Genomic DNA, 113,142 nt, shown 5'->3' with positions numbered 1-113,142 from the left:
GCCGGCCATGAGCGTGACGGGGGCGGTGACGGCCAGACCGGCGATCGTGGCGGTGGCCAGGCCGAGCAGGGTGCGCTTCATGACAGTCTCCTGTGCTGCTGCGGGACGAGGGTGCTGATCGGCGGTCCCGGTCCGGCCGTCGCCGCCGGGTCCGTGCACCTCAGTGATAGGCCCGCTCGCCTGCACGCCCCTTGCCGCAGGCTTTCCGCAACCGCTGCAAGCCGCCCGCAAGGCACGTGCAGGCAAAAATCATCCTCCAAGCCTCTTGTCGACTTGTTGAACGATTTTTACTTTGGAGGAAACCCCTCTCCTAAGGAGCGATCTCCATGGGACCGATGCGGGCACTCGGTGTCACCGGCCTCGCCGTCGCCGTCGTGGCGGCGCTCGTCACGCTCTTCGGCGCGGTCACGGGCTTCGAACGCACCGACGGCGGCGAGGTCGCGGTGATCCGCGACGGCGGGCCGTTCGACGACAGCGGAATCCGGCAGATCGTCGATCCCGCATCGGGCCTGACGTGGACCGGCCTGTGGTCGTCGGCCCACCGCTACCCCGCCCAGCAGCGCTTCTACACCATCACGGCCGACGCCAAGCGGGCCACGACCCTCGGCGTGGACGTCGTGACGGTGCCGAGCAGCGACGGGGTGGACCTCGGCATCGAGGGCACGCTGTATTTCACGCTGAACCTCGACCACGCGACGCTCAAGCGGTTCGACGACAAGTTCGGCACCCGCACCTTCCGAGGACAGGACGGGGAGCAGCGTCACGCCTGGGACGGCGACGAGGGCTGGGCCGCCTTCTTCGGCCAGGCCGTACGCCCGGTGGTCGACAACGCGCTGCGCGCCCAGATCGGCGCGATGCGGTGCGCGGACCTCGTCCCCACCTGCGCCTTGGTCGACAAGGCCCGGCAGGGGGTCAGGCTGGAGCCGCACGACGCGAACGGCGGCATCACCCGGGTGCAGGACGCGGTCAACACCACGCTGGAGCACGACCTCGCCCAGACGCTCGGCGACCGCTTCCTCACCGGCATGCGCTTCAACCTCGTCCGCGTCACGCTGCCCCAGGACGTGCAGCAGGCGGTCACCAGGGCGCTGGCCGCGAGCGCCCGGGTCGCCGAGGCGCTCGCGGAGGTCGACTCGGCCGAGGCGAGGGCCAAGGCCGACCGGGCCCGCCAGTCGGGATACGAGCGGTGCCCGGCCTGCGCCGACATCGACAAGCTCAAGTCGCTGCCCCAGGGCATCACCGTCTACGCCCCGGGCAACTCCGAGATCATCGTGCCCAGCAAGTGAACCGTCCCCGGACCGTCCGGCCGGTCACCGGCGCAGGCGGCGCCCCGCTCGCCCCGCATCCCCGCCCGCAAGAGCCCCCGCCTCCGGTGGCGTCGATCGTCAGGTCCGGACCCCGCGCGAGGCCGCCCGGGTGGCGAGTCCGTCCAGGATGACGGTGGTCAGCGCGTCGTCGGCCCGGGCGCCGGGACGGCACACGGCGACGCTGAGCAGCCCGACGACCTCGCGCGGTGTGATGTCGTCGCGCACGGCGCCCTCCCGCTGGGCTCCCGCGGCCAGATCTTCGAGCGTGGCGTCGAGGTCGCGTACGAGCGGGCCCAGCTCCGGATGGGCCTCGGCGCCGTCCGACAGCGACTTGGTCAGCGCCAGCGGCAGGTCGGCGCCGCACCGGACGCACGCCAGCAGCGCGTCCCACCGGCTCACCGGGCGGGCGGCGTGGTCCCGCGCGGCATCGAGCAGGGTCCGCAGCGCGCCGGCCGCGATCTCCTCCAGCAACGCCCGCCGGTCCGGGAAGTGGCGGTAGAGCGTGCCCACGCCGAGGCCGGCCGCCTGCGCGATCTCCTCCATCGAGGCCTCCGGGCCCCGGGCCGTGAACAGGTCGACGGCGGCGTCCACGATGAGCGCGCGGTTGCGCCGGGCGTCGGCTCGCACAGGTCTCCCCCAACCGGAATCCGAGATTCAGCTTATTGTAGGGTGCACAACCGGAAGCGGAATTTCCGATTCATATTGGAGGCGCGATGAAACTCGGAGTGCTCGCCGGAGGGAACGGCCTGGGCCTGGACGAGCTGATCGGGCAGGTGCGCGAGGCGGCCGAGGCCGGCCTCGACAGCGCCTACTTCAACCAGGTTCTGTCATGGGACGCCGTCCAGCTCGCGGCGCTCGCCGCCCGCGAGGTGCCCGGGATCGCCGTCGGCACGGCGGTGACCCAGACCTACCCGAGACATCCGCTGGCGCTCGCCGGACAGGCGCTCACCACCCAGGCGGCCAGCGGCAACCGCTTCACGCTCGGCATCGGGCCGAGCCACGGGCCGCTCATCGAGACGCACTTCGGCCTGTCGTACGACCGGCCGGCCCGGCACGTCCGCGAATATCTGTCCGCGCTCGTGCCGCTGCTGCGGGGCGAGCAGGTCGACTACCGCGGGGAGACGCTGACCGCGGCGGGGCGGGTCGAGGTGCCGGGCGCCGAGCCGCCGCCGGTCCTGCTGGCCGCCCTCGGGCCGGTCATGCTGCGGATGGCCGGCGAACTCGCCGACGGCGCGGTGACCGTCTGGACCGGCCCGGAGACGATCGCCGACCACGTGACGCCGGCGGTCACCCGCGCCGCCGCGGCCGCCGGACGGCCGCGGCCACGCGTCGTCGCCGGTGTGATCGTGAGCGTGACCGCCGACCCCGAGGGCGTACGGCGGCAGGTCGCGGAGTCCCTCGGACCCGTCGGCGACCTGCCCAGCTACCGGGCGATCCTGGACCGCCAGGGCAGGTCGGGGGTGGAGGAGACGGTCGTGGCCGGGGACGAGTCGGCGGTCGAGCGCGCCGTGCGGGCCTATGCCGAGGCGGGCGCGACCGAACTCGTGGTGAGCCCCTTCGGTGACGCGCGCGAGCGGGCGCGGACCCTCGGCCTCCTGGCCGCGCTGCGCGGGCGGCGCGGCGGCGATCAGTAAGACTGGAGCTCCAGCAGGTTGCCGTCGGGGTCGCGCAGGTGGGCGGTGCGGCAGGTCGGTCCCCATTCGGGCCGGGCGCTCGGCGGCGCCACGACCCGGCCTCCGTGAGCGGCAGCCACGGCCGCGGCCCGGTCCACGTCGTCCACGGTCAGGACCAGCATCGTCCCGTCGCCTCCGCCGCCGAGGTCCACGCCGGTGACCTTCGCCAGCATCTCGCGGTCGAGCAGGGCCAGCACCGCCTCCGTGTCCCGGTCCCAGTTGGCGTACGGCCCCGTCTCCGCGCCCTTCACGAGGTGCGCGCCCGCCACCGCGGTGAGCAGGCCGTCGTAGAAGCGGAAGCACTCGGCGAACCGGGAGGCGAGCACGCGGGGATACAGAGCGTCCATGGAAATCCTTGGTAAGAACCAACTATTGGGTGTGCCCTATCCTGCTCCCGTGAGCGACGTGCCGCAACTCCCCCCGTCCCTGCTCGGGATCACCGCGTTCCTGCTGTCGAAGGTGGGCATCGCCGGGCGGCGCCGCATGGGCGACCGGCTGCGCGGGCACGGCATCGGCCTGTGGGACATGGCCGTGCTGGCCGCGCTGCGCGACTTCGGCCCGGCGTCCCAGCGCGAGCTCGGCGCCCGGCTGGGCATCGACCCCAGCGACCTCGTGGAGGTGATGGACACGCTCGTGCCGCTCGGCCTCGTGGAGCGCGAGCGCGACCCCGAGGACCGGCGGCGATACCGGGTCGCCGTCAGCCCCGCGGGCCGGGCCACGCTGGAGGCGGCCCTGCGCGAGGCCGGCGAGGTGCGCGACGACCTGCTGGCCGCGCTGGACGAGGACGAGCGGGCGACCCTGCACGCGCTGCTCCGCAAGGCGTACGCCGGGCTGGAGCCGCGGGCACGGGCCTGAGACGCCTCCGGCCGCCCACCATGGAGCTGCCGCGGGCGGCGGAGCGGTCTCAGCCGCCGGCGAGCCAGACGTAACCGGCGAAGCGCCCGGTGCGCTGCTCACGACGGTAGGAGTAGAGATCGGCCGTCTCGATCGTGCAGCGCTCGTCGTGCCGCACGTCGGCCACGCCGGCCCGGGTGAGCTGGGCCGCGATCCCGGCCCGGATGTCGAGCGCGGGCGTGCCCCGCCGGGTCCGCGACCAGGTCTCGGGCACGCGGGCGGCGACGCGCTCGCGCAGGTCTTCCGGCACCTCGTAGCACAGCCCGCAGGCCGACGGCCCGATCACGGCCACCATCCGCTCCGGCCGTGCGCCCCGCGCCGCCATCGCCTCGACGAGGGCGGGGACCACGCCCGCCTCCGTACCCGGCCGCCCCGAGTGGGCGCCGCCGACCAGCCCGGCCACAGGATCGGCCACCAGCACGGGCGAGCAGTCGGCGACCAGGACCGCCAGGCCGAGCCCGGGACGGTCGGTGAACACCCCGTCCAGCGCGGGCGGGTCGTCCCCGAAGGGCTCCTCCGCGTAGGCGACGTCGGTCCCGTGGACCTGGCGCATGAAGACCACCCGGTCGAGCCCGAACTCCGCGGCCGTCTTCGCCCGGTTCTCGGCGACCGCCGCCGGGTCGTCCCCTACCGCCCCACCGAGGTTGCGCGTGCCGTACGGCCCGGCGCTCACGCCGCCGTGCCGGTCGGTGAAGGCCATCCGTACCCGGTCGATCGCAATCACCCGATTAGCGTACGGCCTGGGAAAGGAGCGTGACATGCGCGCGGTGGTGTACGAGGAGTTCGGCGGGCGGGCCGAGGTGCGCGAGGTGGCGGACCCGGTGGCGCCGCCGGACGGCGTCGTGATCAGGGTCGAGGCGACCGGGATGTGCCGCAGCGACTGGCACGGGTGGATGGGCCACGACGCGGACATCACGGCGCTGCCCCACGTGCCGGGGCACGAGCTGGCGGGCGTGGTGGACTCGGCCGGCCCGGGGGTGAGCCGCTGGCGGCCGGGCGACCGGGTGATGGTGCCGTTCATCTGCGCCTGCGGGAGCTGCCGCGAGTGCGCGGCCGGCGACCAGCAGGTGTGCGAGCGCCAGACCCAGCCCGGCTTCACCCACTGGGGGTCGTTCGCCGAACTGGTGGCGATCGACCACGCCGACGTGAACCTCGTGCGGCTGCCGGACGGCATGGCGTTCGCGACGGCGGCGAGCCTCGGCTGCCGCTTCGCCACCGCCTTCCGCGCCGTCGTCGAGCAGGGGCGGGTCCGGGCGGGCCAGTGGCTCGCCGTGCACGGCTGCGGCGGGGTCGGGCTGTCGGCCGTGATGATCGGCGCCGCCGTGGGGGCCAGGGTCGTCGCGGTGGACGTGTCCCCCGCCGCGCTCGACCTGGCCCGGCGGTTCGGCGCGGCCGAGTGCGTCCTGCTCGGCGAGGGCGACTCTCCCGAGGAGTCGGCCGCGCGGGTCAGGGCGGCGACCGGGGGCGGCGGCACCGACGTCTCCATCGACGCGCTGGGCGACGCCTCCACCTGCGCCGCGTCGATCGGCGGCCTGCGCAGGCGGGGCCGCCACGTGCAGGTGGGCCTGCTTCCCGGGGAGACGGCCCTGCCGATGGGCCGGGTGATCGCGCACGAGCTGGAGATCGTGGGCAGCCACGGGATGGCCGCCCACGCCTATCCCCCGATGCTGGAGCTGATCGCGGCGGGCGTGCTCCGCCCCGGCCTGCTGGTCACCCGCACCATCGGCCTGGACGACGCGCCGGACGCGCTGACCCGGCCGGGCGCGCATCCGGGCGTCACCATGATCATCCCTGGCCGGTGAGCGACGCGTAGAGCTCGTGGGTGCGCTCGGCGATCCGCCGCCAGGAGAAGTGGTCGATCGCGCGCACGCGCCCGGCCTCGCCCATCGCGGCGGCGAGGCGCGGGTCGCCGAGCACCGCGTTCACCCGCTCGGCCAGCGCCGCGGCGAACGCCTCCGGGTCGTGCGGCTCGCCGTCCCGGCCCTGGTCGATCGGGACGAGCAGGCCCGTCTCGCCGTCGGCGACGACCTCGGGGATGCCTCCGGTCGCGGTCGCCACGACGGCGGTCTCGCACGCCATCGCCTCCAGGTTCACGATGCCCATCGGCTCGTAGACCGAGGGGCACACGAACACGGTGGCGTGCGTGAGGATCTGGATCACCTCGGGCCTGGGCAGCATCTCGGAGATCCACACCACGCCCTTGCGGGAGGCCGACAGCTCGCGCACGAGCGCCGTGACCTCCTCGGCGATCTCCGGCGTGTCGGGCGCGCCCGCGCACAGCACGAGCTGTGCCGCCGGGTCGAACGACCGGGCCGCGTGGAGCAGGTGCACCAGGCCCTTCTGCCGGGTGATCCGCCCCACGAAGACGACGTACGGCACGGCCGGGTCGATGCCGTGCTTGACCAGGGCCTCGGTCCCCCGGGAGGGTGCGTACTCCTCGGTGTCGATGCCGTTGTGGATCACCTGTACGCGCTCGGCGGGGACCTCCGGGTAGGCCGTGAGCACGTCGCGCCGCATGCCCTCCGACACCGCGACGATCGCGTCGGCCGCGTGGAGCGCGGTCCGCTCCGCCCACGACGAGAGCGTGTAGCCGCCGCCGAGCTGCTCGGCCTTCCACGGGCGCAGCGGCTCCAGGCTGTGCGTGGTCATCACGTGGGGCACGCCGTACAGCATCTTCGCGACGTGGCCGGCGAAGTTGGCGTACCAGGTGTGGCTGTGCACGACGTCCGCGCCCTCGCAGCCGGCCGCCATCTCGACGTCGACGCCGAGCACCTGCAGGGCGGCGTTCGCGCCGGACAGCCCCCCGGGGACCGGGTAGGCCCGCACGCCGGGCTCCTCGCGCGGGGCGCCGAAGCAGCGAACCCGCACGTCGGCCAGCCCGCGAAGCTCCCGCGCGAGGTACTCGACATGGACTCCGGCCCCGCCGTACACCTCGGGCGGATACTCACGGCTCAGCAGATCGACACGCATACGAGTGAGCTTAGAGTCCTGATCCGCGCTGTTTGCCGGTGTCCCTGGTGTTTGTTAGCCATTTCGCGGGTTAAGGTCCTGCCTATGAAGGTCCTGGCGATCGTGCTCGCGGGTGGAGAGGGCAAGCGGCTGATGCCGCTGACCGCGGACCGGGCGAAGCCCGCCGTGCCCTTCGGCGGCATCTACCGGCTCATCGACTTCGTACTGTCCAACCTGGCGAACGCGCACTACTGGCAGATCGTGGTGCTGACGCAGTACAAGAACCACAGCCTGGACCGGCACATCTCCCGGACGTGGCGGCTGTCGTCGATGCTCGGCAACTACGTGACCCCGGTGCCCGCGCAGCAGCGGCTCGGGCCGCGCTGGTTCGCCGGATCGGCCGACGCGCTGTTCCAGAACCTCAACCTGATCTACGACGAGATGCCCGATCACGTGATCGTCTTCGGCGCGGACCACATCTACCGGATGGATCCCCGCCAGATGGTCGACCAGCACATCGACTCGGGCGCGGACGTGACCGTCGCCGCGATCCGCCAGCCCCTCGAACTGGCCGACCAGTTCGGGGTCATCGAGGCGGACCCCTCGGGCCGCCGGATCGTGGCGTTCCGCGAGAAGCCGAAGGACGCGGTGGGCCTGCCCGACGCGCCCGACCAGATCTTCGCCTCGATGGGCAACTACGTCTTCAAGACCCAGGCCCTCATCGAGGCCCTGCGCGAGGACGCCCTCGACCCCAGCAGCAAGCACGACCTCGGCGGCAACATCATCCCGATGTTCGTCAAGAGCGGCGGCGCCGAGGTGTACGACTTCGCGAACAACGTGGTGCCCGGCTCCACCGAGCGCGACCGCGGCTACTGGCGCGACGTGGGGACGCTCGACGCCTACTACGAGGCCAACATGGACCTCATCTCCGTGCAGCCGGTCTTCAATCTCTACAACGACCGCTGGCCGATCTACACCGGCAACGATCCGCTGCCGCCGGCCAAGTTCGTGCACAACGAGGGCGACCGGGTGGGGCACGCGCTGGAGTCGCTCGTGTCGCCCGGGGTCATCGTGTCGGGTGGCACCGCGCTGCGCTCGATCCTGTCCCCCGGCGTGGTGCTGCACTCCCACTCGCACGTCGAGGACTCGGTGCTGATGGGCTCGGTCAAGATCGGCAGGGGCGCGATCGTCCGCAGGGCCATCATCGACAAGAACGTGGTCATCCCCGACGGCGCCCGGATCGGCTTCGACCCGGAGTACGACCGCCAGCGTTTCGCGGTGACCCGCAGCGGTGTGGTCGTGATCGGGAAGAACGAGATCGTCGACCGCTGAGCCCGCCCGTCCGTGCGCGGCGAGCGGGTCAGCGGCCGTTGATCCGCCACATGGGCTCGACCACGGTCCACTGGGCCTCCCACACCCGGCGGGCCCTGCGCTGGTTGACCAGGCGGGTGCCTGTCACCAGCAGCGCGAGCATCGCGGCGGCGGCCAGCGGGACGCCCGTGCCGACGGTCAGCGCGGCGACCACCGTGGTCTCCCGGTCCTGCGGCCGGGGCGTGATCACGCCTTTGTCGTCGGTCCAGATGCGCACCGTCTCGCCCGCATGTCTGCTGGGCGAGACCTCGATGACACCGGTCCTCGCCGTGCCGTCGGGGGCCATCCAGGTGGCCTGGGCATGCCCGACCGCCGCTCCGGCCACCGACAGCCGGGGCGTCGTCACGTCGCCCGCCAGTGTGGCGACGACCTGATGCCGGGTGCGCGCCTGCTGAGCCTCGGTCCTCAGGCCGTTGCCGTACTCGCGGATGCCGAGCATCACACCGAACACGATCGCGGCCATGACCCCCAGCACCGCGGCAAGCCGTACCACCGCTTCGACCCGGTCGCACCGGCGCCGAAGCGGATTCCTATCAAGTCCCAGCCAGCGAGCGAACCTGGCGAATGGATTCTGCGACATCTCACACCTCACAGGGTCATTACCACTGCGAGTCCCGTTTATGCCTATTTTGCATCCCAAGAGAATCCAGGGGAACGCCCCTCCCGATATGCCCGGACACCTTCGGCCATTTCGCCGCTCTCCCTGGCCTCCCGCTGCCAGGCGCGCACCTCGGCCTCCCCGGCCCGGCCGTCGATGATCTGCTTGGCCGCCGCCAGCGTCAGCCGGGACCTGCCGGCCATCGTGGCCGCCAGGCCGTACACGCGCTCGCGCAACTCCTCCGGCGGGCAGACCTCGTCGACGAGACCGGTACGCAATGCGTGATCTGCGCTGATGAGCTCGGCGGAGAAGAGCAGGAGCTTCGCGGTGGCGGGCCCGGCGATCTCCGCCAGCCGCCGTGTGGAGCTGAGCGGGTAGACGATCCCGAGCTTGGCCGGGGTGACGCCGAAGCGGGCCCCGGCCGCCGCGACGCGCAGATCGCAGGCGAGCGCGAGCTGGCATCCGCCGCCGACGCAGTATCCCTCGATCATCGCGATCACGGGTTTGGGAAAGGTCACGAGTGCGTGCTCCGCGACAACGGTAAGACCGGTGTCATCGTCGTTATCGCCAAGCTCATGAATTTCCGAAATATCAGCACCGGAGCAGAAAGTTCCCCCGGCTCCGGTAAAGACGAGGACACGTACCTTCGGATCGGCGGCGAGGTCCGCGAGGATGCCCGGCAGCGCCCGCCACATGGCGGCGGTCACGGCGTTGCGCGTGGCGGGGCGGTTGAGGGTGAGGGTGGCGACGTGCTCGTCGAGGGCCAGCTCGAACCCGTCGGTAACTTCCATCAGAACCTCTGCAGGGGACCGTGGCCTTCAGGCGACGGGGGAAGGCCGCCCCTGGCTGGTTTTCTGTCTGGGCTCATCGCGGATGCCTTTCACCAGTGCGATTAGACGGACGGTGCTGTAATGATCGTGTGACTCCTCAGGTGCGCACCTCCCCGGTGCGGCGTATGACCTCGGGTACCACGTGGTGTGATGTCCGAAGTACCGCCGTCCCGTTCTGAGTGGCCGGATGAAGGCCCGCCTTGAGGAGCTCATCCGCGGCCTGCTTCGGCTGACCGCTGATTCCGCGCTTCCTCCCTCCCGGTTTTGTCGGCGCCTTCCAGTAGCGTGGTGATCTGATTACTGAACGTAGGAATGAACGGGGGTGGGCGTGCGCCGGTCGGTCAAGTTCCTGCTGCGCCCCACCATCAAGCAGGCCGCCTCGCTCGCCGCCTGCCTTGAGGATCACCGGCAGCTCTACAACGCCGCCCTTGAGCACCGGCGCACGGGCTACCGCAAGGCGGGTGTAACCGTTCGCTACGGTGACCAGTCCGCAGACTTGAAGGACATCCGCGCCGATGACCCCGCCGGTCAGGGCCGGTGGTCGTTCTCCTCCCAGCAGGCCACGCTCCGCCGGTTGGACAAGGCGTTCCGTGCGTTCTTCGCCCGCGTCCGTGAGGGGCGCACACCCGGGTTCCCCAGATTCAAGGGGCGCGGCTGGTTCGACACGGTGGAGTGGCCCAAGGACGGGGACGGCTGCCGGTGGGACTCCCAACCCGAGCACCCCACGGCGACGTTCGTCCGCCTTCAGGGCATCGGGCACGTTCGGGTGCATCAGCACCGCCCGGTGCGGGGCCGGGTGAAGACGATCAGTATCAAGCGGGAAGGCACCCGTTGGTATGTGATCCTGTCGTGCGACGACGTCCCCGCCGAGACCTTGCCCGCGACGGGCGCGGCCGTGGGCCTGGACATGGGCGTGGCATCGCTGGTCACCACCAGCGACGGTGACCCCCTGGCCAACCCGCGCCACCTGGCCTCCTCCGCCGGCCGTCTGGCGGCGGCCCAGCAGGCTCTGGCCCGCAAGAAGCGGGGGTCCAAGCGGCGCGGTAAGGCGGTGGCGCGGGTGGCGGCGCTGCACGCGAAGGTCCGTCGCCAACGCCTGGACGGCGCGCACAAGGCCGCGCTGACCCTGGTCCGCGGCTATGACGTGATCGTGCACGAGGACCTGCGGATCGCGAACATGACCCGGTCCGCGTCCGGCACGATCGAACGACCCGGGCGGAACGTCGCGGCCAAGTCGGGGCTGAACCGGAGCATCCTGGACGCGGGTTGGGGGGTGTTCCTGCATGTGCTCGCATACAAGGCTGAAAGTGCCGGTCGAGAGCTGATCGCAGTTGATCCCCGCAACACCTCCCGCACCTGCTCGCGGTGCGGGCATGTGGCAAGGGAGAACCGCGTCACCCAAGCCGAGTTCGCCTGTACGGCGTGCGGGCACACCGCGCACGCCGACGTGAACGCGGCGATCAACATCCTCAGGGCAGGGCTTGCCCTTCGCGACGCTGCGGAAGCGGCCTAGCGAGAAGCCGCTCCCTTCAGGGAGCGGAGGAGTCACCCCTCGATTGTCCAGGCTTCCCCCCGGTTGCTCCGGCAGGGGTCCCGGCCGCGATGGCATAATCGCCGCGCAACGGGACGATCCCGTACGCATGACCCCCCAAGGAGTCTCTGGGTGTTCGGGATCCTCCGGCCGTGTGCCCGCCACTCCTGCCCGTCCGTCCACGAGGCCTGGCGCGCGCACCTGTGCGGGCTCTGCCTGACGTTGCGGGACCGGCACGGGCACCTGGCCCGCATGGCGACCAACTACGACGGCCTCATCCTGTCCGTCCTGACCGAGGCCCAGTCGGGAGCCCGTTCAGGAGCGGGGGCCGCCGGGCCGAACCGGCGGACCGCCGGGCCCTGCGCGCTGCGCGGCTTCCGGTCGGCGGAGGTGGTTCGGTCGGACGATCGGGGCGCCCGCCTGGCCGCCGTGGTCTCGCTGGCCCTCGCCTCGGGCAAGATCCGCGACCACGCGTCCGACGGCGACGGGATCGCGGCCCGGCGCGTGGCCGGCGTCCCGATGCGCGCCACGGCCGCCGCCTGGGCCTCGGCCGCCCGGCGCGGCGCGGAGTCGATCGGCTTCGACACGGCCGTCCTGACCGAGGTCTCCGCCCGCCAGGCGCTGCTGGAGACATCCCCGGGGCGTGGGCTGCTCGAGATCACCGAGCCCACCGAGACCGCCGTGGCCGCAGCCTTCGCGCACACCGCCGTGCTCGCGGGCCGGCCGGGCAACGCCGAGAGCCTGCGCGAGGCCGGCCGCTTCTTCGGCCGGATCGCGCACCTGATCGACGCGGTCGAGGACCTCGCCGAGGACCGGGCCCGCGGGGCGTACAACCCGCTGGACGCGACCGGCACCTCCCCCGCCGAGGCCCGGCGGGTGTGCGAGGAGGCGCTGCACGGGCTGCGCCTGGCCGTACGCGATCTCGACCTGGAGGAGCGGCACCTGGTCGAGACGCTGCTGTGCGGCGAGACCCGCCGCGCCGTCGACCGGGCGTTCGGGCCGCGCGCCCACGGCGCCGCCTGTGCGACGCACCGTCTGCAAGCCGACCGTGTGCAAGGCGACCGTGGGCGAGCCGAGGGGACCTCGCCGGCGCCACCCGAGGGCCCGCCGGGACCCCTCGGGGAGCCGCCGGCCGGGCCTCCGGGGCTCGGGCTGGCCGCGGCGGCCGGGGTGGCGGTCTTCCTGACCTGCGGGCTCTACCGCCCGCCGTGGAGCGAGCACCGGAACTCGCCGTGGACCGAGCGCTGCTTCTGCGACGACTGTGACTGCTCGGGCTGCTGCGACTGTTGCGACTGCTGCTCGTCGTGCTCCGACTGCTGCTCCGGCGACGGCTGCTCCTGCGGGGACGGCTGCTGCTGCGACTGCGGCTCCTGACGCCTGGCACCTGGCACCCGGCGCTCACGGAAGCGCGGTCCGGCCGTCCGGTGCCGGGAGCCGGTCGTAGGGGACGGCGTGGCTCGTGCGACCGCGGAAGCCGGTGGTGGTCGTCGCGGTGAACAGGGAGTTGAGCAGCGCCTCCTCGACCGAGTCCATGACCGCGGCGAAGACGGGGTTCAGCGCCTCGTCGGGCAGGAGCGGGACCCCCGGCGGCGCCGTGGTGAAGGCGATCGCGTAGTCGCCGCTGCCGTGGGAGTACGACGCACCCACACGGCCCATCGCGAAGATCGCGCGGCGGGCGAGGCGGCCGAGTTGACGTGCGTCGACCGGCGCGTCGGTGGCCACCACGATCATGCAGGAGCCGGCGGGCTGCTCGTGACGACCGGCTCCCGGGATGAGTTCGCCGACAGGCATCGGGACACCGCGGACGGTCAGCACGCCGCCGAAGTTGGCCTGGACGAGCGCTCCGACCGTGACCGGAGCACCGTCCACCGCCTGCCGCCGGGAGGAGGTGCCGATGCCGGCCTTGTATCCCAGGGCCGTCGTCCCGGTCCCCGCCCCCACGCATCCCTCGGCGGGCAGCCCCCCGGACGCTCCCTCCAGCGCGTCGAGGACGTGCCGTTCGGTGACGGGGCGGCGCCGGATGTCGGAGAGGAAGCCGTCGTTGGTCTCGCCCACCAGGGGATTGAAGGAGATCCCGTCCGGGCGGCGGTCCATCAGGTAGGTGAGCAGCGCGTCGGCCGCCCGGAACACCGACAACGTGGCGGTCAGGACGACGGGCGACTCCAGCACGCCGAGTTCGTCGACCTGGGTCGAGCCGACCAGCTTGCCGTACCCGTTGCCGGCGTGGACGGCCGCGGGCAGCCCCCGCCGCCCGGCGATCAGCTGACGGGGAACGACGGCGGTGACCCCGGTGTGGAGATCGGCGCCGTCGTCGATCGTGGTGTGACCCACCAGGACCCCGTCGACATCGGTGATCGCGTTCAGCGGCCCGGTCGGCAACGCGCCGACGACGACGCCCAGCGAGCGCGCCCGTACGCGCCCGTTCAGATGGTTGTCCATGGCGTTCATCTTGTCGGTGTCACGCTCTCCGGCGGTGCGCGGGCCCTGGGAAGATCGGCGATATCGTCGGCCCATGCGAAGATCGCGGCCCCCTTTCCGCAGGCTCACCCCCGCCGAGCGACGGCTCTGGGACGCCTACCCCACCGGCGCCTGGGTCGACCTGCGACATGGCCGGGAGACGGGCTCCTCCTCCGGCGGCGGGTGGGGCTCAAGCGGGGACTCGATCGGCGTGTGGGGCCGCTCGCGGGTGGTCCGGGCGGAGGTGATCTCCGCGCTGGTGCTCGACCGGGGCACCGGCGGATCGGCCCGGGTGCCGGGCGTCCGGCTCGCCGGAGCCCGGATCGTCGGCGACCTCAACCTGTCCGACGCCACGATCGAGGCGAAGGTCCACCTGCTCGACTGCCACATCGCCGGAACGGTCTCGCTCAACGACGCCAGGACCAGGGGCGTACGGCTGCGGCGCTGCGACATCTTCCGCTTCCGGGCCAGCCGGGCCACGGTCGACGGACTCCTCGACCTCGACGGATCGGTCGTCCACGCGGAGGTGCGCCTGGACAACGCCCACGTGACCGGGCAGCTCCGGCTCTCCGGCACGCGGGTGGGCACCCCCGGCGAGGCGCAGAACCGGGGCATGCCGCCCGGGGCGTCGTCCCTGGAGCCGCCCATGGAGCAGACCCCGTGGAACGGACCCGAGGGATCGGAGGAGCCGCGGACCTGGGAGTCGGTCGCGCTGTGGGCCGGCGGGCTCGTCGTGGACGGCAGCGCCTTCTTACGCGACATGCGGACCACTGGCGGCCTGCGGCTGATCGGCGCCCGCTTCTCCAGCGGGCTCTACCTCCAGGGCGCCGTCGTCACGGCGGACGGCACCCCCGCCGTGCACGCCGACCACCTTCAGGCCGCCACGGCCGAACTCGGCGCGGGTTTCACCGCCGACGGGACCGTACGGCTGCGCGGCGCGCGCATCGACGGGGTCCTGTCGTTCCACGGCGCGGTACTGCGGGCGCCGGGCCGGGTGCTGCATCTGAGCCACATGCAGGCGGACGAGCTCATCCTGCTGCCCGAGTCGATCGAGGGCGAGGTCAACCTCGGCTACTCCCGCTTCGGCGTGCTGTTCGACCGTCCGGAGAGCTATCCGGGCGAGGTGCGGCTCAACGGGCTGACGTACGAGTCGCTGCGCGGGCCCGCGACCCTGGCCGACCGCCTCTCCTGGCTGCGGCGCGACCCCGGGGGCTACCGGCCCCAGCCGTACGAGCAGCTGGCCGCCTACTGCCGGCGCATCGGGCACGAGCCGGACGCGCGCCGGGTGCTGCTGGCCAGGCAGCGGGCGCGGCGGCGGACGCTGCGGCTGCCCGGGCGGCTGTGGGGCCGGCTGCTCGACGGGCTCGTCGGGTACGGCTACCGGCCCTGGCTCGCCGGCCTGTGGGCCGCGCTGCTCCTCGCGACGGGCACGGCGGTCTTCACCCAGTGGCCGCCGCACCAGATCGGGCTGGACGAGTCGCGCCACTTCAACGCCTTCGTCTACACCCTCGACCTGCTCGTGCCGGTGAGCGTGTTCGAGCAGCGGGGCGCCTGGGAGCCGGCCGGATGGACCCAGTGGCTGGCGAACGGCCTGGTCGCCGCGGGCTGGATCCTCGCCACCGCGCTCATCGCGGGCGCGAGCAGGCTCCTGCGGCCGTCCAACGCCCCCTGACGCCCGTCGCTCAGCGTGCGGAAGCCTCGACGCGCAGACGTGGGAGGCTCTCGGGGTACTTCTCGCGGATGAACCCGACCAGGTGCTCGCGGATGTCGCAGCGCAGGTCGAAGGCGCTCGCCGAGTCGGCCGCGCTCATCAGGGCGCGCAGCTCGACCAGCCCCTCCGGGGTGATGTCGGTGACCTGCAGCGTCCAGTCTTTCTGATCCCACAGCGGGTTCTCGCGCAGCGCCCGGTAGAGCTCGGTGCGCACCTCGTCGACCGGGATCGTCCAGTCCACCCGGAGGTACACGCTGCCGAGGATGCGGCTCTCGTGACGCGTCCAGTTCTCGAACGGGTTGGTGGTGAAGTAGGACACCGGCAGGATGAGCCGCCGCTCGTCCCACAGGCGCAGCGCCACGTACGTGAGGGTCAGCTCCTCGATGCGGCCCCACTCGTTCTCCACCACGACCACGTCGTCGAGCCGCAGCGCGTCGCTGAAGGCGAGCTGCAGCCCGGCCAGCATGTTGCCGAGCGTGGACTGGGCCGCGATGCCGCCCACCACGCCGGCGATGCCCGCGGAGGCGAGCAGCCCCGCGCCCAGCGCCCGCACCTGCGGGAAGGTGAACAGCATCGCCCCCAGCGCGAGCACCACGACGACCGCCGCCGACACCCGGCGCACCAGTGCGATCTGGGTGCGGATGCGCCGGGCCCTGCGGTTGCGCTCGCCCTCGACCCGGGTGAGCCGGTCGAGGACGACGTCGGTCACCGCGTACGCCGCCTGGATCATCAGCCAGGTCACGCAGGCGATCAGCAGCAGCGCGAGCACCCGCTGGAAGCCGTGGGAGTCCGACCCGGGCATGTCGGGGTCGTAGGCCGCCTTGACGGTGCCCACCACGGCCGAGGCGAAGCCCGGCCAGGTGCACCGGCGCACGAACGGCCCGGCGAGCGCCCACCGCTCCCCTATCAGGCGCGATTTCAGCACCCGCCGGACCAGCTCCACCGCGACGATCGCGGCGGCCACGGCGATCGCCAAGGTCACCCAGTTCCACGCTGCCGTTGTGACGGCGCCCCCTGTCGTCGTCATGGCGTTCCCTTTGCCCTTTACGGGTACGCCGAAAACCGGATGAGTTCAACGGAGTCCGAGATCGGTGAGGAGCAGGGCCGTACGACGCGCCTCGCCGGCGAGCCATTGGCGGAAGTCGTCGCCGTCGAGCCACATCGGCGTCCAGTCGTTGCGGTCGCACAGGCTCCGCCACCCCGGAGTGTCGGCGACGGCCCGGCACAGGTCGAGCAGGGCGTCAAGCTCGGGCGTGCCGTGCGGGGCGATCAGCCCCGTCCAGTCGGCGTACACGATCCGCACGCCCGACTCCGACAACGTCGGCGCGTCCACCCCGGGCAGCCGCTCGGCGGAGGAGACGGCGAGCGGCCGCAGGCGCCCGGCGCGCACGTGGGGGGCGACCTCGCGCCTGCTGCCGAATCCGAGCGCGAGCCGCCCGTCGAGGACCGCCGCGACGGCCTGCGCCCTGCTGTCGAACGCGACGTAGTCGAGCAGCCGGGGGTCGGCTCCCAGGCCCTGCGCGGTCATGCCGAGCAGCAGGTGCTCCGGGCCGCGGTCGGCGCCCCCCGCGACCCTGGGCCCCCGGGGGTCGCGCAGCAGCGCGGCGGCGAACTGCTCGAACGTGCGATAACCCGAGTCGGGCGAGGCGACCAGCACCTCCCACTCCCCCGCCAGCCGCGCGAGCGGGACCGCCCTGGTCACCAGGAGCGGGTCGCGGCCCCGCGCGCAGGCGGCGAGCAGCGCGGGATCGGCGATCACCAGGTCGGTCCGCGGCCCGCCCGGCCGGGCGAGAGCCGTCCCGCCGTCGCCGGCCTCCCGCCTGATCCGTACGGCGCGGGCCCAGCCGCGCCCCTCGACGAGCGCCTTGATCCCGGCGGCGACGCCGTCCCCGCATCCTCCGGGCGGGCCCGGGACGGCCAGGGAGAGCTCCCTGCGGCGCGGCGGCTCCTGGACGCCGCACGCGCCCGCGAGGGCCAGGACTCCCAGTGCGAGGACCGTACGGCGTCGCATGTCGGCACCCTCCTACCCGAAGAGTCCCTTACACGCACAGACTATGAGTAACTACACCATGTCACCACATAACGGACGTTACGGCTGCGGTGATTGATGAGGGTCGCCCGGACATGCCCGTACGGCCCGCGCCGGCTGGGCACGGGCCGTACGGGACGAACGGGTCCTACTCGACCGTCACGCTCTTGGCGAGGTTGCGCGGGCGGTCGACGTCGCGCTCCAGGGCGACGGCGGCGTGGTAGGCGAACAGCTGCAGCGGGATCGTGAGCAGGATGGGGTCGAGCTCGACCTCGTTCTTGGGCACCACGATGCAGTCGTCGGCCGCCTCGGAGGTGCGGTGGCCGACCATGAGGATGCGCCCGTGCCGGGCCCGGATCTCGCCCAGCGTGGTGAGGTTCTTGTCCAGCAGCTCGTCGTCGGGGACGATCGCGACCGTCGGCAGCTCGGGGCTGATCAGCGCGAGCGGGCCGTGCTTGAGCTCGCTCGCCGGGTACGCCTCGGCGTGGACGTAGGAGATCTCCTTGAGCTTCTGGGCGCCCTCGCGGGCCACCGGGTAGCCGCGCACCCGGCCGACGAACATCATGCCCGGCGAGTCGGCGTACTTCTTGGCCAGCTCCTTGATCCGGTCCTCCAGCGTGAGGATCTCCTTGATCTGCTCGGGCAGCCGGCGCAGGCCCTCGCAGATCCGTCGGCCGTCGGCCGGCGACAGGTCGCGTACGCGGCCGAGGTGCAGGGCGAGCAGCGCGAACGCCACGGCCGTGGAGGTGAACGCCTTGGTGGAGGCAACCGAGACCTCGGGACCCGCGTGCAGGTAGATGCCGCCGTCGGTCTCCCGGGCGATGGCGCTGCCGACCGTGTTGACAATGCCGAGCACGCGGCCGCCCTTGCGCTTGAGCTCCTGCACGGCGGCGAGCGTGTCGTAGGTCTCACCCGACTGGCTGATCGCGACGTACAGCGTGTCGGGCTCGACGACGGGGCTGCGGTAGCGGAACTCCGACGCGGGCTCGGCGTCGGCGGGGATGCGGGCCAGCTCCTCGATGAGCTGCGCGCCCATCTGGCCGGAGTAGTACGCGGACCCACAGCCGATGATCTTCACGCGGCGGAACGAACGGGTCTCGCGGGCGTCCATGTTGAGGCCGCCGAGATGGGCGATGTGGAACCGGTCATCGATGCGGCCGCGCAGCGTGCGGGCGACGGTGTCGGGCTGCTCGGAGATCTCCTTGAGCAGGTAGTGCTCGTAGCCGCCGTTGTCGTAGTGACCGGCGTCCCAGTCGACCGTGAAGGGCTCCTTGGCCGTCTCCCTGGCGTCGCTGGTGAACGTGTTGAACCCGTCGGCCTTGATGACCGCGAGCTCGCCGTCCTCCAGGTGGACGACCTGCCGGGTGTAGCGGATGAGCGCGGCGACGTCGGAGGCGGCGAACATCTCCTTCTCGCCGAGGCCGAGCACGATCGGGCTGCCGTTGCGGGCCACCACGATCTCGCCGGGGCGCTGCGCGTCGATGACGGCGATGCCGTACGTGCCGACCACGCCCTTGAGCGCCCGCAGGACGGCCTCCCGCAGCGAGTCGGTCTCCTTGACCATGCGCCCGATGAGCTGCGAGAGCACCTCGCTGTCGGTCTCGCTCTCGAACTTCACGCCCTCGCCCTCCAGGCGGCGGCGCAGCTCGTCGGCGTTCTCGATGATGCCGTTGTGCACAACGGCGATCCGCTGCTCCTGGTCGAGGTGCGGGTGCGCGTTCACGTCACTGGGCGCGCCGTGGGTGGCCCACCGGGTGTGGCCGATGCCGCTCGTGCCCTTGAACTTCGCGGGTACCGCCGCCGCCAGGTCGGCGACCCGGCCCTTGACCTTGCGCGTCTTGAGGCTCTTGGCGTTCACGACGGCGAGGCCGGCCGAGTCGTAGCCCCGGTACTCCAGCCGCTGGAGACCTTCGAGCAGGATGGGCGCCGCATCCTTCGGCCCGACATAAGCGACGATTCCGCACATAACCGCTCCTATCCGTAAACGATCCGCCGGAGCTGGCGCAGGGTCAGCTCCGGTGCCGCGACACGTCTTCCCGCGAGCTCGGCGGAGATTCTGGGAAAGATCTGGTCGTTGGTGAGCCCCCTCGACTTGAGTTCGCCGTGGCGGCGCCGCACGTACTCTTCCGCGGGCTCGCCGAAGTACGTCAGGACGTCGGCCACCACGCGGGCCGCCTCACCCGGCCCCAGTGAGGTGGTCCGGGTGAGGTGGCCGATCAGATCCTCGAAGGGATGCCGTGCCGTGGACACAGAGCAGGACCCTAACGCAGCACCGATGCCGACTAACAAGTTTCCTGCCCGTTTTCGGGCAGGATCAGTCCAGAGATCGTCCTGCAGCGGCGTCCCTGTGGCCTTCTCAGACGTCCACGGCGATGTCGGCCACACGAAGCGACATGACGCTGGGGTCGTCGGCGAGGGGCAACAGACCCGTGGGCCACCCGCTGAGGTTGGGATACGTCGCCGGCAAAAGGCTCCACCAGAGGGCCGGACGACGCGCCCTTCAACCAGCCGGGCCGGGGCACTGGTTCAGCTCGGGACGCGGTCGGTTCGCGGCACCATCTCGACGACGTGGACGACGCGCACGTCCGGCTTGCCGAACAGGCCCAAGAGGTCGTCCTTCGTCATCCAGTTGACGATGAAGCCGTAGACCCGGCCCTCCGAGGCGGCGGCGCGAAGAACGTCCAGATCAAGACCGACTCTGCGCAGGTTACGGCGATCGTCCTCGGTCAGCAGGCCGGCCGACTGCTGGAACTGCTTCGTCGCGGCGGGATCGTCGCACCCGGCCAACCCACGATCGGCACACCCGTCGAGGGCGGACCAGAAGACCGGCTTCGCCGCGGCCGGAACCGTCGGCGACAGGAAGAAATACTTGTCCCTGTCCTGAGGGCCGAACCCATACGGTTTCATCTCTTCGACCAGGTCCCGCTCGGCGAGAGGGCTCGCCAGTTCCACCAGGGCCGTCGCCCACTCCGACTGCCCCAGCCCCCTGATCTGCCGCTCCGCCGCCTTCTTCGCAGCCGGCTCATGACCCCGGCCACCGGCGAACGCCCGCAGATACCCGGTCAGGTCTGTGATGGGGGAACGAGGGGACGGTGGTGAGGTCGCCCAGCGCGTTCTCCACCACCTCCCGCCCACCGCCGGAGCTGCCGGAGGACTGCCGCTCGAAGGACAAGGGGAGAGTGAGAGAGAAAACTCCGTCTGGAGGTTCTAATCGCACAAATACTCCGGGTGGGCGACCTGCACCGCATTCCCGAGAACCGCCAGCATCCGGTGTGCACGACGAGCGGTTGTCGAAACGAACCAGGCAGCAACCCCGACCAGCACCAGGCATATCGCCAGGCCGATCGACCCGATCACCCGCATCCGCTTCGGTAGCTCAGCGCGCGGACCAGGCGTTGAATCAGCCTCAAGGCTACGAAACCATCCCAGGCCGACGTTTGGCACCAACGACCGCCACGACGAGCCGACGACGTTCTACTAGGGGCAGGACTCCTTCTTCGGACAGGGCCACATATCCGTGATCCACACTCCCAGCACGTTCTTGTCGCGGCTCATCTCACGCAGGCGCCTCGGCGACGATTCCGTGATGACTCCATAGATCAGCCCGTCCGAAGCCGCCTTTCTCAGCTCTCCCAGTGCCAGTCCGAACTTCCGCAGATTGGATTCGTCGGTACCGGCGAGCCGCGCGACCCAACTTCTGAATTGGTTCACGGACGACCACTCCACGCACCGAGAGCCTGGCGCGCACCCTTCGTCGCCATCCCAGTAGAGCGGCGAGCCGGCTTTGCGGGACCTCGACAGGAGTACACGCTCAGGAGGGCCGTTCTCCACGCCCAGGGCCTTCTCCGTCACCGGCTTCTTGAACTCGATTATCGCTTCCACGGTCAGGCCCGACGGGAGTCTCTTCAGTACCCAGGCGCTGCCGTCACCCTTCGCCGCCGTACCGAAGCCGGCTCCCGTTCCCAGCCCGAGGAGCACACGGGAAATCGGATCCGGCGACGGCTCAGGCACCTGGACCACTTTCCCTGCCGCGTCCAAGGTGACAGCGTAAGAGCTGGGGGAAATACGTACCGGCCCCCGGAAGCCCGACCACAACTCACCCGTCGCCCCTATCCGGTAGCCACTTCCCTGCGGCTCCCTGTACCAGTTGCGCAAATCCAGCCGTCGTCCCGGGTTCGTCGTCACAGCGGCGAGTTTCACGACCAGCTCCGCATGATCGGGAAACGGTGCCGACGGACGCGGAGCGCTCGCTGCCTCCGAATCACCACAGGCACTGATGGACAGCAGGGCGACGACGAGCGCGCCGAGTGAACGCATCCGCATACCGACACTCCTCATGATGCTCGGGCACCAAATTTCCTCGACGGCTCGGGGCGAGGCGCGGAGCAGCGCCTCGCCCCGAGGCCGGGGGGTAATGCCGCTGAGACAGGCTTTGACCTTGAACTTGAAGCTGTCGGGGCTGCCCAGCTTGAACTCGTTGCTCACCACCTGCCCTGAGGGGGACCCGGTGACCGGCGGGAAGAGCTGCGCCGACGTCCTGGCCGCCGCCTCGTTCGAGGGAGCACCAGCCTGTCCGGCGTTGTCCACCGCCACGATCCGGTAGTAGTACTGGCCCTGGACCATGCCGCTGTCGCTGTAGGTCAGGCCGTTCACCGTGGCGACGCGGGTAGCCGCCGTCGGGGTGAAGCCGGCGGTCGTCGAGCGGTGCACCTGGTAGGTGACCGTGCCATGGTCGTCGGTGGCCGCGCCCCAGGACAGGTCGACGGTGTCGGGCCCGGCGACCGCATTCAGCGTCCCCGGAGCGGACGGCGGATTGTCCACCGTCGTTGTGTTGCCGACGGCGGTGTTCATGTCGGACTGGATCTGCCCCTGCGTGAGGACGCCGTTGTAGATCCTCACCTCGTCGATGAGACCGCCGTAGTACTCACCCCAGATGCCGTTCCCGCCCATGTGCAGGGGCCCCGTGCTCGTGGCGAGGGTGCCGCTGACGTTGCTCTGTGCGACCACGCTGCCGTTCAGGTAGGTCTTGATGACGCTGCCGTCGTACGTGCTGGCGATATGGCTCCAGGTCCCGGTCGGCAGGGCGCTCGGGCCGCTGACGCTGGTGACGCTGCCGCCGATCTGCAGGTAGCTCGTCGGTCCGACGAAAGTGCGGCCGACGGTGGTGTTGGAGTAGATGCCGTAAGACGTACTGCTGGACGTCTCCTTCATGAGCACCGAGCGCCAGCTCGTGGCGATGGAGGGCTTGACCCACGCCTCGATCGTCATCTTGTTCGTCAGGCGCAAGGAGGGGGAGTCCGGCACGGTGACCATGCTGGAACTGCCGTTGAACGACAGCGCCTGGCCGAACTTGCCAGCCGCCCAGGTCGTGCCGCTCGTCGTGCCGGCGTTGCCGGTGCCCGACTGGTCGCCCACCGCTGTCCCGGTGCCCTCGTTCATCCCGTACGCCGCGACCAGGCCGGGGAACGGCGTGCTCGACGGGGACGGCGAGGGAGTAGGGGTCGGGCTGGGGCTGGGATCGGGTGACGGGCTCGTCGTGGGCACCGGGATGGGCGTGGTCGGGTCGGAGATCGACACGAGGTAGTCGATGTTCTTACCGTCGACCGAGGCCGACGCGTAGTTGACCTTTACGTCGCTGGTGCGCGAGATGGCGTCGTTGCCGGCGATCGAGTCGATCGACTCCCCTGTCACCGTGGGGATCTCCGGCGGCAGCAGGTAGTTGACGCTCAGCTTCGGCGGGTTCTGACCCGCCTCCGTGGAGTTGAACGACCAGTACTGGGCCGTGATCGGATTCGGGTCGTCGGGCCAGCTGCTGCGGGAGTCCTCCGCCGACTTCAGCTCCACGCCGTAGAACCCGCTCCCGGTCACCCAGTCCTTAACCATCTGAGTGACGTTGAAGCTGGTCACGGCGTTCGACCCGCAGCTCGGCGTGACCGTGACCGTACCCGTGGCCGAGGTGGACGGGCGCCGGAGGTACGACACCGACAGCCAGGAGGACGTGATCGGCGACGCGGTGATGGTACGGCCCACACACGGGCCGGTGTAGGAGCCGACCAGTTGCAGGGTGGCGGAGTCGACGTACTTGCCGGCCAGGGCGCCGGTGTCGCTGCCGAAGTCGATATAGGTCCGGAAGAAGTCCGGGTAGATCTTGTTGGTGGTGGTGCACACGCTGCCGCTGCAACGGCGCTCCGCCTGCAAGTAGGTGCCGCTGCCGACGTAGAGAGTCGATCCGGTCGCGTCCCCAGCACTCGAACTGGAGGACTGCACCGAGACGTCCCTCGCCAGCGTGAGGGAGACCGTGGGGTCCACGGTGACGGGGTAGGTGGTGTCCTTGTCCGCGAGGAACCCGGCATCCGGTTTGATCACGAGGGTCTGGGCGCCGTTCTTGCCGACCAGCGCGGCGTCGATCCGGCCGCGCGTGTTCAGTGCGGACTTCGCGTCCGTGCTCGGCGCCTCTGTCATGAACGGCTCGGCCGCGGAAGCGACGACCTTGCCCTTGGCGTCAGTGAGCTTCAGCCCGCCCGCCTCGGTCCTGCCCAGTTTGAGCCCCTCGGTCCGTACCGGAAGCCGGAACTCGACGGGGCCGGTGGGCCTCTCGCGCAACACCACGTCGTGCCGGAAGCCTGTGGCCAGGGCTGTTACGACCAGGTCGGCCTTCATGCCGGACGTGGAGATGTCGTAGATCGCCCTGTTGCCCTCGACACGGGGTTTGGGGAGCACGGTCGGCCAGTCGATCGCGAACGACTGCCCCTGTCGGCGCGTTCCAGCGACGCCAGGTGGGTGTCACCGCCGTCGCCTATCCGGACATCCGCCTTCGCCACTTTGGGCCGGAGTGCGCCGTCGCGCTCCTCAAGCGTCGTGTCGATCCAGCGGAACGTTCCATCCGGCTGCTTGACGCGAGCGGGTCCCGCCCAGGTCTCCGTGGTGAGATGAGAATCAGGATATGCCCAGGTCCAGCTCGTCTCGGTGTCCTTCGACGGCACCGGCACCGGCTTTCCTTGTTTTTCGCCTCCGCGATCGCCTCTTGTAAAGGGGCGTCCGGATCCTTGGGTTTCGGAAATTGCGTCAACAGTGGAGCCGCCGGTTGTGGAGCCGCAGTGGAACCGGGCTCGCTGTCCTCCGCAGCCGCTGGTAGGCCCCCCGCCGTGAGCGCCGCCACGGCCAGGGCGGCTACCAGCGCTTTGCTCCTCCCCGGCCATCGCGCGGAAACCCTCGGTAATTCGAGGAGAACCCTACGTGACTTTCTCACAAATACCCCGTTCGCAAACATGTGGGATGTCACGTGATCTTGTATCAGCAATGCACTGACACGCACAACACCTGGCGAGTAGCAGATTTGGAAAACAGACTAGACAGACCCTCGCATGGCGGCAAATGTCGGCGAATTTGGGAAATTTGGATTTCCCACATGCGTACGCCGTAACGGGGCGAGCACGGAGAAGAGCGCTTCGTACGCGGAACGGCAGGCCCGGCACGAACAGAGGCGGCGGGAGGGGTTCCTCCCGCCGCTCGGAAACGGCCCGTGTTCCTGGATGCGATCAGAGTCGTCGGATTGTCCCGCGCCAGGCAGTGGCGCGACCGTCGGCGGCAGGCAGTGCCACGACGGACCAGGGCCCGGGGTCAGTTCAGCGTCTTCAGCAGCGCGGCGGCCAGCGGGGCGGACGAAGCGGGGTTCTGCCCGGTGTGCAGGGTGCGGTCGACGACGACGTGCGGCGCCCACGGCTCGCCGGCGGAGAAACGCAGGCGCAGCGCCACCAGCCGGTCCTCCAGCACCCACTCCATCCGGTCGGCGAGGCCGGCCTGCTCCTCCTCCACTCGGGTGAAGCCGGTGACGCGGTAGCCGGCGAAGGGCGAGGTCCCGTCACCGTCCGCGGTGCCGACCAGGGCGGCCACACCATGGCAGACGAGGCCGAGTGGCGTGCCGGACCCGATCGCCGCGGTGAGCAACCGGGCCGAGTCGGCGTCGGACGCGAGGTCCTCCATCGGCCCGTGCCCGCCCGGGTAGAACACGGCCGCGTACTCGCCCGGGTCGGCCTTCTCCAGCGCGATCGGGCGGCGTAGCTCCACGGCGGTCTCCAGCGCCGCGGCAACGGCGTCCGCGCCCTCCTGTCCCCCGTTGAACTCCGGCGCCAAGCTGGCCGGGTCAACCGACGGCACGACGCCGCCCGGGGTCGCGACGACGACCTCGTACCCCGCCTCCGTGAACGCGCGGTACGGCGCGAGGAACTCCTCGGCCCAGTAGCCGGTGGGGTGCGAGGTGCCGTCGGCCAGTCTCAGGCGGTCGGCGCCGGTCATGACGAAAAGGATCTGTGCCATTGCGGTAACTCTCTCGACGGGCCTCGGCGCGTACGCGAGGCGCGATGAGCCGGCGGCCGTTGGCGGCTCGCCGGCGGCGACGATCAGACGGTAGTTCGCCATGCCATCGGCGGACCAATAGGTTTGCCGCTATGACCCATCAGGAATCCGATGGGCCGGTCCCCGATCGCGGCCCGCTGGACCTCACGCTGCTGCGGACGTTCCTCGCCGTCTACCGGGCCGGTTCCCTCACCGGCGGGGCGCAGTTCCTCGGGTTGTCCCAGCCGACCGTGACCGGCCAGATACGCAGCCTCGAACAGCAACTGGAGCGCCAGCTGTTCGAACGGCTGCCCCGAGGAGTGGCGCCCACCCCGGTGGCCGACGAACTGGCGGCACAGGTCGCCGGGCCTCTCGACGCTCTGGCCGCGGTCGCGGAACGGGGCCTGCCGGGAAGCGATTCATCCGAGCCGGTGCATCTGGGCGGTCCGGCCGAACTGTTGTGCGTGCGGGTGCTGCCCGCCCTGGCGCCTCTGGTGGATCGGGGCGTACGGCTGCGGGTGACCACCGGTCTCGCCGACGACCTGCTCGACGGACTGCGCGCCGGGCGCTTCGATCTGGTCCTTTCCGCCGTACGTCCGCGCGGGCGATCGGTCGTCGCCGAACCGCTCATGGACGAGGAGTTCGTACTGGTGGCCGCGCCGGGCTGGGCCGCGCGCATCGGTCCCGTCGGCTGCGACGATCCCGGCCCCCTGCGCGATGTCCCGCTGGTCGCCTACGCCGAGGACCTGCCCATCGTCCGCAGGTATTGGCGGCACGTGTTCCGCACGCGCCCGCCGATGTCACCGGCCGTGGTCGTGCCGGATCTTCGCGGTGTGCTGGCCGCGGTCGCCGCCGGTGCCGGGATCAGCGTCCTCCCCCGCTACCTGTGCCTTCGGGAGCTGCGCACGGGGGAGGTCGTGCCACTCCTCGACCCCGGCGACCCGCCCATCAATACCCCGTTTCTCGCCCGCCGCGCGGGGGCGCCGGAGCGCCCCCATGTCTCCCTCGTCCGGAAGGTGCTGCTCGCCTCGGCGCGCGAGTGGTAGCCAGGCCCGAGTTCGGCGACGGGCCCGGCGCCGACGGCCCGCACGGGCTCCGCGAACACGGCGAGCACCGCGCGGTCCGGCGGCAGGCGCGGCGCGGGCGATCAGTCCGCCGGGGCGGCGGCGCGCAGCACCTTCATGAACTCGCGCATCCACGCCGGGTGGTCGGGCCAGGCCCGCCCGGTCACGAGGTTCTGGTCGACGTGCGCCTCGCTGTCGACCCACGTGCCGCCGCCGCTCTCGACGTCGTGCGCGCAGGCGGGGTACGCGCTGCTCTCGCGGCCCTTCAGCACACCGGCGGCGGCGAGCACCAGCGGCCCGTGGCAAAGCGCGGCGATCGGCTTGCCGGCGTCCGCGAAGTGGCGGACGATCTCCTGGACGTCCCGGTCGCCGCGGATGTACTCGGGGGCACGACCGCCGGGGACCACCAGCGCGGCGTACTCGTCCGGGTTCACGTCGGAGAAGGCGACGTCGGCCGCCCAGGTGTGGCCCGGCTTCTCGGTGTAGGTGTCGAAGCCCTCGACGAAGTCGTGCACCACGAACTGCAGCTTCTTGGCGGACGGCGCCGCGATGTGCGCCTCGTAGCCCTCCTCGAGAAGCCGCTGGTACGGGTACATCACCTCCAGGTCCTCGGCCGCGTCGCCGGTGATGATGAGCACCTTCGCCATCGCGTAACCCCCTCCTGCGTACCGTTGCCGCCTCATCCTGCGCGCGGCCTCCCCCGCAGGTCAACGTCTCGCCCCGCTTCGGTCACCTGCCGCGTGGGCGCCTGGGGATCGAAGGCAGTTGGCACCGGCACCCTCCGGGATCCGCTAGAGTTGTTCACGCGTCGCCGGGAAAACCCCGAGCGATCGCTGCGGAAGTGGCTCAGTGGTAGAGCATCACCTTGCCAAGGTGAGGGTCGCGGGTTCGAATCCCGTCTTCCGCTCGGAGCCCGGACGAGATCCGGGCACGGACGATTAGCTCAGCGGGAGAGCGCTTCCCTGACACGGAAGAGGTCACTGGTTCAATCCCAGTATCGTCCACCAGCCACCGAAACCCCGGCCGCGGCCGGGGTTTCGTCGTTTCCCCACCTGGTCGCCTCCCGGCAGCGGACGCGAGTCCGGTGTGGGGACGGCGCCCCCGATCGTCATGGCGCCGGTCGCCTCACGGTCGCTCGACCGGATCATCGGCCGGCACGGCCCGCTCGCCGCCCCACGGGCCGCGTCCACCACGCGGGAACTCGTACGACTCCGGCAGCGCCCAGTTCCGCCATTCGCAAGCCGATATGAAGGAGAACCCGGGCGGCCGATACGGCCTGATCCGCCTCGAGGACCTGCCCGTCTCCGCGAGCGGCGCGTGACGCGCTCGGGCCTGTGCGGATTTCCGGCCGATCCGCGGCGGCGCCGGCCGCCGAATGCGGCCGGCTCCGCCGAGAAATCGCGGCACGGCGCTCGCCTTTTCCGGCGAGCCATTCCCGCCACCACCGGTACGCCCCCGCCGTGAGCACCGGTATAGCGATGGGCACGGCCGATCCCTGCCGGTCGCCGGCGCCGAGATAAACTTCTATCAATTACCCCCGCCCCGACACAATCCATTTCACCCGGAAATCATACGACGCTTGTCTAGATTTCCTCTTAATGGCGGACTTTGTCGGCCTTTTCCCGTACTACCAGGACGGGACGACGAGAACCTGCGGCGCGGCCTGGCGCATCCGTGTACGCAGCCAGAGCAGTTGGACGGCCGTCTCGGCGGCGCAGTGCCGGGCGAGGTCGAGCAGGTCGTCGTCCCTGAGCCCGCGGGCGGCCTGCGCGACCACGCTCCACGACAGGTCGCACTCGGTGGCGAGGAGGTACAGGCCGTGCAGGTCCCGCAGCAGCGCGAGGCCGCCGCCGTCCCCGCCGCCCCGTCCCGGCGTCACGCGGGGGCGCCGCGCCGCCCCGGCGTCCACGCCCTCGGCGACCGCCCGCTCCCGCTCCACGGCCCCGCGGACCACCCGCTGGAGGTCCGCCGGCTCAAGGCCCGTCGCGTCGAAACCCCCGCCGTCGATACTCGCGGCGTCGAAAGCCCCGCCGTCGAAACCGCCGGCATCGAAACCCCCGGCGCCGAAACCCCCGGCGCCGAAATCCGCAGTGTCGAATTCCCCGGTATCGAATCCCCCGGCGTCGAAGACTCGATCGCGGGAGCCCCCGGAGCGGTACCGCCGTTGGAAGGGCTCCAGCCGCTCGGCGTGATCGTCGCACTGCGCGGCCAGGCGCTCGCAGACGCCGCACAGGTCCGGCTCGCGGGGGTGGCCGCGCCGCAGCGCGCGGAACCCGGACGACAGCGTGTGCTGCGTGCGCGACAGCGTCTCCAGGTAGCGCGCCAGATGCTCGCTCACGCGTCGTCCCACCCGCGGGCGGCGTCCCCCCAACCTGCAAGGGCCATATGTCGTCGCTTCCTTCCGGTAGGCCGACCCCACCTCATCTCCGGCGATCGCGGACGTCAGACCTCCTCGTACCGTTCCGGCGCCTCCCCTCCTCCGGCCGCGGTCGTCACCTCGGGCCGCGCGGTCACGCCACGGCCGAGGCGCGTGGCGGCGGCCGAGTAGAGGCCCTCCCCCACGGGGGCGTCCCCCACGGGCGCGTCCCCGCACCGCCCGGCCTTCACCAGCCGGACCGCCGCCGCCGTGCGCAGCGGCCTGCGGGACACCGGGTCCCACGCGGTGAGCGTCAGATCCGCGGCCGCCCTCGTCACGGCCTCGTCCTGCCCGTCGAGCGGCAGGAGCACGACTCCCGGGCGTACGCCCGACAGGCGCGCGACGGCCTCCAGCACGCCGAGGGGCGACTCGACCCGGACGAGGTCGCCGTCCTCGACGCCGAGCGCCACGGCGTCCCCGGGGTGGAGCTCCAGGTGGGGCTGGCCCGGGAGCGGCTCGGGCGGGGCGTCGCCGAGACGGGCCGGCCGGGCCGGAAAGCGCCGCGGCGAAACCGTGAACACCAGGGGGTACTCGTCGTCGGCGACCTCGGGAGACGGCTCGAAGTCGGCCGCGTGGAGGAAGGCCCGTCCCCCGGGGTTCTCCGCGCGGTATCGCTCCTCACCGTACTCGGCCCCCGTGGCGAGGTCGGCTCCGAACGTCTGGCAGTGCCCCGGCCCGGTGGCGAAGCGTCCCCCGGCGTACAGACGCTCGACGCCGTGGGAACTGGACGGCATGCAGGGCCACTGGATCCCGCCGGCCCGCAACCGCTCGTAGGTGATCCCCGTGTGGTCGCACGGACGGCCTCTGGAACACGCCTTCCACGCCTCGAACGCCGACTCCGCGTCGGTCCAGCGCACGAGCGGCCGGCCGTCCCGGTCGCGCAGGTCCATCCGCCGCGCGTAGTCGAGCAGGATGTCGAGGTCCGTCTTGGCCTCCCCGGGCGGCTCGACCGCCTTCTCGCACAGGTGCACCGTGCGGTCGGCCCCGGTGACGGTGCCGGTCTTCTCGCCCCAGGCCGCCGCCGGGAGCACCACGTCGGCCAGCAGCGCGGTCTCGGTCAGGTACGGATCCTGGACGACGACGAACAGGTCCTCCCTCGCGAGGATCCGGTCGAGGCCAGGCACCGTGGCCGCCGGGTCGGACGCCGTGATCCACAACAACCCGACCGAGCCCTCCTCTGCGTACCTGAGGATCTGGGTCGCGTGCGTGGCGGGCCCCCAGTGCGGGATGACGGCGGGGTCGACGTTCCACAGGTCCGCCAGCTCGCGCACGTGCCCCGTGTCGGCCCAGTTGCGCAGTCCGGGCAGGTCTGCGGCCGAGCCCGCCTCCAGCGCGTCGCACCCCGGCCCGCCGAGCTGGAACAGCCCGGCCCCCGGACGACCGAGCATGCCGCGCAGCAGGTGGACGTTGTTGACCTGGCAGGCGGCGGCGGTCGCCTGGTTGGAGCCCAGGAAGGCCTGGCCCACGGTCGACACCAGCCGTTCGGCCGCGCCCAGGATCTCGGCGGCCTGCTCGATCTGCCCGACCGGCACCGCGCAGATCTCCGCCGCCCGTTTGGCGGGATAGGCCTCGACGACCCGCCACAGCCGTTCGAACCCCACGGTGTGCGCGGCGACGTAGGCCGCGTCGTGCCAGCCGCCCGCGATCAGCTCGTGCAGCAGCCCGTTGAGCAGGGCCACGTTGGTGCCGGGACGTACGGCGAGGTGGACGTCGGCCTCCCTGGCCGCCGCGGTCCCCTCCGGGCCCACCGCGATCATGGCGGGCGGCCTGGATCCGAGCCGGCGGTCGAGCATGCGCTCCCACAACACCGGATGGGTGGCGGCGCAGTCGTGTCCCCACAGCGCGAGCGCGTCACAGTGGTCCACGTCGGTGTACGAGCCGGGCTGGCCGTCGGTGCCGAAGCTCGCCGCGAGCGCGGCGGCGGCCGCCGCCGCGCCCCAGCGGGTGTCGCCGTCCATGTGCGGGGTGCCGATCCCCGCCTTGCCGATGACGGCGAGGGTGTAGTGCTCCTCGAGGAACAGCCGCGGGCCCGTGTAGAAGGCGAGGCGGCCCCAGCCGCCGGGACGGGCGAGCAGTTCCCGCGACCTCGCGACGACGCGGTCCATCGCGACGGCCCACGTCGTCTCGACCAGCCGCCCGCCCTCACGAACTCCGCCCTCACGCACCAGGGGGCGGGACAGCCGGCCCGCGCGCGGCTGCCAGGCCTGCCACTCCCGGGGGTCGAGCCTGCCGTGGTTGACGCGGTCGCCGGCCCGGCCGCGTACGCCCACGACCCGGCCGCCGCGCACCGCCAGGTCGAGGGCGTCGCCGTTGGAACCCGCCGCGGAGACGGCGGGAACCCAGCGCTCGGCGTCCGGCCCGGCGACGCCGTCCTCCGGGAACACGTCCACGCGCACCGGCCAGGGGCTGCCGAGGCGGATGACCGGGGGAAGCGCGTCGCGCATGTGGCTCGGCAGGGCCGCGGCGAGCCGTTCCACCGCGTCGGGAGGTCCGTACGGCGTGCGCCGCCCCCTGGGATCGGCACTCCGGTCCAGCACCTGGCACCTCCGCGGTGACGATGTGTGAACGAGGCGTCCCGTACCCGGTGCCATGCACCCCTGATCCCGGAATCGCCCGAACTGACCGGTTCCTTTTCGAATACTTTCCATAGGGTGTCAATGCCGGACCGGTCCCCTGCAAGGGTCCCGTGATCTGTAAAGTGCAGTTACTGGGTGTTGTCGGCGCGGCCGGCGGGGGCGGCCCGCGCGTTCGCGTGTGGGGTGCGGATGGATGGACGTACGGCCGGTCCGGTCGTCACGGGCACTTCCGCGCCACTCGTCGGACGGCAGGACGCGCTGACCGCGCTGCGGGGCGCGATGGCCGCGAGCCGCCGCGACGGGTTCCAGTTCCTCGCACTGGTCGGCGAGCCGGGCGCGGGCAAGACGCGGCTCCTCGGCGAGCTCGCGGCGATGGCCGGCGGGGACGGCTTCACCCCGCTGTGGGGACGCGCCGCCGAGTACGAGCAGATGCTCCCCTACAGCGCGCTGGTTGACGCGCTCGACGACCATCTCGACGCACGCCGCGAGGAGGTCGTCCGGGCCGTGGGGTCCGGGCAGGCCGCTCTGCTGTCCGGCGTCTTCCCCGGGCTCGCCGCCGACGGGGGCCCGGCCGGCGACGAGCCCACGCTGGCCGACGACCGCAGCGGCCTGGCCCGATATCGGCTCTACCGGGCCGTACGGCACCTGGTGGGCGCGCTGGCCGGGCCCACCGGCCTGCTGCTGGTCCTCGACGACGTCCACTGGGCCGACGACGGCACGCTCGAGTTCCTCGACCACGTCGTACGGCATCCGCCCGCGGGCCCGGTGCTGATGGCGGTGGCCTTCCGCCCGGCCCAGGCCGCCCCGCGCGTGGCGCGGCTGGCCGCGGCGGCCGGCCCGCGCGGGCACGAGGTCGTGGTCGGTCCCCTCAGCGCGACGGACGTCCGGCAGTTCCTCGGCCCCGACGTCAGCCGGGGACGCGGCATGGCGTTGTACGAGGCCAGCGGCGGAAACCCGTTCTACCTGGAGGCGCTGGCCCGGATGGGCGGCACGGACGTGGCCGAGCTGCCGCCGACCGTGCTCGCCGCGCTCCAGATCGAGCTGGGCGACCTGTCCCCCGGCGCGCTGCTGGTGGCCCAGGCCGCCGCCGTGGCCGCCGACGAGTTCGAACCGGCCGTCGCCGCCGTGGCCGCCGAGGTGCCGCCGGCCGCCACGCTGGCCGCGCTGGACGAGCTGGTCGAGCGCGACATCGTCCGCAGCGCGGGCGGGCGGTTCCGCTTCCGCCACCCCCTCGTGCGGCGCGCCGTCTACGAGTCGGCGGCGGCGGGCTGGCGCCTGGGCGCGCACGCCAGGATCGCGGCCCACCTGGCCGAGCTGGGCGCCCCGGCGACCGTACAGGCCCACCACGTCGAGCATTCCGGGTCGTTCGGCGACCAGCGGGCCGTGGAGGTGCTGGTGGCCGCGGCCCGCGCGGTGACCGCGCACGCGCCGGCCACCTCGGCGCACTGGCTGCAGGCGGCGCTGCGGCTCATGCCGGACGACGCCGCCAACCGGGAGGACCGGCTCGCCCTGATGCTGGAGCTGAGCTGGGCCCAGGGAATCAGCGGCAGGCTGGCCGAGGGCCGCGACACGGCCCGCGACCTGCTGCGCAGGCTGCCCGAGGACGACTACCCCCGCAGGGGCCGCGCGGCCCGCGTCTGCGCGCTGATGGAGCGCCAGCTCGACCGCCCGCAGGAGGCCAGGGCGCTGCTGCTGGACGAGCTGAGCCGCATGCCCAACCCGCGGGCGGCCGCCGCCGTGCCGATGCGGATGCGCCTGGTCGCCGAGAGCATGATGCGGGTGGACTTCCGGGCCGCCCAGGCCGTGCTCGACCTGATGCCCGACAGCGCCGACGACTGGGAGCCGGGGCTCGCGGTCGCGGTGGCGGCGCTGCGCCCGATGCCCGCCCTGGCCGCCCGCCGTACGGACGACGCGCTGCGCTACGCCGAGATCGCCGGCAAGCTGCTCGCGGACGCGCCGGACGAGCACCTGTCGGAGTGGCTGGACGCCATCGCCTGGCTGTGCTGGGCCGAGTCCTACCTCGGCCGGTACGGCGAGGCGCTGCGGCACTTCGACCGGGCGGCGGCCGTCGCGCGCTCGACCGGGCAGACCTACATCCTGACCAACCTGCTCGCGGGCCGGGCCAAGACGCTGGTGGCGACGGGCCGCCTGGCGGAGGCCAGGGCCACCGCGGAGGAGTCCGTCGAGGGGGCCAGGCTGCTCGACTCCGGGCAGCAGCTCGTCTTCGCGCTCACCCAGGTCTGCCTGGCCGAGTCGTGGAGCGGCGACGACGAGGCGGCCCTGCGCGCCGGCGAGGAGGCCGTGCGGTGCGGCGTCGGAGCGGGCGAGACCTGGGAGGCCACGGCCCGCTACGCGCGGGGACAGGCCCTGGTCAACGCGGGCCGGTTCGCCGAGGGCGTCGAGGCGGTGCTGGACGCGTGCAACCGGTTCGAATCGCCGCGGGTGGATCCGGGGACGCTGCTCCAGGCGTGCGAGACGCTCGCCTACGCGGACGCCGCCCGGGAGACGAGCACGCAGGCCGACACGGAGGGGGCCGACGCGGAGGGGCCCGCGCGGGCGGCGCAGTGGGCGGCGCTCGCCGTGCGGCTGGAGGAGCCGCGCCTGCCCGCCTACTGCGGCTTCGCCGCGCTCGCCCGCGCGCACGCGCTGTCCCGTCAGGACCCGGGTGCGGCGGCCGGGGCCGCGGAGGAGGCGGCCCGCCTGCTGAACGCGGGCGGGCGGCGGCTCGACGCGGGCCGGGCCCTGCTCACCGCCGGGCTCGCGCATCTCGCGACGCCGGGCGGCCGGAGCCGCGCCAGGGAGAATCTGCGCGCCGCGGCCGAGGTCTTCGACGCCTGCGGCGCCCGCGCGCTCAAGGCGCGCACCGAGCGAGAACTGCGCCGCCTCGGCGTACGGGTGGGCGGCGGCGCGACCACGGCCGCGGGCGGTGAGGCGGCCAGGTTCGGGCTGTCGCCGCGGGAGCTGGAGGTGGCGCTGCTGGTCGCCGAGGGGCTGACCAACCAGCAGGTCGCCGAGCGGCTCTTCCTCAGCGTCCGTACGGTGGAGACGCACCTGTCGCGGATCTTCGCCAAGCTGGAGGTCACCTCCCGGGTCGGCGTGGCGACCGCCCTCACGCGGTGAGTGCCGGTAAGTACGGGTTTTCCACGATGCCGCCGGTACGGGTGGTCCTGGGATCGTAAACCCGGCAGAAAGGCGATCGGATGGAACACCGCATACCCCGGTTCACGCTCGACGGCGTGCGGGAGGCCGAGGTCACGGTTCATCCGTTCGCCACCGAGGACGAGCTGGGGTTACAGCTCACCCGGTTCCGCCGCGACGACACGCCGGCGCAGGGGGCGCCGGACGACGTCGTGCTGCTCGTGCACGGACTGACCTCGTCGAGCGACATGTTCATCATGCCGGAGCACACGAACCTGGTCGGGTTCCTGCACGACAGCGGGTTCGGCGACGTGTGGACGCTGGACTTCCGGATGAGCAACAGGTTTCCGTACACGATGGAGACCCGCAGGCACACGCTGGACGACATCGCCCAGTACGACCACCCGGCAGCACTGCGCGAGATCCGCCGCCACGTGGGGGCGCGGCGGATCCACGTGGTGGCCCACTGCCTGGGGTCGGTGACCTTCCACATGAGCCTGTTCTCCGGAGCCGTGAGCGGGATCGCCAGCGTGGTCGCCAACAGCGTCGCGCTGACGCCCCGGGTGCACCCCTGGGCCCGCCTCAAGCTCGCCCTCGGCCCCGCGCTGCTGGAGTACGGCACGGGCCTGCCCTATCTGGACCCGCGGTTCAGGGACGCGCCCCCGCTGACGCGGCGGTGGCTGCTGGCCCGCGCCGTCTCCTTCTTCCATCCGGAGTGCCGGGAGGCGGCCTGCCACATGCAGAGCTTCATGTGGGGCAGCGGCAGGCCCGCGATGTACCGCCACCGCAACCTGACGCAGAGCACGCACCTCCACGAGCGGCTCGCCGACCTCAACGGCGCCTGCGACCTGCACTACTACCGGCACGTGCGGAAGATGGTGGCGGCCGGGCGGGCGGTGAAGTACGACACCGGCGACCCGCGGTACGCCGCGCTGCCGGACGACTACCTGGTCAACGCGGCCGACGTCGACACGCCGATCCTGTTCCTGACGGGCGACCACAACGACGTCTTCACCGACTCCAACATCGTCTGCCACCGCGTCCTGTCGAAGGCGGCGCCGGGGCGGCACGAGCTGCGGATCCTGCCCGGGTATGGGCACATCGACCCCCTCATCGGGGCGAACGCGCACCGGGACGTCTTCCCGCACATCCTTGACTTCCTGAAGCGACACAGCGGTCGCTGACGCGACACCGAGAGATCACTATGGAACACGTCGACGCGGTCGTGGTCGGTTCGGGTTTCGGCGGCGCGGTCGCCGCCTACCGCCTCGCCGAGGCGGGGTTGTCGGTGGTGGTGCTGGAGCGGGGCAGGGCGTACGCGCCGGGCGACTTCCCGCGCGGCCCGGCCCAGCTCGGCCGCGCCTTCTGGGACCCGGCCGAGGGCCTGTACGGGATGTTCGACATCTGGAGCTTCTCCGACTGCGACTCGGTGGTCGCCAGCGGTCTCGGCGGCGGCTCGCTCATCTACGCCAACATCATGCTGCGCAAGGACGAGGACTGGTTCGTCCACGAGCAGGCGCTGCCCGGCGGCGGTTACGAGTCGTGGCCGGTGACCAGGGCCGACCTCGATCCGCACTACGACGCGGTCGAGCGCATGATCGGCGTGTCGCCCTACCCGCTGAGCCACCCCGGCTACGACGACACGTTGAAGACGCTCGCCATGCGGGACGCGGCGGCCGAACTGGGGCTCGACTGGCGGCTTCCGCCGCTGGCCGTCAGCTTCGCGCCGTCGCCCGGGGCGAAGCCCTGCCAGGGCACCCCGATCGCCGGGGCGGCGTACGGCAACCTGCACGGCGTGCCGCGCCGTACGTGCCGGTTGTGCGGCGAGTGCGACCTCGGCTGCAACGACGGAGCGAAGAACAGCCTCGACCACACCTACCTGTCGGCCGCCCGGCACCACGGCGCCGACCTGCGGACCCTGCACGAGGTGCGGCGCATCAGGCCGCGCGTGGGCGGCGGCTACGACGTGCAGTACGTCGAGCACATGCCGCGCAGGGACGAGGCGGGCGAGGAGCCGGACGGGCTGCCGCGGTGGACCGGGCCGCACACGATCAGCTGCGACCGGCTCGTCCTGGCCGCCGGCACGTACGGCACGTCCTACCTGCTGCTGAAGAACCGGGCGGCCTTCCCCGGCCTGAGCGGGACGCTCGGCACCCGCTTCTGCGGCAACGGGGACATGCTGGCGTTCCTGCTGCGGGCGACCGACCGGAGCAGGACCCGGCCCATCCGGGCCAGCCGCGGACCGGTCATCACCAGCGCGATCCGGCTCGACGACGGCGCGGACGGGCGCGGCGCCTACATCGAGGACGGCGGCTATCCCGAGTTCGTCGACTACCTGGTCGAGGGTGCGGACCTGGGGCCCGGCCGGATCGCCCGGTTCCTGCTGCGGCGGCTGCGCAACGTCCTCACCCACGACACCAACCTGTCGGCGGAGTTCGCCGACCTGATCGGCCGGGGCGAGCTGTCGGGCACCTCGCTGCCGCTGCTGGGCATGGGCCGCGACGTCCCGGACGGGAGGCTGCGCCTGCGCGACGGCCGCCTCGACGTGGACTGGACGGCCGAGACCAGCGAGGACTACTACGAGCGGCTGCGCGCGATCATGCGCAGGATCGGCGACGTGCTCGGCGCGGAGTACGTGGACAGCCCGCCGTGGTGGCGCAGGCGGGTCATGACCGTGCATCCGCTGGGCGGGGCGCCGATGGGCCGCCATCCGGGCGAGGGGGTCTGCGACGCGTACGGGGAGGTCTTCGGCTTCCCCGGGCTGTACGTCGCGGACGGCGCGGCCCTGCCGGGGCCGGTCGGCGCCAACCCGTCGCTGACGATCGCCGCGCTCGCCGACCGCATGAGCACCCGGATCCTGGAGACCCGCGCGTCCCTGGCGGCATCCGCCGTGGAGTTGTCCGCCGTGCCGCCGATCGAGGTGGGGGCGCAGGCCGTGCCGGTGGGGACGGTGGCGCGGCCGGCGGCGCCGGAGGTTCAGGAGACGATGGGAACACCGGAAACACAGGCCGGTCCGGAGGCGCCGACGGCCGTCTCCGGCGGCCGTCCCTTCGCGGCCGGGCCCGCGGACGAGCCGAGCGTGTTCGAGGGCCGGACCTCGCTGTGGTTCGTGGAGGAGATGCGGGGGCTCCTGATACCCGGCCCGCCTGGCCCGCCCGGCTCGCCCGGCCGTACGGCCCGCGGGAGTGCGGCCGGAGGGTTCCCGTTCTCCTTCCGCCTCACGATCACGATCGACGACATCGACCGTTTCCTCACCGAGTCCGAGCACGAGGCCAGGGCGGAGGGCTGGATCGAGGCCGACCCGTGCGGCGGCAGGCGGCCGCTCGCCCGGGGTTCGTTCAACCTGTTCGTCCCCGGGGACACGGCCGGGCAGCGGCGCATGTGCTACCGGCTGCACTTCTGGGACGCCGACGGCCGCCCCCGCACGCTGGCCGGGCACAAGGAGATCCTGCCGGGCGCGCCGACCCGCCTGTGGCTGGACACCTCCACCCTGCACGCCCGCCTGCTGGAGGGGCACGTCGAGGAGGACGGGGACGAGGACGCCACCGTGGTCGCCGCGGGGACGCTGCGCATCCTGCCGTCCGATCTCGTGCGGATGCTCACGACCTTCCGTACGGCCGGGCCGGACGGCGCGGCGGCCGTCGCCCGCTTCTGTCGGTTCTTCCTCGGGGAGCTGTGGGACGTCTACGGCCCCGGCTGATCTCTGCCGTAGGGGTCGTAGTCGACCTCCAGCGTTTCCTGGCCGGGCCGATCGGGCTCGGGGACGTGCCGGAGGTTGACCCGGATCCTGGTCCAGGTCGAGCTGCGCCCGCGCATCGAGTCGACCAGGACGTCGGCCGGCTGCAGGAGGCGGGCCACCTCGGGGTGGCGGGCCTTCCACCGTTCGAGCCCGGCCATCGCCTCGTCCCGCGTGGCGGCCCTGGCGATCTCGACGAGCGGCATGACGGGCTGACGCCGCCCCTGCCTGGGCGGGGCGGCGGGCCTGTCCGGCCGCGGCCCCTGGGCCTCGGCCAGCTCCAGCAGAGCCTCCAGGGAACCCGCCCGCTCGTCCATCCCGGCCCACGGGTCGCCCGTCTCTGCGTACCGGTCGGGCATCGACGCGAGTGTGAAGTCCTCCGGCCGGCACCCGGGCACCTCGCTCCAGGCCAGCGGGGCCGAGACGAGGCCGGTCGGCCGTACGGAGTAGGCGGAGGCGACGGTGTGGTCGCGGGCGTTCTGGTTGTAGTCCACGAAGACGCCCTGCCGCTCCTCCTTCCACCACCGGCTGGTGGCGACGTCCGGCTCCCTGCGCTCGACCTCCCTGGCCACGGCCTCGGCGGCGCGCCGTACCTCGCGGAAGGTCCAGCGCGGCTCGATGCGGGCATAGACGTGGAAGCCGCGCGAACCAGACGTCTTGGGCCAGGCGGTCAGGCCGTGCTCCTCCAGCACGTCCCTGGCGACCAGGGCGACCCGGACGATCTGCTCCCAGCCGACGCCGGGCACGGGGTCGAGGTCGATCCGCAGCTCGTCCGGATGGTCGAGGTCATGGGCCCGCACGGGATGGGGGTTGAGGTCGACGCAGCCCAGGTTCACCGTCCACAGCAGGTGGGCGAGGTCCCGGATCACCACCTCCTCCGCCGTACGGCCTGAGGGGTAGCTCAGCTCGACGACCTCCACCCACTCGGGGCGCTTGGCGGGCGCGCGCTTCTGGAAGAACGCCTCCCTGTCGACGCCGTGCACGAAGCGTTTGAGTATCACCGGCCGGTCGGCCACGCCGCGCACCGCACCCTCGGCGACCACCCGGTAGTAGGAGATCAGGTCGAGCTTCGTGTGCCCGGACCGCGGGAAGACCACGCGGTCCGGATTCGTGATCTTCACGATCCTGCCGTCGAGCTCCAGCGTCATGCCGCCACACTACGTCGCAGCTCCGCGCCCATCCGGCAGCACACCTGGAGCCGGGGCGCTGACATTCGCGGGCGGACGCTCTAAGATCGCCGCCCGTACCCGACATGCGGCAGGAAGGCAGGCGCAGGCCCTTGATCTCGGAAAGATGGTCCTCGTCGGCCGTGGAAGGGCTCATCTCGTTACCCCTGGAGTCCCTGCTCACCGCTGACTACGAGGCCGATCCCGCGCCCGTCCACGAGCGCCTGCGCGCCAGGTATGGCCCGGTGGCCCCGATCGACCTCCTCGGCGTGCCTGTCTGGTTCGTGCTCGGCTACGACGAGGTGCTGCACGTCATGCAGAACGCGCGCGACGTGTGGAGCAAGCGCGTGAACAACTGGCGGGCGTACGCGGAGGGGCGCGTTCCCGCCGACTGGCCGCTGCTCGCCCTCCTGCAGGCCGACAACTCGGGTTTCCACGACGGGGAGAGACACCGGGGGCTGCGCGGCGCCTGGATCGCGGGGCTCCGGCCGTTCCAGGAACCCGGGAGCGAGCAGGCGCAGCGGCTGGAACGCGCCATGGTGAGGTACTGCGACGACCTCATCGACGCGATGGCGGAAGGCGGGCCCGCCGGGCAGGCCGACCTCGCCGCGCAGTACGGGCGGCCATTCCCGCTGCTCGTCGCCAACCACATGCTCGGCGTCACCATCGAGCGGGGCGAGGACATGGTGGAGGACCAGTGGCGCCTGCTGGACGGCCCCGACTCCGCCGGGGCGTACCAGCGGTTGTACGCCGCCCTCCTGGAACTGGCGACGCTCAAACGGCAGCGGCGCGGCGACGACCTGCCGTCGTACATGATCGAGGCGAAGCCGGACCTCACCGACGAGGAACTCGCCCGCGAGTTGATGATGCTGTCCGGCTTCCTGGACTTCACCGGCAGCCTGATCTGCAACGTCATCCACGAGGTGATCAGCGGCCCCCGGCTCAGGGAGACCGTGTCGGTCGGCGCGATCGATGAGACGGTCAACCGCGTCGCCCTGTCCAACCCCGCGCTGGCCAACCTGACTTTCCGCTACGCCAGGACGGACGTGAAGCTCGGCCGCTTCACGATCGCGGCCGGCGATCCGGTGATGCTGTCCATCTCGGGCGCGCACGCCGACCCGCGGTTCGCCGACGCGCTCACCCGCGGCACCGTCCGCAGCACCCGCGCTCACCTGGCGTGGGGGGCGGGCCCGCACAGGTGCCCGAGCCAGCGGCTGGCCATGCAGATGTCCACGATCGCGGTGCGCCGCCTGCTCGACCGGTTCTCGGCGCTGAAGCCGGCGCTCCCGGCCGGCCCGCTTCCCTGGCGTCCCTCCCCTTTCGTACGCACGCTGCGTTCCCTGCCCGTGCACTACGAGCTCAGCCGGAGCTTCCCCGGCACGCCCCGGCCCGAACCCGGCGGTGAGCCGTCGCCGCCGGCCCTGAAGGACGGCGCGCAGGACGGCGCGCAGGACGGCGGGGAGGACGGCGGCGACTGGCGCCCGAGGTCCGGTCTCCGGGCGTTCCTGCGCAGGCTGCGCCGCGCGCAGTGAGTCACGGACGGATCTGACGGACGATCGTGGGGTCGGTGATCCGGGTGTCGGCGGCGAGCAGGAAGGCCTTGGACACGATGACCGACAGCATGCCGCCGTCCTCCTCGAACGGCAGGAAGACCCGGTTGCCGGACCCGCGTGGGACGATGCACAGATAGGCGTCGTTGGGCTCCATCAGAATGTTTCCCGACCCGAGGTGGATCCTGTACGTACGCAGCTCACCCCGCACCACCAGGAAACGATCCGTCAGCGCGCACCGATCGGCGATCGCCAGCCGCGGCAGCAACCGGGCGAGCGCGTCACGGCGCACCCGGGCGTTCTCGGACAGATCTCCGAAGCCGTAGGACTGCCAGTAGTCCCGCAGCCCGTCCACTCCCCGGTCGAGCCACTCCGGATCGGCGCCGATCGACGCGACCGCGACGAACAGGTCCACATCGCGCATCGCCTCGCTGAACACCAGCGGCGGCACCTCGGCGAGCCGCGCCTCACGCCAGCCGTCCTCGGCCATCCGATGGAAGCGGACCTCGCCGGTGGTGGCGTATCCGTCCTCGTGCCAGAGGTAGTCGTGGAGGAACGTCGCCCACCAGCCCCCTCCGCCCAGCACCCGCCTGGCCTCCCCGTCGCCGCCGCCGTCCCACGGCCCGAGATAGCCGGCCTGCCACCCACGCTGCTTGAACAGCGCGTACAGCTTGTGGTAGCCGACCACATGCCCGGCGAACCGGTTGGAATAGGTCCCGGTCGCCTCCTCGGCGGGCGTCAGCAGGTACACCTCACGGAACGCCTGCTTGAACGGCTGGCGCAGCTCCTTGTCCTGCACGATCTCGCGCCAGGCCCGCACCTCGTCGGGCGTGGCGCGGGCGGGGTGCCACAGCCGCACGGGGACGTCCGGCACGGTCAGCCCGAGCTCGCTGCGCCACACCCCGGGCGACACCTCGAAGTCCCAGATCAACCGGTCCGCGACCGGGTGTCCCTCCAACTGCCGGTAGGGCGGCGCGACCTGGTGGGCGTACCCGGCCTCCAGCGCCCTGACCAGGGTCGCCTGCTGCCGCCGGGCCTGCTTGGCCAGCTCGCGCAGCCGCTTGACCTCCTCGGGGTGCTCCCGTTTCACCGCGGCGGGGACCGTCTTGAGCTTCCTGTCCCCGTGCCACCACGACAGCTCGACCTCGCCCTCGATGGAGATGACCGCGGTGTGCTCGCCCAGCGCCTGCCGTACGCGCCCGTCCGGCAGCCGGAAGGCGACCTCCACCCGGTCGGCCAGCGCGGGTTCGATGCGCTTGAGCATGCGGTCGAGCTGCTTGGGCACCCCCGCGTGCCGGGTCACCTCCCTGGCGGCGCGCAGGGCCGAGACGGCCTCGGGGGTCGGGTGGTCCTCGGCCGCGCGGGCGATCTCGAACAGCACTCCCTGTGAGGGCAGGGTCTTGGCCTTGGTGGGCGCCACCGCGACGCCGCGCACCAGCCGTTCCAGCGGCCCGGGCAGCCAGGGCTCGTCCCGGAGGAGCGCGATCCGCACGGCGCGGCCGATGGTCCCCTTCTCCCCCACGCCGAACGCCTTCTCCGCCCGATAGGGCAGCTCCCCGGCGTGGATCGCGGCGACGCGGGCCGCGGCCGCCTCCACGGTGCTGCGGACGAAGGCCACGTAGCCGGGAAATGCGCTCAGCCGCTCCCGGGCGTCGGGGAGCGGCGGCGGGACGTCCCTGTAGAGCGGGCCCGGGGAGATCTCCTCCACGAACTCGGCGAACAGCGCCCGCTGTGCCGCGTCCCAGCCGAGCAGCAGCTCCACCTCGGCCACGGCCAGCGGCCCGCGGCCGGCGGTGAGCCGCTCGGCCACCTCGGCGTCCAGCCCGGCGAGCCCGGCGGCCGCCAGCAGCGAGAAGGGCTCACTGAGCCGATCCTCCTGGAGCAGGCGCTCCACCACGGCGCGGGCCGGATCGGCCAGCCGGTCGAGCGGCGCGCCCGCGGGACACCGGAGCAGCGCGCCCACCCCGAGCCGGATGTCCGCCCGTCGCCCGGTCATGGCGTCGAACAGGGCGGCGCACGCCTCCGGCGTGAACAGCGGCTGACGCTCCCTCACCTCCTTTTCGACCTCCCACCGCACCAGAACGGCATCGGCGTTCTCCATGTCGACGCGATACACCGCGGGGAGCAGCGCTCCCAGCTCGTACGCGCTGAGCTGCGAGGCGTCGAGCCCCTGCGCGGCCCGCGTGGTGACGCCCGCCATCAGGTCCTCCAGGAGCCGCGCCCGCTGGGCAAGCCTCGCGGCTCCCGTCATCAGGTCGTGCAGATACCGCGCCCGCGGGGACAGGGGTGTGCCGTGGAGGTTCATGACCGGACCTGCCTGCTGATCGTCGAGTCGGGGACCGGCGTCCAACGTCAGCCTCCGGCCAGGGGGACGAGCTTGACGAACGACACCACCGGATCGGCCGTCAGGTCGATCTCCGTGTCGAGGTCCTCGATCTGGCGGTCGCCGACCAGCAGCAGGAAGCCGTTCCGGGCGAAGGCGGCCTCGGCGGCGTCGGCCTGCCTCTCCCAGTCGAGCGTTCGGGTGGTGCGCATGCGGTAGCCGTTCAGCTCCGCCTCGGCGTCCGTCGGCGTGATCAGACTGCGGAAGTACGGCGCGGGAGACGCGTTGTGCCGGGCCACCTCCTCGCGGACGCGCAGACGCACCAGCTCACGGGCCGTGATCCGGCCGGGCAGGTCCGGAAGGGAGAACTCGGCCAGAGCGCGGCCTGTCGCGGTCTCATCGCGAAACATCACTGACGCCATCGAACGACTCGTTTCCGTGAAGATCAGAAGATGGCGCCATTCATAGCAGTGACGGACGACAAACAAGCCGCGACCGGCGGCTGACGGGTGGATCAGGCGAAGCCGGCGGCGCGGAGTGCCTCGCCGAAGGCGGTGCGGTTGGCCCGCTGGTCGGCGACGGCCCGCGCCAGAGCCTCGGCGTCCGAGGCGCGGAAGGCCGGGACGTCCTGCTCGATCACGATCCAGCCTTCGTAGCCCGACCGCCGCAGCTCGGCCAGCACGGCGGGCAGGTCCAGGTCGCCCTGCCCGAGCGGCGGGAAGCCGCCCGCCGCGACCAGGTCCCACAGGTCGCCGCCGCTCGCGCGGATCCGGGCGAGGACGTCCCGGGAGGCGTCCTTGACGTGCACCTGGCGGATGCGCGAGGACCAGTCGCGGATCGCCGCCACCGGGTTGCCCCCGGCCAGCCACAGGTGCCCGGTGTCCAGGCACAGCGAGACGTCGGTCAGGTCGAGCAGCCGCTCGACCTCCTCCGGCGTCTCCACGTCGGTGCCCAGATGGTGGTGGAAGACGGGTTCCAGGCCGCGGTCGCGGCAGCGGGCCGCCGCCTCACCGATCCGCCCGGCGTACGCCGGCCAGTCGCCGTCGGGCAGGGAGAGCCGGGGGTCGGCGGGCATGCCGGGGCGGGCGAACCGCTCGGGCCGGTCCGGGCAGGCGAGCGTCGGCCGCGGCGCGAAACGCGAATCGGCCGCCCCGGCCACCCGTGCGTCTCCTCCGGCCTCCGAGCCGCCGGACGCGGCGCCGAGCGCGGCGTCGCGGGCGGCGGTGAACACGTCGAGAGCGGCGTCCAGCGCGGCCAGGTCCGCGCGGAAGCCGTCCGGGTCGTCGTAGCGGAGGTCCACCCAGCCGCCGGCGAGCCCGAGACCGTGCGCCGCGAGCCGCCCGGGCAGGGTCCGCGCGGTGCCCAGGTAGCCGATCGGCCCGGAGTCTGTGCCGTCGTACCCTGCCTCGCGCATCGTCGCGAGCAACTCCTGCGGCCCCAGCGGCGCCCCGTCGGGCCGGTAGACGCCGAAGTTGACGGGCGCGCTCGCCACCCGCACCGCCCAGGGAGCCGCGTGCGCCGTCACCCCGTCACCTCCGGGAAGCGCACGAGCCGGCCCTGCTCGCGGGCGGAGTGCGTGGCGCCGGTCGCGCCGCTCACGTGGACGAGGACACGGGTGCGGTCACCCCGGAAGACGTCCTGGGAGAACTCGAAGGCCCGGCCCTGCTCGTCGGAGGTCGTGCGGGTGATGGCCAGGACCGGCACGCCGGGCTCCACGCCGAGCACCGCCGCCTCCTCCTCCCCCGCCGCCACCGCCTCGATGCGTTCGAGCGCGTCGGCAGGGCGCACGCCGTACCGCTCGGCGAGCAGCTCGTATACCGACCCGCCGAGAGGCTGCTCCAGCAGTCCCGGGAAGCGCAGCGCGGGGAACCGGGCCTGCTCCAGCGAGAGCGGCACCCCATCGGCGAACCTGATGCGGACGATCTCGGTCACCAGGTCGCCCGGCTGCATGCCCAGGGCCGCGGCGGTCGCTTCGTCCGCGCCCGCGATCGTGGCCCTGACCACCCGCGACCCCGCGGTGAAGCCCTGCTCGCGCAGCAGCGCCGGCACGCCGACCACGCTCGACAGGTCGCGCTCCACCTTGCCGCCGCTGACGAACGTCCCGCCGCCCCTGCCGGGCACCCGGCGCACCGCGCCCGCCTGCTCCAGCAGCCCGAGCGCCTGGCGCAGCGTCGTACGGCTGACGCCCATGCGGGTGGACAGCTCGCGCTCCGAGCCGAGCCGCTGGCCCGGCCGGAGCTCGCCGCTCGTGATGAGCCGAAGGACCTCCCGCCGCACCGCCTCGACCGCGCTCTCGCCATCCAGGTCGCGGGACACCTGCTCACCCTTTCCGTCTCACAGGGACGAACCATGACAGAGCATGGGTGGCCCGATTAGATCACAACCCACTCATCGCATCCTGCGATTCGGGCAGGACCTGACCGCCGTCCACGACGAGCGAGTGCCCGGTGATGAACGCCGCCTCGTCGGTGGCGAGGAACAGGCAGGCGTTGCCGATGTCCTCGACCGAGCCGAGCCGGCGCATCGGGATCGCGGCCTCCATCCCGCGCAGGTAGTCGTCCCCCAGGTCGGCCAGTCCCTCGGTCAGGATGTTGCCGGGCAGGACGGCGTTGACCGTGACGCCCTTCGGCGCCAGCTCGATCGCGGCGGTGCGCATGAACCCGAGCTGCCCCGCCTTGCTGGCGCCGTAGTGCGACCAGCCCGGCAGGCCGGTGAAAGGACCGGTGATGGAGGAGGTGAGGATGATCCGCCCGTGGCCGGACGCCTCCAGCGCGGGCAGGCAGGCGCGGACGCAGAGCATGGCGCCCTTGAGGTTGACGCCGAAGACCTCGTCGATGTCGGCCTCGGTCATCTCGGCGAGCTTCTTGTCGGGGAAGATGCCGGCGTTGGCGCACAGCACGTCGACACCGCCGTGCCGCTCGGCCGCCGTCTCGGCGATGCGCTCGCAGTCCGCGGCCCTGGACACGTCCGCGACCACGTACGACGCGCCGATCTCGGCGGCCGCGGCCTTCAGCGCCTCCTCGTCCCGGCCCGCGATGAGGACGTTCGCACCGGCGCGGGCGAAGACCCGCGCGATGCCCTTGCCGATGCCCTTGCTGCCGCCGGTCACGACGACCGACCGCCCGGCCACTGGGGTGAACACATGGACTCCTTAGAGTGATCCACTGAGATAGCGCTCGGCCAGCTCGCAGCTGCCCTGGGTGTAGCCGGCGCCGAGTTCCTGGGCGACGTCGGCGGCCGAATGGGAGCCGATCCACGCCACGAGGAGGAGGCGGCGGAACATGATGAACGTCCAGATCTCGGCCTCGTCCTCCTTCGGGAGGTCGAGCACGGACCGGTAGCCGCGCACCCACGACTCCGCCATGTGCGGCACCTCGGGCCGGTGCTCGATGAAGCTGACGGCGGCGCCGAGGTCGTAGAGGTACCAGCCGAGGCCGCAGTCGTCGAAGTCGATGACGCTGGTCCCCGCCTGGCCGTCCACGAGCAGGTTGGCCAGGCGCAGGTCGGCGTGGATGAGCCCGTACCGGTCGGGGCCCTTGCCGAACCGCTCCAGCCTGCGGCGCAGCTCGGCCTCCAGCCGGGCGAGCACGACGTGCGCCTCCCGGTCCACGCCGACGCCGTCCTGCCACCTGCCCCAGCGCGCCTGCGGGCCGAAGGCGGCGTCCAGGTCCCAGTGGAACCGGGTGAAGGACGCCGGCCTCGCCCATGCGCGGGCGTGGCGGTGCATGCGGGCGGTCAGCGCGCCCAGCCGTTCGAACTCCTCCACCAGCCGGTCCTCGGCCGGCTCGGCGCCCGGAAGGAACTCGAACATCACGCAGTGGCGGGGCTCGGAGCCCGGTTCCCGCATGGTGACGACGCGCGACCCGTCGCGGGCGGGCAGCACGCGCGGCGTGACGATCCCGGCCTCGTCGCGCAGCGCGTCCAGCCAGGCGAGCTCGCTGGCGATGGCCTCCAGCGAGTGGTAACCGAGCCGGTGGACCCGCAGGATCGCCTGGCGCCCGCCGTCGCCGACCGTGAAGGTCGCGTTCTCCGAGACGTTGAGCAGCGTTACGGAGGCGTCAGGGGAAACGTCGTAGTGTCGAAGGGCGCGGCGGGCGACCCCCTCGATGCGGGCGAGGACGTCGTCGCCGCCGGACAGGTCGTGGACCTGCATGCGTTCTCCTAAAGGATCCTGTGGAAGTGTCCGTCAGATCTTCCCCCGCGCCCCCGGATTCCTAGTGGTCGCGGCCCTCGACGGATTCGAGGACGCGGACGATGGCGTCCCTTGCCGTACGCACGGAGGAGGAGCGGCCGCTGATGTAGAGCCGCCCGGCCGACCCGATCATCTGCACGTCCACCAGCGTGATGTCCGGCGCCGCCGCCTCGGCCTCGTTGGCCGCCACGGTGGCGAACAACGCCGGGGTCATCTCGCAGACCAGCAGCGTCTCCCCCGGCAGGACCATCGAGGCCTGCCGGTTGCGGTTGATGAGCACCGCGTGCTGGTCCGTGATGTCCTCGATGACGTCGGTGTAGAGGATCCGGGGCCGCAACTGGTCGCCCGCCGAGGCGCCGATGCCGTCGAGGATCGCCTGCCCGGCCCGCCGTACCTCCTCAAGAGAGGACCCGTGCACCTCCAGCACGCCGAACTGCCGCTCGACGAACAGGATGCCGGGCTCGACGGACGGCACGGCGCGCAGGGCGAGGTCGATGACCCGCTCGATCGCGAGGCCGGGGGCGACCTCCACGATCAGCGCGTGCTGCCCCTCGTACGGCGGGTAGCCCCGGGCCCGGGTGGGCGCGGCCATCGCCGCGGTGAACTGCCGCCGCAGGTTCTCCACCAGGAGGTAGACCCGCAGCTCCGCCGTACGCCGCTCCGCGGGGGCCGCCGCCTTGGCGGCGGCACGCGCACGGGAACGGGGGGCAGGGGGGGCGCTACTCACCGGTCGAGAGGTTGAACGCGCGGGCGAGGTCGGCGTGCGGGCGCGGGATGACGTGCACCGAGACCAGCTCGCCGACGTTCGAGGCGGTCTCCGCCCCGGCCTCGGTGGCGGCCTTGACCGCGCCGACGTCGCCGATGACCGTGACGGCCACCAGTCCCGACCCGACCTGCTCGCGTCCGACGATCGTGACGTTGGCCGCCTTGACCATGGCGTCGGCGGCGGCGAGCGCAGCCACGTAGCCCTTGGTCTCGATCAGGCCGATCGCGTTGTTGGCCATGTGCCTCTCCTTCGGTTAGACGGTTTCGTCGATGGAGCCGATGATCAGTGCGTCGATCGGCGGGGACTTCTGGGCGGGGAACCAGGAGGCGGCCACCGAGCCCTGCACGATCAGGACCCGCTCGCCGATTCCGCTGCCGAGCACGTCGAAGGCGATCAGCCGGGCTCCCCCGTCGAGTTCGACTTCGAGGAACGCGCCGGCCGGGATGCCCTCGACCCGTTTGGTGGACCACACGCTCGACGTGACGGTGCCGCGCAGCATCAGTCCTCCCTCTCCACGGCGAGCCCGCAGGCCCGGGCCCGTTCCCTGGCGAGCGGCGTGAGCACCGCGCGGCGGCCGAGGACCAGCCGGGCGCCCGCGGCGGCGGCCGCCGCCACGTGCCGCTCGGTGACGGCCCCCTTCTCGTGCCGCACGACCTCCTGGCGTACGGTCTCCTGCCGTACGGCCCCCTGGGCGGCCTGGGCGGGCTGAGCGGGCGGGGCGGCAGGCGCGGGGGCGGCCAGGCGGAACCGCAGCCGTCCCGACCGCAGGGCGGCGGCGCGGGCCGGGTCCGCCGCGAGGTCGAGGACCCGCAGCGCGAACGCGTTGAGGTCGTCGTCGCCGCCGATCACGACAGGTTCGGCCGCGGGCGCCGCGCCGGGCGTCTCCGCGGTTGCACCGGGCACGTGTCCGGCCGGCGCGGTGGCCATGGACACGTGCCCGGTCCGCCCGCCGGTCGCGGACGCGTCACCGGGTGTCCCCGGCGTGGCTGCTCCGAACCCGGTCGGCCCGGTCGCGGCGGAGATCGCGGGGAGGAGGTCGCGCAGCACCTCGCGGACCAGCAGTCGCAGCTCGTCGGCCGGGAGCGCGGTCATCGCACGGCTCCCGCCCTGTCGCCCAGCACCTGGCGGGCGGCGTCGGCGGCCTGGCGGACGTCGGACTCGCGGCCGGACAGGTACACCCGGCCCGTCGCGCCCATCATGCGGTAGTCCACGACCTTGATCTCCGCGGCCTTCTCGGCCTCGTTCACCGCGAGGATCGCGTACGACGCGGGCTGGCACTCCAGGACGAACAGCGACTCGCCCGGCAGGGCCAGCGAGCCCACGCGGTTGCGGTTGATGAGGAAGGCGTGCTGCCCGTCCAGGCTGGAGACGATCTCGGAGGCCAGGATGCGGGGCGCCACGGCGTCGGCGGCGCTCGCGCCGAGCGCGTCGAGCACGGCGTCGGCCGCCGCCCGCACCTCCCCGATCTGTCCGTGGAACTCCAGGTAGCCGAACTGCCGCTCGACCACCAGCACGCCGGCCTTCACGTCGGCGTGCTTGAGCGCAACGTCGGTCAGCGGCTCGATGTCGAGCCCTGGGGCGATCTCGATGATCTGCGCGGCCTGGTTCAGCCGGGGCAGCGCGCCGCGCATCCAGGTGCCGAGGTAGCACATGGTCTGCGGCTGCAGTTGGTCGATGAAGATGAAGGAACGCAGCTCGGCCATGTCACGACCTCACCAGCGACGCGAGCTCTTCGAGGATGAGCCGCCTGATCTCCTCGCGCAGCACGTCGGCCTGTGGGGCCGGGGCCGCCGGGGAGGCGGGAGCCGTACGCGCGTTGGACGGCTCGGGGTAACGCGGCACCGGTCCGTCGGGCGGCGACCACGGATCGAGCCCGGCGAAGTCGCCGAACGGCGCGTCCACGTGGTAGGCGAGCTTCGTCCAGTTCACCAGGTTGCCCGGCTGGAGGTTCTCCCCCGCCGACGAGCCGCCGACGTAGCCGGTGCCGATCGTCATGGAGATCGGCAGGTTCGTGTGGACGCCGGAGCCGCCGAGGCTGTTGCCGGAGTTGACCGAGACGCGCAGCACCGGCACGGCCGCGCCGTACTCCATGATCGTGCGGGAGTCGGTGCTGTGGATCGCGGCCGAGTGGCCGGCACCGCTGATGCGCAGCACGGCCCTGGCCGCGTCGATCCCGGCCCGCGCGGACGGCACGCGCAGCAGGGCGAGCACCGGGCAGAGCTTCTCGTGCGCCAGCGGCTCCTCCGGCATGGGCCGGTCGATCGGCGCGAGCAGCACGCGGGTGCCGGGCGGCACCCGTACGCCGGCCTGCTGGGCGATCCAGGTCGCGTCCTTGCCGACGAAGCGGGTGTCGAAGCGGCCGCCGGGGAAGACGGCCTCGCGGACCCGGTCGCGGTCGGCGGGCGACAGCAGGTGAGCGCCGCGCATCAGCGACACGAGCCGATCGGCGACCGCGTCCTCCGCGATGAGCACCGACTCGTTGGTGCACAGGATCGAGTTGTCGAAGGCCTTGCTGTCCACGATCAGCCGCGCGGCCGACTCCAGGTCGGCGGTGCGGTCCACGAACACGGGGACGTTGCCGGGGCCGACGCCGAGCGCGGGGTTGCCCGAGCGGTAGGCGGCCCGCACGACCGGGGTGCCACCGGTGGCGACGATCACGTCGACCCTGGGGTCGGCCATCATCGACTCGATCAGCGGCAGCTTCGGCTCCTCGATCACCTGGATCACGCCGTCCGGCGCGCCCGCCTCGGCCGCCGCCGCGGCGAGGGTTCGCGCGGCGTCGGCGCAGCACTCCTTGGCCATCGGGTGGGGGCTGATGACGATCGCGTTCCTGGTCATCAGCGCCAGCAGGATCTTGAAGTAGACGGTGGCGACCGGGTTGGTCGACGGGGTGAGCGCGAACACCACCCCGGCCGGCCGCGGGATCGAGACGATCTTCTGGGCCGGGTCCGTGCGCGGCGACACGTAGTCGTGGCCGGCGTACTCCTCGACCAGGCCGGTGGAGCAGGCCACGTTCTTCAGCGCCTTGTGCTCGGCGACGCCGAAGCCCGTCTCGCGCACGGCCCACTCGGCGTACCGGGTCGCGTTGTCGGCACCGGCCCTGGCCACCGCCGCGACGATGCGGTCCACGCTCGCCTTGTCGTACCGGGCGAAGGCCCGGGCGGCCCAGCGTGCCCGCTCCAGCATCCCGGACGTCACTTTCCAGCCTCCTTCGCGGCCCGTGCGATCGCGACGGCCGTACGGTCGAGCAACTCCTCGGTGAGCACGGGATCGATGAGGATGCCCGGCTTGTACTGCAGGACCCGGGGGTCGAGGGTGGAGAAGATGGCCCACACGCCGTTGTCGTAGAGCTGCCGCATGACGAACTTGGCGCCCTCGGGGTGGTCGAACTCCAGGCCGAAGATCAGGCCGTTCTGCCTGATTCCGGTGAACCAGCCCGGGTTGTCGTCCCTGATCCGCTCCAGCCCCCGGCCGATGACGTCGGACGCGTGGTGGACGATCGAGCGGGTCTCGGGCCGGTTGCAGATCTCCAGCGTCTTCATGGCGGCGAAGCAGCCGAGCTCGCCGCCGCCGAACGTCGCCATGTGGGCGAAGCCGTCCTCGGTCAGCCAGCCGGCGCAGCGCTCGCTGACCAGGACCGCCGCGATCGGATACAGGCCGCCGGAGATGCCCTTGCCGGTGACGAGGATGTCGGGCCTGATGCCGTGCTTGGTGATGCCCCACAGCTCGCCGGTGCGCATCAGGCCGGTCTGCACCTCGTCGGCGATGTAGAGCGCGTCGTACGTCTCGCAGAGCCGCTTGACGCTCTCCAGGTAGCCGGGGGCGGGCAGCGGGAAGCCGTACGTCGCGGGGATCGTCTCCATGATGACGGCGGCCACGTCGCGGCCCCGCAGGGCCTCCTCCATGCCGGCCAGGTCGTTGAACGGCACGTGGACGAACTCCTCCGGCCGCTCGGAGAGGAACAGCCGGGAGAAGCGCTCGTCGCCGGTGCCGACCGCGAGGCCGGTGTGGCCGTGGTACGCCTTGACAATGGAGACGATCTTGCGTTTGCCGGTCGCGTGCCGGGCCGTCTTGAGCGCGATGTCGATGGCCTCGCCGCCGCCGCTGGCGTAGATGACCTTGCTCAGCCCCTCAGGCCCGGTTTCGATCAGCGCCTCGGCCAGCGCGGTGCGGGCGAGTGAGGGGAAGTGGTGGTTGCCGATGTCGAAGTGGTCCATCGCCTGCTTCAGCGCGGCCACGACCTCCGGGTTGCGGTGCCCCAGATTGTAGGTGCCGCCGTTGAGGTGGACGTCGATCAGGCGCTTACCGGAGACGTCGTAGAGGAAGTAGCCCTCTCTGCGGTCGATGACCAGCGGAACACCGGAGTCGATCCAGAACTGGGTCTTCCCCGGGTTCCAGTACGCCGAGGACTTCTCGAGAACCTCGTCCTTGTCCGCAAAGGTGAACAGCCCGTAGTCCAGCATCCCGGTCCCATCGGTCCGTGAATCGGTAGGACCAAATAAGACACCGGTCGCACCTTAAACGTCAACGGTTCTCGTAGTGAGGACTACGAAACACCAAGGGTCTTGCCTGGGCAAACCATGGAGTGGCACGATTTGCGCACCTTGTGTGACGTGTCACACATCTCCCCCACCCCCACCATGGTCTCCCGGAGGCACTGCTTTGAGCACCTTTGAGACACAGGCGGTGACGACATCCGCCGAGACCCCGGGCGTCAGCCGGTTGCGCAAGGACGCCGTCGGGCTGGTCGGCGTCATCTTCATGGCGGTCGCCACCGCCGCCCCCATCACCGCCATGACGGGCAACGTGCCCATCGCGCTCGGCTTCGGCAACGGTCTCGGAGCACCGGCGGGCTACCTGTTCGCGACGATCGTGCTGACCATCTTCTCGGTCGGCTACACCGCGATGGCCAAGCACATCACCGCCGCCGGGGCCTTCTACGGCTACATCTCCCACGGTCTCGGCCAGGTCGCCGGAATGGTCGCGGGGATGCTCGCGACGATGGCGTACGTCGTGTTCGAGGCCTCGATCATCGGGTTCTTCGCCTACCAGGCGAGCGACACCTTCAAGACCATGGGCGGGGTCGAGATCCACTGGCTGTGGTTCGCCTTCCTCGGCCTGGCGCTCAACGCGATCCTCACCTACTTCGACATCAACCTGACCGCCAAGGTCCTCGGCGTCTTCCTGGTCACCGAGATCTTCATGCTCGGCCTGACCGCGGTCGTGACCTTGTTCCACGGCGGCGGTCCCGACGGGCTGATGGCCTCCTCGATCAACCCGGTCAACGCGTTCGCGACCAACGGCCTGGCCGCCGGCGCGGTCGGCCTCGGCCTGTTCATGTGCTTCTGGTCGTGGGTGGGCTTCGAGTCCACCGCCATGTACGGCGAGGAGTCGCGCGACCCCAAGCGCATCGTCCCCCGGGCCACGCTCGTCTCCGTCGTCGGCATCGGCCTGTTCTACACGTTCGTGTCGTGGATGGTGGTCGCGGCCAACGGCGTGAAGGCGCCGGAGATCGCCGCCAAGGAGTTCGCCGGCATCTTCTTCAACCCCACGCAGGAGATGGTCGGCACCTGGGCCGTCGACCTGTTCAAGATCCTGATCCTGACCGGGTCGTTCGCCTGCTCGATGGCGTTCCACAACTGCGCCTCGCGCTACCTCTACGCCCTCGGACGGGAGAACCTGTTCCCCGGCACCGCGAAGACCATCGGCGCCACCCACCCCAAGCACGGCTCGCCGCACATCGCCGGGTTCGTGCAGACCGGCATCTCGGTCGTGATCGTGCTGGCGTTCTTCTTCGCCGGGATGGACCCCTACATCCACATCTACACGCTGCTCGCCGTGCTCGGCACGCTGGCGATCCTCATCGTGCAGGCGATGTGCTCGTTCTCCGTCATCGGCTTCTTCCACGTGAAGAAGAAGCACCCGGAGACGAAGAGCCTCTGGCGCACGCTGCTCGCCCCGCTGGTCGGCGGCCTGGCCATGCTGTACGTCGTCTTCCTGCTGTTCCAGAACCAGGAGGCGGCGGCGGGCGACGCGTCCAACACCCTGTTCTTCAAGCTGATCCCCTACATCGTGCTCGCCTTCGCGGTGCTCGGCGGCGGCTTCGCCCTCTACCTCAGGGCCCGCAACCCGGTGAAGTACGAGATCATCGGCCGGATCGTCCTCGAGGACACGGTCGAGCGCGACTAAGGAGTACACCATGGTGGTGTCGTACGACCTCGATCCCGAGGCGGACCCGGCGGGCCTGACCTACACCTTCGGCGGCGCCGCGCCAGTGCTGTCGATCAAACCGGGCACGGCCTTGTCGACCTGGACCCGCGACTGCTTCGCCGGCCGGGTCAGGTCGGCGAGCGACCGGGTCTCGGAGGTCTGCGACCCGCGGTTCATCAACCCCCAGACCGGCCCCTTCTACATCGAGGGGGCCGAGCCCGGGGACACCCTCGCCGTCCACTTCGTGTCCATCGAGCCGAGGGAGGCGCGCGGCGTCAGCACGACCGTGCCCTTCTTCGGCGCGCTCACCGGCACCGGCACCACCGCGCTGCTGCACGAGGCGCTGCCGGAGCGCACCTGGATCTACGAGATCGACCGGCAGGCCCGCCTCGTCCGCTACAGCGCACTGGAGTCGCCGTACGAGGTGGACCTGCCGCTCGACCCGATGCACGGCACGGTCGGCGTGGCGCCGGCCCTGGGCGAGGTGCGCAGTTCGCTCGCGCCGGGCGACTGGGGCGGGAACATGGACACCCCGGAGATGCGCGCGGGGACCACCTGCTACCTCGGCGTCAACGTCGAGGGCGCGCTGTTCTCCTTCGGCGACGGCCACGCCCGCCAGGGCGAGGGCGAGACCTGCGGGGTCGCGGTCGAGACGGCCATGGACACGGTCGTGATCGTCGACCTGATCAAGGGGACGCCCTGTCCCTGGCCACGGCTGGAGAACGACGACTTCATCATCACCACCGGCTCCGCGAAACCGCTGGAGGACGCGTTCCGCATCGCCCACGCGGAGCTGACGAAGTGGCTGGCCGCCGAGACCGGGCTGTCCACGCTCGACGCCTACCAGTTGGTGTCGCAGGCGGCGCTCACCCCGGTCGCCAACGTCGTGGACACGGTCTACACGATGACCGCCAAGCTGCCGAAGGCCGTGCTGAAGGGCGCCGCCCCCATGGGCGGGGCGCACGCCCGGCTGCGCGCGATGGCGGCGGCCCTGTGACCGGTCCCCATGAGGCGCGGCCCGTCGGGCGGGTCAGGTTCATGGACGCCCAGCGGGTCAACCTCGACGGGTTCGCCGTCGAGAACCCCGAGCTGGGCCTGGTCGCGCTGGCCTCGCCGTACGATCCCGAGCCCGGCCTGGTCGTCGAGGACGGCGTGGTCGTGGAGATGGACGGCGTGCGGGCCGACGAGTTCGACTCCGTCGACGCGTTCATCGCCGCGCACGGCCTCGACCTCGCGGTGGCCGCCGAGGCGATGGCGCTGCCCGACGTCGCGCTGGCCCGCATGATGGTCGACCCGGGCGTGCCCCGCGCCGAGGTCGTACGGCTGTGCGCCGGGACGACCCCGGCCAAGCTGGCCCGGGTGCTCGCGATGCTGCGGCCCGCCGAGCTGGTGATGGCGATGACCAAGCTGCGGGCCCGGCGCACCCCCTCGAACCAGGCGCACGTCACCAACCGGCTGGACGACCCGCTGCTGCTCGCGGCCGACGCGGCGACCGCCGCCGCCTTCGGCTTCCGCGAGCTGGAGACCACCGTGCCCGTGCTGGCCGACGCGCCGTCCAACGCGGTCGCCGTCTCGATCGGCGCGGCGGTCGGCTCGCCGGGTGTGCTCGTGCAGTGCTCGGTCGAGGAGGCGCTCGAACTGGAACTCGGCCTGCGCGGGTTCGTGTCGTACGCCGAGACGGTCTCGCTCTACGGCACCGAGCAGGTCTTCACCGACGGCGACGACACGCCGTGGTCGAAGGCCTTCCTGACCGGCGCGTACGCCTCCAGGGGCATCAAGATGCGGGTCTCGTCCGGCGCCGGGGCCGAGGTGCTGATGGGCGGGGCCGAACGCCGGTCGATGCTCTACCTGGAGTCGCGCTGCGTGTCGCTCGCCCGCGCGATGGGCGCGCAGGGCGTGCAGAACGGCGGTATCGACGGCGCGAGCGTCGCGGGCGCCGTGCCGCGCGGCGTGCGCGAACTGATGGCCGAGAACGTCATGGTGATGGCGAGGAACCTGGAGTCCTGCTCCGGCAACGACGCGCTGATGTCGGAGTCGGACGTGCGCAGGACCTCCCGCACGCTGCCCATCTTCCTGGCGGGCTCCGACTTCGTCTGCAGCGGATTCGGCTCGATCCAGCGCTACGACAACATGTTCGGCCCGTCCAACTGGAACGCCGAGGACGTCGACGACTACCTGGCCATGCAGCGCGACTGGGGGGTGGACGGCGGGCTGCGCACGGCCGATCCTGCGGACATCGCGGCGCTGCGCGAGCGCGCCGCGCAGGCCGTGCGCGCGGTGTACGAGTGGTTCGGCCTGGCCGACTTCACCGACGAGCAGGTGGCCGCCGCCGTGGACGCGGCCGGCTCGAAGGACCTCGCCCCCGGCGACCCGGTCGCCGTCACCCACGCCGCCCGGACCATCCGCGAGACCGGCCTCACCATGGCCGACGTGGTGACGGCGTTGTACGAGACGGGTTTCGAGCCGGAGGCCGAGCGGCTGCTCGACATGCTCAAGGTGCGCGTGGCGGGCGACTGCCTGCAGACGGCGGCCATCCTCACGCCGGACATGCGCGTGCTGTCGCTGGTCACCGATCCCAACGACTACTCCGGGCCGGGCACGGGATACGAGCCCTCGCCGGAGCGGCAGGCGGAGATCGACGCGATCCGGCAGCAGCGCTCGGTCGAGGACCTGCGGCGGGAGCAGGCCGCACACGCCCGCGACGCGCTGCGCCCGGCGGGCCCTGCCACGCAGGGCGGGGACCCGCGCGAGGTCGTCATCGGCGTCTCCCCCGCGACCGGACGCGACATCTGGGTCACGCTCTCGGGGCTGCCCGTGGTGGACGTCCTGCGCGAACTGCTCGCCGGGCTGGAGGAGGAGGGCTGCACCGCCAGGATCATCCGCTTCTGCGACACCATCGACCTCGGCATGATCGGCCTGTCGGCGGCCCGGCTCGCGGGCTCGGGCATCGGCATCGGCCTTCAGGCCAAGGGCACCGCGCTCATCCACCGCCGTGACCTCGCGCCGCTGGCCAACCTGGAGCTGTACAGCATCGCCCCGGTGCTGTCGGCCGCCGACTATCGGCTCATGGGCGTGAACGCGGGCCGCCACGCCAAGGGCGGCGCCCCCGAGCCCGCCCGCAACCCGTATACGGACGAGGCGATCGAGGCCCGCTACCACACGAAGGTCGTCTCGCTCGTCGCCATCGAACGCGCCCACTGCCGGCCCGGCGCCCTGCCCGAGGAGTTGGTTCTTTGACGTACGCTCACGCGGGCGCTCTCACGGGCCGTCCGGTCGCCGGGAACGGCGGAGGAGGCGGCCGATGACCGGCGCGGACCCGCGCCTGCGCGCCTACTCGGGGCGGCCGGTCGAGGCGGTGACGCTGGAGGCCGTGCGGCGGGGCGAGGTGTCGGCCGACGACCTGCGCATCTCCCCCGAGACGCTGGAGGCGCAGGCCGTGGCCTCCGAGCGGCACGGCAACCCCCAGCTCGCCGCCAACCTGCGCCGCGCCGCCGAACTGGCCCGCATCTCCGACGAGGACGTGATGCGCGTCTACGAGGCGCTGCGCCCGCGCCGCGCCACGGCCGGGGAGCTGTCCGCACTGGCCCGCTGGCTGGAGGAGCGCGGCTGCCCGCGCAACGCCGCGCTCGTCCGGCAGGCCCGCGACGTGTACGTACGGCGGGGCCTGACCCGTTGAGCGGGCTCGTCGCGGGCGTGGACGTCGGCAACGCGACCACGGAGGTCGTGATCGTCCGCTACGGCGTCCCGGTGGCCTGGGACAGGGTCGTCACGCGCGGCCCGAAGGGCTCCCCGTCGTCGCTGGCCGGGGCGGCGGCCCTGCTGCGCCGCCTGGAGCGGGGGCTGGGCGAGGCCGTGGCCGAGGTCGTCATGGCCCCCATGCGCCCGGTGCGCACGACGACCGTGGAGGTGCCCGTCGTCGCGGCCGGAACCGGACGCCTCCGGATCGTCGCCGCCGGCAGCCCCACCCCCGGCGGGGAGGGCGTCGCGGTCGGCCGCCCCCTGCGCCTGACAGCGGGTGACCTGCCCCACGGTGAGGACGTGATCGCGCTCGTGCCGCGCGACCTGGGATACGCCGAGGCCGCCCGGCTCGTCCGGGCGGCGCTGGACGCCGGGATTCCACTGCTGGGCGTGCTGGCCGAGGGCGACGAGGGCCGCCTGATCGCGAACCGGATCGGACGCCCGCTGCCCGTCGCCGACCAGGTCGACGTCACGGCGGTCGCCGCCGCGGATCTGGTCGCCGTGGAGGTGCGCCCGCCCGGGCGTCCGTTACGCCACCTGTCCGACGCGCTGTTCGTCGCCGCGCGTCTCGGTGAGCGGGACGACGCGCCGGCGATCTGCGCGGAGCTGTACGACGTGTCCTGTGCCGTCGTCGCCCGGTTCGCCAATCGTCAGGCCGATTCGGTCGGACCAAACGCTCCGGAGGCGACGATCGAGCGTGCGGTGGCCGACCTGAGCCGGGTGGCCGCGACGGCCGGTGCTCGCGCGGGGACGAGCCGGTCCAGGTCCCTGCTGGTGGCCGAGATGTCGGCCTCCGCCCCCGCCGCGCCGCCCGTACGCCTCGACGTGGGATCGCCCGGCCCGGCCGTCTCGCCGGGGCCGGCGCGGCCGGACGAGGATACCGCCCGCACGCCGGCGGATCGGTTCCCGGGCGGCGGGACGGTTCCCGTACGGCGGGCCCCGAGCGAGGCGGCGGCGGCCCGTGCGGGAGCCCTCTCCACTCCCGGCGCGGATCGGAATTCCCTGGTCGTGGACCTGGGCGGCGGCACCGTCGACGTCGTCGGCCCGCCGGGCGAGGTCGTGGCCGCGGGCGCCGGTGACCTGCTCACGGCGGCCGTGGCCGCGGTGCTCGGCATCCCCCGGGGCGCGGCCGACTGGGTGAAGCGCGGGCCCTGCGTACGGCTCGAGACGCCGCACGTCTCACTCGGGGAGGACGGCTCGCGGGTGTTCCTCGACTCGCCCGCCCCGCCCGGCTCGGTCGGCTGGCTCGCCGTCCCGGGCCCGGCCGGGCCGCTGCCGTTCTCCAGCGCCATGAGCCCGGCCGAATGGCGCGCTCTTCGTCTCGCGGTCAAGCGCGAGGTCCTCGGCGCCACCGTACGCCGCGCGCTGGACGCCCTGGACTCCCTCGGCGGGCGTGGCGGAGGGAGCGTCGTGGTCGTGGGCGGTCCGGCCGGAGACGACGAGGTGCTCGGCGTGCTGGCCCGCGAGCTTCCCCCCGGCACCGTCGTCGGCCGGGGGAACGTCGCGGGCGTCCTCGGCCATCGCTACGCCGTCGCCTACGGCCTGGCCACCGGCGCCTGCCCGCGGGAATAGGGGCCGCGTGTTCGCGGAAAACCGTTTTCCGGACCCGGGACGGGTTCCGTACACTCGCCACTGATCACGCGCGCCGCCACGCCGCGGCGCGCGCCTTGACCGAGAGAGGGGAGTTGACCGTGCGCCAGCGCATCGCGGTCGTCGTCCTCCGGTCGCGGCACGAGGTGATCCTGGTGTCTACGTCGCTCCCCGGTGCCGGCCGCGCGGCCGCCACCGGACGTTCCTGACGAACTCCGCACCCCTGGCCGGGGCGGAGCGGGCACCGGGATCCCACCGGGCTCCCACCGGGCTCCCACTGGGCCCCGCTGGGGCCGCGTGCAGACCCGCGCGGCGAGTCCGCGTACCCCGCTCGTAACCGCCCGCCGGTCTCCCTTGCGGTCCGGCCATGGCCGTCCCAGGGGTGGCGTCCGGCCTGAATCCGGCCGGTTCCGTCTCGTCAGGCCAATCGCGCCCGCCACCGTAGGAACCTTCCCGAAGGGCATGGCCATGCGCGCCGACCTGAACCGCGATCACCTCGTCCCGCCGACCGGCATCCGCAACCTGGGCATCCTCGCCCACGTCGACGCGGGCAAGACCACCGTCACCGAACGGATCCTCTACCTCACCGGCGCCGTCCACCGGCGCGGCGAGGTGCACGAGGGCACCACCGTCACCGATTTCGACCCCCTGGAGCGCGACCGAGGGATCACCATCTTCGCCGCGGCCGTGAGCTGCCTGTGGGACGGCCACCGGATCAACCTGATCGACACCCCGGGTCACGTGGACTTCTCCGACGAGGTGGAGCGGTCGCTGCGGGTGCTCGACGGCGCGGTCGCGGTGTTCGACGCCGTCGCCGGCGTGGAGCCGCAGAGCGAGTCGGTGTGGCGCCAGGCCGACCGGTACGGCGTGCCGCGCATCGCGTTCGTGAACAAGATGGACCGCGCCGGGGCCGACCTCGACACGGCGGCCGCCTCGATCCGCGAGCGGCTGCGGGTCACCCCGCTGGTCGTCCAGCTGCCCATCGGGCGCGAGGACGGGTTCACCGGCGTGGTGGACCTGCTGCGGATGCGGTCGCTGGTGTGGGACGCCGGCCGTGACACGGTCACGGAGGGGCCGGTGCCGGAGGCCCTCGGGGACGAGGCCCGCCGGCGCCGCCGCCTGCTGGAGGAGACGGTGGCCGAGCTCCATCCGACGGCGCTGGAGGAGTTCTGCGCCCGGCCGGAGATCTCGGCGCCGACCCTGACCGCCGCCCTGCGCGACCTGACCCTCCGGGGTGAGGCCGTGGTGGTGCTGTGCGGGTCGGCGTACCGCAACCGGGGCGTCGAGCCGCTGCTGGACGCCGTCGTCGCCTACCTGCCCGCACCACCCGACGTGCCGCCCGTACGCGCCGCGTGGGACGGGCCCGAGCAGGAGCGGCCCGAGCAGGAGCGGCCCGCCGACCCGGCGGCGCCGTTCGCCGCGCTGGTCTTCAAGGTGCACGCGGCCCCCACCGGGCGGCTGACCTACCTGCGCGTGTACTCGGGAACGATCAGGAGGGGAGACGTCGTGCTGGACGCCGGCGCCCGGCGCACCGAGCGGATCGGACGCATCCTCCGGGTGCAGGCCGACCGGCACACCGAGACGGACCGCGCCACGGCCGGGGACATCGTCGCGGTAGCCGGGGTCAAGGCGGCCCGCGCCGGAGCGACCCTCTGCGCTCCGGGGGCGCCGCTGGTCCTCGAGCCGCCGGTCACGGCCTCGCCGGTGGTATCCGTGGCCGTCGAGCCGCGCGGGAGCGGCGACGCCGACCGGCTCGCGACCGCGCTGGCCCGGATGTCCGACGAGGACCCCTCGCTGTCGGTCCGCGCCGACCCCGAGACAGGCCAGACGCTGCTGTCGGGGATGGGCGAGCTGCACCTGGAGGTCGCGGTGGAGAAGCTCCGCCGCGCCCACGGGCTCGACGTCGCCGTCGGACGGCCCCGGGTCGCCTACCGGGAGACGGTGGTGCGCGGGGTGTCCGGGCTGCTGTACCGGCACGTCAAGCAGGACGGCGGGGCCGGGCAGTTCGCGCACGTCGTGCTCGACGTGGAGCCGCTGGAGCACGACGCGGGCTTCGTGTTCCGGTCCACGGTCACCGGCGGCCGGGTGCCGCGCGAATACGTCGGGGCGGTGGAGGCCGGCTGCCGGGACGCCCTCGCCGAGGGCCCGCTCGGAGGTCATCCGGTGACCGGCCTGCGGGTCACGCTGACCGATGGCGCGACCCATCCGAAGGACTCCTCGGAGATGGCGTTCCGCACGGCCGGGCGGCTCGCGCTGCGGGAGGCGCTGCGTGCCGGTGAGATGGCTGTGCTGGAGCCGCTGGCCGAGGTCACGGTCACCGTGCCCGAGGACGCGGTCGGCGGGGTGCTGGGCGACCTCGCGGCCAGGCGCGGCCGGGTGACCGGTTCGGCGGCGCGGGCGGGCACCGTCGTGGTCACCGCGAGCGTGCCGCTGGCCGAGCTGTTCGGGTACGCGACCCGGCTGCGCGGCCGGACCCAGGGCAGGGGCTCCTTCACCAGCCGCCCCGCCGGCTACGCCCAGGTGGCCGGTTCCGCCCCGGGCCTGACGCGGTAGGCACCCATCGCGGCCCCGCCCGCGCCTCGGCGCGAGCGGGGCCGTTCCCGGTCCGCCTCCCCGGCCGCGGATGGGGTTCACGGATCGGATTGACGCCCTTTTGGCTAACCGATATCTATTGAGGGGTCGCAGAGGAGGGTGGTCCGTGCAGGACGTGGTGCTGGCGCTGCTGACCAAGGAGCCGTCGCACGGCTACGACCTGCGCCAGCGGTTGGCGGCTGCGCTCGGACCGCTGGGGGAGGCGCTGAACGCGGGCCAGATCTATGTGACGCTCACCCGGCTCGAGAAGGCGGGCCTGGTCGTCCAGGAGCGTGAGGACGCGCCGGTGCGCGGCCCGCGGCGCAAGGTGTACGCGCTGACCGCGGCCGGTCAGGAGCGGGTGGCCGCATGGATGGCCGAGAGCGCAGGGCCCAGAGCGGATGTGGCGGAGTTCCATCTGAAGCTGGTGGCCGCCGCGGAGTCGGGTCTGGCCGATCCGCTCGCGCTCGTGGACGCGCGGCGGCGGGAGCTGATGCGCAGCCTCGCCGAGGCCCAGCGCGCCGCCCTTGCTCACGACACGGACTCGGAGGCCGGACTGCTTCTGGAGGGCATCGCGCTCCGGCTGCAGGCCGATCTGCGCTGGTTGGAGGCGTGCGAGCGGGCCTGGTCCGCCCGTGCCCCACGCGGGGAAGGCGAAGGAAACGGATGAAAAGAGTCGTGCCGCGGGTCATGGGCCGGTCGTCGCGGAGTGACACGGACGGCAGCCCGGGCTGGGGACCGGCCGCTGCGGCGGCCGGGCCGGCGCTGCGGGCGGTCGGCCTGACGCGCACGTACGGGGAGGACGAGAGTCTGGTGTGGGCCGTCGACGGGGTCGACCTCGATGTTCCCGCCGGGCAGACGCTCGCCGTGACCGGGCCAAGCGGCTGCGGCAAGTCCACGCTGCTCCAGCTCCTCGGCGGGCTCGACCGGCCCAGCGAGGGCGAGGTGTGGCTCGGCGGCCGGCGCATCGACCACCTCGGCGAACGGGCGCTGGCGCGGCTGCGGCGCCGCTCCGTGGGGTTCGTATTCCAGGCCCACCACCTGATGCACGAGCTGAGCGCGGCGCAGAACGTCGAGCTGCCCGCGCTGCTCGCCGGCGCCTCACCGCGAGCCGCCCGCCACCGCGCCGCGGAACTCCTCCACCAGGTCGGGCTCGCCCACCGCGCCCGGCATCTGCCCTCCGAGCTCTCCGGCGGGCAGCGGCAGCGGGTCGCCATCGCCCGCGCCCTGGCCAACGATCCGCTGGTCGTCCTCGCCGACGAGCCCACCGGCAACCTCGACAGCGCCGCGACCCACGACATCCTCCGGCTCTTCGACGAGCTACGCGCCGCCGGCCAGACCCTGGTCGTGGTCACCCATGACGAGCGCGTCGCCGCCACGGCGGACCGCGTCGTCTCCATGCGCGACGGGACGCTGGCAGACGACACCCGCCTGGACGGCAACCGCGGCAGGAGGCACGGCCACGGCGGCACAGGGCTCGGCGGCACAGGGCTCGGCGCGCTGCTGAGCTGGGAGGACTGACCGTGGGACACCTGCTGCTGATATGGCGTCTCATGCTGCACGACTTACGCCGCCGTCCCGCCGAGGCCCTCGTGTTCCTGGTCGCCGTCACCGTCGCCACCGCCTCCCTGACCCTCGGGCTGGCGACCCACAACGCGCTGGCCATCGCGTACCTGAAGACCCGCGCGGCCACCGCCGGCCCCGACATCACCGCCATCACGACGGACACGGACCCGTCCGGCCTGGCCGAGCGCCTCGCGGACACGCCCGGCGTGGCCACGCAGGCCGACCCGGTCTTCGCGTTCGACACCACCATCCGGGCACACGGTCAGACCGCGCGCTCCTCGGTCGAGGGGCGCGACACCTCACCGTCCGCCGTGGACCGGCCGCTGGTGACCTCCGGGACCTGGGTGCGTCCCGGCGGCGCGGTGGTCGAGCGCGGCTTCGCGCAGGCACTCGGCGTGCGCGTCGGCGCCCGCATCACCATCGGCGAGCGCGGCTATCCGGTCGTCGGGATCGCGATCAGCGCGGCCACCCCGGTGTATCCGTGGAGCGACTGGGCCCAGGGGCCCGGGCCGTCCGACTACGGCGGCAGGATCTGGCTCACCACCGCCGACGCCCGCGCGGCGGCAGGCGACATCCCCGGTGTCTACCTGATCCACCTGAAGCTGACCGACCCCACGGAGTCCCTCCGATGGAGCGACGCCGTGTTCACCGACGACCGCAGAGGCGACTCCTGGGTCAACACCCACGACTGGCAGACCGTCCTCGAGACGGACGCGGCCATGATCAGGAACACCCAGCCCGCCCTGGTCGTCGGCGGCTGGCTGCTCGCCGCAGCCGCGATCGTCACCCTCGCCGCGCTCGCCACCGCACGCGGCGCCCGCGACAACCGGCGTGCCGCACTGCTCAAGGCCGTCGGCGCCGGCCCCGGCACCGTCACCGCCGTACTGCTGGCGCAGTACCTGCTGCTGACATTCGTGGCCACCGCGCTCGGACTGGCGGCCGGGACGCTGGCCGCGCCCCAGGTGGTCGACCCCAGCGCCGGGCTGCTCGACACCGTCGGCCCTCCGGACTCCGGCACCGTCACCGCCTCGGTCTTCCTCGCCGTCGTGGTCGCCGTGACCGGTGCGCTCGGTCCCGCCGTGCGCGCCGCCCGCAGGAGCACCGTCCAGACCCTGGCCGACCCGGCGCACATGCTCACGCACCACCCGCGTCTGAACGCTGTGACGGCCTACCTGCCCACCTCGCTGCTGCTCGGCGTCCGGTTGCTCGCCCGCCGGCCCGGCCGCGCCGCCCTGGCCTCCGCCGGCACCGCCGCCACCACCATCATGGTCACCGCGCTGCTCACCTTCCACGCCGAGCTCGACGCGGCCCCCGCCGTCAAGCGGTTCGGCCCCATCGAAGTGCGGACCGACCAGACCGGCCAGGTGCTGCTCGCCGTCACCTTCGCACTGGTGGCACTGTCCACGCTCAACACCGTGCTCCTCAGCTGGGGCAACGCCGTACAGGCCCGGCGCGCTCTGACCATCACCCGTACCCTCGGCGCCACCCCCGGCCAGGTCGTCGCGGCGCACTGCGTCACGCAACTCCTGCCCGCCGTGCCCGGAGTGGCGGCGGGTGTTCCGGCCGGGCTCGGCCTGTACTGGCTCTTCGCTACGCCGGTCACGCCTCCGGGATCGTGGTTGCTCACCGCCGCGCTCGCCATCCTGCTGGCCGTCGCGGTGTTGACCGCGCTCCCCGCGTGGGCCCACACCCGCGAGCCCGCGGGGTGCGTCCTCAACGCCGAGGCCGCGTGAGACGGTCTCGACGAATCCGGTAGCCTTAGATCGTACTGATCGGTTCGATCTATGCGAGGACGGATGACCCCCGAGATTCCCACGGCCAACGCCGCCGTGACGTTCGACAGCGACGGCGAGACCCTGCTGGGCGTCCTTCACCTGCCGGCCGGGCCGGGACCGCATCCGGTCGTCGTGCTACTGCACGGCTTCCCCGGGCACGAGCGCAACTTCGACCTGGCCCAGCATCTGCGCCGCGCGGGGTACGCCGCCCTCGTCTTCCACTACCGCGGGTCCTGGGGCGTCGGCGGCTCCTGGTCGTGGGCCGCCGGGCTGGAGGACGCCGCCCGCGTCGCGGCGGCCGTACGTGAACCGGCTTTCGCCGCCGCGCACCGCCTCGACCCGGACCGGCTGGCGCTGGTGGGGCACAGCTTCGGCGGCTTCGTCGCGCTGACGACCGCGGCGGCCGACCCGGGGGTCGGCGCCGTCGTGACCGTGTCGGCGTTCGACTTCGGCTCTGTCGCGGTCGCCTGCCGGGAGGACGCGGCGCTGCGGGCGGCGTACGTCGAGGGGTTCGGCGAGGACCTGCTTCCCCTGAAGGGAACCAGCGGCGCGGCGCTCGTGGACGAGATGGTCGCGGCGGGCGAGGCGTGGAGCCTGTCCGCGCTCGCCCCGAAGCTCGCGGACCGGCCGGTCCTGCTCGTCGGCACGGCCGGGCGCGACACCGTCACCCCCGCCGCCCAGCACCACGATCCCGTGGTGGCCGCCTACACCGCTTATCCGGTGCCGCGCCTGGAGCACCGCGTGTTCGTCACCGACCACGCCCTCTCCGACCACCGCCTCGAACTCGCCGAGACCGTCCGCGACTTCCTCGACCGGCACCTCGGCCGCTGAAGGTCAGCAGAAGACGATGGCCGCGCCCGTCACGATGGAGTGCCGAGCGGCGGCTATCACCTGCAGGCAGGTGAACGACTCGACGCCGTACCGCCGCCAGCCCTCCGCACCCTCCGCGTCGGCCTCTACCGCCGCGCTCACCTCGTCACCCCAGGGGTCGAGGTCGTCCGGCAGCCCGAGCCGTGCGGCGATGCGCCGGCACTCCTCCAGCAACCGTTGCGACGAGCCGACCCAGCCCCCGGTTATCTCGTTTGTGCAGAGCACGGGCGCGAAGTCGACGGGCACGTAGAAGCCCTCGCAGTCGCTGTGGTGGACCAGATGGTCGTACGCGCCGTCCGCCTCGCGCTCGGAGCCGATCAGGCGGGTTCCCTCGTCGACTTCGACGCCGTAGCGGGGCCCCCGCGAATAGACGTCCTTCAGCAGCGGATCCTCGGCGGCCGCCTCCACCGGGGCCGGAGGAGGCAGCTCTCCGCTCTCGGCCAGATGGACGGCCAGACGACGGAGCGTGTGCAGGCCGCCGTAGCCGTACATGTCGAACTCGGCCGCCTCGACGGCCGCGGCATCCGGCTCCGACCACGCCGGCAACCCCGCCGCTGCCAGGACTCGCCCGATCGCCGCGAAGTCTGCGCAGAGCTCGCCCGCCAGGTCGTCCTGCTCCGCGTCGTCCAACTCTGATTCGTCCAACTCTGATTCGTCCAAGTCGGCGAGCATGCCGACGACGATGTTGAGGCCCATGCGGCCTCATCCTGCCCAACGCCTACGACATTCGATGTGGTCCGTTTCACCGGCAGCCTCGTGCGCGGGGAGCACGGGACATCTCCTCGGGCGCGCTCTCGTCGCCTTCGGGTAAGCGCGAATCGCGCGCCTGCCCGGTTATCGTCAATCGTGTCCGGACATCGCGCCCAGCGGCCCATGCCTCGATCGAGGGTCTTGTGGTACGTGATCCCCGTCGTCTTCTTCCTGAGCGCCGTGGTCTTCTGGGTGCTCGCTCTTGTGGCGTGGGTGGAGCCGAAGCCGCTGTACGCCGTCTCCACGCCCGACGGGGTGGAGCCCGCACCGGAGTGGTATCTGCCCGGGCAGCGGTTCTGGGCCGGGGTGGCCTGTTTCCTGGTGGGGCTCGTCCTGGCCCTCGTCCTGGCCGCGGTGCACCGGCGCGGCGCGGAGCGGAGCGGGCCCCCGAGTCCGCCCCTGGGGGGAAGCTCGGCGCAGGAGCCGTGAGGACAGAAGCGTGAACAGGCCGCCTACTGCTCCCGCATACCCCACGGGGTGCCGTACGCGGTGAGCAGGTCGAGGAACGGCCGGGGCGGCAGGGCCTCGGGTCCCAGGACGCCCGTGCCGGACCAGACGCCGGCGGCGATCAGTTCGAGGGCCACGACCGGGTTGACGGCGGTCTGCCACACCACCGCCTGGGAGCCGTACTCGCGCATGGACCACTGGTTGTCGACCACGTGGTAGAGGTAGACCTCACGCGGGCTGCCGTCCTTGGCGCCCTTGACCCAGGTGCCGGCGCACGTCTTGCCGTGCATGCGGTCCCCGAGGGTCGCCGGGTCGGGCAGGCACGCCGCGACCACGTCGCGCGGGGACACCTTGACGGCGGCGCCGCCCCCGGCGACGACCGGGACGGGCTCGGTGCGGTCCAGCCCCAGCAGATGCAGGGTCCGCAGCGTGTCGATGAACTCCGCGCCCAGCCCGTACTTGAAGGTCACCCGCTCGGCGTCGATCCAGCGGGGCACGAGCAGGACCTCCTCGTGCTCGACGTTGACGCACTCGACCGGGCCGATGCCCTCGGGGAAGTCGAACACCTCCGGCTCGCTGAACGGCGGAGTGGTGAACCAGCCCCGGCCGGCCTCGTAGACGACCGGCGGGTTGAGACACTCCTCGATGGTGGTCCAGATGCTGAACGAGGGCGCGAAGTCGTACCCCTCGACGGTGAGGTCGGCGCCGTCGCGGATGCCGATCTCCTCGATGTGGTCGAACAGCTCGTCGGCGGCGTAGCGCGCGAAGACGTCCGACATCCCCGGCTCCACCCCGATGCCGACCAGCGCGAGCCTGCCCGCCTTCTCCCACTCGGCGGCCATCGCGAACTGGGCGTCCCCCAGCTTGACCCCGCACACCTCGTGCGGGCGCTCCGGATGCGGCCGTGACAGCGACATCGCCATGTCCAGGTAGTGCGCACCGGCCGACAGCGCCGCCCGGAACAACGGCATGACGAAGCGCGGGTCGGTGGCGTTGAGCAGGACGTCGCAGCGGTGCTCGGCCAGCAGTGCCACCACCATGGCCTCGTCGCTCGCGTCCACCCGCCGGGCGCTGAAGCGGGCGCCCGCCTCCCCCAGCGCGGCGACGGCCGCCTCCGCGCGGGACAGGTCGTAGTCGGCGACGACCATGTGCTCGAAGAAGGTCCGGCGGGCCGCGATCCGGGTGATCGCCGTGCCCACTCCACCGGCGCCGACGAGCAGAACACGCATGACAAAACCGTCCTTTCCAGGACAAAGACTCCTTCGGTTCATCAAATCCAACGTCACCGCCACACGAAAGGTCAATAGTGTTGGCATAAGGTGCACGGGGACGGAGCAGGCGGAGAGGAACGCACCATGCCCAAGCCGGTGGTCTCGGAGGCGGCGCGCCGACGGCGCCGCCCGACGAAGAACGGAGTCGTTCTCTCGGAGGACCTGATCGTGCGGACCGCGCTGCGCATGCTGCGCGAGCACGGCTCCGCCGGGCTGACCGTACGGCGGCTCGGCATCGCCCTGGGCGCCGACCCCAGCACGCTCTACCGCTACTTCGCCGGCATCGACGACCTGACCCTGGCCATCGGCGACATGCTCATCGGCCGGGCCATGGCCGGCTGGCACGGCACCGGCGACTGGCGCGCCGACCTTCGCGAGCTGGGCCTGCGCATCCACGCCGCCTACCTCGAACACCCGCAGGCCGCGGTGCTCACCGCCAACCGCATCAGCGGCAAGTCCCACGAGATCGCCGCCGACGAGGCGATCCTCGGGCTGCTGCGAGGCGCCGGTTTTCCCGACCGCGAGGCGGTCCGCGTCTACCACGCCTTCATCGACATGACGCTGGCGTTCGCAGCCCTGGACGCGGCGTCCCTCGCGCTGCCGGAGCAGGCGCGCAGGGCGGACGAGGAGATGTGGCAGGCGACCTATGCCCGCCTGTCCCCCGCCACCCACCCCAACATCGCGGCGGTCGCGCCCCTGCTGGTGGCCGACATGAACGACAGCGCCTACCCCACCGCGCTGGACATGCTGCTCACCAGCGCCGCGACGGGACTCCGGTCACACAAGGCGTGCTGATGACGGGCCCGTCCTCCCCTGACGGCTACCAGCACCGTCGCCGGGCGTCCGCCCGGATGGACCAGCGCCGACGGCGTACGCTGCTGTGCCGTGCAGGAGACACGCCTCGACACTGCTCGGATCCGGGCGGCTCGCCGGATGATCGACCCGATTTTCCTCGACACTCCGCTGTACCGCTGCGAGGCCCTGGAGCCCGACCTCGGCTGCGCGGTGAGCATCAAGCTCGAAACGGCGAACCCGGTCCGCAGCTTCAAGGCCCGCGGCACCGAGGTGGTCGCGAGCCTGCTCGCCGGCGATGGCTCGCGAGCCGCGGTGTGCGCCAGCGCGGGCAACCTTGGCCAAGCACTCGCGTGGTCCGGTCGCCGCCGGGGGCTCGACGTCACCGTCGTGGCATCCCGCTTCGCGCCCGCGGCCAAGCTCGAACGCATCCGCGCGTTGGACGCCAGGCTGGAACTGGTGGACGGCGACTTCGACATGGCTCGCGAGCGGGCGGCGGCCGTCGCGCGGCACGACGGCATCCGGCTGGTCGAAGACAGCCTGGACATCGAGACCTGCGAGGGCGCGGCGACGATCGGCCTGGAACTCGTGAACAGCGTGCCGTCGTTCGACGCCGTCCTGATCGCCCTCGGCGGCGGGGCGCTGGCCACCGGCGTGGGTCACGTGGTGAAAGCCTGTGCGCCAGAAGTCGAGGTGATCTGCGTCCAGCCGCTGGGCGCACCGGCGATGACACATTCGTGGCGCCAACGGCGCGTCGTCACCACCGACTCGACCGACACCATCGCCGACGGCGTCGCCGGCCGGCGTCCCATCCCGGCCGTCCTGGACGACCTTCTCCTGGTCGCCGACGACGCCGTCCTGGTACGGGAGGCGTCGATCATGGCCGGTATGCGGCTGCTCCTCGAACACGCGGGCCTCGTCGTCGAACCGTCGGCCGCGCTCGGCATCGCGGCGATCCTCGAAGACCGCGACCGCTTCGCCGGCCGGCACGTCGTCACCATCGTGTGCGGCAGCAACGTCGACATGGACGCCTATCACCGCTGGATCGGCGCGGCCTGAAGCGCCGGAACCGCGACCGAGCCTCCTGCGGGGGCTGAGCCGATCGCGTCCCGGCGTCCCGGTCAGCCGTCCGTACGGCCGGGGCCGAAGGGGCGGTCGCCGCGCAGGGTGATGCGGTGCATCACGCGGTGCGCGTCACCGTAGTCGCGGTTGGCGTAGTGGGCGGTGCTCCGGTTGTCCCACATCGCGACGTCGCCGGCCCTCCAGCGGTGACGCACGATGTGCTCGGGCTTGGTGAGGTGGGCGTAGAGCAGGTCCAGGATGGCCCGGCTCTCGGCCTCGGAGACGCCGACGATGTGGGAGGTGAACCCGGGGTTGACGAAGATCCCCTTGCGGCCGGTCTCGGGGTGGACGCGGACCACGGGGTGCTCCACCGGCTCCAGCCGGGTGACGATCTCGCCGTCCCAGACGTTGCCCTTGCCGCCGCGGCGCTGGGCCAGGTAGTAACCGAACTCGCGGTTGCCGTCGTGGACCGCGGTGAGCTGGTCGGCCAGCTCCTTCACGGGGGCGGACAGCGAGTCGTAGGCGAGCTGGCTGTCGGCCCAGCTCGTGTCGCCGCCGGTGGGCGGGAGGATCACGGCGCGCAGGATGGAGCCGAGCGGCGGGCGGGGCATGAACGTGACGTCGGTGTGCCAGACGTCGGCGAAGCCGTTGTCGGCGCTGTCGAGGGCGTAGATCTCGGGATGCGCCTCGTCGACGCCCCCGACGACCGGGTGGGAGGCGGTCAGCTCGCCGAGACGCCGCCCGAGCGCCACCTGCCCGTCGTCGTCCAGGCTCTGCTCGCGGAAGAACAGCACCTTCCGATCGACCAGGGCGGCGCGCACCGCGGCCAGTTCCTCGTCGGTGGCGGTCGCCAGATCCAGTCCCTCGACCTCGGCGCCGAAGTGGGGCCCGAGGGGCCGCAGGTCCAGCTTCACGGCGGTCGCTGTGGTCATCTCACTCTCCTCGTGGTTGGTGCGGTGCGTCACGCGGCGGCGGCGCGTACGGCGTGGCCGACCTCTGCGCGGAGCGCGGCGTACTCGGGAAGGGCGCGCAGTTCGTCCGGTCCCACCCCGGTGCGCGGGAGGCCGACGTCCAGGTCGAGCGCGATCCGGCCCGGCCTGCGGGTGAGCACGACGACGCGGCTGCCGAGGAACACGGCCTCCTCGACGCTGTGGGTGACGAACACCGACGTGCGGCCGGTCTGCGCGCTCACCCGGCGCAGGTCCTCCTGGAGACGCTCGCGGGTGAGCGCGTCCAGGGCGGCGAACGGCTCGTCGAGCAGGAGCAGCGGATCGTCGCCGGCGAGCGCCCTGGCGATCGCCACGCGCTGCTGCTGTCCTCCCGAGATCTGCCAGACGCGGCGGTCCGCCACGTCGTGCAGGCCCACCCGTTCCAGCAGCTCCGGCACCCGGCGGGCGCGTTCCACACGGGGCACGCCGGCGTAGCGCAGGGCCAGCTCGACGTTGCCGCCCACGGTCTTCCACGGGAACAGGCGCGGCTGCTGGAAGACGATCCCGGCGCCCCTGCCCGGGACGGGCTCGGCGCCGCCGGTACGTACGGTGCCGGAGGTGGGCCTCTCGAAGCCCGCGACGAGGCGCAGCAGCGTGCTCTTGCCGCATCCGGACGCCCCGACGAGCACGAGGAAGGTGCCGGGAGGGACGGTCAGGGAGATCGGCCCGAGCGCGGCGACCGGACCTCCCGCGCCGCCGTAGACGTGTTCGACCTCGTGCAGGTGGACGGCGGCGACGTCCTCGTCCGCCGTGGCCGGGGCGGTGGCCGGGTCAGGGCGTGAGGACACCGGGAAGCCCCTTGGTGTAGATCGCCCGCTCCACCGTGGCGAGGTCGGGCACCGCGTCGATCTTCTGCTGGTCCTTGAGGAACTGCGCCGCGCTCACCAGGTTCTGCGCCAGGCCGCCGACCTTGTCCGGCGTGCCGAGCCACTCGGGTGAGGCCAGATCGGCCGGCTTGAGGAAGACGCCCTGGCTGAGCTGCGCCTTGGCCTCGTCCTTGCCGAGGTTGAGCTCGGCGCCCACCGCCTGGGCCGCGGCGTCGGGATCGTTCGCGATCAGGTCGAGTGCCCTGGCCTCGACCTTGCGCCAGGCGTCGACCGCGTCGGGGTGGGCCTGGATGAACGCGGTGGACACCACGCCCAGGTCGAGGGTCGGCTTGCCCGCGGTCGCCAGCTCGCGGCTGCTGATGAGCGTCTTGCCGGTCTTCTTGATCTCGTCCAGCGTGGGCAGCCAGACGTACGCGGCGTCGATGTCCCCGCGGGTCCAGGACGCCAGGATGTCCTGTGGCTCCAGATCGATTAGGTTCACCGCGGACTCCGGCACCCCCGCCTTGTCGAGCGCGGCGAGCAGGCTGTAGTGGGACGTCGAGGCGAACGGCGTCGCCACCTTCTTGCCGCGCAGGTCGGCCACGGAGGAGATGCCGGCGCCGTCGCGGGCGACCAGGGCCTCGTTGTCACCGGCCACGTCGAGCACGAACGCCACCTGGTAGGGGATGTTCAGTGGCGCGGACAGCCCCCGCGCGACCGGGCTCGACCCGATGGCCGCGATGTCCACGCTCTTGGCCACGAAGGCGGTGTTGATGCTGGCGCCGGAGTCGAACTTGGTCCACTTGATCGTGTAGCCGGGCAGCGCCTGCTCCAGCCACCCCTTGTTCTTCACGATGAGGTCCCCGCTCGGGAACGCCTGGTAGGCGACGCGGATGGTGCGGTCCGCCGTACCGCCGCCTCCCCCTCCGCCGGAGGCGGTGCCGTTGCCGCACGCGGCCAGGACGGCGGCCGTGGCGACGGCCAGGACGGCGGAAAGCAGGCGCGTGAGGTGTGGTCGTGACATGGCGGGACAGTTCCTTTTGCAGTGGGGGGATCGACGAGGCTTGGCAGGGGCTCAGACGCGGCCGCGCCAGGGGATGAGCCGGGTCTCCGCGGCGCGCAGCAGGCCGTCGATCAGCAGTCCGGACAGCCCGATGGCGAGCAGTCCGAGCACCACGACGTCGGTCTGCAGGTAGCGCTGGGCGTCGCGGACCATCCCTCCGATACCGGGCACGCCGTTGACGGTCTCCGCCGCGACGACCGAGGAGTACGCGACCCCGACGGCCAGCCGGACGCCGGTGAAGATCTCCGGCAGCGCGGCGGGCAGCACCACATCCTTGATGACGTCCCACCGCGAGGCGCCCAGCGCCCGGGCCGCCTCCACCAGGCCGGTCGGCGCGCCGTGGACGGCCGCCGCGGTGGCCACGGCGACCGGCGGGAGCGCGGCGATGGCGAGCAGCCACAGCTTGGGCGTCTCGTCGATGCCGAACCAGATGATGAGCAGGCTGAAGTACGCCAGCGGGGGCAGGGCCCGTACGAACGTCACGACCGGCTCGGCCACGAGGCGGATCCACGGCACGGCGCCCAGGACGACGCCGAGCACGAGCCCCGCCGCCACGCCGAGCGCCGAGCCGATGAGGATGCGGCGCAGGCTGATTCCCAGGTGCTCCACGAGCAGGTGACCGCCGTAGCCGCGGACGCCCTCGTGGGTGGTGGACAGCAGGACGAGCTGGTCCCACACGGCCCGGGGCGCGGGCACGAACGACGGATTGCCCGCCGCGGCCGCCGCGAGCTGCCACAGTGCGAGCAGGGCGAGCAGCGACAGCACCCGCACACCGATCCGGCGGGCCCTGCGGCCCCGCGGGCCCGGCGCCGAGACGGTACGCGCCCCTTCGGCGTGTGGTGCGCCGGCGGGCTCGGGCACCTCGTCCGGCGTGAGGGAGCCGTCAGCGAGAGAGGGCGGATCGGCGGAGACGGATCTGGAGGGGGATGACGTCACAGTGGTCGCTCCGGAGGCGAGGGCGCCGGGCCGCGCCGCTCCAACGCGGGCACGGCGGGACAACGGAAGGAGGACGGCCGGCGAAGGTGACCGCGCAGGCCGGGAGGTCGAGGTTCAGGAGCGACAGGCCGCGCCGTTCAGACGGCACAGGTCGACGTGCCGACGCCGGACCAACCACGATGCCGAATACACAGGTATTTCCTACCAAATTTGTAGGGTGATGGCAATCGGGCATCGGTCGGACCCCACACGCCCGCCCCGCCGCCGAGCAGGCACCTCCTCGGCCGGCTCCGTCCCCCGGGGAGATCGGCCCGGCGTCCGCGCATGCGAACGGGCCACGCCAAGCTCGCTGAGCTTGGCGGGGCCCGTTCGGTGGTGCTCGTGTCTAGCGAGCCGGAGCGGCGTCGAGGGCTTGGGCGATCTTGCGGGCCATCTCCGCCATGACGGGCCCGGGCTCCCCCTGGTGGGCCCGGGCGGCTGCTTCGACGGCGACGTTGACGGTGCTGCGGAAATTGTCGGCCTCGGCCGGATCCTGCTTCCCCAGCAGGCTCATGGCCGCCGTCAGGGCCGGCAGCACCTGGTCGGCGAGTTCGGCGACGGACTTGCCGTACAGGTTCATGCCCGTCGACTTGTCGGCGAGCACGTGACCGACCACGCCGGTCGCGGAGGCCAGGGCGATGGAGCCCTCGGTGGCGACCTTGTGGGGCTTTCCGGCGGCGTCGGCGGCGGCCAGCAGCGAGACGGCGCCGTAGGCCGCGGTCCGCAGGGTGATCTTGTCCTGGTCGGTGAGGGTGACGGACATGGTGGTGTGATCCTTTACAACTGTTCCGAGGGTCGGGTGAACGGGCGAATGGTGGAACGCCCCGCCGGGGGCCGAGGGCGGGCCTGCCGGGAGGCTGGCCCGGCGTCAGGCGTCGATCGCCTGGTAGAGCGTGGTCCAGAAGTCGTGGATGAGCCGCATCGAGTCCGGGGTGGACGCCCCGACCTGGGTGAGCAGGATTCCGGTGAGCTGGTTGGCCGGGTCGGCGTAGGTCGCGGTGCCGCTTCCGCCGTCCCAGCCGAACTGGCCGATCGGCGCGTAGTCCCCGCGGTAGGTGCGCACCGCCATGCCGAAGCCCCAGCCACCGTGCTGTCCCTGGCCGTGGGAGATGTGGACGTTGTCGACGGCCATGGCGTGCCGGGCGGCCTGCTGCTCGGGCGTGAGGCGGTTGGTGGTCATCAGCTCGACGGCGGGCCGCGACAGGATTCGCTCGCCCTTGTGCACGCCGCCGTTGAGCAGCATCCGGAAGTAGGCGTGGTAGTCGTCGGCGGTGGAGTTCAGCCCGCCGCCGCCGCCCTGGAACGCCGGAGGCTTGCTGTGGCGCCCGCCTTCGGCCTCGTCCCAGACGAGGAACTCGCCGGTCTGCGGGTCGGGGGCGTACAGGGGCGGCAGCCGGTGGATCTGGTCGGCGGGCACATGGAAGCCGGTGTCGGTCATCCCCAGCGGCCCGAAGACGCGCTCGCGCAGGAACTCCTCGAACGACTGGCCCGTGACCCGGGAGACGAGCACCCCGACCAGGTCGCTGCTGATCTGGTACTGCCAGCGCTCTCCGGGCTGGTGCATCAGCGGAAGCTCGCCCAGGCGGCGCATCCACTCGTCCGGCTCGGGCATCGGCACCGGCAGGTTGGGCGTGAGCCCCCGCTCGAAGACCGCGTTCATGATCGGAGTGCCCAGCGACGTCATGTCCATGCCGAGCCCGAACGTGGAGGTCAGCACGTCCCGGACGGTGATCGGCCGCCGCGCCGGCACGGTGTCGTCCAGCGGGCCGTCGAACCGCTTCAGCACCTGCCGGTCGGCGAGCTCGGGCAGCCACGGATCCACGGGGTCGTCCAGACGCAGCCGGCACTCGTCGAGCAGGACCATCGCCGCCGCGATCGTGACCGGCTTCGACGTGGAGGCCATCCGGAAGATCGTGTCCCGGCGCATCGGCGCGCCACCGTCATGACGCATCGTCCCGATCGCTTCGACGTGTGTCTCGTCACCCCGGCTGAACAGGGCGACCAGCCCGGGGATCTTCCCGGAATCGACATACCGGTCCAGCACCTCGCGCACCCTGCGCAGCCCTGCCGGGGAGAAGCCGCTCGTGTTCATCATGAATCCCCTCACGCATAGTCTTCGGTGTTCGGCAATCTCTGAACGTCCATGACAGTACATTGCGTTCAGAAAACAGTCAACATACAAAGCACGGCATTCTGCCTGGTGCATCAGGATGAAAGAGCATGTTTTGCAATGAATATGAAGCTGAACGCAATGGACGATCGACCGTGCATTGCAATGAGCTCCGAGTGAATGCATACTGTGCAGCGGGTGTGCGGGCGGAGGGCTCCGCGCATGTCGGCAGACAGGAGACGAGCACCGATGCCCGGAGGCAGACTCACCAATGAGGACCGTCAGCACATCGCCGCAGGGCTGGCCGAGGGGCTCGGATACGCGGAGATCGGCCGGCGTCTTGGGCGGCCCGCCTCGACCATCATGCGGGAGGTCACCCGCAACGGCGGACCCGACGATTACGGGGCGGACCGGGCGCACGAAGCCACGCGGCATCGTGCGCGCCGACACGGGCAGGCTCGGCCTCTCGCCCCGCCTGCCCCCGACGGCGGCCACGGGCGTGACCCCCGAGCCGTCGAGGACTTCACGGAGTCCTTCATCGCTCTCCTGGTCCAGCAGGGCATGCCCCGGATGGAGGCCAGAGTGCTGGCCTGCCTGTACGTCACCGACTCCGGCGCTCTCACCGCCGCCGAACTGGTCCAGCGGCTTCGCGTCAGCCCCGCGTCGGTCTCGCACGCCGTCGCCTACCTCGAACAGCAGGGAATGCTCAGGCGGGAACGGGTTCCCGGCACGCGACGCGAGCGCTACGTCATCGACGACGAGATCTGGGTCCGGTCGATCCTCGCGTCTTTGCGGATGAACGAGGCCCTGGCGGCCGCGTCACAGCGCGGAGCGGAGATTCTCGGGGCCACGACCCCCGCGGGTTCCCGCTTCGAGTCCTCCGCCGAACTCCTTGTCCTCGTGAGCGAGGCCTTCCGGCAGGTCATCGAGGAGTGGCGGAAGAACCAGGCCGCCCGCAGCGCCCGGCACCCGGACCCGCCGGCCACGGTGGGCTGAGCTCGTGATGTCGCAGCCAGTAGGCCGAGGCGGGCCCTGCGACGCCGGCACCGGAAACGAGGATGTCCATCACCATGCTCCATCGAGCGAACCGTTCGTACGTTCCGAGGATCGAGTACGGTGAACGCCCGAACAACGACGGATCCCGCAAGATCACCTTCAGTGGAAGTAAACGGAGCAGGTCAGGCGTGGAACTACGCGACATCGAGATCTTCCTGACCCTGGCCGACGAACTGCACTTCGGCCGCACCGCCGCCCGGCTGTGCCTGTCGCCCGCCCGCGTCACCCAGGCGATCCAGAAGCAGGAGCGGCAGATCGGCGCCCCGCTGTTCGAGCGCAACAATCGCGCGGTACGGCTGACGCCGGTCGGGCGGCAGCTCCGCGACGACCTCCAGCCTCTCTACGCCGGTCTGCAGGACAGCGTGCAGCGCGCCCGGATGGCCGGCCAGGGCATCACCGGCACGCTGCGCATCGGCATGATGCCCCTCAACGCCTACGACCTGCGCCACTACTGGGAGGTCTTCCGCCACCGTCACCCGCAGTGGCGGCTGCGCATCCAGAGCACCCAGTTCAGCGACGCCTTCGCCGCGCTGCGCCGCGGGGACGTCGACGTCCTGGTCAGCTGGCTGCCTCTCGACGAGCCCGACCTCACCGTCGGACCGATCCTGTTCGCCGAGCCTCGGGTGCTGGCCGTCGCCACCGATCACGAGCTCGCCCTGCACACGTCGGTCTCGCTGGAGATGGTCGCCGATTTCCAGCATCCGCATGCCGACACCGGGCCCGACTACTGGTACGACGCCTATGCTCCGCGCCAGACCCGCCGTGGCCGCCCGATCGAACGTGGCCCCGTGGTGCGGGACGCGGAAGAGGCCATCACTTTCGCCAGCATGTCCGGGCTTGTCGTGCTCTTTCCCGCGCACATGAGCCGCTACTGGGTAAGGCCGGACATCGCCTACCTGCCGGTCACCGACATGGGGCCGCTGCCGTACGCGCTGGTGTGGCGCAGCGAGACGGAGAACGAGCTCGTCCGGGCCCTGGCCGCGGTCGTCCGCGACCTCGGTCCCCTCCCCTCGGGAGACTGAGCGCCCTCCGGGCGTGGCGGCGCGCGGCTCGCGAGTGGGCCTCCGACCCCGGTCCGGTCGTCCTCGACCTTCCGGAGGCCGGGATCGTGGAGCGGCGCCTCGAGGTCACCGACGTGAGCCCGCCGCTGGTGTCCTTCCGCTACACCTACACCTTCCTGGCGGACGGCGCGGTCGTCACGTCGGACTCGACCCTCCGGTTCCGCAAACGGGACGAGGTGGAGACGAGCCTGTGCGGGTGCTGTCATTCTGACATCTATGGTCTAAATTGTCAGAGATGATTCGCACCGACTCGGGAGCAGGTATGTGGTCGACGGTCCTTCTGAGCTTCTTCGCCGGCGTCTTCGCGGCGAACGCGACACCGCACTTCGTGAAGGGGATCACCAAAGAAGGGTTCCCTACTCCGTTCGGCTACGGGCCGCTGGTCAACGTGGTCGCGGGCTGGGGAATGTACCTGATCGCGGCCGCGCTGACCACGACCGCCGACGTGGGCGCGCACCCTCTGCCCGCCGCCGTCGCGGGAGCGGTCGGCGTCCTGGTCATGGGTGTCTTCCACGCGCGCATCGGCGCCTTCGGCAAGAAGCCGCCGATTGCCGGGTGACCGTCCGACCAGGGACGGCATGCGGCCTTCTCGTCAGGAATGGGTCGTGGTAGACGAGTTCGGCGGGACGGTCTTGGCCCACTCGGCCCACTCGGCGAGGGTCCGATAGAGGCGTACGCCGGCTTCGATGGCGATGCGCATGGATCGCGTCTGGGGACTGTCGCCGAACTCGCCGCGATCCTTGGCCTTCGCGTACTCCTCGTAACGCGCCGCCGCCTCGGCGAAGAAGCGGGCCTCCTCGTCGAGGTGGCGGCGCAGGTCGTCGGGCTCCATCAGCCAGAAGAAGAACGAGCGCAGCAACGACTGCATGCGCAGCGTGTGGTCCACCTCGGTGTCACGCAGCCAGCCGCGGACGGCGACGAGCCCTTCCTCTGTGATCCGGTACGCCTTGCGCCCTCGCGGGCCCTCGCTCTCGACCTCGATCAGACCCTCCTGGGCCAGCCGGTTCAGCTCGGCGTAGATCTTCGGGTGCTGTGCGGGCCAGACGGAGCCGAGCACCTCCTGGAACCGCCGCGCCAGGTCGTATCCGCTGGCAGCGCCTTCCGCGAGCAGGCCGAGCAGCCCGTAGCGCAACGACATTGGCCCTCCTCCGGATCGACGCTCACCATCTTGACATGTCCTTCGGACCACGTGCATCATCACACATGTACTCAAGTACATGTACCTAAGAACATGTGAGGAGCAGGGGCATGGCGATCGAGAACAGGGCGGTTCTGGTCACGGGCGCCGCGGGCGGAATCGGCAGAGCGGCCGTGGATGCGCTCGTCGCGCGCGGCTACACGGTCTACGCCGCCGTGCGCGGCGAGGACGCGAGCCTGGGACGGACGGCCGGCGTACGCGTGGTGACGATGGACGTCACCGATCCCGGCTCCGTCGCGGCCGCGGCCGAGCGGGTGCACGACGAGGTGCGGGGCCACGGGCTCCACGCCGTGGTCAACAACGCCGGGATCATCGTCCAGGGCCCGCTGGAACTGGTTCCGCCCGACGACCTGCGCAGACAGTTCGCGGTGAACACCCTCGGCCCGGCGTTCGTCACCCAGGCGTTCCTGCCCCTGCTGCGGGCAGGCCGGGGCCGTATCGTCAACGTGAGCGCCCCGACCGCGCACGTGGCTCTGCCGTTCATGGCGCCGATCTCGGCCAGCAAGGCCGCGCTCAAAGCGCTGTCGGACGCCCTGCGCGTCGAGCTGGCCGCCTGGCGCATCCCGGTGATCGCCGTGGAGCCCGGGGCCACCGCCACCGCCATCTTCGACAAGGCCGACGCCGCCGCGCGCAAGGCGCTGGCGGCCGCCGACCCGCACAGGGTCGCGCTGTACGGCGACCACCTCCAGCGTTTCGGCGAGGCGATCGCCAACCAGAAGACCGGCCCGGCCGAGGCCGTCGCCGCCACGATCGCGACGGCCGTCGAGGCGCGTGACCCCAAGCGGCGCTACCCGGTCAGCGCGGACGTCCGCGTCTACGGCATGCTGGCGCACGCCCCTGCGGGGCTGCGCGAGCAGCTGGTCACCCGGGCGTTCGGGCTGCGGGGCGTCCGCGCGGGCGGTGGCGCGCCCTGATCGGCGCGGAGCGGAACCCGGCAGCGCGATGGCGAGCTGACGGAACGCGTATATCGTGTCAGCATGACGGATGCCGCCGAGGCCAAGCGCGACCACATCGTGGCCGCCGCGCTCGACGTGTTCGGCAGGTATGGCTACCGCCGCACCTCCATGGACCTGATCGCGCGTGCGGCGCGTGTGTCGCGTCCGGCCGTCTATCTGCACTTCAAAGGTAAGGAAGACGTCTTCAGGGCGGTCGCGCGGAGGTTCGCCGACGACATCGTCGCCGCGGCCGAGGCCGCACGGCGCTCCGGCCGGCCCGTCGCCGACCGCCTCTACGACGTCCTGGCCATCAAGATCGAGTTTTTCGCCGGCGCGGTCGAGGCGGATTACCGGGCGGAGCTGTTCGCCGAGGCCGAAGTGATCGTCGAGGACGTGATGGCCTCGTTCGAGTCGGCCTATCTGTCGGTCGTCGAGGCCACGCTCAGCGACGCGGCCGAGGAACTCGACCTGCTCGACGCGGCCCTGTCCGCCGCGGACGCCGCCGCCGTCCTGGTGGACGCGCTGTCGGGGATAGTGCGGGAGAAGGCGGAGCCGGCCGTCCTGCGCAAGCGCCTGCGTCAGCTCGTGGAGCTCGCGGTCAGGGGCCTGACCAGCAGGCCGGCCGCCGTGCTCCACGTCTGACGGCCGGCTCAGCCCGGGCTGAGCCGTGCCGTCGAAGTGTCACCCCGCATCAGCGGAGCGGTCAGGGTGACGCCGACCCGGTAAGAACAGGCTGATCCGCGACGGACTGGCCCACGGCGCCCAGACCCCCGACGGCGAACGCGACCTGGAGGGCCTCCTCCGGCGACTGGCCGGTCAGGCCGACACGCCCCGGGCGGGCGGGCAGTCCAGGGTCGTGCCCGTTCTGGGGGTGACCGAGCCGTAGTAGCGCACCCTCGAACACGGAACCACGTTGCCGGTCACCGCGACGTCGGTGATCGGGCCGGCGTCGTCGGCCCGTACGGCCAGCCAGTCCCGGACACCGCAGCTCGTCACCTGGTTGCCGGTGATCTCCACCGCGCGCAAGGGCCCACCGGCGACCGACTTGACGTAGATGCCGCCCTCGCAGCCGTCCACCCGGTTGCCCGCGATGCGCACGTCGGTGGCGTTCACCGTGGCGATGCCGTCCCAGCGGGTGTTGCGGACCGTGTTGTTCTCGATGCGTACGCCGGAGTGCGGGCGGTCCGGGTCGGTGGTGTGCGACCCGGTGAACTGGCCCCATCCGGCCTGCACCCTCTCCACGCGAACGCGTCGCTGACCAGGGCGGTGGCCGCAGCCAGGGCCGCCGCGGGCGACGACCTGATCGTGATGGCCGGCAAGATGCACGCGGCGGGCGTCGCGTCGGCGGCCGGGTCCGGCATCGTGGACGTCGCCGCGATCGAGGGCTTCGCCGCCGCGGGCGCGGACGTCGTCCTGATGCCCGCGCCCGGCACGGTTCCCGGCTGCCACGAGGCCCAGGTGCGGGAATGGGTGGAGGCGGCCCACGCGGCCGGGGCCCTCACGATGACGACGATCGGCACATCCCAGGAGGGCGCCGACCCCGACACGATCCGCCGGCTCGCGCTGATGGCCAAGATGACCGGGACCGACATCCACCACCTGGGCGACTGCGGCTACTTCGGCATCACCGTCCCGGAGAACATCCTCGCCTACAGCATCGCGATCCGTGGCCGCCGCCACGCCTACCGCCGGATGTCCATGTCCCTCCTCCGTTGACAACGCTCCTCCGCCTGCGGAGGCGTGCGCGATCGTTCACAGGGCCGAAGGAGCGAAGCGGGCTTCGCGAGGACCGCGAACCCCTTCCGGTGCGCCGACCGGCCCGGCCGAGGCCCGTGGACACCCCACTCCTGACGGACGGCGGTCAGCGGTCGCCGGCGTCGCTGAGGAGGCGACGGGCCTGGCGGACGACGGCCTCGTCGACGAAGCGGCCGTCGGCGAGGGCGACCGCGCCCTGGTCTGCGGCGGAGACGACCTCCAGGGCGGCCACGATCTCCTCCCTGGTCGGGCGGTAGGCCGCCGCGATCACCGGAAGCTGGATGGGGTGGATGGCCGCCCGGCCGCGAAAGCCCATGGCCCGGCCCGCGGCGCAGGACGCGGCCAGGCCGTCGAGGTCGCGGACGTTCGTGTACACGGACTGGGCCGGGGCCGGCAGCCCCGCCGCCCGGGCCGCGACGACGATACGCGAACGCGCCCAGGCCAGGCCCGCCTCGTCGGTCACGCCGAGGTCGGCGCGCAGGTCGGCCTCGCCCAGGCCGATCCCGGCGACGGCCGGTGAGGCGGTGGCGATCTCGAAGGCGCGCTCCAGCCCGAGGGCCGACTCGATGATCAGGCGCAGCGGCACGCCCGGCACCGCGTCGGCGATCCAGCGGACCTCGTCGGCCGACTCCACCTTGGGGATGCGCAGGCCACCGCCGCCGTGCAGCAGCGACCCGAGCGCGTGCAGGTCGGCCTGGCCGTACGGCGTGCGGACGTCGTTGACGCGGACCTCCACCCGCGGCTGCGGCGTGGCCAGCAGGGCGACGACCCCGGCCCGGGCGACGCCCTTGTTCTCCGGGGCGACCGCGTCCTCCAGGTCCACGATGACCATGTCGGCCTCGCCGCCGAGGGCCTTGTCGATCCGGTCGGGGCGGTCGGCGGGCACGTACAACCACGTCAGGGGGGCGGCAGCAGGCCCGGAAGAAACCTCGGCAGCAGGCACGGCGTCAACTCCTCGCGAATCCCCCGTGCCCCTTTCCGGAAGATCGCCACTCATTCCAGGACACGATGTGACATGTCACACCACTCCCTTGGCGCGCAGGGCCTCGATCTCCGCGCCGGTCAGGCCGAGGCCGTGCAGGATCTCGTCGGTGTCGGCGCCGTGCGGACGGCCGGTCCACCGGATCCGTCCCGGAGTCTCCGACAACCGGAACATCACGTTCTGCATCCGCAGCGGGCCCAGCTCGGGATCCTCCACGGTGGTCACCGCGTCGAGCGCCGCGAGCTGCGGGTCGGCCAGCACGTCGCGCACGTCGTAGATCGGCGCCACGGCGGCCTCCGCCTCCTCGAACGCCCGCAGCACCTCCTCCCGGGTCCGCTCGCCGACCCACGCCGCCACGGCCGCGTCGAGTTCGTCCGCGTGCGCCACCCGGCCCGCGCCGGTGGCGAACCACGGCTCGTCCACCAGGTCGGGCCGCCCGACCAGGCGCATCACCCGTTCCGCGATGCTCTGCGCCGAGGTGGAGACCGCGACCCAGGAGCCGTCGCTGCACCGGTAGGTGTTGCGCGGCGCGTTGTTGACCGAGCGGTTGCCGGTGCGCGGGGGCACGACGCCGAGCCGGTCGTAGATGGTCGGCTGCGCGCCGAGCACGGTCAGGATCGGCTCGATGATCGACAGGTCGACGACCTGCCCGCGCCCCGACCGCAGGGCCGTCATCACGGCGAACGCGGTGGCCAGCGCGCAGATGCCGTCCGCGAGCCCGAACGGCGGCAGCGTGGGCGGCCCGCCGGGCTCCCCCGTCATCGCGGCGAACCCGCTCATCGCCTCGGCGAGGGTGCCGAAGCCGGGCCGCCTCGCGTACGGGCCGAACTGGCCGAACCCGGTGACCCGGGCGAGCACCAGGTCGGGGTTGACCTCGCTGAGCCGGTCCCAGGACAGGTTCCAGCGCTCCAGGGTGCCGGGGCGGAAGTTCTCGATGAGCACGTCGGCGTCCTCGATCAGCCGGACCATCAGGTCCTGGCCCTCCGCCGTGGACAGGTCGAGCGTCATCGTCCGCTTGTTGCGGCCGAGCATCTTCCACCACAGCCCCTCGGGCCCGTGCCCGCGTGACGGGTCCGGCCTGCGCGGGTGCTCCACCTTGACGACGTCCGCGCCGTAGTCGCCCAGCAGCATCGCCGCGGTCGGCCCGGCGAACAGCGTCGCGGCGTCGATCACCCGTACGCCGTCGAGCGGCCCGTTCCGCCCGTCCTCGATGGTCACAACCCCTCCAGAAGACGGTCGATCTCGTGGCGGTGCGGCATCGAGGTGCTTGCGCCCTCCCGCTGCACCGACAGCGCCGCCGCGGCCGAGGCGAAGCGCAGCGCCCGCGCCGGGTCGGCCCCCTCGGTCCTCGCCACGGCCAGCGCCCCCGCGAAGGTGTCCCCCGCCGCCGTGGTGTCCACCGCCCGCACCGGTACGGCGGCCTCGTGCAGGCGGGCGCCGTCGCGCGAGCCGTACAGGACGCCCCGGGCCCCCAGGGTGACGACGGCCTCGGGGACGAGGTCGAGCAGCGCCTCCAGCGCGTCCCGGGGATCGTCGCGGCCGGTGAGGGCCGCCGCCTCGTGCTCGTTGGGCACGATGAGGTCGACGGCCTCCAGCAGTTCCGCGGGCAGCGGCACCGCCGGGGCCGGGGTCAGGATCACCTCGGCGCGGGACATCGCAGCACGGGGAACCTGTGCCGCGGCGACCACGGCGTCCATCGGCAACTCCAGTTGCAGCAGCAGCGCGCCGGACCGGGCGATGACCTCCGCGTCCCGCCCGGCGGGCCCGGTGACCACGCCGTTCGCGCCGGGCACCACGATGATCGAGTTGTCGCCGCCGTCCTGCACGACGATGTGGGCGACGCCCGAGGGGCCGGACACGACCCGCAGCCCGGCGGTGTCCACGCCCGCCTCGGCGAGCGCGGCCCGCAGGCCCGGCCCGAACGCGTCGTCCCCCACGGCCCCGAGGAAGGCCACGTCGGCTCCCGCGCGCGCCGCGGCGATCGCCTGGTTGGCTCCCTTGCCGCCGGGAATCGTGCGGAACTCCCGGCCCGTGATGGTCTCCCCCGGCTTGGGGGCCTGGGCGACGTACGCCACCAGGTCCATGTTGGCGCTGCCGAACACCGAGATCACCGTCGGCCCCCCTCGATGAGCGCGAGCGTGCGGGCGGCGAGCGACTCGATCGAGACGCCGTCGAATCCGGGCAGGCTGCTGGCCAGCCGATCCCGGGTCGTCCACCGCTCGGGGACGCCGCCCGCCAGCGCCCCGGCGACCGACCCGGCCGTGGCTGCGGCCGAGTCGGTGTCCCAGCCTCCCGCCACCGCCGCGCCGACAGTCGCGGCGAAGTCCCCGGCGCCGTGGACGAGGGCCGCCGCCAGCAGCGCCGCGTTGTTGACCGTGTGCACCCAGTGGAGGTGCCCGTGCCGGGCGTACAGCCGGTCCGCGACCCGCTCGAAGCCCGGCTCCGCCGCGGCGTCCGCGACGGCCTGCCGCACGGCTTCGGCCAGGCGGGAGCCGGGCGGCACGACCGACAGCCCGGCCTCGATCACCTCGTTCACGCTCCCGGCCACGAGCGCCTGCGCGCACATGGCGGCGGCGAACATCGCGCCGTAGATCCCGTTGGCCGTGTGGCTGAGCCGGGCGTCCCGCCACGCCCATGACGCGGCCGTCGCCGGGTCGCCGGGACTGGCCCAGCCGTACACGTCGGCCCTGATCAGCGCGCCGATCCACTCGCGGAACGGGTTCCGATGGACGGCGGTCGCGGGGGGTTCGAGGCCCATGAGCAGGTTGCGGTACGCCGCCCGCTCGGCGGTGAAGACCCGCCCGGCGGGCAGCGCGTCGAGCCAGGTCCGCGCCACGTCCTCGGTCGTGAAGCCCGGTCCGTGCCGTTCGAGCACGGAGAGCGCGAGCAGCGCGTAGTTGAGGTCGTCGTCCTCGGGCACACCGTCGATGTTCTCGGCGAGGCTGGTGGCCGCGCTGCGGCGGTTCCACGGCCACCGCTCCGCGATCTCCGGCGGCAGCCCCTTCGCGGTGAACCAGCCGCGGATCGGCCAGTTGCCGGTCGCCTCGGCGATGGCCCTGATCCCCTCGCGGGGAATCTTCTCCACCGGCTTGCCGAGGAGGCAGCCGGCCGCCCTCCCCCACCAGGCGGCCAGGACCCGCCCGGGCTCGGGACGGACGGGCAGGCGGGCGGCGGGCCAGTCCGGGCAGCTCGCGACGATCTCCTCGAACCCCGAGGGCTCGGGCAGCGGCGAGGGGATCGCCGCGAGTTCGTCGAGCAGTTCCCCCGCCAGCGTGCGCAGTTCTTCGGGGGCGGATCCCGCGGAGGCGCCCGCCCGGGGCGGCGCGTCGTGTCCCCCGGCGGCGTGCCAGCGCGCGGCGACGGCCGTCACCTCCGGGAGCGCCCCCCGTCCGTCCTCGGCCGCCTGCCGCAGCTCGTGGCCGACGAGGTCCTCCGGCTGCACCCACGTCAGCCGGATCATCGCGCGTCCCCCTCCCCGCGCGGCGCGAGCAGGGCGTCGAACGCGGCCTCGTGCGCGCGGCGGCGCTCCCGGTCGGCCCGGTGGACCCGCCGCGCCACGGCCGCGAGCGCCAGCCCCGGCCCGACCAGGTCCGTACGGCTGGCCGTCGCCACCTGCTCCAGCCAGTCGGCCGGGACGGCGGCCCGCCCGCCGAGCGCCCCGGCGACGGCGCCGCCCATCGAGGCGATCGAGTCGGCGTCGCGCCCGTAGTTGACGCCGCCGAGCACGGTCTCGCGGTAGTCGCCCTTGGCCATCACCAGGAACGCGAGCGCGAGCGGCAGCTCCTCGATGCTGTGCAGCCGGCTCGGCCGCCGCGCCCCGAGGCCCTGGTCGCGGTAGGTGTCGGCCACCGTGTCGTACGGCCGGATCGCCGCCCGCAGGGCCTCGAAAGAGCCTTCCCAGTGGCCGAGGCCCCGGGCGACCGAGCACACCGCGTCGATGGCGGCCTTGGTGCCGTCGCGGGCGAGCCGCAGGCAGGTGGCGACGATCGAGTCCGGCGTCGCCCCCGGCCGCATCGCCTCGGCGACCGCCGCCGCGAGCACCCCCGCCGCCTCGCGGCCGTAGCTCGACTGGTGCGCCCCGGCCAGGTCGATCGCCTCGGCGTACGCGCCGTCCGGGTCGCCGGCGTTGACCACCCCGACCGGGGCCATGTACATCGCGGCGCCGCAGTTGACGATGTTGCCGACGCCGGCCTCGCGGGGGTCGGCGTGGCCGTAGTGCAGCCGCAGCACGAGCCACTTCTCGGCGAGGAACACCCGGTGGAGCGGCAGCGCCTCGGCCTCCAGCTCGGGGATCCACCGCTTCTCGCTCATCATCTCGGGGACCAGGTGCTCGGCCGCGGCGTAGGCGTCCAGGTGGCCGCCGGCCCGCTCGTACACCCGGATGAGGGCGTGCGTCATCAACGTGTCGTCGGTGACGTGGCCGTCCCCCTTGTGGTACGGCGCGATCGGGCGGGCGTTGCGCCAGTCCTCGTTGAAGGGAGGGACGACGCCGCGGACCCGGCCCCCGTAGCGCTCCTGGATCTGCTCGGGCGTCCATCCTTCGGTGGCCCCGCCGAGCGCGTCGCCCACCGCGGCGCCCGCCACACACCCCACGGCGCGATCGGCCAGCAGGTCATCATCCGGCAGGCCCTCCTGCGGCGTCATCCAGTCCTCCCCCTTGTCCGTACGCGTGATGTGACGGGCGTCATGCGAGTCGCCCGGCGATGTCCAGCAGGTCGGTTCCCGCGAGTTCCGGCAGGCAGCACCCGGCCAGGGTGCGGACCCGCTCGCGCCAGGCGGCGGGCAGCGCGTCGTGCCCCGCGGCGCAGCCGAGCAGCGCGCCCGTGAGCGCGGGCGCGGAGTCGGCGACCGCCGCCAGGCAGGCCGCCGCGGAGACGCCCGCGCCGAAGGCCTCCGCGCTCGCTGTCCCTCCGGTGGAAGCGACGGCGGCGTCCGCGAGGGCCAGCGCGATCGGCACCGTCTGCGCGGCGGCCACGCCGTAGCTGTAGACGTGGTCGAGCACGGCGGCGTCCAGGGCCGGGACGGCGGCGAAGGGAGATCCTGCCGCCCGCGCCGCCGCGAGCGCCTCGCGCGCCGCGTGCCCGATGGCCGTGCCGGCGGGCAGCGCGCCGAGCGCCGCCTCCACCGCGTCGGCCATCGGCGCGCCGTCCACCAGCGCCGCCACCGCCCGGGCCATCGCGACCGCGCCGAGGACGCCGTCCTCCGCGTTGGTGACGCACGCGTCCTCCCGCGGGTCGAGCCCGGCCGCGCCGAAGGCGACGGCCCGCACGGCGGCGGCGTCGTCGAAGTGGTGGGGATTGTCGTGTCCGCTCGCGGGCGGGCGCTTGCCGGCCGCGAGGTTGTCGAGCGCCGCCCACACCGAGATGCGCGCCCGGAGGTCGTCGCGGCCCGCGAGGCGGCCGAACGCCTCCGCCCGGTCCTCGCGGATGGTCAGGGCCGTCCAGGCCAGCCACTCGGCGTCGTCGGAAGGACCGACTGCCAGCGGCGCCACCGGCTGGTTCAGCGCGAACGGCACCGGCAGCGTGGTGACCTGATGCTCCTCGGCGAACGCGTCGAGTTCCCGGTGCAGCCGCCTGCTCCAGCCGGCCAGCAGCGTGGACCGGTGCCGGGCGGCCGGCCACCCGGCCGCGTCACCGGCGGCGAGACCGGCGAACGCCCCCCGCACACGGTCGAGCCTCTCCCCCGATGGCATCGGCCTAGATTCCTTTCACGATCTCGTCGGCGACGTCGCGGACGTCCCGTCCGGCGACCACGGGCAGGCACCGGCCCGCCACCGGGCCGATGCGCTCGGCCCAGCGCGCGGGCACCGCCGCCTCGCCCCGGCCCGCCCCCGCGAGAGCCCCGGCGACGGCGGCGGTGGTGTCGGCGTCCCTGCCGAGGTTGGCCGCCGTGACGACCGACGCCTCGACCTCCCCGCCGCCCGCCGCGTAGGCGGCGAACGCGAGGGCGACCGCCTCGGGCGCCAGGTCCGTCCAGGGATAGTGGGCCACCACGACCGTGTCGTGGAGGGCACGTCCCAGCAGGGAGCGGGGCGTGCGGGCGGCGACGTCGAGCGCGGCGCGGAGGTTGCGGGCCGTCCAGGAGTCCTCCGGGACCGCCCGCAGGGCCGCCTCGGTCACCTCGCCGGGCGGGGCGCCGGTCATCGCGACCGCGACCGCCGCGGCCACCGCCCGGCCGCCGAGTATCCCCTCGCCGGTGTGGCTCACCCGCCCGTCGGTCTCCGCCAGCCGGGCCGCCTCGTCCGGGTCGCCCGCCGCGAAGATCCCGTACGGCGCGGCGCGCATGGCCAGGCCGTCGGACCAGCCGTGGGCGTGCCACCGGCCGGTCAGCGGCGGCTCCAGGCCGCGGCGCAGCGCCTCGACGGTGCCGAGCTCGGAGAACCCGGCGCCGCGCATCGGCCCGTCGAGCCGCGCCACGATCTCCTCGCGCCAGGCCCGCGCCACGTCCTCGGAGGTGAGCGCGTGGCCGTGGCGCAGGAGCACGGTGGCGGCGAAGATCGTGTACTCGGTGTCGTCGGTGCCGCCGCGCTCGATCTCGGTGAGCACGCCCCACCGGGCGGCGATCTCCTCCGGGGTGAGGTTCTCCGCGGGAGCGCCCAGGGCGTCGCCGGCGGCGAGGCCGAGCAGGCAGCCCCGGGCGCGGTCGCGTACGGAGATCACCGGGAGTACCGCTCCAGCACCTTGTTCCCCTCCTCGACGAGCCGCTTGGCCAGCTCGTCCAGGCTGATCTTGTCGGCGAAGTACTCCTGCATCGCCGGCGTGGCCACCTTGCTCTTCCACTCGTCGAACCCGTTCACCTTGAGGAACGGCGCGACGACGAGGTCCTTGGCGGAGGCGGTGGCGACGTCCCAGCCGTTCTCCTTCGTGGTGAGCGCGGGGTCCTTCGCGGCGGTCGTGCTGGTGGGCAGCAGCCAGTCGCCCTTGGCCAGCTTCGCCTGGTTCGGGCCGTTCAGGAAGTAGGCGATGAACTTCAGCGCCTCGTCGGGGTGCTTGCTGTCGGCCGCGACCGACAGCGTCTGGGAGACCGCGCCCTGCTGAGAGGTCTGTCCCTTCAGCGGCGGCAGCGTGACCCAGTCGAACCCGCTCGGCGCCTGCTCGGCGACCTGCTGGCGCAGGTACACCCCGGCCGGGACGATCGCGTACTTACCGGCGAAAAAGCCCGGCAGCGGGTCGGCGGTGCCCATGCCGAGCGCGGACGGGTCGGCCGACTTGTCGGTGTAGAGCTGGTCGTGGATGCGCTGGAGCACCTCGCGCTCCTGCGGCCCGACCTTCACCGTGGTCTTGCCGTTCTGCGTGTCGAAGAAGGTGCCGCCGAAGTTGAGCGCCAGGTTCAGCACCTTGTTGACCGGCGACTTCATCGGCCAGGCCACGCCGTACGCGCCCTTCTTGGTGAGCTTCTTCGCCACGTCGGCGAACTCGTCCCACGTCCACGGGGAGTCCGGGGTGGGCACGCGCACGCCGGCGCCGTCGAGCAGCTTCTTGTTGGCGATGAGCACCTGCGACTCCTGCAGGAACGGCACGCCGTACACGCCCTGGCCGCTCTTGCCGTCGGAGAAGGTGACCGTGTCCCACGCGGCCTGCGGGATGTCGTTCTTCAGCTCGGCGGGGACCTTGCCGGTGAGGTCGAGCAGGAAGCCCCGCGAGGCGAAGCTCGACAGCGCCGGGGAGTCGTCGTGGATGACGTCCGGCGGGTCGCCCGCCTCGAACGACGTCACGAGCTGGTCGTTGACGTTGTCCCAGCTCCCCTGGACGTACTCGACCTGGATCTTCGGGTTGGCCTTGTTCCAGTCGGCGACGATCTGCTTGTTGGCCTCGATCGACTCCTTCTGCCAGGCCAGGCTGAGGAAGCGCAGCTTCACCGGCTCCCCGTTCTGCCCGGACGCGGCGTCGCCGCCATTGCCGCTCCCGCATCCGGCGGCGAGCGCGACCGCCGCCACGGCCAGCGCGGCACTCAATCTCTTCATCGAGAGATCCTCCTATCAGGTGTCGCCATGCGGGTCAGCCCTTGACGGCCCCGGCCATCAGGCCGGACCGCAGGCGCCGCTGGATGATCGCGAAGAACACAAGGCTCGGCACCGTCGCGAGCAGCGACGCCGCCGCCAGCGGGCCGAGCCGGGCGACCCCCTCCGGGCCGACGAAGCGCACCAGCGTCAGCGGAAGGGTCTCCACCTCGGGGTCCTTGAGGATCACGAGGGCGAACAAGAACTCGTTCCAGGACGAGATGAAGCTGAACAGGAGCGTCGCGACCACGCCGGGCACGAGCAGCGGGGCGACGACGGCGGCCAGTGCGCGCAGCCGCCCCGCGCCGTCCACGGCCGCCGCCTCCTCCAGCTCGCGCGGCACCGCCCGCACGTATCCGCGCAGCATCCACAGCGCGAACGGCATGACGAACGTGACGTGCACGACCGTGAGCCCGGCGAGGGTGTTCACCAGCTCCAGCCGCCGCAGCACCATGAACAGCGGAATGATGATCAGGACGACCGGGAAGACCTGGCTGACCAGCACCCAGCCGATCGCGATCTTTCCGGCCACGCCGCGGAAGCGGGCCAGCGCGTACGCCGCGGGCAGCGCGAGCGCCACCGTGATCAGGGCGGTGGCGACCGCGACGACGAGGCTGCGCAGCCCGGCGCCGACCAGGTCCTGCTCCGCGAAGGCGTCGGCGAAGTTGGCCAGCGTGGGCCGGCGTGGGATCCACGTGGGGTCGAGGGCCGCCATCTCCTGCGGCGTCTTCAGCGCCGTGGACAGCAGCCACAGCAGCGGGAACGCCAGGAACACGACGTATCCCAGCAGGGCGAGATACTTCAGCGCGCGGGTCATGTCAGTCTCCCTCCCGCGCCTGCCGCCACAGGTAAAGGCCCAGCACGGCCAGCACGACGATCGTGATCGCCACACCGAGCGTCGCGGCGTAGCCGAAGAAGCCGTAGCGGAACGCCTCCTCGTAGGCGAACAGCATGGGCAGCCTCGTCCGCCCGCCCGGCCCGCCCTGGGTGAGCACGTAGACCAGGCTGAACTGGTTGATGTTCCACACGAAGTCGAGGGAGGTGATGGCCACGATGACGGGCCGCAGCTGCGGCAGCGTGACGTTCCAGAACCGTCGCCAGGCGCCCGCGCCGTCCACGCTGACCGCCTCGTACAGCTCCTTCGGCACGTTCTGCAGGCCGGCGAGCAGCACGACCGTGGTCTGCGGCATGCCGGTCCAGACGCCCACGACGATGACCGCGGGCAGCGCGAAGGAGAAGTCGTGCAGCCAGTCGACGTGGGTGCCGAACAGGCCGTTGAGCAGGCCCGCGTCCGGGTGATACACCAGCCGCCACATCAGGCCGACCACCACGGGAGGCATGGCCCACGGCACGACCGCCAGCACCCGGGCGACGCCGCGCAGGCGCAGGTCCTGGTTCAGCAGCAGCGCGAGCCCCAGCGAGGCGAGGAACTGCAGCACGGTCACCGACAGGCCCCAGATCATGCCGATGCGGAACGACTCCCAGAAGTCGCCGTCCGACAGCAGCTCGGCGAAGTTCTCCAGGCCCACGAACGAGGTCTCGGTGTTGCGGCCGGACCGCGCGTCGGTGAAGGCCAGAAGGATGCCGTAGATCAGCGGGCCCACGCTGAAGACCAGCACCGGCACGAGCGCGGGGAGCAGCAGCGCGAGCCCGCCCCCGGACCGCGGCCCGCGCCGCGACCCGCCTCCGGCGCGGCCGTACGGCCGCTCGGCGAGCGCGGTCATCGGGCACCTCCCGGCGATGTCCCGGGAAGAGTGGTCGAGCCGCGGATGGTGAGGCTCGGCCGCACGACCACCACCCGCGGCTCGCGCGGACCGTTCTGCAGCCGGTCGAGCAGCAGCCCGGCCGCCGCCCTGCCGCGCTCGGCCGAACCGAGCGAGACGCTGGTCAGCGTCGGCCAGGCCACCGAGGCGAGCTCGGTGTCGTCCATGCCGACCACCGCCACGTCGCCGGGGACGTCCCTGCCCTGCTCGCGCAGCACGTCGAGCGCGCCGAGCGCGATGAGGTCGTTGGCGCACATCAGCGCGTCCACGCCGGGCACGCGCGACAGCAGCGCCCGCGCGGCGTGCGCGCCGCTCTCGCGGTAGAAGTCGCCCACCTCGACGAGGTCCTCGTCGTACGGCAGGCCCAGCGCCTCCAGGGCCTCCCGGTAGGCGGCGGCGCGCGCGGCGCCGGGAACGGTGTCGAGCGGGCCGTTGAGGAAGCCGATGCGCCGCCTGCCGATGGCGTGCAGGTGGTCCAGCGCGAGCCGGACGCCGGTCCTGGAGTCGGTCCGCACGTTGTCCACCAGCGCGCCCTCCGGCATGTCCTCCGGCAACGAGCCGATGACGACGACGGGAGCGCGCGCGGCGACGATGGCCTCGATGTGCTCCTCGGTGACGCCGCGCAGCGGGCTGATGATCAGGCCGTCCACGTAACGCTCGCGCAGTCCGCGCAGCACGCCGAGCTCGTCCTCGGCGTCGCCGTCCGTGGAGTGGATCAGGAGCCGGTAGCCGGCCTCCTTCAGCACCGGCTGGATCTCGCGCACCATCGCCACGTAGACCGGGTTGCCGATGTCGGCCATCGCGAAGGCGACCTGGTCGGTGCGGCGGTTGCGGAGCGAGCGGGCGACCGAGTTGGGGACGTAGCCGAGTTCGTCGGCCGCGCGCATGACGCGCCGCACAGTGTCCTCGCGTGTCGGCAGCCCGTTGAGCACCCGTGACACCGAGGCGATCGACACACCGGCGCGTTGCGCGATCGTGGTGATCGTGGGACCCTCGGTCAACGGCACCTCACTTGGAAGAGAATGTCCTGTAATCGTTTACCAGCCGGTAACGCAGAGCGGTCTGTAAACGTTTACGGCCGGATGAGTCCATATCAAACCGGGTCCCTTGGGGAGCGTCAAGTAACGAACATGTAAACCGCCTAGATCACCAAGCCGCAACAAGCCGCGCGTTGGTTCTGCTCTTCGACCAGATTCGCCCTAGAATCCGCCGATGTGAACGAAGGTCACGAGGACCCGCCGAAGCTCCCCACCAGAGAGCGCTCTCCTCGGCCCGGAACCGGCCGCCACCGACGGCCGCTCCCCGCCGACCTGCCGCCGGACGCGCCCGCCCTGGTCCTGGCGGTGCCGGGCAAGGCCGGAGACCCGGTGGGCCCGAGCGGGGACGTGGCCGTGGAGGTCGCCTCCATCGTCAAGATCGACAACCCGCAGATCGACCTTCGCATCGTCTCCCTGGCCGACGGCGGCGCCGACCTCACCAAGGAGTTCGCCTCCATCGCCGCGCAGCGGCCCCCGGACGGGCCGTCCGCGGTGGTCGTCCCGCTCGTCACCGGGCCCCATCCGCGCGTGCTGCGCGCCGTACGGGACGCCGTGACGCAGAGCGAGGCCACGGTGCGGATCACCGAGCCGCTCGGCCCGCATCCGCTGCTGGCCGAGGCCCTGCACGTGCGCCTGGCCGAGGCGGGCCTGGCCCGCGCCGACCGGATGCGCCTGTTCAACGTCTCGTCCCCGGTCGACGGGATCATCGTCGCGACCGCCGGAGGCGACGAGGCCGCCCGCGGCGCCGACGCGACGGCCGTCCTGCTGGCCGCCCGTCTGACGCTCCCCGTCGTCCCCGCCGCGCTGGACGGCCAGCCGAGCGTGCGCGACGCCGCCGAGCGCCTGCGCAACATCGGCGCCAACCGGCTGGCCATGGTGCCGTACGTCATCGGCCCCGAGACCGACCGCGAGCGGATCACGACGGCCGCCGAGTCGATCGGCGCCGGGTGCGCCGAGCCCCTCGGCGCGCACGAGTCCGTGGCCCGCATGGTGTGCGTGCGGTACGGCGCCGCCTTCGGCGGTTTCGACGGCTTCGACGACCTGTCGGACTGAGCGCGCTGCCGGCGGGCCCGATCCAGGGAGTTCCGCGACACCGGCTCATGATCCCGCCGCACCCGCCCCGGCGAAAGCGCGATCGGCGCGGCCGAGGTCAGGCCCAGCGGCGGTGGCCGCGAAGCTAAGGAAGCGGGCGGCGGCCGGGGAAGCCGAGGTCGCTGCGGTGATACCAGCCGAGGGCGGTCTCCCCCTCCAGCCAGCACAGCCGTACGGACACCTCGCCGAGCACGGCGGGGAAGTCGACGAGCAGCGGCGCGACGCCCTTGATCTCGATGTCCTCGGCGTCGAACCAGCTCAGGATCTCGTCCATCCGCGCCTCCAGGCCCTTGGCCTCCGGCAGGCCGCCGAGGGGTGAGGCGCCCGCGTGCCGCAGGTCGTGGGTGAGCTCGGCCAGGTCGGCGCGTACGACGACGAACGCGCGGGCGTGCTCGAGCACCGCCGGCATCAGCGACCTGGCCTCGTCGACCGTGAAGATCCTCGCCACCCTCCGGACGCTACCGCATCGGCCCGTGCGAGGCTCACAGGCGGCGGCGCAGCAGGCAGAACTCGTTGCCCTCCGGGTCGGCGAGCACGTGCCAGCTCTCCTCGCCGGTCTGGCCCACGTCGGCCGGCACGGCGCCGAGCTTCAGCAGGCGCTCCAGCTCGGCCTCCTGGTCGCGGTCGGTGGGGTTGACGTCGATGTGCAGGCGCAGCTTGCCCCGCTTGGGCTCGGGCACCGGCTCGAAGATGAGCGTCGGCTGGAGACCGCCGAAGCCGGTGCCGGGCGGGCCGATCTCCACCCAGCCGTCCTTGCGCTCGATCACCTCGAAGCCCAGCACCTCGCACCAGAAGGCGGCGAGCCGCTCGGGGTCGTGGCAGTCGACGACGAGTTCGCTGATACGACAGGCCATGACTGCGGCTTTACCCGTGGACGGGCTCCCCATGCAGCGGGCAGTGGGCGACCTCCGGATGGACCGTCAGCCATTCGAGCCGCCGCCGGCTCTCGTCGTCCATCGGCGTGTAGACCACGATGCGGGTCTCCGGCGGCGCCGCCAGCGCCATGCTGGTGGACGTCAGGCGGATCAGCCCCACCGACGAGTGCTTGAACAGCTTCATCCGGACGCCCGGCCTGGCCACCTCGTGCATCGCCCACATGCGGGCGAAGTCCGGGCTGGCCGCCGACAGCCGGGTGACGAAGCCCGTCCACGCCGGCTCCCCCACGTGCCTGCCGAAGGCCGCCCGCAGCGTGGCGACCATCTGCGGGAGCTCCTCGTCCTTGTTGACGAGCGGGCAGCAGCAGTCCGGCATGGTGAACACCCGCCACAGGACGTTGCGCTCGAGCCGCGGCCGGCCGACCACGGACGCGAAGATCGTGCCGTACGCGGCGTTCCAGGCGAGCAGGTCGTAGCGCCCGTTGTAGACACACGCGGGCAGGGGGTCGAGCTGGCGCAGGATGGTGTGCACCTCGGCGTCGAGGCCGTCCCCGTCTCCTGCCGGATCGGCGATCTCCGGCAGGTCCGCCAGCCGGTAGAGGTGCTCCCGTTCGGCCGCGTCCAGCCGCAGCGTACGGGCGATGGCGTCGAGCACCTGCACCGACGCGTTGATGGGGCGGCCCTGTTCCAGCCAGGTGTACCAGGTCACGCCCACGCCCGCGAGCTGGGCGACCTCCTCCCGCCGCAGGCCCGGCGTACGGCGGCGCAGGCCGGGCGGCAGGCCGACGTCCTCGGGCCGAATCCGCTCGCGCCTGCTGCGCAGGAAGGCCGCGAGCTCCTCACGCCTGGTGTTCCTGGTGCGAATCCCCGTCACCTCCCCATCGTGCCGGGTGCGCGACCGCGTTGCCAGGTGGTGTCAGTACCAGTATCGGCAGGCTCTCGTTACCGGTATCGCGGCGGCCGCATCGTTGCCGCCATGACCACTGTCACCACCCGCGCGCCGGCCGCGCGGCGAACCTCACCGGCTGTGCTGCTCACCGTCATCCTGGCGGGGCAGTTCATGGCCATCCTCGACGCCACCATCGTCAACGTCGCCGCGCCCACGATGCGCACCGACCTCGGGGCCACCGGCTCCGGGCTGCAACTCGTCATCTCTGGATACACCGTGGCGTACGCCATGCTGCTGATCACCGGGGCACGCCTCGGAGGGCTGCTCGGCTACCGGCGGCTGTTCCTCACCGGGCTCGTGGTGTTCACGGCCGCGTCGCTGATGTGCGGGCTCGCCCCCTCGGCCGGCGTGCTGATCGCCTTCCGGCTGGTGCAGGGCGCGGGAGCCGCCCTGATGGTGCCCCAGGTGCTCAGCCTGATCCAGGTAACGTTCGACGGCGCCTCGCGGGGGCGGGCGCTCGGCGTCTACGCCACGGTCATCTCGGCCGGCGCGGTCGTCGGGCAGGTGCTCGGCGGGCTGCTGGTGACCGCCGACCTGTTCGGCACGGCCTGGCGGCCGGTCTTCCTGGTCAACGTGCCGATCGGCCTCGCGCTGCTGGCCGTCGGCGCCCGGACGCTGCCCGCCGTGCACGTGCGGCGTGAGCAGGGGCTCGACGTGCCCGGCCTGGTCACCCTGTCGCTCGCCGTCTGCCTGCTGGTCGTGCCGCTCGTGCTCGGCCACGAGGAGGACTGGCCGCTGTGGGGGTGGGTCGCGATGGGCCTGTCGGTTCTCGCGTTCTGCGCGTTCCTGCTCGTGGAGCGGCGGGCGGCGCACCCGCTGGTCCCCGGCCGCCTGCTGCGCGCCCCCGGGGTGGCCGCCGCCGCGTCGGGCATCTTCCTCGTCATGGCGGCGTACGGCGGCTGGTTGTTCGCCATGGCCCTCCACCTGCAGGGCGGCCTCGGCGACAGCGCCCTGCGGGCGGGCTGCCTGTTCATCCCCGCGGCCGCCGCGTTCGGGCTCACCAGCCTCAACTGGAAGCGGCTGCCGGCCCGCCTGCACCGGCCGACGATCGTCGCGGCCGCCGTCGTCACCGCCGCGGGCGAGCTGGCCCTGGCGGCGGCGCTGGCGGGCGGCGGCCACGGCGAGCCGCTGCTGGAGATCAGCTTCGCGGCCATCGGGGCCGGCATGGCGGGCACGTTCAGCCCGCTCATGGCGGTGGCGCTGGCCCGGGTCGCGCCCGCCGACGCGGCCGACGCCAGCGGCCTGCTGGCGATGATGCTCCAGCTCGGCCAGGTCGTCGGCGTGGCCGTCTTCGGCACGCTGTTCCTCAGCCTCGCCCCGTCCGCGCACGCCGCCACGGTGACGTCGCTGTGGCTGGCCGCGGTGTCGCTCGCCGCGGGCGGGTGCGCGCTGCCCCTCCTGCGCACCCGCCGGGACAGCCGATGAGCACTCGGACGGGCGCTCAGATGAGACCGAGGGCGAGCATCGCGTCCGCCACCCTCCTGAAGCCGTCGATGTTGGCGCCGGCCACGTAGTCGCCCGGCATGCCGTACGCGTCGGCCGTCTCCAGGCAGCGGGCGTGGATGTCGCTCATGATCTCCTGCAGCCGCCGCTCGGAGAACTCGAACGTCCACGAGTCGCGGCTGGCGTTCTGCTGCATCTCCAGGGCGCTGGTGGCCACGCCGCCCGCGTTGGCGGCCTTGCCCGGGCCGAACGCCACCCCGGCTTCCTGGAACACCCGGATGCCCTCGGGCATGGTCGGCATGTTGGCGCCCTCGCCGACCGCGATGCACCCGCCCCGCACGAGCGCCTCGGCGTCCTTGCCGGTGATCTCGTTCTGCGTGGCCGACGGCAGCGCCACCTCGCAGGGCACCTCCCACACGCTGCGCCCGGGGACGTATGTCGCCTCGGCGCCCCGGCGCTCGGCGTAGTCGCTGAGGCGGCGCCGCTCGACCTCCTTGACCTGCTTGAGGAGGTCGAGGTCGATGCCCTTCTCGTCCACCACGTATCCGGAGGAGTCGGAGCAGGCGACGACGACGCCGCCCAGCTCGCGCACCTTCTCTATGGCGTAGACGGCGACGTTGCCCGAGCCCGAGACGACCACGCGCTTGCCGTCGAACGACGTGCCCCGCGCCTTGAGCATCTCCTCGACGAAGAACGCGCAGCCGTAGCCGGTGGCCTCGGTGCGGACCTGGGCGCCGCCGTAGGTCAGCCCCTTGCCGGTGATGACGCCCGACTCGTACCGGTTGGTGATGCGCTTGTACTGGCCGAACAGGTAGCCGATCTCCCGTCCCCCGACGCCGATGTCCCCCGCCGGCACGTCGGTGTACTCACCCAGATGCCGGTAGAGCTCGGTCATGAAGCTCTGGCAGAAGCGCATGATCTCCCGGTCGGAGCGGCCCTTCGGGTCGAAGTCGGCGCCGCCCTTGCCCGCCCCTATCGGCAGGCCGGTCAGGCTGTTCTTGAAGATCTGCTCGACCGCCAGGAACTTGATGATGCCGAGATAGACGGAGGGGTGGAAACGCAGCCCGCCCTTGTACGGCCCGAGCGCGCTGTTGAACTCGACCCGGAAGCCGCGGTTGATGTGCACCTCGCCCCGGTCGTCCTCCCAGGGCACCCGGAAGATGATCTGCCGCTCCGGCTCGAAGATCCGCTCGATGATCTTCTGCTCCGCGTACTCGGGGTGCTTGCCGAGCACCGGGCCGATGCTCTCCAGCACCTCGCGTACGGCCTGGTGAAACTCGATCTCACCCGGATTGCGGCGCAGGACGTTGTCGTAGACCGCCTCGAGCCTCTCGTGCAGCATCAACCACTCCCTTGGTGTCTGATTCCTCCGCATTTCACAGTAGAGGTATCCGGGCTGTGAGCAACCACATCTCAGCGCGTGGGACGCACGAGGGCCCGCCACACGTCGATGACGAGCACCGGGCGCATGCCGACCGACTGATAGAGGCCGAGCGCGGGAGTGGTGTTGTTGCTGTCCACGTGCAGGATCGTGCCCACCCGCCCGCGCCGCTCGTCGGCCTCGAAGGCCCGGGTCAGCAGCAGCCGGCCGAGACCGCGCCCGCGGAAGGCCGGCCGCACCGCCAGCGTGCGGACGTAGCCGCAGTTCTCGTCGGGCACGAAGTGGTCGGTGCCGAGCAGCATGGCCGCGGGCTCGCCGTGGACGCGGGCCAGCAGCAACTGCGTCCAGTCGTTCGCGCTGGACGCCTCCATCTCGTCGGCCCACTCGTCGAACGTCTTCGGCACGAACCCGAAGTGCTCGGCGAACGCCTCCTGCTGGACGGCGTGCGCCACGCGCAGCACCTCCTCGCCCTCGCGGGAGCCGGCCTCGACCGTGACACCGGCGAGGAAGAGGGGCCGTACGCCGGCGTGGTCGGCCCGCATGCGGTGGAAGCTGGTCGCGGGCGCGAAGCCCCGCTCCTTGGCGGCCTCGCGCATGACCGCGTCCTGCTCGTAGACGCTGACGTCGACGACCGCGTGGTCGTGCCCGGCCTCGCGGGCCAGGTCGCCGGCCCGGCCGAGCACCAGGTCCCACACCAGGGCGGCCGCGCCGGGCTCCCGCGCCTGCACGTCGACGTCCACGTTGTCGCTCGCGCCCTTGCGCCTGGCGTAGCCCCAGCCGACGAGCCGCCCGCCCGAGCGGACCACCCAGCTGTCGTGCTCCAGGTCCAGCTCGCCGAGGGTGTCGGCGATGTCGTCGAGCGTCCAGTCGGGCTTGCCGGTCACTGCGATGTCGTGCTCGGCGACCAGTTCGTGGATGGCCGCCGCGTCGGCGGGTGTCGGCCGCCGGATGTCATAGTCGTTCACGCCCCTGTTGTACGCATCCCGACTTGTGAGCGGCTTGCCGGAGAATTGGCGACATGCAACCACTGCTCAAGAAGCTGACCGGCCAGCGCGTCTTCGGCGAGCCGTACGAGAAGGACGGGGTGACCTTCGTCCCCGTGGCGGCGGTACGCGCGGGGGGCGGTTTCGGCCGCAGCCCGGAGAAGGGCGGCGAGATCCCCGGAGGAGGCGGCGGCGTCGTCAACAGGCCGGTCGGGATGTTCGTCATCAAGGACGGCGACGTGCGCTGGCGGCCGGCCCTGGATCTCAACCGCCTCATCCTGGGCGGCCAGATCCTCGCGGGCCTCGCCCTCATCGTGTACGCGGTGACCCGCCGCCCCCGCTGACCGGCCCACCAGACGGTCGTGGGCCTTCCTGCGAGCGGGCCGCGCACCTGCGGACACCCAGCTCACCGGGGATCGGTCGACGGCGTCTTCCCGATGGCGGCACCGGCGCGGCGCCCGGATTCCAGGGGTGACGCGTTGTACCTTCGTGCGTCGGAAGCCGCCGTCCCGCCCGGGAGCATGTGATGCCCAAGCGTCTCGTCGTGGCGCTCGCGACCGCGCTCAGCGCGGTGGCCGCCGCCACTCTCGTCTCGGCCCGGCCGGCCCCCGCGAACGCGGCCACCAGCGGATACGACTTCGCCCACCCGCAGGTCGTCGCCACGGGGCTGCGGGCGCCCTGGGGGATGGCCTTCCTCCCCGACGGCAGCGCCCTCGTCTCCCAGCGCGACACGGCGGACATCATGCGGGTGCGCCCCGGATCCGCGCCCGTGAAAGTGGCCACGGTCCCGAACGTGTCGCCCGGGGGCGAGGGTGGCCTGCTCGGCATCGCGGTCTCCCCGGTCTACGCCCTGGATCAGTGGGTCTACGCGTACTACACGAGCGCCTCCGACAACCGGGTGGTCCGGTTCCGGCTGAGCTCGCCCCAGACGCAGCAGCCGATCCTCACCGGCATCCCCCGCGCCTCGACCCACAACGGCGGGCGGATCGCGTTCGGCCCGGACGGAAGGCTGTACGTGGGCACCGGCGACGCCGGGAACTCGGCCAACGCCCAGAACCTGAACAGCCTGGGCGGCAAGATCCTGCGCGTCAGGCCCGACGGCACGGTGCCCGTGGACAACCCGTTCGCCGGCTCGCCGGTCTACAGCTACGGCCATCGCAACGTGCAGGGGCTGGCCTGGGACGAGAGCGGCCGGATGTACGCGACGGAGTTCGGCCAGAACACCTGGGACGAGCTCAACCGCATCCTCCCCGGCCGCAACTACGGCTGGCCGATCTGCGAGGGCGTGTGCTCCGACCCGCGCTTCACCGATCCCCTCGTGACCTGGAGCCCCGCCGAGGCGTCGCCCAGCGGGCTCGCGTACGGCAAGGGCACGCTCTTCGCCGCGGCCCTGCGCGGGACGCGGCTGTGGACGGTGCCGATCAGCGGCGGCACGGCGGGCACCCCGGTGGCCGAGTTCCAGGGAACGTACGGTCGGCTGCGCACCGTGGCCGTCGGGCCCGACTGCTCGCTCTGGGTGGCGACGAGCAACCGCGACGGCAGAGGGACCCCGGCCGCCGACGACGACCGGATCATCCGCGTCCCGCCCGCGGCCCGCTGACCGTCGCGGGGTCTGAAAGTTTCCTCACCGGCGGACGAACGCGCAGGCCGCCGGAAGGGTATCCGGTCGATTGCCTCGGCCGTGGCGGACGCTTTCGATGGGTGACGAGCCGGTAGCCCGTCCCCTCCCGGGAGCGTGTGATGCCCAAGCGCCTGTCCGCGGCACTCGCGACCGTCCTCTGCGCCGTGACCGCCGTCGCGGCGCTCGTCGTGACCCGGCCGGCCCCCGCGGGAGCGGCCACCGGCGGGTTCGACTTCACCCGGGCACAGGTCGCCGTGACGGGGCTGCTGACCCCCTGGGGGATGGCCTTCCTGCCCGACGGCACCGCCCTCGTGACCGAACGCGGCACGGCGAACATCATGCGGGTGTCCCCGGGATACACGCCCGCGCGGGTGACCACCATCAGGAACGTGTCGGCGACGGGCGACGGCGGCCTGCTCGGCATCGCCCTGTCCCCCACCTTCGTGCAGGACCAGTTCGTCTACGTCTACTTCACCACCGCCTCCGACAACCGCGTGGTCCGGTTCCGGTGGAACTACCCCGACGTGCAGCAGGTCGTCCTCAGCGGCATTCCCCGCGCCCAGTCCGGCAACGGCGGGCGGATCGCGTTCGGCCCCGACGGCATGCTGTACGTCGCCACCGGCGACGCCGGAGTCCGCGAGAACGCGCAGAACCCGGGCAGCCTGGCCGGCAAGATCCTGCGCATCAGGCCCGACGGCACGGTCCCTCCGGACAACCCGTTTCCCGGCCTGCCGGTCTACAGCTACGGCCACCGCAACGTGCAGGGACTCGCCTGGGACACGGCCGGCCGGCTGTACGCCACGGAGTTCGGCGAGGACGCCTGGGACGAACTCAACTACATCGTCCCGCGCGGCAACTACGGCTGGCCGGCCTGCCAGGGCGTATGCGGCGACACCCGCTGGCGCGACCCGCTCGTGACCTGGCGCCCGGCCGACGCGTCGCCCAGCGGCCTCGCTTACGCCAACGGCACGCTCTTCGCCGCGGCCCTGCGCGGGACGCGGGTGTGGGCGGTGCCGGCCGCGAGCGGCACGGTGGGCACCCCGGTAGCCGAGCTCCAGGGGAAGTACGGACGGCTGCGCACCGTGGCCCTCGGTCCGGACGGCTGGCTCTGGGTGACGACGAGCAACCACGACGGCACCGGGACGGTCCCCGGAAACGGCCCGTGGACGCCGTTCCCCGACGACCGGATCATCCGGATCCCACCCGTCGGCAGCCCGTGGCCGTCCTCCGGCCCGTCCCCCTCACCGTCGCTCAGCGCCTCACCCTCGCCGAGCCCGTCGCCATCCCCGGGGACACGCTCGTGCGAAGCGACGATCCGGTTCATCCTCACGTGGACGGCGGCCTCCCGGGGCGAGCTGACGGTGCGGAACACCGGAACGCTGCCCATCTCCTCGTGGACCGTCACCTTCAAGGTCCCCAACGGCCTGAGCTACGTGCAGATGTGGGACGGCGGCTACACCCCGCCGGGAGCCACGGTGACCGTCACCAACCAACCCTGGAACGGCGCGCTGCCGCCGGGCGCGTCGGTGACGCTGGACTTCGCGGTCGGCTGGTCGGGTGGCACCGTCGAGGTGCCGTCGCCCATCACCTGTACGGCCGCCTGACGCTACGGGATCAGGTGGTCCGGGGCTCGACGAACAGCGTCTGCGTGGCCGTGCCGACCTCGCCGGACTGGTCGAACAGCGTGGTGCGGGTCAGCCCGCGTCCACGTGGACCGATCGTCGTGGCCGCGTCCAGGCAGATCCACTCCCCCTCCGGGGCGCGGAACAGCGAGATCGTGAGATCAACGTTGGCGAACAGGTAGGCGTCGAAGTCCAGGACTCCGCTGATGCCGTTGCCGCTGTCGGCGAACATCGCGAGCCGTTCCAGCGGCGTGATCTCCTCGCCCTCCACGAGCGGCACCCGGGCCCTGCCCCACGCGACGGCGGGCCCGGCCTCGTCCGGGGAGCCCTTGACGAACCGCCAGTCCGTGGCCCTGCCATACCCGAAGCCCCGCGCGATCCACGACTCCGCGTCGTCCGGGGCCGGCGGCGGAACCGGCGCGGGCGGCGGCGCGGCCTCGCTCGCCGGGCTGCCGGCCTCCCTGATACGCCACGCGGTCGCCCTGACCAGCTCACGCCCGCCGGAGGTGACGGAGGCGCCGAGGCACTGCACGCGCCTGCCGTCCCTGATCATTTCGGTGCGCACCTCCAGCTCCGCCACCGGAACGGGGGCGAACACGTCCACCGCCAGCCGGGCCAGAGGAAGGCCGGAGGAGCGGCCGGTGACGCGGGCGAGCTCGTGCACCAGCAGCGCGGTGACGGGTCCCATGTGCTGATGCCGTGGGTCCCACGGCCCCTGCGTGTGCTCTGTCGCCTGGTATCGGCCCTGGCCGAGGGGGACGTACATCGCCATGGAACAAGATTCTAGAGGCGGCCTTGCGTCTGTCTTCAACCGAAGCAGCCCACCACCGCTCGGCCCTGTCGGACGAACACCCCTCCTCCGGATGCACTCCCTACGACTGTCGGCGGGTCAGGATGACGAAGCGGCGGCCGTCCGTGGTGGCGTCGAACGTCGCGCTCGGCACGAACCCCAGTCCCTGAAGGACCCGCTGGGCTCGGATGTTGAAGCCGGCCACAGTCGCCCGGAAGGCCGCGGGCCTGAAACGTGCGGCCCCGTACTCCAGGCCGGTCGCGATCGCCCGCCTGCCCAGGCCACGACCCGTCAGTTCGGGACGTAGCCCCCCGCCCGTGTCGAGCGCCGACTCGTCGTACTCGCCACCCGGCACACGGCCGTCAGCGCCGAACACCCGGAATCCAATGAGTCTGCCCTCGTTCACGAGTGCGAAGTATCCGTTCCGGGAATCCGTGAAAAAGGCCGGATCCGCGCCCACAAGGTCATAGCAGTCGTACGGCGGAGGGTAACGCCACGTGACGATGTCCGCCGCGTACTCCTCGGTCATCCCGACGATCTCCATGGCGACCATGTCAGCAAGAACGCCCCGGCGAGTCAACTGTGCGCATCATGACGATTCACTTACCCGCGAACGGCAGACAGAGAACTATTTTCGAGATTGTCAACCGCACACGAAAGAGGCGCCCGAGAGCGACTTTCTCCAGAAAAGTCAACAGCATTCTTTGATTTGTTCTCCTGCAGAGCGCGTGATACTCAATTGGTCGCCGAATTTCACCGGTTTGCGCGGAGGGACCACGTCATGAACGAGCACTCGCCCGACGCCGCCTGGCACGTCGATCACCGCTGCACCAACTGCGACGTGGCCCGGCAGCTCGCACCGGCACTGGTCGCGGAGGTCGAGGGCCGCTCCTCGGTCGTCCGCCAGCCGCGCACCGACGCGGAGGAAAGGGCGCTGTACGCCGCGGCTTTCGCGTGTCACACCCGGTCCATCCGGCGCGGAACGCGCGGGCCGGACCCGGCGTTCGATCCCTTCCCCCTGCGCCTTACCGAGCACGTGCACCTGTGCGGGCACAACTCGCGGCACACCGCCGGCGCGAACTCCTACCTGCTGCGCCGGCCCGCCGGAAACCTCATGATGATCGACACGCCGCGCTGGAGTTCCGACCTGGCCGCCAGATACGCGGCCCTCGGTCCGGTCACCGACGTGCTGCTCACGCATCGCGACCACGCGGCGCACGGCCGCGAATACGCCGACCGGTTCGGCGCCCGCCTGTGGATCCACGAAGGAGACCTCGCCGCCGCGCCGGACGCCGACCGCCTTCTCCGGGGCACCGAGCCGATCGAGATCGCCGACGGCGTGACAGCGCATCCGCTGCCCGGACACACCGAGGGCAGCGTGCTGTACCTCGCCGACGAGACCTACTGCTTCAGCGGTGACAGTTTCTACTGGTCCCGCACCGGCGGCGACATCGCCGTCGCCGAGTCGGTCACCTGGTACTCCATCACGGAACTGGCCGCGTCGCTGGCCCGTACGGCACCGCGGGTGCGCTTCGAATGGCTGCTGCCCGGCCACGGCGACCGCAAGCGGCTGCCTGCCGACGAGTTCAGCCGTCGGCTGCACGACCTGGCCGGTCGTACCGGGCGACTCTCACCCCGGCCGATCGACTTCACCGCGCTGCGCTGGTGACTCACCCGCCGGGCGAGACGATGGGGGAAATAGGGTGCTGGCATGGAATACCGACGACTTGGCACCACGGGTATGAAGGTCAGCAGGATCTGCCTGGGCATGATGAGCTACGGCGAACCGGCCAAGTGGGGCGGCTGGGTCCTGGACGAGGAGCAGGCCGAGCCCATCGTGCGCAAGGCTGCCGAGGGCGGCGTGACCTTCTTCGACACCGCCGACGTCTACTCGGGAGGCGTCAGCGAGGAGGTCACCGGGCGGCTGCTGCGCAAGATCTTCCCTCGGCGCGACGACTACGTGCTCGCCACCAAGGTCTACTTCCCGATGGGCGAGGGCCGCAACGACTACGGCCTGTCCCGCAAGCACGTCATGTCGGCCATCGACGCCTCACTCGCCCGCCTCGGCACCGACTACGTGGACCTGTACCAGATCCACCGGTGGGACGACGAGACGCCGATCGAAGAGACCATGGAGGCGCTCGACGACATCGTCCGGGCCGGCAAGGCCCGCTACATCGGCGCCTCCAGCATGTGGGCGTGGCAGTTCGCCAAGGCCCAGCACGCCGCCGACAGGCACGGCTGGACCCGGTTCGTCTCGATGCAGAACCACTACAACCTGCTGCACCGCGAGGAGGAGCGGGAGATGATCCCGCAGTGCCTCGACCAGGGAGTGGGGCTCATTCCGTGGAGCCCGCTCGCGCGCGGCCTGCTCGCCCGCGCGGGCAAGCCCGCCGACACCGTACGGCAGGTCGGCGACGGCGCCAGGCAGGAGCAGTTGTACGGCGGGCCCGCCGACGAGGCGATCCTGGAGCGGGTGGCGCGCACCGCCGGGGAGCGGGGCGTCTCCCCCGCGACCCTCTCCCTCGCGTGGCTGCTCAGCCGCCCGGGCGTGACCGCTCCGATCGTCGGCGCGACCAAGGCGCACCACGTGGACGACGCCCTCGCCGCGGTCGAGCTGAAGCTCACCGACGAGGAGATCGCCTTCCTGGAGGAGCCGTACCAGGCCCGGGCGCAGCAGTTCTGATCGCGAGGCCCCACGCTCGCCGGGCCCGGGAAAGGGCTCGGCGAGCGGGGACGTCAGCGGTCGGTGGTGCGGCGGCGCCGGGCCCGGCGCGGGTACGCCTTGGCCGCCTCGGCCAGCCGCGTGGCGTGCTCGGCCTGCTTGCGCCAGTGCCCGTAGGCGTCGCCGCGCTGCGCGAGCCGGTCCAGCTCACGCATCGTGGCGAGCGGGATGAACGCGGGTTCGGCGTCCCGCCACGGCGTGCCGGGCAGCGGCATGAACGTGTGGGTGTGGATGCGCGCCCCGAGATCGGCGAGGTCGGCGGCGAGCCGCAGGGACGCGTCCTGGTCCTCGGGTGATTCGCCGGGCAGCCCGAAGATGAAGTCGACGTTCGGGCGGAAGTCGTGCTCCACGGCGATCCGCACGGCGTCGCGCACCGGTTCGCTGCCGTGGCCGCGACCGGCCGCCGCCAGCACGCGGTCGGAGCCCGACTGCGCGCCGATGATGATGTTGTCGTTCGCCACGTATCGCTTGAGCAGCCGCATCGCCTCCGGCGTCACGTGCTCGGGGCGGATCTCGGATGGGAAGCTGCCGAAGAACACCCTCCCGTTCGCGGGCAGTTCCTCCTTCACGCCCGCGAGCAGTTCCTCCACCGCGTCCAGCGCCGGCTCCGGCCCCTGTGTGCCGTACGAGAGGGAGGTGGGGGTGATGAAGCGGACGTCGCGCAGGCCGTGGGCGGCCATCCGGCGGACGTGCTCGCGCACGCTGTCCACGCTGCGATGCCGGAACCTGCCGCCGAACATGAAGGGCGTCTGGCAGAAGCGGCACGTGTAGACGCAGCCCCGCGTGATCTCGATGGGCCCGAAATGGCGGCGCCGGTCGGGGAAGGACGGAAAGGCGTCCAGCGGTAACTGCGGCGCCGGCGGCGTGCGCAGCGCCGTCCCGTCGTCGTCGCGCACCGCCAGCCCGGGCACGGTGGTGAGCGGCCGGTCCGCGCGCAGCGCCTCGACCAGGGCGACGATCGTCGGCTCGCCCTCACCGATGGCGGCGAGGTCCCAGCCGGCGTCGATGACCTGCTGCGGCTCGGCGGTGGCGTGCACCCCGCCGGCGATGTGCAGAACGCGCGGGTCGTCGGCGAGGGCCCGTACGGTGGCCAGCTCGGCGGCCATCGCCTCGGCGTCCGGCGAGTAGAACGACCAGAGGACCAGGACACGGTCCGCGGGGCTGGCCGCGATGTGCTCCGCGACCTCCTCGGGTGTGGTCCCGAGCCGCAGATCGCACTCGGCCTTCGCGGTCTCCAGCGCGCCGAGCAGCGCGTTCACGCCGTACGTCACGGCCTTGCGATAGCGGACCACCACGGATACTTCCACGCTCACCCTGGCAGGGTAGTGCCACCGCCCTCCTCCCCGGCACCGCCGATCGGTGATCGAGGTGCCCGCGCATCGGCCGGGCGTCGTCCCGGACCGGCGGCCCGGATTCGGCTGCCGGCCGCTGGAACGCCGTTGCTGTTAGCGTTCACAATCCGTCTCCTGATGGCCTCTCCTCTCCATCGGGGTGCTCGGAGTGGTGTGGGGCGGAGCCAATACGAGACAGCGAGCCGCTGTCAATGGTCCGGAACGTGTTCGCGTCGCCGGTTGGGGTCGGGTGGTGGCCCAAGCGGGCGTTATCGCGATGGCCCATGGAATCGGGGAGGACCATGCGGTGAAACTTTCATCCCCTCCTCAGTCACACACTGACGAAACTTTCGGACCGCAGATGCCGCCTGCTGAACCGATTTTTCTCATCCCTCATGGCCAGGTGGGCCGAAAGTTTCCACCAACGTCTTGACAAGTTTCGGGGAGGTTTCCACACTGATCCTCCAAGGCGGTCCCCCGCTCCCAAGTGGTGGTGCACGGCAGGGGGGCCGCCGATCACGACGCCCTGGTGGTGTGCGCCCTCGAGTGCCGAGGCGCGGCGTCGATCTCACGGGAACTCCCGCGTTCCCTTTGGTGATTCAGTTATGGAGGCTCAGACATGGGCGAAAACGTCATGCCCCCGCCCCGAACCCGGCTGCGCCGGGCCCTGGTCGCCGGCGCTCTCGGCGTGCTCAGCGCGGCCACGGCAGTGGTGGCGGTGACGGTCCCCGCCGACGCCGCGGCGAGCACGCTGGGCGCGGCGGCCGCGCAGACCGGCCGCTACTTCGGCACCGCCATCGCCGCCGGCAAACTCGGCGACTCGGCGTACACCACGATCGCGAACCGTGAGTTCAACATGGTGACGGCCGAGAACGAGATGAAGATCGACGCCACCGAGCCCAACCAGGGCCAGTTCAACTTCACCAACGCCGACCGGATCTACGACTGGGCGACGCAGAACGGCAAGCAGGTGCGCGGGCACACGCTGGCCTGGCACTCCCAGCAGCCCGGCTGGATGCAGTCCCTGTCCGGCAGCGCGCTGCGCCAGGCGATGATCAACCACATCAACGGCGTGATGGCCCACTACGAGGGCAAGATCCCCTACTGGGACGTGGTCAACGAGGCCTACGACGACAGCAGCGGCGGCCGGCGCGACTCCAACCTCCAGCGCACCGGCAACGACTGGATCGAGGTCGCCTTCCGCACCGCGCGCGCCGCCGACCCGGCCGCCAAGCTGTGCTACAACGACTACAACACCGACAACTGGACCTGGGCCAAGACCCAGGGCGTCTACAACATGGTCAAGGACTTCAAGGCCCGCGGCGTGCCGATCGACTGCGTCGGCTTCCAGTCCCACTTCAACAGCAACAGCCCCTACCCCTCCAACTACCGCCAGACCCTGCAGAACTTCGCCGCCCTTGGCGTCGACGTGGCCATCACCGAGCTGGACATCCAGGGCGGCTCGGCCACCACCTACGCCAACGTGGTCAACGACTGCCTGGCCGTGCCGCGCTGCATCGGTATCACCGTCTGGGGCGTGCGCGACAGCGACTCGTGGCTCGGTGCGAACACCAGCCCGCTGCTGTTCGACAGCAACGGCAACAAGAAGGCCGCCTACACCTCGGTGCTGAACGCCCTCAACGCCGCCACGCCGAGCACCTCGCCCAGCCCCGGCACCTCGCCGAGCCCCGGCACCTCACCCACCCCCGGTGGCGGGAACGGTACCGGGCCGATCAGGAACGTCGGCTCAGGCCGCTGCCTCGACGTGCCCAACGCCAGCACCACCGACGGCACCCAGGTGCAGATCTGGGACTGCAACGGCCAGACCAACCAGACCTGGACCTACACCTCCGCGCAGGAGCTCCGGGTGTACGGCAACAAGTGCCTGGACGCCGCCGGCACCGGCAACGGCGCCAAGGTCCAGATCTACTCCTGCTGGGGCGGCGACAACCAGAAGTGGCGCCTCAACTCGGACGGGACCATCGTCGGCGTACAGTCGAACCTGTGCCTGGACGCCGTCGGGCAGGGCACCGGCAACGGCACCCAGATCCAGCTGTACTCCTGCTGGGGCGGGAACAACCAGAAGTGGACCTTCACGCAGTGAGGTCGGCGGGGCCGCCGACCCAGGCCGGCTCCACCTGCTGACCCTTCCCCTCTAGCAAGCGATGGCCTCCGGTGCGCGCGACCCGCCGCACCGGAGGCCATCGCCACTCATCGGCGCGGTCGCCGCGCATGGGACCGCCCCCTGCCTCGTCGTTCCCCGGTCAGGGCTTCGCCGCGACGGCGCCGTAGGCCCAGGCGTGACCCCCGGGAATGCGCTCCCGGCCTTCGTGCTCGTCAGGCCGCCAGCGCACCACCTCGACCACGCCGGGATCGATCACCTGCCAGCCCTCGAAGAACCGCAGCACCTGGTCGAGGGTGCGGGGCACCATGGGCGCGGTGCTGTTGTCGTACGGCTTGGTGAACTCCTCCTCGCGCACCTGGGGGGCGAAGTCGAGCGTGATGTGCGACAGCAGCAGACGGCTGCCCGAGGGCACGGCGGCCTTGAAGGTCTCGACCAGGCCGTACGGGTCCTCCTCGTCGGTGACGAAGTGCAGGACGCCCGCCATGATGACGGCCACCGGACGGTCGAAGTCGATCACGGCCCGGACCTCCGGGTGGGACAGGATCTTCTCCGGCTGCCGCATGTCGGCCTCGATCACCGAGGTCATCCCCTTGGCGCTGCCGCTCAGCAGAGCACGGCCGTGCACCAGGACGATGGGGTCGTTGTCCACGTACGCCACCCGGGCCTCGGGGTTGGCCTGCTGAGCGATCTCGTGGGTGTTGCCCTGAGTGGGGATGCCCGTGCCGATGTCGAGGAACTGCGTCATTCCCGCCTCGGCGGCGAGATGGTGCACCGCCCGGCGGAGGAAGGCGCGGTGGGCGCGAACGCCCTCACGAGTACCCGGCGAAACTTTCAGGAGGTGTTCGGCCGCCTCACGGTCGGCCGCGAAGTTGTCCTTGCCGCCCAGCAGGTAGTCGTATATCCGGGCCGGATGCGGAACCGTGGTGTTGATCTGCGGGACGGGCTTGGCGACCGGCTCGGGGTCCGTCAGCTCTGGCATGAGTGCTCCTTGCTGTTGTCTCTCAGTCGACAGGGGGGAAACATCAGCGGCCCCGTGACCACGACGAGATGGTGTGTCCGCGAACCGCCACCGAAACTTTCATGATTTTTATAGTAATTTTCGGAGAGACGGTATTCGCCTACCGGGGCCCGGTCAAGCCAGGCGGCCGATCATCGGTCGGCCGCCCCCGGCCCGCATCCAGCCGAGCCCGAAATTTCGAATTTCACGCCAATCCGCTCACAAA

Annotated in this window: 103 protein-coding genes, 2 tRNA genes and 1 pseudogene (1 of these 106 cut by a window edge); 43 read left to right on the top strand and 63 right to left on the bottom strand. The window is 72.2% G+C overall.

Going from position 1 to position 113,142, the window contains the following annotated elements:
- Window positions 1–81: the 5' portion of a hypothetical protein gene (locus tag Msi02_RS10960; protein WP_204048230.1), read on the bottom strand. Its footprint begins 642 nt before the window's first position; 81 of the gene's 723 nt are visible here — the first part of the coding sequence; it begins with the start codon at window positions 79–81; the stop codon falls past the left edge of the window.
- 245 nt (window positions 82–326) lie between these two features.
- Here Msi02_RS10960 and Msi02_RS10955 point away from each other — a divergent pair, with 245 nt between their 5' ends.
- The gene (locus Msi02_RS10955) at window positions 327–1,286 is read left to right on the top strand and encodes an SPFH domain-containing protein (RefSeq protein ID WP_204048229.1); all 960 of its coding nucleotides are present in this window, start codon (window positions 327–329) and stop codon (window positions 1,284–1,286) included.
- Window positions 1,287–1,385: 99 nt separating this feature from the next.
- Here Msi02_RS10955 and Msi02_RS10950 read toward each other — a convergent pair whose 3' ends face one another.
- Complete coding sequence (locus tag Msi02_RS10950; protein ID WP_204048228.1) at window positions 1,386–1,934, bottom strand: TetR/AcrR family transcriptional regulator; 549 nt, start codon at window positions 1,932–1,934, stop codon at window positions 1,386–1,388.
- 86 nt (window positions 1,935–2,020) lie between these two features.
- Between Msi02_RS10950 and Msi02_RS10945 the strand changes: the two genes are divergently transcribed.
- On the top strand, window positions 2,021–2,941 hold the full coding sequence (locus Msi02_RS10945; RefSeq protein ID WP_204048227.1) for a TIGR03564 family F420-dependent LLM class oxidoreductase: 921 nt from the start codon (window positions 2,021–2,023) through the stop codon (window positions 2,939–2,941).
- Here Msi02_RS10945 and Msi02_RS10940 read toward each other — a convergent pair.
- On the bottom strand, window positions 2,935–3,327 hold the full coding sequence (locus Msi02_RS10940) for a VOC family protein (RefSeq protein WP_079319179.1): 393 nt from the start codon (window positions 3,325–3,327) through the stop codon (window positions 2,935–2,937). The genes Msi02_RS10945 and Msi02_RS10940 overlap by 7 nt on opposite strands.
- Before the next feature lie 49 nt (window positions 3,328–3,376).
- Here Msi02_RS10940 and Msi02_RS10935 point away from each other — a divergent pair, with 49 nt between their 5' ends.
- A complete protein-coding gene (locus Msi02_RS10935) occupies window positions 3,377–3,835 on the top strand; it encodes a MarR family winged helix-turn-helix transcriptional regulator (RefSeq protein WP_204048226.1) in 459 nt (152 codons plus the stop codon).
- A 49-nt stretch (window positions 3,836–3,884) separates the two neighbouring features.
- On the opposite strand, the gene pgeF is transcribed toward Msi02_RS10935, so the two are convergent.
- Window positions 3,885–4,574: a peptidoglycan editing factor PgeF gene (gene pgeF / locus Msi02_RS10930; protein ID WP_204048283.1), complete on the bottom strand. Its 690-nt coding sequence runs from the start codon at window positions 4,572–4,574 to the stop codon at window positions 3,885–3,887.
- A 58-nt stretch (window positions 4,575–4,632) separates the two neighbouring features.
- On the opposite strand from pgeF, the gene Msi02_RS10925 reads away from it, so the two are divergent.
- A complete protein-coding gene (locus Msi02_RS10925) occupies window positions 4,633–5,676 on the top strand; it encodes a zinc-dependent alcohol dehydrogenase family protein (RefSeq protein WP_204048225.1) in 1,044 nt (347 codons plus the stop codon).
- Here the strand turns inward: Msi02_RS10925 and glgA are convergent.
- Complete coding sequence (gene glgA / locus Msi02_RS10920; protein ID WP_204048224.1) at window positions 5,660–6,844, bottom strand: glycogen synthase; 1,185 nt, start codon at window positions 6,842–6,844, stop codon at window positions 5,660–5,662. The two genes, Msi02_RS10925 and glgA, sit on opposite strands and share 17 nt — an antisense overlap.
- Here glgA and glgC point away from each other — a divergent pair.
- A complete protein-coding gene (gene glgC / locus Msi02_RS10915; protein WP_275414116.1) occupies window positions 6,782–8,155 on the top strand; it encodes a glucose-1-phosphate adenylyltransferase in 1,374 nt (457 codons plus the stop codon). The genes glgA and glgC overlap by 63 nt on opposite strands.
- Before the next feature lie 28 nt (window positions 8,156–8,183).
- Here the strand turns inward: glgC and Msi02_RS10910 are convergent, their stop codons facing one another.
- Together Msi02_RS10910 and Msi02_RS10905 are read right to left on the bottom strand one after the other, a co-directional pair.
- Window positions 8,184–8,774: an Rv1733c family protein gene (locus Msi02_RS10910; RefSeq protein ID WP_444543488.1), complete on the bottom strand. Its 591-nt coding sequence runs from the start codon at window positions 8,772–8,774 to the stop codon at window positions 8,184–8,186.
- Window positions 8,775–8,818: 44 nt separating this feature from the next.
- Window positions 8,819–9,583, bottom strand: a complete 765-nt coding sequence (locus Msi02_RS10905; RefSeq protein ID WP_204048222.1) for an enoyl-CoA hydratase/isomerase family protein — start codon at window positions 9,581–9,583, stop codon at window positions 8,819–8,821.
- 181 nt (window positions 9,584–9,764) lie between these two features.
- Here Msi02_RS10905 and Msi02_RS44780 point away from each other — a divergent pair.
- The 3 genes and pseudogenes from Msi02_RS44780 to Msi02_RS10895 form a co-directional block, all read left to right on the top strand.
- Window positions 9,765–9,839: pseudogene (locus tag Msi02_RS44780) on the top strand (IS200/IS605 family transposase); the annotation flags it as partial.
- A gap of 105 nt (window positions 9,840–9,944) precedes the next feature.
- Window positions 9,945–11,135 carry an RNA-guided endonuclease InsQ/TnpB family protein gene (locus Msi02_RS10900; RefSeq protein ID WP_204048221.1) on the top strand — a complete coding sequence of 397 codons (1,191 nt, stop codon included), beginning with the start codon at window positions 9,945–9,947 and terminating at the stop codon, window positions 11,133–11,135.
- A gap of 150 nt (window positions 11,136–11,285) precedes the next feature.
- Entirely contained in the window at window positions 11,286–12,527 is a 1,242-nt protein-coding gene (locus tag Msi02_RS10895; RefSeq protein ID WP_204048220.1) for a DUF5685 family protein, read from the top strand.
- A 24-nt stretch (window positions 12,528–12,551) separates the two neighbouring features.
- Here Msi02_RS10895 and Msi02_RS10890 read toward each other — a convergent pair whose 3' ends face one another.
- Window positions 12,552–13,592 (bottom strand): P1 family peptidase, encoded by a 1,041-nt coding sequence (locus Msi02_RS10890; protein WP_204048219.1) that lies wholly within the window; start codon window positions 13,590–13,592, stop codon window positions 12,552–12,554.
- Window positions 13,593–13,665: 73 nt separating this feature from the next.
- On the opposite strand from Msi02_RS10890, the gene Msi02_RS10885 reads away from it, so the two are divergent.
- A complete protein-coding gene (locus Msi02_RS10885; RefSeq protein ID WP_204048218.1) occupies window positions 13,666–15,282 on the top strand; it encodes a hypothetical protein in 1,617 nt (538 codons plus the stop codon).
- 10 nt (window positions 15,283–15,292) lie between these two features.
- On the opposite strand, the gene Msi02_RS10880 is transcribed toward Msi02_RS10885, so the two are convergent.
- The 7 genes from Msi02_RS10880 to Msi02_RS10850 form a co-directional block, all read right to left on the bottom strand.
- Window positions 15,293–16,348, bottom strand: coding sequence for a mechanosensitive ion channel family protein (locus Msi02_RS10880; protein ID WP_204048217.1), 1,056 nt, complete (start codon window positions 16,346–16,348; stop codon window positions 15,293–15,295).
- 45 nt (window positions 16,349–16,393) lie between these two features.
- Window positions 16,394–17,332 carry a tripartite tricarboxylate transporter substrate-binding protein gene (locus tag Msi02_RS10875; protein WP_204048216.1) on the bottom strand — a complete coding sequence of 313 codons (939 nt, stop codon included), beginning with the start codon at window positions 17,330–17,332 and terminating at the stop codon, window positions 16,394–16,396.
- A 166-nt stretch (window positions 17,333–17,498) separates the two neighbouring features.
- Entirely contained in the window at window positions 17,499–19,316 is a 1,818-nt protein-coding gene (gene glmS / locus Msi02_RS10870) for a glutamine--fructose-6-phosphate transaminase (isomerizing) (protein ID WP_204048215.1), read from the bottom strand.
- A gap of 8 nt (window positions 19,317–19,324) precedes the next feature.
- Window positions 19,325–19,600, bottom strand: coding sequence for a hypothetical protein (locus tag Msi02_RS10865; protein WP_079319166.1), 276 nt, complete (start codon window positions 19,598–19,600; stop codon window positions 19,325–19,327).
- 276 nt (window positions 19,601–19,876) lie between these two features.
- Window positions 19,877–20,485 carry a hypothetical protein gene (locus Msi02_RS10860; protein WP_204048214.1) on the bottom strand — a complete coding sequence of 203 codons (609 nt, stop codon included), beginning with the start codon at window positions 20,483–20,485 and terminating at the stop codon, window positions 19,877–19,879.
- 342 nt (window positions 20,486–20,827) lie between these two features.
- Window positions 20,828–24,010: a LamG-like jellyroll fold domain-containing protein gene (locus Msi02_RS10855; protein WP_204048213.1), complete on the bottom strand. Its 3,183-nt coding sequence runs from the start codon at window positions 24,008–24,010 to the stop codon at window positions 20,828–20,830.
- Window positions 24,011–24,970: 960 nt separating this feature from the next.
- Window positions 24,971–25,666, bottom strand: a complete 696-nt coding sequence (locus Msi02_RS10850; RefSeq protein ID WP_204048212.1) for a type 1 glutamine amidotransferase domain-containing protein — start codon at window positions 25,664–25,666, stop codon at window positions 24,971–24,973.
- Between the two features lie 131 nt (window positions 25,667–25,797).
- Here Msi02_RS10850 and Msi02_RS10845 point away from each other — a divergent pair, with 131 nt between their 5' ends.
- Window positions 25,798–26,730: a LysR family transcriptional regulator gene (locus Msi02_RS10845; RefSeq protein ID WP_204048211.1), complete on the top strand. Its 933-nt coding sequence runs from the start codon at window positions 25,798–25,800 to the stop codon at window positions 26,728–26,730.
- Between the two features lie 101 nt (window positions 26,731–26,831).
- Here Msi02_RS10845 and Msi02_RS10840 read toward each other — a convergent pair whose 3' ends face one another.
- Window positions 26,832–27,395 carry a DJ-1/PfpI family protein gene (locus Msi02_RS10840; RefSeq protein WP_204048210.1) on the bottom strand — a complete coding sequence of 188 codons (564 nt, stop codon included), beginning with the start codon at window positions 27,393–27,395 and terminating at the stop codon, window positions 26,832–26,834.
- Between the two features lie 188 nt (window positions 27,396–27,583).
- Here Msi02_RS10840 and Msi02_RS10835 point away from each other — a divergent pair.
- Both Msi02_RS10835 and Msi02_RS10830 read left to right on the top strand, forming a co-directional pair.
- Window positions 27,584–27,655: transfer RNA gene (locus tag Msi02_RS10835), tRNA-Gly, on the top strand.
- Window positions 27,656–27,680: 25 nt separating this feature from the next.
- Window positions 27,681–27,755 (top strand) — tRNA-Val (locus tag Msi02_RS10830).
- Between the two features lie 620 nt (window positions 27,756–28,375).
- On the opposite strand, the gene Msi02_RS10825 is transcribed toward Msi02_RS10830, so the two are convergent.
- Together Msi02_RS10825 and Msi02_RS10820 are read right to left on the bottom strand one after the other, a co-directional pair.
- Complete coding sequence (locus Msi02_RS10825; RefSeq protein ID WP_204048209.1) at window positions 28,376–29,086, bottom strand: hypothetical protein; 711 nt, start codon at window positions 29,084–29,086, stop codon at window positions 28,376–28,378.
- A gap of 104 nt (window positions 29,087–29,190) precedes the next feature.
- On the bottom strand, window positions 29,191–31,701 hold the full coding sequence (locus Msi02_RS10820; protein ID WP_204048208.1) for a molybdopterin oxidoreductase family protein: 2,511 nt from the start codon (window positions 31,699–31,701) through the stop codon (window positions 29,191–29,193).
- 228 nt (window positions 31,702–31,929) lie between these two features.
- On the opposite strand from Msi02_RS10820, the gene Msi02_RS10815 reads away from it, so the two are divergent.
- The 3 genes from Msi02_RS10815 to Msi02_RS10805 all read left to right on the top strand — a co-directional run bounded on the left by Msi02_RS10815 (window position 31,930) and on the right by Msi02_RS10805 (window position 38,578).
- Window positions 31,930–34,860 carry a helix-turn-helix transcriptional regulator gene (locus Msi02_RS10815; RefSeq protein WP_204048207.1) on the top strand — a complete coding sequence of 977 codons (2,931 nt, stop codon included), beginning with the start codon at window positions 31,930–31,932 and terminating at the stop codon, window positions 34,858–34,860.
- 80 nt (window positions 34,861–34,940) lie between these two features.
- On the top strand, window positions 34,941–36,062 hold the full coding sequence (locus tag Msi02_RS10810) for an alpha/beta fold hydrolase (protein ID WP_204048206.1): 1,122 nt from the start codon (window positions 34,941–34,943) through the stop codon (window positions 36,060–36,062).
- A 20-nt stretch (window positions 36,063–36,082) separates the two neighbouring features.
- On the top strand, window positions 36,083–38,578 hold the full coding sequence (locus tag Msi02_RS10805) for a GMC oxidoreductase (protein WP_204048205.1): 2,496 nt from the start codon (window positions 36,083–36,085) through the stop codon (window positions 38,576–38,578).
- On the opposite strand, the gene ligD is transcribed toward Msi02_RS10805, so the two are convergent.
- Window positions 38,563–39,762, bottom strand: coding sequence for a non-homologous end-joining DNA ligase (ligD, locus tag Msi02_RS10800; RefSeq protein WP_204048204.1), 1,200 nt, complete (start codon window positions 39,760–39,762; stop codon window positions 38,563–38,565). The genes Msi02_RS10805 and ligD overlap by 16 nt on opposite strands.
- A gap of 161 nt (window positions 39,763–39,923) precedes the next feature.
- Between ligD and Msi02_RS10795 the strand changes: the two genes are divergently transcribed.
- Window positions 39,924–41,312 (top strand): cytochrome P450, encoded by a 1,389-nt coding sequence (locus Msi02_RS10795; protein ID WP_204048203.1) that lies wholly within the window; start codon window positions 39,924–39,926, stop codon window positions 41,310–41,312.
- A 1-nt stretch (window position 41,313) separates the two neighbouring features.
- Here Msi02_RS10795 and Msi02_RS10790 read toward each other — a convergent pair whose 3' ends face one another.
- The 13 genes from Msi02_RS10790 to Msi02_RS10730 all read right to left on the bottom strand — a co-directional run bounded on the left by Msi02_RS10790 (window position 41,314) and on the right by Msi02_RS10730 (window position 53,074).
- Window positions 41,314–43,635 (bottom strand): DUF4132 domain-containing protein, encoded by a 2,322-nt coding sequence (locus Msi02_RS10790; protein ID WP_204048202.1) that lies wholly within the window; start codon window positions 43,633–43,635, stop codon window positions 41,314–41,316.
- Window positions 43,636–43,682: 47 nt separating this feature from the next.
- On the bottom strand, window positions 43,683–44,063 hold the full coding sequence (locus Msi02_RS10785; RefSeq protein WP_239108291.1) for a hypothetical protein: 381 nt from the start codon (window positions 44,061–44,063) through the stop codon (window positions 43,683–43,685).
- Window positions 44,064–44,167: 104 nt separating this feature from the next.
- Window positions 44,168–45,178: a sugar phosphate isomerase/epimerase family protein gene (locus Msi02_RS10780; protein ID WP_239108290.1), complete on the bottom strand. Its 1,011-nt coding sequence runs from the start codon at window positions 45,176–45,178 to the stop codon at window positions 44,168–44,170.
- Entirely contained in the window at window positions 45,175–45,969 is a 795-nt protein-coding gene (locus Msi02_RS10775) for a GntR family transcriptional regulator (RefSeq protein WP_139575261.1), read from the bottom strand. The genes Msi02_RS10780 and Msi02_RS10775 overlap by 4 nt, the downstream gene beginning before the upstream one ends.
- Before the next feature lie 61 nt (window positions 45,970–46,030).
- Window positions 46,031–46,795: a 3-oxoacyl-ACP reductase FabG gene (fabG, locus tag Msi02_RS10770; RefSeq protein ID WP_204048200.1), complete on the bottom strand. Its 765-nt coding sequence runs from the start codon at window positions 46,793–46,795 to the stop codon at window positions 46,031–46,033.
- A gap of 9 nt (window positions 46,796–46,804) precedes the next feature.
- Window positions 46,805–47,806, bottom strand: a complete 1,002-nt coding sequence (locus Msi02_RS10765) for a phosphotransferase enzyme family protein (protein ID WP_204048199.1) — start codon at window positions 47,804–47,806, stop codon at window positions 46,805–46,807.
- 61 nt (window positions 47,807–47,867) lie between these two features.
- The gene (locus tag Msi02_RS10760) at window positions 47,868–48,572 is read right to left on the bottom strand and encodes a microcompartment protein (RefSeq protein WP_239108289.1); all 705 of its coding nucleotides are present in this window, start codon (window positions 48,570–48,572) and stop codon (window positions 47,868–47,870) included.
- On the bottom strand, window positions 48,565–48,849 hold the full coding sequence (locus Msi02_RS10755) for a BMC domain-containing protein (protein WP_079317476.1): 285 nt from the start codon (window positions 48,847–48,849) through the stop codon (window positions 48,565–48,567). Before Msi02_RS10755 ends, Msi02_RS10760 begins: the two co-directional genes overlap by 8 nt.
- Window positions 48,850–48,864: 15 nt before the next feature.
- Window positions 48,865–49,110: a EutN/CcmL family microcompartment protein gene (locus Msi02_RS10750; protein ID WP_079317478.1), complete on the bottom strand. Its 246-nt coding sequence runs from the start codon at window positions 49,108–49,110 to the stop codon at window positions 48,865–48,867.
- Window positions 49,110–49,703 carry a hypothetical protein gene (locus Msi02_RS10745; protein WP_204048198.1) on the bottom strand — a complete coding sequence of 198 codons (594 nt, stop codon included), beginning with the start codon at window positions 49,701–49,703 and terminating at the stop codon, window positions 49,110–49,112. The genes Msi02_RS10750 and Msi02_RS10745 overlap by 1 nt, the downstream gene beginning before the upstream one ends.
- Window positions 49,700–50,314 carry a BMC domain-containing protein gene (locus Msi02_RS10740; RefSeq protein WP_079317482.1) on the bottom strand — a complete coding sequence of 205 codons (615 nt, stop codon included), beginning with the start codon at window positions 50,312–50,314 and terminating at the stop codon, window positions 49,700–49,702. The genes Msi02_RS10745 and Msi02_RS10740 overlap by 4 nt, the downstream gene beginning before the upstream one ends.
- 1 nt (window position 50,315) lies before the next feature.
- Window positions 50,316–51,809 carry an aldehyde dehydrogenase family protein gene (locus Msi02_RS10735; protein ID WP_239108288.1) on the bottom strand — a complete coding sequence of 498 codons (1,494 nt, stop codon included), beginning with the start codon at window positions 51,807–51,809 and terminating at the stop codon, window positions 50,316–50,318.
- Complete coding sequence (locus Msi02_RS10730) at window positions 51,806–53,074, bottom strand: class-III pyridoxal-phosphate-dependent aminotransferase (protein WP_204048197.1); 1,269 nt, start codon at window positions 53,072–53,074, stop codon at window positions 51,806–51,808. Before Msi02_RS10730 ends, Msi02_RS10735 begins: the two co-directional genes overlap by 4 nt.
- 223 nt (window positions 53,075–53,297) lie before the next feature.
- On the opposite strand from Msi02_RS10730, the gene Msi02_RS10725 reads away from it, so the two are divergent.
- The 10 genes from Msi02_RS10725 (at window position 53,298) to Msi02_RS10680 (ending at window position 66,892) form a co-directional block, all read left to right on the top strand.
- Window positions 53,298–54,800, top strand: a complete 1,503-nt coding sequence (locus Msi02_RS10725) for an APC family permease (RefSeq protein WP_204048196.1) — start codon at window positions 53,298–53,300, stop codon at window positions 54,798–54,800.
- A 10-nt stretch (window positions 54,801–54,810) separates the two neighbouring features.
- A complete protein-coding gene (locus Msi02_RS10720; protein WP_204048195.1) occupies window positions 54,811–55,818 on the top strand; it encodes an acetamidase/formamidase family protein in 1,008 nt (335 codons plus the stop codon).
- Window positions 55,815–58,058: a propanediol/glycerol family dehydratase large subunit gene (locus Msi02_RS10715; protein ID WP_204048194.1), complete on the top strand. Its 2,244-nt coding sequence runs from the start codon at window positions 55,815–55,817 to the stop codon at window positions 58,056–58,058. Before Msi02_RS10720 ends, Msi02_RS10715 begins: the two co-directional genes overlap by 4 nt.
- A 64-nt stretch (window positions 58,059–58,122) precedes the next feature.
- On the top strand, window positions 58,123–58,497 hold the full coding sequence (locus tag Msi02_RS10710; protein ID WP_204048193.1) for a diol dehydratase small subunit: 375 nt from the start codon (window positions 58,123–58,125) through the stop codon (window positions 58,495–58,497).
- Window positions 58,494–60,131, top strand: a complete 1,638-nt coding sequence (locus Msi02_RS10705) for a diol dehydratase reactivase ATPase-like domain-containing protein (protein ID WP_204048192.1) — start codon at window positions 58,494–58,496, stop codon at window positions 60,129–60,131. The genes Msi02_RS10710 and Msi02_RS10705 overlap by 4 nt, the downstream gene beginning before the upstream one ends.
- Before the next feature lie 486 nt (window positions 60,132–60,617).
- Window positions 60,618–62,702 (top strand): elongation factor G, encoded by a 2,085-nt coding sequence (fusA, locus tag Msi02_RS10700; protein ID WP_204048191.1) that lies wholly within the window; start codon window positions 60,618–60,620, stop codon window positions 62,700–62,702.
- 145 nt (window positions 62,703–62,847) lie between these two features.
- Window positions 62,848–63,390: a PadR family transcriptional regulator gene (locus Msi02_RS10695; protein WP_079317496.1), complete on the top strand. Its 543-nt coding sequence runs from the start codon at window positions 62,848–62,850 to the stop codon at window positions 63,388–63,390.
- Window positions 63,387–64,241, top strand: a complete 855-nt coding sequence (locus Msi02_RS10690) for an ABC transporter ATP-binding protein (protein ID WP_239108287.1) — start codon at window positions 63,387–63,389, stop codon at window positions 64,239–64,241. Before Msi02_RS10695 ends, Msi02_RS10690 begins: the two co-directional genes overlap by 4 nt.
- Window positions 64,242–64,243: 2 nt before the next feature.
- Complete coding sequence (locus tag Msi02_RS10685) at window positions 64,244–66,019, top strand: ABC transporter permease (RefSeq protein WP_204048190.1); 1,776 nt, start codon at window positions 64,244–64,246, stop codon at window positions 66,017–66,019.
- Between the two features lie 63 nt (window positions 66,020–66,082).
- A complete protein-coding gene (locus Msi02_RS10680; protein ID WP_239108286.1) occupies window positions 66,083–66,892 on the top strand; it encodes an alpha/beta hydrolase family protein in 810 nt (269 codons plus the stop codon).
- A gap of 3 nt (window positions 66,893–66,895) precedes the next feature.
- On the opposite strand, the gene Msi02_RS10675 is transcribed toward Msi02_RS10680, so the two are convergent.
- Complete coding sequence (locus Msi02_RS10675; protein WP_204048188.1) at window positions 66,896–67,627, bottom strand: putative DNA-mimic protein; 732 nt, start codon at window positions 67,625–67,627, stop codon at window positions 66,896–66,898.
- A gap of 204 nt (window positions 67,628–67,831) precedes the next feature.
- Between Msi02_RS10675 and Msi02_RS10670 the strand changes: the two genes are divergently transcribed.
- A complete protein-coding gene (locus tag Msi02_RS10670) occupies window positions 67,832–68,110 on the top strand; it encodes a hypothetical protein (protein WP_204048187.1) in 279 nt (92 codons plus the stop codon).
- A 23-nt stretch (window positions 68,111–68,133) separates the two neighbouring features.
- Here the strand turns inward: Msi02_RS10670 and Msi02_RS10665 are convergent, their stop codons facing one another.
- Complete coding sequence (locus Msi02_RS10665) at window positions 68,134–69,357, bottom strand: saccharopine dehydrogenase family protein (RefSeq protein WP_204048186.1); 1,224 nt, start codon at window positions 69,355–69,357, stop codon at window positions 68,134–68,136.
- A gap of 126 nt (window positions 69,358–69,483) precedes the next feature.
- Here Msi02_RS10665 and Msi02_RS10660 point away from each other — a divergent pair, with 126 nt between their 5' ends.
- Entirely contained in the window at window positions 69,484–70,194 is a 711-nt protein-coding gene (locus tag Msi02_RS10660) for a TetR/AcrR family transcriptional regulator (RefSeq protein WP_204048185.1), read from the top strand.
- 138 nt (window positions 70,195–70,332) lie between these two features.
- A complete protein-coding gene (locus Msi02_RS10655; protein ID WP_204048184.1) occupies window positions 70,333–71,250 on the top strand; it encodes a threonine ammonia-lyase in 918 nt (305 codons plus the stop codon).
- A 62-nt stretch (window positions 71,251–71,312) separates the two neighbouring features.
- Here Msi02_RS10655 and Msi02_RS10650 read toward each other — a convergent pair whose 3' ends face one another.
- From Msi02_RS10650 to Msi02_RS10625, 7 genes are all read right to left on the bottom strand, one after another.
- The gene (locus Msi02_RS10650; RefSeq protein ID WP_079317536.1) at window positions 71,313–72,185 is read right to left on the bottom strand and encodes a TauD/TfdA dioxygenase family protein; all 873 of its coding nucleotides are present in this window, start codon (window positions 72,183–72,185) and stop codon (window positions 71,313–71,315) included.
- A gap of 29 nt (window positions 72,186–72,214) precedes the next feature.
- On the bottom strand, window positions 72,215–73,030 hold the full coding sequence (locus Msi02_RS10645) for an ABC transporter ATP-binding protein (RefSeq protein ID WP_204048183.1): 816 nt from the start codon (window positions 73,028–73,030) through the stop codon (window positions 72,215–72,217).
- Entirely contained in the window at window positions 73,014–74,072 is a 1,059-nt protein-coding gene (locus Msi02_RS10640) for a taurine ABC transporter substrate-binding protein (protein WP_204048182.1), read from the bottom strand. Before Msi02_RS10640 ends, Msi02_RS10645 begins: the two co-directional genes overlap by 17 nt.
- Window positions 74,073–74,123: 51 nt before the next feature.
- Window positions 74,124–75,047, bottom strand: a complete 924-nt coding sequence (locus tag Msi02_RS10635) for an ABC transporter permease (RefSeq protein ID WP_239108285.1) — start codon at window positions 75,045–75,047, stop codon at window positions 74,124–74,126.
- 114 nt (window positions 75,048–75,161) lie between these two features.
- Window positions 75,162–75,239: a putative leader peptide gene (locus Msi02_RS44490; protein ID WP_373308261.1), complete on the bottom strand. Its 78-nt coding sequence runs from the start codon at window positions 75,237–75,239 to the stop codon at window positions 75,162–75,164.
- Between the two features lie 193 nt (window positions 75,240–75,432).
- Window positions 75,433–75,849 (bottom strand): hypothetical protein, encoded by a 417-nt coding sequence (locus Msi02_RS10630; RefSeq protein ID WP_204048181.1) that lies wholly within the window; start codon window positions 75,847–75,849, stop codon window positions 75,433–75,435.
- A gap of 105 nt (window positions 75,850–75,954) precedes the next feature.
- Window positions 75,955–77,181, bottom strand: a complete 1,227-nt coding sequence (locus Msi02_RS10625) for a serine hydrolase domain-containing protein (protein WP_204048180.1) — start codon at window positions 77,179–77,181, stop codon at window positions 75,955–75,957.
- A gap of 264 nt (window positions 77,182–77,445) precedes the next feature.
- Between Msi02_RS10625 and Msi02_RS10620 the strand changes: the two genes are divergently transcribed.
- The 3 genes from Msi02_RS10620 to Msi02_RS10610 all read left to right on the top strand — a co-directional run bounded on the left by Msi02_RS10620 (window position 77,446) and on the right by Msi02_RS10610 (window position 79,872).
- The gene (locus Msi02_RS10620) at window positions 77,446–78,192 is read left to right on the top strand and encodes a GbsR/MarR family transcriptional regulator (RefSeq protein WP_204048179.1); all 747 of its coding nucleotides are present in this window, start codon (window positions 77,446–77,448) and stop codon (window positions 78,190–78,192) included.
- A gap of 188 nt (window positions 78,193–78,380) precedes the next feature.
- Window positions 78,381–79,274 (top strand): LysR family transcriptional regulator, encoded by an 894-nt coding sequence (locus Msi02_RS10615; RefSeq protein ID WP_204048178.1) that lies wholly within the window; start codon window positions 78,381–78,383, stop codon window positions 79,272–79,274.
- Between the two features lie 274 nt (window positions 79,275–79,548).
- The gene (locus Msi02_RS10610) at window positions 79,549–79,872 is read left to right on the top strand and encodes a hypothetical protein (RefSeq protein WP_204048177.1); all 324 of its coding nucleotides are present in this window, start codon (window positions 79,549–79,551) and stop codon (window positions 79,870–79,872) included.
- A 33-nt stretch (window positions 79,873–79,905) separates the two neighbouring features.
- Here the strand turns inward: Msi02_RS10610 and Msi02_RS10605 are convergent, their stop codons facing one another.
- Complete coding sequence (locus Msi02_RS10605) at window positions 79,906–80,451, bottom strand: PadR family transcriptional regulator (RefSeq protein ID WP_204048176.1); 546 nt, start codon at window positions 80,449–80,451, stop codon at window positions 79,906–79,908.
- Between the two features lie 110 nt (window positions 80,452–80,561).
- On the opposite strand from Msi02_RS10605, the gene Msi02_RS10600 reads away from it, so the two are divergent.
- Window positions 80,562–81,425 carry an SDR family NAD(P)-dependent oxidoreductase gene (locus Msi02_RS10600; protein WP_204048175.1) on the top strand — a complete coding sequence of 288 codons (864 nt, stop codon included), beginning with the start codon at window positions 80,562–80,564 and terminating at the stop codon, window positions 81,423–81,425.
- A gap of 63 nt (window positions 81,426–81,488) precedes the next feature.
- On the top strand, window positions 81,489–82,088 hold the full coding sequence (locus Msi02_RS10595; RefSeq protein WP_204048174.1) for a TetR/AcrR family transcriptional regulator: 600 nt from the start codon (window positions 81,489–81,491) through the stop codon (window positions 82,086–82,088).
- 174 nt (window positions 82,089–82,262) lie between these two features.
- On the opposite strand, the gene Msi02_RS10590 is transcribed toward Msi02_RS10595, so the two are convergent.
- Complete coding sequence (locus Msi02_RS10590; RefSeq protein ID WP_204048173.1) at window positions 82,263–82,688, bottom strand: right-handed parallel beta-helix repeat-containing protein; 426 nt, start codon at window positions 82,686–82,688, stop codon at window positions 82,263–82,265.
- Here Msi02_RS10590 and Msi02_RS10585 point away from each other — a divergent pair.
- Complete coding sequence (locus Msi02_RS10585) at window positions 82,620–83,162, top strand: DUF7916 family protein (RefSeq protein ID WP_444543487.1); 543 nt, start codon at window positions 82,620–82,622, stop codon at window positions 83,160–83,162. The two genes, Msi02_RS10590 and Msi02_RS10585, sit on opposite strands and share 69 nt — an antisense overlap.
- Before the next feature lie 145 nt (window positions 83,163–83,307).
- Here Msi02_RS10585 and Msi02_RS10580 read toward each other — a convergent pair whose 3' ends face one another.
- The 11 genes from Msi02_RS10580 to Msi02_RS10530 all read right to left on the bottom strand — a co-directional run bounded on the left by Msi02_RS10580 (window position 83,308) and on the right by Msi02_RS10530 (window position 94,946).
- Window positions 83,308–84,087: an HpcH/HpaI aldolase/citrate lyase family protein gene (locus Msi02_RS10580; RefSeq protein WP_239108284.1), complete on the bottom strand. Its 780-nt coding sequence runs from the start codon at window positions 84,085–84,087 to the stop codon at window positions 83,308–83,310.
- 132 nt (window positions 84,088–84,219) lie between these two features.
- Window positions 84,220–85,401: a CaiB/BaiF CoA transferase family protein gene (locus tag Msi02_RS10575; protein ID WP_204048170.1), complete on the bottom strand. Its 1,182-nt coding sequence runs from the start codon at window positions 85,399–85,401 to the stop codon at window positions 84,220–84,222.
- Window positions 85,398–86,294 carry a ribokinase gene (locus Msi02_RS10570; protein WP_204048169.1) on the bottom strand — a complete coding sequence of 299 codons (897 nt, stop codon included), beginning with the start codon at window positions 86,292–86,294 and terminating at the stop codon, window positions 85,398–85,400. Before Msi02_RS10570 ends, Msi02_RS10575 begins: the two co-directional genes overlap by 4 nt.
- On the bottom strand, window positions 86,291–87,643 hold the full coding sequence (locus tag Msi02_RS10565; protein ID WP_204048168.1) for an ADP-ribosylglycohydrolase family protein: 1,353 nt from the start codon (window positions 87,641–87,643) through the stop codon (window positions 86,291–86,293). Before Msi02_RS10565 ends, Msi02_RS10570 begins: the two co-directional genes overlap by 4 nt.
- Entirely contained in the window at window positions 87,640–88,827 is a 1,188-nt protein-coding gene (locus Msi02_RS10560) for an ADP-ribosylglycohydrolase family protein (protein WP_204048167.1), read from the bottom strand. Before Msi02_RS10560 ends, Msi02_RS10565 begins: the two co-directional genes overlap by 4 nt.
- A gap of 40 nt (window positions 88,828–88,867) precedes the next feature.
- Window positions 88,868–89,875, bottom strand: coding sequence for an ADP-ribosylglycohydrolase family protein (locus tag Msi02_RS10555; protein ID WP_204048166.1), 1,008 nt, complete (start codon window positions 89,873–89,875; stop codon window positions 88,868–88,870).
- A 4-nt stretch (window positions 89,876–89,879) separates the two neighbouring features.
- Window positions 89,880–90,842: an ADP-ribosylglycohydrolase family protein gene (locus Msi02_RS10550; protein WP_204048165.1), complete on the bottom strand. Its 963-nt coding sequence runs from the start codon at window positions 90,840–90,842 to the stop codon at window positions 89,880–89,882.
- Window positions 90,839–92,146, bottom strand: a complete 1,308-nt coding sequence (locus Msi02_RS10545) for an ABC transporter substrate-binding protein (RefSeq protein ID WP_204048164.1) — start codon at window positions 92,144–92,146, stop codon at window positions 90,839–90,841. Before Msi02_RS10545 ends, Msi02_RS10550 begins: the two co-directional genes overlap by 4 nt.
- A gap of 34 nt (window positions 92,147–92,180) precedes the next feature.
- Window positions 92,181–92,999, bottom strand: a complete 819-nt coding sequence (locus Msi02_RS10540; RefSeq protein ID WP_079320451.1) for a carbohydrate ABC transporter permease — start codon at window positions 92,997–92,999, stop codon at window positions 92,181–92,183.
- A gap of 1 nt (window position 93,000) precedes the next feature.
- On the bottom strand, window positions 93,001–93,906 hold the full coding sequence (locus Msi02_RS10535; RefSeq protein ID WP_204048163.1) for a carbohydrate ABC transporter permease: 906 nt from the start codon (window positions 93,904–93,906) through the stop codon (window positions 93,001–93,003).
- Window positions 93,903–94,946, bottom strand: coding sequence for a LacI family DNA-binding transcriptional regulator (locus Msi02_RS10530; protein ID WP_204048162.1), 1,044 nt, complete (start codon window positions 94,944–94,946; stop codon window positions 93,903–93,905). Before Msi02_RS10530 ends, Msi02_RS10535 begins: the two co-directional genes overlap by 4 nt.
- Window positions 94,947–95,159: 213 nt before the next feature.
- Between Msi02_RS10530 and Msi02_RS10525 the strand changes: the two genes are divergently transcribed.
- Window positions 95,160–96,035, top strand: a complete 876-nt coding sequence (locus Msi02_RS10525) for a sirohydrochlorin chelatase (protein ID WP_239108283.1) — start codon at window positions 95,160–95,162, stop codon at window positions 96,033–96,035.
- A gap of 124 nt (window positions 96,036–96,159) precedes the next feature.
- Here Msi02_RS10525 and Msi02_RS10520 read toward each other — a convergent pair whose 3' ends face one another.
- Genes Msi02_RS10520 through Msi02_RS10510 form a run of 3 tightly spaced genes read right to left on the bottom strand, consistent with a single transcriptional unit; the run spans window position 96,160 to window position 97,823 of the window.
- The gene (locus Msi02_RS10520) at window positions 96,160–96,522 is read right to left on the bottom strand and encodes a DUF2203 domain-containing protein (protein WP_079320454.1); all 363 of its coding nucleotides are present in this window, start codon (window positions 96,520–96,522) and stop codon (window positions 96,160–96,162) included.
- Window positions 96,523–96,556: 34 nt separating this feature from the next.
- A complete protein-coding gene (locus Msi02_RS10515; protein WP_142565817.1) occupies window positions 96,557–96,928 on the bottom strand; it encodes a VOC family protein in 372 nt (123 codons plus the stop codon).
- Between the two features lie 10 nt (window positions 96,929–96,938).
- Window positions 96,939–97,823 (bottom strand): helix-turn-helix transcriptional regulator, encoded by an 885-nt coding sequence (locus tag Msi02_RS10510; protein ID WP_239108282.1) that lies wholly within the window; start codon window positions 97,821–97,823, stop codon window positions 96,939–96,941.
- A gap of 102 nt (window positions 97,824–97,925) precedes the next feature.
- Here Msi02_RS10510 and Msi02_RS10505 point away from each other — a divergent pair, with 102 nt between their 5' ends.
- The gene (locus Msi02_RS10505; protein ID WP_239108281.1) at window positions 97,926–99,323 is read left to right on the top strand and encodes an MFS transporter; all 1,398 of its coding nucleotides are present in this window, start codon (window positions 97,926–97,928) and stop codon (window positions 99,321–99,323) included.
- Window positions 99,324–99,339: 16 nt separating this feature from the next.
- On the opposite strand, the gene gdhA is transcribed toward Msi02_RS10505, so the two are convergent.
- Complete coding sequence (gene gdhA, locus Msi02_RS10500; RefSeq protein ID WP_204048160.1) at window positions 99,340–100,683, bottom strand: NADP-specific glutamate dehydrogenase; 1,344 nt, start codon at window positions 100,681–100,683, stop codon at window positions 99,340–99,342.
- 71 nt (window positions 100,684–100,754) lie between these two features.
- A complete protein-coding gene (locus Msi02_RS10495; RefSeq protein WP_204048159.1) occupies window positions 100,755–101,687 on the bottom strand; it encodes a GNAT family N-acetyltransferase in 933 nt (310 codons plus the stop codon).
- A 53-nt stretch (window positions 101,688–101,740) separates the two neighbouring features.
- Between Msi02_RS10495 and Msi02_RS10490 the strand changes: the two genes are divergently transcribed.
- The 3 genes from Msi02_RS10490 (at window position 101,741) to Msi02_RS10480 (ending at window position 104,930) form a co-directional block, all read left to right on the top strand.
- The gene (locus tag Msi02_RS10490) at window positions 101,741–102,049 is read left to right on the top strand and encodes a spore germination protein GerW family protein (RefSeq protein ID WP_204048158.1); all 309 of its coding nucleotides are present in this window, start codon (window positions 101,741–101,743) and stop codon (window positions 102,047–102,049) included.
- Between the two features lie 182 nt (window positions 102,050–102,231).
- The gene (locus Msi02_RS10485) at window positions 102,232–103,305 is read left to right on the top strand and encodes a PQQ-dependent sugar dehydrogenase (RefSeq protein ID WP_204048157.1); all 1,074 of its coding nucleotides are present in this window, start codon (window positions 102,232–102,234) and stop codon (window positions 103,303–103,305) included.
- A gap of 140 nt (window positions 103,306–103,445) precedes the next feature.
- Window positions 103,446–104,930 carry a PQQ-dependent sugar dehydrogenase gene (locus Msi02_RS10480; protein ID WP_204048156.1) on the top strand — a complete coding sequence of 495 codons (1,485 nt, stop codon included), beginning with the start codon at window positions 103,446–103,448 and terminating at the stop codon, window positions 104,928–104,930.
- Window positions 104,931–104,940: 10 nt separating this feature from the next.
- On the opposite strand, the gene Msi02_RS10475 is transcribed toward Msi02_RS10480, so the two are convergent.
- Both Msi02_RS10475 and Msi02_RS10470 read right to left on the bottom strand, forming a co-directional pair.
- The gene (locus tag Msi02_RS10475; protein ID WP_079321015.1) at window positions 104,941–105,720 is read right to left on the bottom strand and encodes a thioesterase family protein; all 780 of its coding nucleotides are present in this window, start codon (window positions 105,718–105,720) and stop codon (window positions 104,941–104,943) included.
- Window positions 105,721–105,820: 100 nt separating this feature from the next.
- Window positions 105,821–106,282: a GNAT family N-acetyltransferase gene (locus Msi02_RS10470; protein WP_204048155.1), complete on the bottom strand. Its 462-nt coding sequence runs from the start codon at window positions 106,280–106,282 to the stop codon at window positions 105,821–105,823.
- Window positions 106,283–106,519: 237 nt separating this feature from the next.
- On the opposite strand from Msi02_RS10470, the gene Msi02_RS10465 reads away from it, so the two are divergent.
- Both Msi02_RS10465 and Msi02_RS10460 read left to right on the top strand, forming a co-directional pair.
- Window positions 106,520–107,407 (top strand): MBL fold metallo-hydrolase, encoded by an 888-nt coding sequence (locus Msi02_RS10465; RefSeq protein ID WP_204048154.1) that lies wholly within the window; start codon window positions 106,520–106,522, stop codon window positions 107,405–107,407.
- A 42-nt stretch (window positions 107,408–107,449) separates the two neighbouring features.
- Window positions 107,450–108,424, top strand: a complete 975-nt coding sequence (locus tag Msi02_RS10460) for an aldo/keto reductase (protein WP_204048153.1) — start codon at window positions 107,450–107,452, stop codon at window positions 108,422–108,424.
- Between the two features lie 53 nt (window positions 108,425–108,477).
- On the opposite strand, the gene Msi02_RS10455 is transcribed toward Msi02_RS10460, so the two are convergent.
- Window positions 108,478–109,776, bottom strand: a complete 1,299-nt coding sequence (locus Msi02_RS10455; protein WP_204048152.1) for a TIGR04013 family B12-binding domain/radical SAM domain-containing protein — start codon at window positions 109,774–109,776, stop codon at window positions 108,478–108,480.
- Between the two features lie 637 nt (window positions 109,777–110,413).
- On the opposite strand from Msi02_RS10455, the gene Msi02_RS10450 reads away from it, so the two are divergent.
- On the top strand, window positions 110,414–111,898 hold the full coding sequence (locus Msi02_RS10450; RefSeq protein WP_204048151.1) for an endo-1,4-beta-xylanase: 1,485 nt from the start codon (window positions 110,414–110,416) through the stop codon (window positions 111,896–111,898).
- A gap of 160 nt (window positions 111,899–112,058) precedes the next feature.
- Here Msi02_RS10450 and Msi02_RS10445 read toward each other — a convergent pair whose 3' ends face one another.
- Entirely contained in the window at window positions 112,059–112,898 is an 840-nt protein-coding gene (locus tag Msi02_RS10445) for an SAM-dependent methyltransferase (RefSeq protein WP_079317612.1), read from the bottom strand.
- Window positions 112,899–113,142 lie beyond the last annotated feature (244 nt).

The organism is Microbispora siamensis, assembly GCF_016863095.1.
GTDB lineage: Bacteria > Actinomycetota > Actinomycetes > Streptosporangiales > Streptosporangiaceae > Microbispora > Microbispora siamensis.
This window is presented reverse-complemented; position numbering and strand designations above follow the sequence as displayed.

Bases quoted from the DNA above. Each gene is read 5' to 3' on its own strand.
- Msi02_RS10955 (WP_204048229.1), top strand. From the start codon at position 327: ATGGGACCGATGCGGGCACTCGGTGTCACCGGCCTCGCCGTCGCCGTC.
- Msi02_RS10945 (WP_204048227.1), top strand. From the start codon at position 2,021: ATGAAACTCGGAGTGCTCGCCGGAGGGAACGGCCTGGGCCTGGACGAG.
- Msi02_RS10940 (WP_079319179.1), bottom strand. From the start codon at position 3,327: ATGGACGCTCTGTATCCCCGCGTGCTCGCCTCCCGGTTCGCCGAGTGC.
- pgeF (WP_204048283.1), bottom strand. From the start codon at position 4,574: ATGGCCTTCACCGACCGGCACGGCGGCGTGAGCGCCGGGCCGTACGGC.
- Msi02_RS10925 (WP_204048225.1), top strand. From the start codon at position 4,633: ATGCGCGCGGTGGTGTACGAGGAGTTCGGCGGGCGGGCCGAGGTGCGC.
- glgC (WP_275414116.1), top strand. From the start codon at position 6,782: ATGGACTCCGGCCCCGCCGTACACCTCGGGCGGATACTCACGGCTCAG.
- glgA (WP_204048224.1), bottom strand. From the start codon at position 6,844: ATGCGTGTCGATCTGCTGAGCCGTGAGTATCCGCCCGAGGTGTACGGC.
- Msi02_RS10910 (WP_444543488.1), bottom strand. From the start codon at position 8,774: ATGTCGCAGAATCCATTCGCCAGGTTCGCTCGCTGGCTGGGACTTGAT.
- Msi02_RS10905 (WP_204048222.1), bottom strand. From the start codon at position 9,583: ATGGAAGTTACCGACGGGTTCGAGCTGGCCCTCGACGAGCACGTCGCC.
- Msi02_RS10890 (WP_204048219.1), bottom strand. From the start codon at position 13,592: ATGGACAACCATCTGAACGGGCGCGTACGGGCGCGCTCGCTGGGCGTC.
- Msi02_RS10885 (WP_204048218.1), top strand. From the start codon at position 13,666: ATGCGAAGATCGCGGCCCCCTTTCCGCAGGCTCACCCCCGCCGAGCGA.
- Msi02_RS10880 (WP_204048217.1), bottom strand. From the start codon at position 16,348: ATGACGACGACAGGGGGCGCCGTCACAACGGCAGCGTGGAACTGGGTG.
- Msi02_RS10875 (WP_204048216.1), bottom strand. From the start codon at position 17,332: ATGCGACGCCGTACGGTCCTCGCACTGGGAGTCCTGGCCCTCGCGGGC.
- glmS (WP_204048215.1), bottom strand. From the start codon at position 19,316: ATGTGCGGAATCGTCGCTTATGTCGGGCCGAAGGATGCGGCGCCCATC.
- Msi02_RS10855 (WP_204048213.1), bottom strand. From the start codon at position 24,010: ATGAAGGCCGACCTGGTCGTAACAGCCCTGGCCACAGGCTTCCGGCAC.
- Msi02_RS10850 (WP_204048212.1), bottom strand. From the start codon at position 25,666: ATGGCACAGATCCTTTTCGTCATGACCGGCGCCGACCGCCTGAGACTG.
- Msi02_RS10845 (WP_204048211.1), top strand. From the start codon at position 25,798: ATGACCCATCAGGAATCCGATGGGCCGGTCCCCGATCGCGGCCCGCTG.
- Msi02_RS10840 (WP_204048210.1), bottom strand. From the start codon at position 27,395: ATGGCGAAGGTGCTCATCATCACCGGCGACGCGGCCGAGGACCTGGAG.
- Msi02_RS10815 (WP_204048207.1), top strand. From the start codon at position 31,930: ATGGATGGACGTACGGCCGGTCCGGTCGTCACGGGCACTTCCGCGCCA.
- Msi02_RS10810 (WP_204048206.1), top strand. From the start codon at position 34,941: ATGGAACACCGCATACCCCGGTTCACGCTCGACGGCGTGCGGGAGGCC.
- Msi02_RS10805 (WP_204048205.1), top strand. From the start codon at position 36,083: ATGGAACACGTCGACGCGGTCGTGGTCGGTTCGGGTTTCGGCGGCGCG.
- ligD (WP_204048204.1), bottom strand. From the start codon at position 39,762: ATGACGCTGGAGCTCGACGGCAGGATCGTGAAGATCACGAATCCGGAC.
- Msi02_RS10790 (WP_204048202.1), bottom strand. From the start codon at position 43,635: ATGAACCTCCACGGCACACCCCTGTCCCCGCGGGCGCGGTATCTGCAC.
- Msi02_RS10785 (WP_239108291.1), bottom strand. From the start codon at position 44,063: ATGTTTCGCGATGAGACCGCGACAGGCCGCGCTCTGGCCGAGTTCTCC.
- Msi02_RS10765 (WP_204048199.1), bottom strand. From the start codon at position 47,806: ATGCAGGTCCACGACCTGTCCGGCGGCGACGACGTCCTCGCCCGCATC.
- Msi02_RS10755 (WP_079317476.1), bottom strand. From the start codon at position 48,849: ATGGCCAACAACGCGATCGGCCTGATCGAGACCAAGGGCTACGTGGCT.
- Msi02_RS10750 (WP_079317478.1), bottom strand. From the start codon at position 49,110: ATGCTGCGCGGCACCGTCACGTCGAGCGTGTGGTCCACCAAACGGGTC.
- Msi02_RS10745 (WP_204048198.1), bottom strand. From the start codon at position 49,703: ATGACCGCGCTCCCGGCCGACGAGCTGCGACTGCTGGTCCGCGAGGTG.
- Msi02_RS10740 (WP_079317482.1), bottom strand. From the start codon at position 50,314: ATGGCCGAGCTGCGTTCCTTCATCTTCATCGACCAACTGCAGCCGCAG.
- Msi02_RS10730 (WP_204048197.1), bottom strand. From the start codon at position 53,074: ATGCTGGACTACGGGCTGTTCACCTTTGCGGACAAGGACGAGGTTCTC.
- Msi02_RS10720 (WP_204048195.1), top strand. From the start codon at position 54,811: ATGGTGGTGTCGTACGACCTCGATCCCGAGGCGGACCCGGCGGGCCTG.
- Msi02_RS10710 (WP_204048193.1), top strand. From the start codon at position 58,123: ATGACCGGCGCGGACCCGCGCCTGCGCGCCTACTCGGGGCGGCCGGTC.
- fusA (WP_204048191.1), top strand. From the start codon at position 60,618: ATGCGCGCCGACCTGAACCGCGATCACCTCGTCCCGCCGACCGGCATC.
- Msi02_RS10690 (WP_239108287.1), top strand. From the start codon at position 63,387: ATGAAAAGAGTCGTGCCGCGGGTCATGGGCCGGTCGTCGCGGAGTGAC.
- Msi02_RS10680 (WP_239108286.1), top strand. From the start codon at position 66,083: ATGACCCCCGAGATTCCCACGGCCAACGCCGCCGTGACGTTCGACAGC.
- Msi02_RS10675 (WP_204048188.1), bottom strand. From the start codon at position 67,627: ATGGGCCTCAACATCGTCGTCGGCATGCTCGCCGACTTGGACGAATCA.
- Msi02_RS10665 (WP_204048186.1), bottom strand. From the start codon at position 69,357: ATGCGTGTTCTGCTCGTCGGCGCCGGTGGAGTGGGCACGGCGATCACC.
- Msi02_RS10660 (WP_204048185.1), top strand. From the start codon at position 69,484: ATGCCCAAGCCGGTGGTCTCGGAGGCGGCGCGCCGACGGCGCCGCCCG.
- Msi02_RS10655 (WP_204048184.1), top strand. From the start codon at position 70,333: ATGATCGACCCGATTTTCCTCGACACTCCGCTGTACCGCTGCGAGGCC.
- Msi02_RS10650 (WP_079317536.1), bottom strand. From the start codon at position 72,185: ATGACCACAGCGACCGCCGTGAAGCTGGACCTGCGGCCCCTCGGGCCC.
- Msi02_RS10640 (WP_204048182.1), bottom strand. From the start codon at position 74,072: ATGTCACGACCACACCTCACGCGCCTGCTTTCCGCCGTCCTGGCCGTC.
- Msi02_RS10630 (WP_204048181.1), bottom strand. From the start codon at position 75,849: ATGTCCGTCACCCTCACCGACCAGGACAAGATCACCCTGCGGACCGCG.
- Msi02_RS10625 (WP_204048180.1), bottom strand. From the start codon at position 77,181: ATGATGAACACGAGCGGCTTCTCCCCGGCAGGGCTGCGCAGGGTGCGC.
- Msi02_RS10620 (WP_204048179.1), top strand. From the start codon at position 77,446: ATGCCCGGAGGCAGACTCACCAATGAGGACCGTCAGCACATCGCCGCA.
- Msi02_RS10610 (WP_204048177.1), top strand. From the start codon at position 79,549: ATGATTCGCACCGACTCGGGAGCAGGTATGTGGTCGACGGTCCTTCTG.
- Msi02_RS10605 (WP_204048176.1), bottom strand. From the start codon at position 80,451: ATGTCGTTGCGCTACGGGCTGCTCGGCCTGCTCGCGGAAGGCGCTGCC.
- Msi02_RS10600 (WP_204048175.1), top strand. From the start codon at position 80,562: ATGGCGATCGAGAACAGGGCGGTTCTGGTCACGGGCGCCGCGGGCGGA.
- Msi02_RS10595 (WP_204048174.1), top strand. From the start codon at position 81,489: ATGACGGATGCCGCCGAGGCCAAGCGCGACCACATCGTGGCCGCCGCG.
- Msi02_RS10565 (WP_204048168.1), bottom strand. From the start codon at position 87,643: ATGATCCGGCTGACGTGGGTGCAGCCGGAGGACCTCGTCGGCCACGAG.
- Msi02_RS10560 (WP_204048167.1), bottom strand. From the start codon at position 88,827: ATGACGCCGCAGGAGGGCCTGCCGGATGATGACCTGCTGGCCGATCGC.
- Msi02_RS10555 (WP_204048166.1), bottom strand. From the start codon at position 89,875: ATGCCATCGGGGGAGAGGCTCGACCGTGTGCGGGGGGCGTTCGCCGGT.
- Msi02_RS10545 (WP_204048164.1), bottom strand. From the start codon at position 92,146: ATGAAGAGATTGAGTGCCGCGCTGGCCGTGGCGGCGGTCGCGCTCGCC.
- Msi02_RS10540 (WP_079320451.1), bottom strand. From the start codon at position 92,999: ATGACCCGCGCGCTGAAGTATCTCGCCCTGCTGGGATACGTCGTGTTC.
- Msi02_RS10535 (WP_204048163.1), bottom strand. From the start codon at position 93,906: ATGACCGCGCTCGCCGAGCGGCCGTACGGCCGCGCCGGAGGCGGGTCG.
- Msi02_RS10515 (WP_142565817.1), bottom strand. From the start codon at position 96,928: ATGGCCTGTCGTATCAGCGAACTCGTCGTCGACTGCCACGACCCCGAG.
- Msi02_RS10505 (WP_239108281.1), top strand. From the start codon at position 97,926: ATGACCACTGTCACCACCCGCGCGCCGGCCGCGCGGCGAACCTCACCG.
- gdhA (WP_204048160.1), bottom strand. From the start codon at position 100,683: ATGCTGCACGAGAGGCTCGAGGCGGTCTACGACAACGTCCTGCGCCGC.
- Msi02_RS10490 (WP_204048158.1), top strand. From the start codon at position 101,741: ATGCAACCACTGCTCAAGAAGCTGACCGGCCAGCGCGTCTTCGGCGAG.
- Msi02_RS10485 (WP_204048157.1), top strand. From the start codon at position 102,232: ATGCCCAAGCGTCTCGTCGTGGCGCTCGCGACCGCGCTCAGCGCGGTG.
- Msi02_RS10480 (WP_204048156.1), top strand. From the start codon at position 103,446: ATGCCCAAGCGCCTGTCCGCGGCACTCGCGACCGTCCTCTGCGCCGTG.
- Msi02_RS10475 (WP_079321015.1), bottom strand. From the start codon at position 105,720: ATGGCGATGTACGTCCCCCTCGGCCAGGGCCGATACCAGGCGACAGAG.
- Msi02_RS10470 (WP_204048155.1), bottom strand. From the start codon at position 106,282: ATGGAGATCGTCGGGATGACCGAGGAGTACGCGGCGGACATCGTCACG.
- Msi02_RS10465 (WP_204048154.1), top strand. From the start codon at position 106,520: ATGAACGAGCACTCGCCCGACGCCGCCTGGCACGTCGATCACCGCTGC.
- Msi02_RS10460 (WP_204048153.1), top strand. From the start codon at position 107,450: ATGGAATACCGACGACTTGGCACCACGGGTATGAAGGTCAGCAGGATC.
- Msi02_RS10450 (WP_204048151.1), top strand. From the start codon at position 110,414: ATGGGCGAAAACGTCATGCCCCCGCCCCGAACCCGGCTGCGCCGGGCC.
- Msi02_RS10445 (WP_079317612.1), bottom strand. From the start codon at position 112,898: ATGCCAGAGCTGACGGACCCCGAGCCGGTCGCCAAGCCCGTCCCGCAG.